The sequence below is a fragment of the Elusimicrobiales bacterium genome (genome assembly GCA_041651175.1).
Lineage (GTDB): Bacteria > Elusimicrobiota > Elusimicrobia > Elusimicrobiales > Elusimicrobiaceae > JAQTYB01.
In genome coordinates this window covers 1-93263 of sequence record JBAZJT010000010.1, presented here as the reverse complement: position 1 = coordinate 93263, position 93263 = coordinate 1, and the positions used below count along the sequence as shown (strand labels likewise).

At 59.8% G+C, this 93263-nt stretch carries 89 protein-coding genes, 1 tRNA gene and 1 riboswitch; of the genes, 21 read left to right on the top strand and 69 right to left on the bottom strand.

What is annotated here, in order from left to right:
- The first annotated feature begins 149 nt into the window (after nt 1-149).
- On the top strand, nt 150-998 hold the full coding sequence (gene rfbD / locus WC421_07255) for a dTDP-4-dehydrorhamnose reductase (protein MFA5162028.1): 849 nt from the start codon (nt 150-152) through the stop codon (nt 996-998).
- 398 nt (nt 999-1396) lie between these two features.
- Here the strand turns inward: rfbD and WC421_07250 are convergent, their stop codons facing one another.
- The 14 genes from WC421_07250 to WC421_07185 form a co-directional block, all read right to left on the bottom strand.
- Nucleotides 1397-2224 (bottom strand): ADP-ribosyltransferase, encoded by an 828-nt coding sequence (locus WC421_07250; GenBank protein ID MFA5162027.1) that lies wholly within the window; start codon nt 2222-2224, stop codon nt 1397-1399.
- Nucleotides 2225-2446: 222 nt separating this feature from the next.
- The gene (locus WC421_07245; GenBank protein MFA5162026.1) at nt 2447-2692 is read right to left on the bottom strand and encodes an exodeoxyribonuclease VII small subunit; all 246 of its coding nucleotides are present in this window, start codon (nt 2690-2692) and stop codon (nt 2447-2449) included.
- Nucleotides 2689-3891: an exodeoxyribonuclease VII large subunit gene (gene xseA, locus WC421_07240; protein MFA5162025.1), complete on the bottom strand. Its 1203-nt coding sequence runs from the start codon at nt 3889-3891 to the stop codon at nt 2689-2691. The genes WC421_07245 and xseA overlap by 4 nt, the downstream gene beginning before the upstream one ends.
- On the bottom strand, nt 3888-5165 hold the full coding sequence (locus WC421_07235) for a replication-associated recombination protein A (protein ID MFA5162024.1): 1278 nt from the start codon (nt 5163-5165) through the stop codon (nt 3888-3890). Before WC421_07235 ends, xseA begins: the two co-directional genes overlap by 4 nt.
- Nucleotides 5165-5452, bottom strand: coding sequence for a cell division protein ZapA (locus tag WC421_07230; protein ID MFA5162023.1), 288 nt, complete (start codon nt 5450-5452; stop codon nt 5165-5167). Before WC421_07230 ends, WC421_07235 begins: the two co-directional genes overlap by 1 nt.
- A 1-nt stretch (nt 5453) precedes the next feature.
- Entirely contained in the window at nt 5454-5693 is a 240-nt protein-coding gene (locus WC421_07225) for a hypothetical protein (protein MFA5162022.1), read from the bottom strand.
- Nucleotides 5693-8107: a phenylalanine--tRNA ligase subunit beta gene (gene pheT / locus WC421_07220; GenBank protein MFA5162021.1), complete on the bottom strand. Its 2415-nt coding sequence runs from the start codon at nt 8105-8107 to the stop codon at nt 5693-5695. Before pheT ends, WC421_07225 begins: the two co-directional genes overlap by 1 nt.
- Entirely contained in the window at nt 8104-9162 is a 1059-nt protein-coding gene (pheS, locus tag WC421_07215; GenBank protein MFA5162020.1) for a phenylalanine--tRNA ligase subunit alpha, read from the bottom strand. The genes pheT and pheS overlap by 4 nt, the downstream gene beginning before the upstream one ends.
- A gap of 75 nt (nt 9163-9237) precedes the next feature.
- Nucleotides 9238-9600 carry a 50S ribosomal protein L20 gene (rplT, locus tag WC421_07210; GenBank protein ID MFA5162019.1) on the bottom strand — a complete coding sequence of 121 codons (363 nt, stop codon included), beginning with the start codon at nt 9598-9600 and terminating at the stop codon, nt 9238-9240.
- Between the two features lie 18 nt (nt 9601-9618).
- Complete coding sequence (rpmI, locus tag WC421_07205) at nt 9619-9822, bottom strand: 50S ribosomal protein L35 (GenBank protein MFA5162018.1); 204 nt, start codon at nt 9820-9822, stop codon at nt 9619-9621.
- Between the two features lie 4 nt (nt 9823-9826).
- Nucleotides 9827-10360: a translation initiation factor IF-3 gene (infC, locus tag WC421_07200; protein MFA5162017.1), complete on the bottom strand. Its 534-nt coding sequence runs from the start codon at nt 10358-10360 to the stop codon at nt 9827-9829.
- Between the two features lie 547 nt (nt 10361-10907).
- Entirely contained in the window at nt 10908-11888 is a 981-nt protein-coding gene (locus WC421_07195) for a class II fructose-bisphosphate aldolase (protein ID MFA5162016.1), read from the bottom strand.
- Nucleotides 11889-11979: 91 nt separating this feature from the next.
- The gene (locus WC421_07190) at nt 11980-12399 is read right to left on the bottom strand and encodes a response regulator (protein ID MFA5162015.1); all 420 of its coding nucleotides are present in this window, start codon (nt 12397-12399) and stop codon (nt 11980-11982) included.
- An 8-nt stretch (nt 12400-12407) separates the two neighbouring features.
- Nucleotides 12408-12479, bottom strand: a tRNA-Phe gene (locus tag WC421_07185).
- A gap of 90 nt (nt 12480-12569) precedes the next feature.
- Nucleotides 12570-12637: riboswitch (Fluoride riboswitch) on the top strand.
- Nucleotides 12638-12727: 90 nt separating this feature from the next.
- Here WC421_07185 and crcB point away from each other — a divergent pair.
- The 3 genes from crcB to WC421_07170 are packed head-to-tail and all read left to right on the top strand — an operon-like array spanning nt 12728 to nt 15041.
- Entirely contained in the window at nt 12728-13102 is a 375-nt protein-coding gene (gene crcB, locus WC421_07180) for a fluoride efflux transporter CrcB (protein MFA5162014.1), read from the top strand.
- Between the two features lie 10 nt (nt 13103-13112).
- Nucleotides 13113-14396 carry a DUF190 domain-containing protein gene (locus WC421_07175; protein ID MFA5162013.1) on the top strand — a complete coding sequence of 428 codons (1284 nt, stop codon included), beginning with the start codon at nt 13113-13115 and terminating at the stop codon, nt 14394-14396.
- Nucleotides 14397-14399: 3 nt separating this feature from the next.
- Nucleotides 14400-15041, top strand: coding sequence for an RNA pseudouridine synthase (locus WC421_07170; GenBank protein MFA5162012.1), 642 nt, complete (start codon nt 14400-14402; stop codon nt 15039-15041).
- Between the two features lie 243 nt (nt 15042-15284).
- On the opposite strand, the gene nadA is transcribed toward WC421_07170, so the two are convergent.
- The 8 genes from nadA to WC421_07130 all read right to left on the bottom strand — a co-directional run bounded on the left by nadA (nt 15285) and on the right by WC421_07130 (nt 21052).
- Nucleotides 15285-16316 (bottom strand): quinolinate synthase NadA, encoded by a 1032-nt coding sequence (gene nadA / locus WC421_07165; protein MFA5162011.1) that lies wholly within the window; start codon nt 16314-16316, stop codon nt 15285-15287.
- A gap of 8 nt (nt 16317-16324) precedes the next feature.
- Nucleotides 16325-17344 carry a PDDEXK nuclease domain-containing protein gene (locus tag WC421_07160; GenBank protein MFA5162010.1) on the bottom strand — a complete coding sequence of 340 codons (1020 nt, stop codon included), beginning with the start codon at nt 17342-17344 and terminating at the stop codon, nt 16325-16327.
- A 155-nt stretch (nt 17345-17499) separates the two neighbouring features.
- On the bottom strand, nt 17500-18411 hold the full coding sequence (locus WC421_07155) for a hypothetical protein (protein MFA5162009.1): 912 nt from the start codon (nt 18409-18411) through the stop codon (nt 17500-17502).
- Between the two features lie 127 nt (nt 18412-18538).
- Complete coding sequence (locus tag WC421_07150) at nt 18539-18835, bottom strand: nucleotidyltransferase domain-containing protein (GenBank protein ID MFA5162008.1); 297 nt, start codon at nt 18833-18835, stop codon at nt 18539-18541.
- Nucleotides 18828-19241: a nucleotidyltransferase substrate binding protein gene (locus tag WC421_07145; GenBank protein MFA5162007.1), complete on the bottom strand. Its 414-nt coding sequence runs from the start codon at nt 19239-19241 to the stop codon at nt 18828-18830. Before WC421_07145 ends, WC421_07150 begins: the two co-directional genes overlap by 8 nt.
- Before the next feature lie 40 nt (nt 19242-19281).
- On the bottom strand, nt 19282-19983 hold the full coding sequence (locus WC421_07140; GenBank protein MFA5162006.1) for a glycerophosphodiester phosphodiesterase family protein: 702 nt from the start codon (nt 19981-19983) through the stop codon (nt 19282-19284).
- Nucleotides 19971-20831 (bottom strand): PHP domain-containing protein, encoded by an 861-nt coding sequence (locus WC421_07135; protein ID MFA5162005.1) that lies wholly within the window; start codon nt 20829-20831, stop codon nt 19971-19973. Before WC421_07135 ends, WC421_07140 begins: the two co-directional genes overlap by 13 nt.
- Nucleotides 20828-21052, bottom strand: a complete 225-nt coding sequence (locus WC421_07130; protein MFA5162004.1) for a NifU family protein — start codon at nt 21050-21052, stop codon at nt 20828-20830. The genes WC421_07135 and WC421_07130 overlap by 4 nt, the downstream gene beginning before the upstream one ends.
- Nucleotides 21053-21134: 82 nt before the next feature.
- Here WC421_07130 and WC421_07125 point away from each other — a divergent pair, with 82 nt between their 5' ends.
- The gene (locus WC421_07125) at nt 21135-21596 is read left to right on the top strand and encodes an ATP:cob(I)alamin adenosyltransferase (protein MFA5162003.1); all 462 of its coding nucleotides are present in this window, start codon (nt 21135-21137) and stop codon (nt 21594-21596) included.
- 145 nt (nt 21597-21741) lie between these two features.
- Here WC421_07125 and WC421_07120 read toward each other — a convergent pair whose 3' ends face one another.
- From WC421_07120 to WC421_07110, 3 genes are read right to left on the bottom strand one after another with little or no spacing between them, the layout of a single operon-like run.
- The gene (locus tag WC421_07120) at nt 21742-22911 is read right to left on the bottom strand and encodes a hypothetical protein (protein ID MFA5162002.1); all 1170 of its coding nucleotides are present in this window, start codon (nt 22909-22911) and stop codon (nt 21742-21744) included.
- The gene (gene serS / locus WC421_07115; GenBank protein MFA5162001.1) at nt 22908-24197 is read right to left on the bottom strand and encodes a serine--tRNA ligase; all 1290 of its coding nucleotides are present in this window, start codon (nt 24195-24197) and stop codon (nt 22908-22910) included. Before serS ends, WC421_07120 begins: the two co-directional genes overlap by 4 nt.
- Nucleotides 24194-24715 (bottom strand): hypothetical protein, encoded by a 522-nt coding sequence (locus WC421_07110; GenBank protein MFA5162000.1) that lies wholly within the window; start codon nt 24713-24715, stop codon nt 24194-24196. The genes serS and WC421_07110 overlap by 4 nt, the downstream gene beginning before the upstream one ends.
- 534 nt (nt 24716-25249) lie before the next feature.
- Between WC421_07110 and WC421_07105 the strand changes: the two genes are divergently transcribed.
- The 5 genes from WC421_07105 to lepA are packed head-to-tail and all read left to right on the top strand — an operon-like array spanning nt 25250 to nt 30535.
- The gene (locus tag WC421_07105; protein ID MFA5161999.1) at nt 25250-25861 is read left to right on the top strand and encodes a PTS sugar transporter subunit IIC; all 612 of its coding nucleotides are present in this window, start codon (nt 25250-25252) and stop codon (nt 25859-25861) included.
- 1 nt (nt 25862) lies between these two features.
- Nucleotides 25863-26696 (top strand): PTS system mannose/fructose/sorbose family transporter subunit IID, encoded by an 834-nt coding sequence (locus tag WC421_07100; protein MFA5161998.1) that lies wholly within the window; start codon nt 25863-25865, stop codon nt 26694-26696.
- Nucleotides 26697-26713: 17 nt separating this feature from the next.
- Complete coding sequence (locus tag WC421_07095; protein ID MFA5161997.1) at nt 26714-26995, top strand: HPr family phosphocarrier protein; 282 nt, start codon at nt 26714-26716, stop codon at nt 26993-26995.
- A complete protein-coding gene (ptsP, locus tag WC421_07090; protein ID MFA5161996.1) occupies nt 26992-28725 on the top strand; it encodes a phosphoenolpyruvate--protein phosphotransferase in 1734 nt (577 codons plus the stop codon). The genes WC421_07095 and ptsP overlap by 4 nt, the downstream gene beginning before the upstream one ends.
- Nucleotides 28712-30535, top strand: a complete 1824-nt coding sequence (gene lepA, locus WC421_07085) for a translation elongation factor 4 (protein ID MFA5161995.1) — start codon at nt 28712-28714, stop codon at nt 30533-30535. The genes ptsP and lepA overlap by 14 nt, the downstream gene beginning before the upstream one ends.
- Before the next feature lie 87 nt (nt 30536-30622).
- Here lepA and WC421_07080 read toward each other — a convergent pair whose 3' ends face one another.
- The 6 genes from WC421_07080 to nifJ form a co-directional block, all read right to left on the bottom strand.
- Nucleotides 30623-31213, bottom strand: a complete 591-nt coding sequence (locus WC421_07080; GenBank protein ID MFA5161994.1) for an outer membrane beta-barrel protein — start codon at nt 31211-31213, stop codon at nt 30623-30625.
- Nucleotides 31214-31369: 156 nt separating this feature from the next.
- On the bottom strand, nt 31370-32446 hold the full coding sequence (locus tag WC421_07075) for a dipeptide epimerase (protein MFA5161993.1): 1077 nt from the start codon (nt 32444-32446) through the stop codon (nt 31370-31372).
- Complete coding sequence (prfB, locus tag WC421_07070; protein ID MFA5161992.1) at nt 32443-33573, bottom strand: peptide chain release factor 2; 1131 nt, start codon at nt 33571-33573, stop codon at nt 32443-32445. The genes WC421_07075 and prfB overlap by 4 nt, the downstream gene beginning before the upstream one ends.
- Nucleotides 33574-33576: 3 nt before the next feature.
- The gene (locus WC421_07065; GenBank protein MFA5161991.1) at nt 33577-34452 is read right to left on the bottom strand and encodes a histone deacetylase; all 876 of its coding nucleotides are present in this window, start codon (nt 34450-34452) and stop codon (nt 33577-33579) included.
- Nucleotides 34449-36341: an apolipoprotein N-acyltransferase gene (lnt, locus tag WC421_07060; GenBank protein ID MFA5161990.1), complete on the bottom strand. Its 1893-nt coding sequence runs from the start codon at nt 36339-36341 to the stop codon at nt 34449-34451. Before lnt ends, WC421_07065 begins: the two co-directional genes overlap by 4 nt.
- A gap of 110 nt (nt 36342-36451) precedes the next feature.
- Complete coding sequence (gene nifJ, locus WC421_07055; protein ID MFA5161989.1) at nt 36452-40033, bottom strand: pyruvate:ferredoxin (flavodoxin) oxidoreductase; 3582 nt, start codon at nt 40031-40033, stop codon at nt 36452-36454.
- Nucleotides 40034-40181: 148 nt separating this feature from the next.
- On the opposite strand from nifJ, the gene WC421_07050 reads away from it, so the two are divergent.
- From WC421_07050 to WC421_07040, 3 genes are all read left to right on the top strand, one after another.
- Nucleotides 40182-40511, top strand: coding sequence for an Hpt domain-containing protein (locus tag WC421_07050; protein MFA5161988.1), 330 nt, complete (start codon nt 40182-40184; stop codon nt 40509-40511).
- Complete coding sequence (locus tag WC421_07045; GenBank protein ID MFA5161987.1) at nt 40508-41164, top strand: response regulator transcription factor; 657 nt, start codon at nt 40508-40510, stop codon at nt 41162-41164. The genes WC421_07050 and WC421_07045 overlap by 4 nt, the downstream gene beginning before the upstream one ends.
- A 67-nt stretch (nt 41165-41231) precedes the next feature.
- Nucleotides 41232-42128 carry a DUF4097 family beta strand repeat-containing protein gene (locus WC421_07040; protein ID MFA5161986.1) on the top strand — a complete coding sequence of 299 codons (897 nt, stop codon included), beginning with the start codon at nt 41232-41234 and terminating at the stop codon, nt 42126-42128.
- Nucleotides 42129-42248: 120 nt separating this feature from the next.
- Here WC421_07040 and WC421_07035 read toward each other — a convergent pair whose 3' ends face one another.
- From WC421_07035 to WC421_06975, 13 genes are all read right to left on the bottom strand, one after another.
- Nucleotides 42249-43115 carry a sulfide/dihydroorotate dehydrogenase-like FAD/NAD-binding protein gene (locus WC421_07035; GenBank protein ID MFA5161985.1) on the bottom strand — a complete coding sequence of 289 codons (867 nt, stop codon included), beginning with the start codon at nt 43113-43115 and terminating at the stop codon, nt 42249-42251.
- 4 nt (nt 43116-43119) lie between these two features.
- Nucleotides 43120-43566 (bottom strand): NUDIX hydrolase, encoded by a 447-nt coding sequence (locus tag WC421_07030; protein MFA5161984.1) that lies wholly within the window; start codon nt 43564-43566, stop codon nt 43120-43122.
- Nucleotides 43556-45073: an Asp-tRNA(Asn)/Glu-tRNA(Gln) amidotransferase subunit GatA gene (gene gatA / locus WC421_07025; protein ID MFA5161983.1), complete on the bottom strand. Its 1518-nt coding sequence runs from the start codon at nt 45071-45073 to the stop codon at nt 43556-43558. Before gatA ends, WC421_07030 begins: the two co-directional genes overlap by 11 nt.
- Nucleotides 45070-45357: an Asp-tRNA(Asn)/Glu-tRNA(Gln) amidotransferase subunit GatC gene (gene gatC / locus WC421_07020; protein MFA5161982.1), complete on the bottom strand. Its 288-nt coding sequence runs from the start codon at nt 45355-45357 to the stop codon at nt 45070-45072. The genes gatA and gatC overlap by 4 nt, the downstream gene beginning before the upstream one ends.
- Before the next feature lie 3 nt (nt 45358-45360).
- A complete protein-coding gene (locus WC421_07015) occupies nt 45361-46164 on the bottom strand; it encodes a 4-hydroxythreonine-4-phosphate dehydrogenase PdxA (protein ID MFA5161981.1) in 804 nt (267 codons plus the stop codon).
- A 92-nt stretch (nt 46165-46256) separates the two neighbouring features.
- Nucleotides 46257-47366, bottom strand: coding sequence for a peptidylprolyl isomerase (locus WC421_07010; protein MFA5161980.1), 1110 nt, complete (start codon nt 47364-47366; stop codon nt 46257-46259).
- On the bottom strand, nt 47350-48180 hold the full coding sequence (locus WC421_07005) for a peptidylprolyl isomerase (GenBank protein MFA5161979.1): 831 nt from the start codon (nt 48178-48180) through the stop codon (nt 47350-47352). Before WC421_07005 ends, WC421_07010 begins: the two co-directional genes overlap by 17 nt.
- A gap of 22 nt (nt 48181-48202) precedes the next feature.
- Entirely contained in the window at nt 48203-48742 is a 540-nt protein-coding gene (locus WC421_07000; protein MFA5161978.1) for an outer membrane beta-barrel protein, read from the bottom strand.
- 263 nt (nt 48743-49005) lie between these two features.
- On the bottom strand, nt 49006-50283 hold the full coding sequence (gene ablA / locus WC421_06995; protein MFA5161977.1) for a lysine 2,3-aminomutase: 1278 nt from the start codon (nt 50281-50283) through the stop codon (nt 49006-49008).
- Nucleotides 50276-51349 carry a zinc-binding dehydrogenase gene (locus tag WC421_06990; protein MFA5161976.1) on the bottom strand — a complete coding sequence of 358 codons (1074 nt, stop codon included), beginning with the start codon at nt 51347-51349 and terminating at the stop codon, nt 50276-50278. The genes ablA and WC421_06990 overlap by 8 nt, the downstream gene beginning before the upstream one ends.
- Nucleotides 51350-51352: 3 nt before the next feature.
- Complete coding sequence (locus WC421_06985; GenBank protein MFA5161975.1) at nt 51353-52171, bottom strand: 3-keto-5-aminohexanoate cleavage protein; 819 nt, start codon at nt 52169-52171, stop codon at nt 51353-51355.
- Nucleotides 52172-52846 carry a 3-oxoacid CoA-transferase subunit B gene (locus WC421_06980; GenBank protein MFA5161974.1) on the bottom strand — a complete coding sequence of 225 codons (675 nt, stop codon included), beginning with the start codon at nt 52844-52846 and terminating at the stop codon, nt 52172-52174.
- Nucleotides 52843-53496: a CoA transferase subunit A gene (locus WC421_06975; GenBank protein ID MFA5161973.1), complete on the bottom strand. Its 654-nt coding sequence runs from the start codon at nt 53494-53496 to the stop codon at nt 52843-52845. The genes WC421_06980 and WC421_06975 overlap by 4 nt, the downstream gene beginning before the upstream one ends.
- Before the next feature lie 287 nt (nt 53497-53783).
- On the opposite strand from WC421_06975, the gene WC421_06970 reads away from it, so the two are divergent.
- The 7 genes from WC421_06970 to WC421_06940 all read left to right on the top strand — a co-directional run bounded on the left by WC421_06970 (nt 53784) and on the right by WC421_06940 (nt 60075).
- Nucleotides 53784-53987, top strand: a complete 204-nt coding sequence (locus WC421_06970) for a 4Fe-4S dicluster domain-containing protein (protein ID MFA5161972.1) — start codon at nt 53784-53786, stop codon at nt 53985-53987.
- Between the two features lie 8 nt (nt 53988-53995).
- On the top strand, nt 53996-55099 hold the full coding sequence (gene vorB / locus WC421_06965) for a 3-methyl-2-oxobutanoate dehydrogenase subunit VorB (GenBank protein MFA5161971.1): 1104 nt from the start codon (nt 53996-53998) through the stop codon (nt 55097-55099).
- A gap of 2 nt (nt 55100-55101) precedes the next feature.
- Nucleotides 55102-55857: a thiamine pyrophosphate-dependent enzyme gene (locus tag WC421_06960; protein MFA5161970.1), complete on the top strand. Its 756-nt coding sequence runs from the start codon at nt 55102-55104 to the stop codon at nt 55855-55857.
- Nucleotides 55854-56387 (top strand): 2-oxoacid:acceptor oxidoreductase family protein, encoded by a 534-nt coding sequence (locus tag WC421_06955; GenBank protein ID MFA5161969.1) that lies wholly within the window; start codon nt 55854-55856, stop codon nt 56385-56387. The genes WC421_06960 and WC421_06955 overlap by 4 nt, the downstream gene beginning before the upstream one ends.
- 126 nt (nt 56388-56513) lie before the next feature.
- Nucleotides 56514-57482 carry a hypothetical protein gene (locus WC421_06950; protein ID MFA5161968.1) on the top strand — a complete coding sequence of 323 codons (969 nt, stop codon included), beginning with the start codon at nt 56514-56516 and terminating at the stop codon, nt 57480-57482.
- 60 nt (nt 57483-57542) lie between these two features.
- Complete coding sequence (locus WC421_06945) at nt 57543-58880, top strand: MFS transporter (GenBank protein MFA5161967.1); 1338 nt, start codon at nt 57543-57545, stop codon at nt 58878-58880.
- Between the two features lie 64 nt (nt 58881-58944).
- Complete coding sequence (locus WC421_06940) at nt 58945-60075, top strand: glycerate kinase (GenBank protein MFA5161966.1); 1131 nt, start codon at nt 58945-58947, stop codon at nt 60073-60075.
- On the opposite strand, the gene WC421_06935 is transcribed toward WC421_06940, so the two are convergent.
- The 25 genes from WC421_06935 to WC421_06815 all read right to left on the bottom strand — a co-directional run bounded on the left by WC421_06935 (nt 60053) and on the right by WC421_06815 (nt 92792).
- Nucleotides 60053-60664 carry a hypothetical protein gene (locus WC421_06935; protein ID MFA5161965.1) on the bottom strand — a complete coding sequence of 204 codons (612 nt, stop codon included), beginning with the start codon at nt 60662-60664 and terminating at the stop codon, nt 60053-60055. The genes WC421_06940 and WC421_06935 overlap by 23 nt on opposite strands.
- 260 nt (nt 60665-60924) lie before the next feature.
- Nucleotides 60925-62019: an N-acetylneuraminate synthase family protein gene (locus tag WC421_06930; protein ID MFA5161964.1), complete on the bottom strand. Its 1095-nt coding sequence runs from the start codon at nt 62017-62019 to the stop codon at nt 60925-60927.
- Between the two features lies 1 nt (nt 62020).
- Complete coding sequence (locus WC421_06925; protein MFA5161963.1) at nt 62021-62905, bottom strand: NAD(P)-dependent oxidoreductase; 885 nt, start codon at nt 62903-62905, stop codon at nt 62021-62023.
- Nucleotides 62902-64260, bottom strand: coding sequence for a lipopolysaccharide biosynthesis protein RfbH (gene rfbH, locus WC421_06920; GenBank protein ID MFA5161962.1), 1359 nt, complete (start codon nt 64258-64260; stop codon nt 62902-62904). The genes WC421_06925 and rfbH overlap by 4 nt, the downstream gene beginning before the upstream one ends.
- Nucleotides 64257-65321 carry a CDP-glucose 4,6-dehydratase gene (rfbG, locus tag WC421_06915; protein ID MFA5161961.1) on the bottom strand — a complete coding sequence of 355 codons (1065 nt, stop codon included), beginning with the start codon at nt 65319-65321 and terminating at the stop codon, nt 64257-64259. The genes rfbH and rfbG overlap by 4 nt, the downstream gene beginning before the upstream one ends.
- Nucleotides 65314-66087 (bottom strand): glucose-1-phosphate cytidylyltransferase, encoded by a 774-nt coding sequence (rfbF, locus tag WC421_06910; protein ID MFA5161960.1) that lies wholly within the window; start codon nt 66085-66087, stop codon nt 65314-65316. Before rfbF ends, rfbG begins: the two co-directional genes overlap by 8 nt.
- On the bottom strand, nt 66084-67409 hold the full coding sequence (locus WC421_06905) for a hypothetical protein (GenBank protein ID MFA5161959.1): 1326 nt from the start codon (nt 67407-67409) through the stop codon (nt 66084-66086). Before WC421_06905 ends, rfbF begins: the two co-directional genes overlap by 4 nt.
- Nucleotides 67406-68533 (bottom strand): 3-dehydroquinate synthase family protein, encoded by a 1128-nt coding sequence (locus tag WC421_06900; protein MFA5161958.1) that lies wholly within the window; start codon nt 68531-68533, stop codon nt 67406-67408. Before WC421_06900 ends, WC421_06905 begins: the two co-directional genes overlap by 4 nt.
- The gene (locus WC421_06895; GenBank protein ID MFA5161957.1) at nt 68530-69204 is read right to left on the bottom strand and encodes an SDR family oxidoreductase; all 675 of its coding nucleotides are present in this window, start codon (nt 69202-69204) and stop codon (nt 68530-68532) included. The genes WC421_06900 and WC421_06895 overlap by 4 nt, the downstream gene beginning before the upstream one ends.
- The gene (locus tag WC421_06890) at nt 69204-71012 is read right to left on the bottom strand and encodes a thiamine pyrophosphate-binding protein (protein MFA5161956.1); all 1809 of its coding nucleotides are present in this window, start codon (nt 71010-71012) and stop codon (nt 69204-69206) included. The genes WC421_06895 and WC421_06890 overlap by 1 nt, the downstream gene beginning before the upstream one ends.
- Nucleotides 70999-71967 carry a UDP-glucuronic acid decarboxylase family protein gene (locus WC421_06885; protein MFA5161955.1) on the bottom strand — a complete coding sequence of 323 codons (969 nt, stop codon included), beginning with the start codon at nt 71965-71967 and terminating at the stop codon, nt 70999-71001. Before WC421_06885 ends, WC421_06890 begins: the two co-directional genes overlap by 14 nt.
- Nucleotides 71968-73281 carry a UDP-glucose/GDP-mannose dehydrogenase family protein gene (locus WC421_06880; GenBank protein MFA5161954.1) on the bottom strand — a complete coding sequence of 438 codons (1314 nt, stop codon included), beginning with the start codon at nt 73279-73281 and terminating at the stop codon, nt 71968-71970.
- 11 nt (nt 73282-73292) lie between these two features.
- Nucleotides 73293-74375 carry a glycosyltransferase family 9 protein gene (locus tag WC421_06875; protein ID MFA5161953.1) on the bottom strand — a complete coding sequence of 361 codons (1083 nt, stop codon included), beginning with the start codon at nt 74373-74375 and terminating at the stop codon, nt 73293-73295.
- Entirely contained in the window at nt 74372-81505 is a 7134-nt protein-coding gene (locus tag WC421_06870; GenBank protein ID MFA5161952.1) for a glycosyltransferase, read from the bottom strand. The genes WC421_06875 and WC421_06870 overlap by 4 nt, the downstream gene beginning before the upstream one ends.
- Nucleotides 81505-82530 (bottom strand): class I SAM-dependent methyltransferase, encoded by a 1026-nt coding sequence (locus WC421_06865; GenBank protein MFA5161951.1) that lies wholly within the window; start codon nt 82528-82530, stop codon nt 81505-81507. The genes WC421_06870 and WC421_06865 overlap by 1 nt, the downstream gene beginning before the upstream one ends.
- Before the next feature lie 160 nt (nt 82531-82690).
- On the bottom strand, nt 82691-83413 hold the full coding sequence (locus tag WC421_06860) for a hypothetical protein (GenBank protein ID MFA5161950.1): 723 nt from the start codon (nt 83411-83413) through the stop codon (nt 82691-82693).
- Nucleotides 83414-83839: 426 nt separating this feature from the next.
- Nucleotides 83840-84238: a PilZ domain-containing protein gene (locus WC421_06855; GenBank protein MFA5161949.1), complete on the bottom strand. Its 399-nt coding sequence runs from the start codon at nt 84236-84238 to the stop codon at nt 83840-83842.
- A 255-nt stretch (nt 84239-84493) separates the two neighbouring features.
- Nucleotides 84494-84622, bottom strand: a complete 129-nt coding sequence (locus tag WC421_06850) for a hypothetical protein (GenBank protein MFA5161948.1) — start codon at nt 84620-84622, stop codon at nt 84494-84496.
- 65 nt (nt 84623-84687) lie between these two features.
- The gene (locus tag WC421_06845) at nt 84688-85395 is read right to left on the bottom strand and encodes a methyltransferase domain-containing protein (protein ID MFA5161947.1); all 708 of its coding nucleotides are present in this window, start codon (nt 85393-85395) and stop codon (nt 84688-84690) included.
- A complete protein-coding gene (locus WC421_06840) occupies nt 85388-87220 on the bottom strand; it encodes a TonB-dependent receptor (GenBank protein MFA5161946.1) in 1833 nt (610 codons plus the stop codon). The genes WC421_06845 and WC421_06840 overlap by 8 nt, the downstream gene beginning before the upstream one ends.
- Nucleotides 87221-87283: 63 nt before the next feature.
- Nucleotides 87284-87706 (bottom strand): hypothetical protein, encoded by a 423-nt coding sequence (locus WC421_06835; GenBank protein MFA5161945.1) that lies wholly within the window; start codon nt 87704-87706, stop codon nt 87284-87286.
- The gene (locus tag WC421_06830) at nt 87703-88233 is read right to left on the bottom strand and encodes a hypothetical protein (GenBank protein MFA5161944.1); all 531 of its coding nucleotides are present in this window, start codon (nt 88231-88233) and stop codon (nt 87703-87705) included. The genes WC421_06835 and WC421_06830 overlap by 4 nt, the downstream gene beginning before the upstream one ends.
- A gap of 70 nt (nt 88234-88303) precedes the next feature.
- Complete coding sequence (locus tag WC421_06825; GenBank protein ID MFA5161943.1) at nt 88304-89701, bottom strand: SAM-dependent chlorinase/fluorinase; 1398 nt, start codon at nt 89699-89701, stop codon at nt 88304-88306.
- A complete protein-coding gene (pseC, locus tag WC421_06820; protein ID MFA5161942.1) occupies nt 89698-90882 on the bottom strand; it encodes a UDP-4-amino-4,6-dideoxy-N-acetyl-beta-L-altrosamine transaminase in 1185 nt (394 codons plus the stop codon). The genes WC421_06825 and pseC overlap by 4 nt, the downstream gene beginning before the upstream one ends.
- 80 nt (nt 90883-90962) lie before the next feature.
- Nucleotides 90963-92792: a glycosyltransferase family 39 protein gene (locus WC421_06815; GenBank protein ID MFA5161941.1), complete on the bottom strand. Its 1830-nt coding sequence runs from the start codon at nt 92790-92792 to the stop codon at nt 90963-90965.
- A 242-nt stretch (nt 92793-93034) separates the two neighbouring features.
- Here WC421_06815 and WC421_06810 point away from each other — a divergent pair.
- A partial coding sequence (locus WC421_06810) for a hypothetical protein (protein MFA5161940.1) occupies nt 93035-93263 on the top strand: 229 nt, incomplete at its 3' end.

Here is a 93263-nt window from a genome sequence, read left to right as displayed (position 1 = left end):
ACAGAATTCTGCGCGAAGCGGAGGAAAAAGACACGGTAAAATCAATCAAAACGGGAGGCATGGCAAAAAATATCCCGACGGAGCCACGACGAGAGATTTCAGGCTCATTATTCAATTAGAAAATGCTCTGTTTTATGATATTGTCTGCCATGAGAGTTTTTCTGACCGGCTCCAAAGGCCAGCTTGGCGCCGCCTTCCTGGCGCGTCTTGAAAGAACCGGCGCGGACTGCGCCGCTTATGACATAGACACGCTTGACATAGCCGATGCCGCCAAAACGGCGGAGGCTGTGTCCGCCTTCAAGCCGTCGCTGATAATCAACTGCGCGGCCTACACCGTTGTGGACAAGGCCGAAACCGCGCCGCAGGACGCCTTCCGCGCCAACGTGCTGGGGCCGCAAAACCTGGCCGCCGCCGCCAAAAGCTGCGGCGCAACGATTGTGCATTTCGGCACGGATTATGTGTTTGACGGCGCAAAAGCCGCGCCGTATATAGAGACGGATCCGGCAAACCCGCTGAATAATTACGGACGCGGCAAGCTGCTGGGCGAGGAAGCCGTGCGCGAAAGCGGCGCGCGCCACCTGATTTTAAGGCTCAGCTGGGTATTCGGGCGGGGCAGCCAGAATTTCATGTTCAAGCTGCGGCAATGGGCCGAAAAGCAAAGCGAATTGAAAATTTCAGACGACGAGATTTCCGTCCCCACATACACCGAAGACATCGCGGAGATAACGTTGAAAGCGGTTGATTCCGGCATTTTCGGCCTGCGGCATCTGGCCAGCGGCGGCTTCTGCTCTCGCTACGAGTGGGCGGAAAAGGCCCTTGCCGCCATGAACATGAAAAGAACCCTCATTCCCGCCAAAACCGCCGATTTCAACCTTCCGGCGAAAAGGCCGCTTTTCTCGGCCATGTCAAACGCCGCCATCAGCAGGGAGCTGGGCATTGAAATACAGCACTGGAGCCTGGCGGTGGAAAAATTCACCCGCACGCTCCGGCAAACCTGAATGTTTCAGTTGGATTGCGGGATTCTGCGAAAAACTGCTTTATGCTGCCTTCACAAAATTATTTTTTCGCGCAGCGAAGCGCGCGCGGATAATTTTGTCCGGCATTAGACTTGCTCCCGAATAAGGTTTATGAGGCAAAAAGACAGGATTTTGGCCTGCAACGCAGCGGACAGAGGCGAGCACACTCCGGCGGGGTGTGTAAGCCGATGGCCGCGAAGTTGCAGGCCAAAAGCCGTGATTTTTGCCCAAAAAATTATTCGGGAGCAAGTCTATTATTTCGCGCTTTTTCGCCTCGGTCCCCACGCCAACTGAAACTTTCAGGCTATTTTTGTTGCTGTTATCTTCTCAATAATTTCTACCGGATTGAATAATTTGCAGATTATAAATGTGATTTCGCACTATTTCCGAGACAGCGTGTAGTTCCGCCAGAAGTCCAGGACGCGTGCTGGTATGTCGGATTCACAGGAATCAGAGCACAATTGCACCAGACATAAATCCATGTCTGGATTGAAATGAAGCGTTCGCGTGTCCATTACTCTAAATGTGGCTCCGTGCGGCAGTATAACCTCGTATTCGCCCGCATTTATGAGAATTCCTTTATTTCCAGGACTGCCGGAATAAATAACAAGTATGGCACGGCGGGCGGTTTTATCATGAATTAAGCCTAACACGAAATGTTTTGCCACGGCATCATCTAGCGAGGTGGAGACATAGGCCTTGTCTATATACTCTTCGCTGGGTTCATAGCTTTTGTTTCCATGAAATTTCATGGTTATGCCCCGAAACATTACCATATTGTACGGCAAAGCCGGCACTTTCACGAAAAGTCCATCCATATTCCTGACAATTCTCGCCGCCCGTTCTGGAGAAATCGTCGTCCAATTATAGGCCGCCGGATAGAGCCGCAAATAATTGTTTATATCCTTGTAGTTTGAAGTAGCAATCGTCTGGTCCGTATATTCATTGAGCGCGCTAATTTCGTCTGCCGTTGCGCCAAAAAGCGAAGCATTGTATCCAAGTTGTGCGTATAACTGTTTGAAATCATATACGCGAAGACAGTTTTGGGGTGCGTTTGAGCGTGTATATTCAAGATATCTTGATGAAGACTCGACCCAGCTTAGTTGTTCGTATTCAGCCTTAACGGAGGAACCCGCGACGGCATTGTTTTGGATAATAAATGAAATAGCGAAGACTGCTATCACAATTTTTCGTATTGTAATCGTCATTTCGCTTTCTCCCTGAAGGCAAATTTTAAATAGCCTAACTTTTATTCTGTGCATCTGCCAGGGCCACATGGCCCGCGTTTTTGGAATCAGCAGTTGACCAAGCACTTGGACCAACGGGGACAGTATACTATTGGGACCAAAGGGGACAGTATCCTAAATTGGGTTTTTGGCTTATGGAGCCGCAAGCTGGTATAGACGTGCCTTTATTTTCATAACGACACGCTATTGCTGTTCATCGGTTTCCGGCTCGAATGGTTCGGTTTTTATTGCGCCTTGGGGGGTGCGGGTTAGTTTTTCTATTTTCAGGCGGACTTCTTCCAGTTTTGCGGAAAGTTCGTTTGAGAGGGTTGTGCCTTCCTCAAACATTTTTAGCGATTCTTCAAGGCCGGTCTCGCCGGATTCCAGCTTTTCCACTATCTGTTCAAGCCGGGTGAGTTTGGCTTCAAAACCGTTGGTTTTTTTGGTCATATCGCAGTCTTAACCTCGCAATCTAATTTGCCTTTGCGCAATTCCACTTCCACGCGGTCGCCCGCAGACGATTGGGCCGCGTCGGTGAGTATTGCGCCGGATTTTCTCACTATCGCGTAGCCGCGCGATAAGACCGACTTCGGCGCAAGCGTTGAGAGCTTGCCTGCCGCCAGTTCCAGCCTGCGGCTTGCGCCGTCGGCTGCAGCGCGCATGGCGGAATGCAGTTTTTCCGCCAGCCGGTCGGTTTCCTGAGAGCGCTCTCGCCAGAACGCGGTTATCAAATCGGGCAGTCTTGCGGCGCGGCCATACCTTGCGCTTATGCCGGAATAAAACAGGCGCAGGCTCTGGCCCAGCCGCCGCTCCAGCTGCGAAACATGGGCCAGAACGTCCTGCCGGTTTTTTACCACCAGCTCGGCGGCGGCGGAGGGCGTGGGCGCGCGCAAATCCGCCGTGAAATCGGCTATGGTGAAATCGGTTTCATGCCCGACGCAGGAAATTACCGGAATTTTGGACGCGGCGATGGCGCGGGCCACTATTTCCTCGTTAAACGCCCATAAATCTTCCATGGAGCCGCCGCCCCTTCCGACCAGCAGCACGTCTGGAAGCGGGACCAGTTGGTTCAGGTCCGCAATGGCGCGGGCGATGTCTTTCCCCGCGCCTGGGCCCTGCACCAACGACGGGGCTATTATGACCGACAGCCCCGCCCCGCGCCGCGCCAGTATTGAAAGCATATCGCGCAGGGCTGCGCCATGCTCGGATGTTACAATGCCGATGCACGAGGGGAATTTCGGAATGGGGCGTTTTCTGAATTCGTCGAAAAGCCCCTCGGCGGCCAGCTTTTTTTTGAGCTTTTCAAATTCAAGGCACAGTTTGCCCTGCGTTTTCGGGCTGGCGCGACGCACTATAAGCTGGTATCTGCTCTGGCGCCCGTACGCGCTTATCTGGCCGAAAGCCTCAACCTGCAACCCCTCGGCAAGTTCGGCCCCGCCGTTTCTGGCCCAGCCTTTGAAAAATACCGCCGACAGGACCGCGCCGCCGTCCTTTAGGTCAAAATAGACATGGCCCGACGCGGCGGTTTTGAGGTTGGAAATCTCGCCCTCCACCGTTACCGTGCCGATGGCGCCCTCCAGCATGTCTTTTATGACGCCGCTGATTTCGGTTACGGTGAAAACTTTTTCTTCCGGGAAAAATCCGCTCATTTTCTTAACTTCTTAAGCCGCTCGGCGATTGCGGCTTCGCGGCCCTCGCCGGAGGGGTTGTAGAAGATTTTATGGTTCGGCATATATTCCTGCTTTACGTGATGTCCGGGAAAATTGTGCGGGTAAAGATAGCCTTTGCCGTGGCCGCGCGCCTCGCCGTCCAGGCTGGCGTCGCGCAGGTGAAGCGGCACCTCGCGCGCGGGGCCGGTTTTTACTTCCGCCAGCGCGGCGTCCACCGCCAGATACGCGGCGTTGGATTTCTGGGCGCAGGCGGTGTAAACAGCCGCCTGGGAAAGCGGGATGCGCGCCTCCGGCATTCCCAATACTTCGGCGGCGTTGAAGGCGGCCTGCGCCAGCAGAAAAGCCAGCGGGTCGGCGTTGCCCACATCCTCGCTGGCGCAGATTAAAATGCGCCGGGCGATAAAGCGCGGGTCCTCTCCGGCGGCGAGCATTTTCGCCAGCCAGTAAACCGCCGCGTCCGGGTCAGAGCCGCGCATGGATTTTATGAAGGCCGAAATATGGTCGTAATGCTCGTCGGACGAGCGGTCGTAGCGCACGGCCCGCTTCTGAATGGATTCCTCGGCGACGGCAAGCGTGATGGCGCGCTTTCCCCCCTTGCCGTAAGGGGTGGTCAGCGCGGCAAGCTCCAGCGCGTTGAGCAGCTTGCGCGCGTCGCCGCCGGACTGGGCGGCCAGAAACTCCGCCGCGTCCGGCTCTATTTTAAGGTGGAACTCCCCCAGCCCGCGCTCCTTGTCCCGCGCGGCGCGCTCCAGTATGGCAAGCAAATCATCCTTCCCCAGCGGCTTGAACTCAAAGATTGAAAAACGCGACACAAGCGCGTTATTGATATAGAAAAACGGGTTTTCGGTGGTAAGGCCGATAAGCGTGATTTCTCCGCGCTCCACAGACGGCAGCAAAATATCCTGCTGCGCGCGGTTGAAATGATGGATTTCGTCCAGTATGACAAGAATTCGCTTTTTCGGCAGCAGCCCTTCGGAGGAGGCGCGCGCCCCGGCTAGGATTTCTTTCAGTTCCGCCGTGCCGGCGGCGGCGGCGTTTATTTCGCGGACTTCGGATTCGGTTCTGGCGGCTATCAGCCGGGCCAGCGCGGTTTTGCCCACGCCCGGCGGGCCGAAAAAAACGGCGGAGCGCACCCTGTCGGCCTCCGTCAGCCGGCGCAGCATTTTGCCGGGGCCCAGTATATGCTCCTGCCCGGAAAACTCGTCCAGCGAGCGCGGCGCAAGCCGCGCCGCCAGCGGGATGCCCTGTTCCATCAGCGCGACAGCGTGGACTGAAGCTGGTCTATGACCTTGTCCAGGTCCTTTTCTCCCAGCCGGGATTTGGATTCGGTTTCCTGGCGGAGCTGGTAGAGTTCCGCGGCAAAACTCATCGCCGCCAGCAGCGCCAGCTTGACGGTGTCCACATGCCCGGTATCGGCTTCGATTCTGGCGATGCGGTCCTCCACCTCTTTGGCGACAATGCCGACCTCCAGCTCCTCCAGCCCGTCAACGGAGACGCTGTCCAGCTGTATCCTGTTTATGGTAACGCCGACTTTGGGCATATCAGCTTCCCCTTCCGGCGGCTTTGTCCAGCCGGGCGCAAACCCGTTTGAGTTTGGACTTCACCTCGTCGCGCCAGAGGCGCAGCTCCCTCAGCTGCGCCGCGCCGGACTGCATTTTCTCAAGCTCGCGCGAGAGGCCCTTGACCTCAAGCCGCAGCGCCTTGTTTTCCGCCTCGCTTTTGCGCAGGCGGACACAGGCGTCCGAAACCAGCGCTTCAAGATTGCGTATTTTGTCCCGCATCAGCTTCTTAATTCAGCGGAGAATTTGCCTTTAAGCGCCTCAAGCGCGGCGGCAAAGGCGGCATCAACCTCTGCGTCCGACGGGGTGCGGTCCATGCGGGTAAATGTCAGGCGCAGGGTCAGGCTTTTTTTGCCCTCCGGCATTCCCTTGCCTTCGTAGACGTCGGTCAGTTTCGCGTCGGCGATAAAGCCCGCGCCGGCGGATTTTGCGGTTTTTGCGATATCCCCCGCCGCCGCACCGGCGGCCACCAGCACCGACATGTCCCGCCACGAGGACGGAAACTGAGACACCGGCTTTAACCCCTCCGCGCCCGGCCTGCATTTCGCGGCGGCCTCCGCGGAAACGGAGAAAACCCAGTTTTCCGCGCTTTTCAAATCCATCTCTTTTGCCGCCTGCGGGTGAAGCTGGCCCAGATAGCCGGCGGGCTTTGCGCCGCAAATGATTTTCATCGCCAGCTTGGGATGCAGGAACGCGGGAGGCGCGGCGTCCGGTTCAAACCGTATGCCGCAGCAGCAGCCGGCCAGCTTTTCGGCCACGCCCCTGATATGGTAAAAATCCAGTTTTTTAACGCCGCCCCAGTAAATCTCGGACGGCCAGGAGCCGCTCATTATCCCGGCGCATGTCAGTTCCTCGCGCAAATCGCCGTCATAGGTTTTGGCGATTTCAAAAAACGCGGCGCAGCGGACGCCCCGGTTCTCGTTATAGGCCAGGTTTTTGGCCAGGCCGCAGAGCAGGTCCGGGCGGAGATATTTCATCTCCTCTGAAATCGGGTTGGCAATCCCGGCGCAGCGCGCGGCGGCGAAACCGAAGGCGGCAAGCTCTTTGCCGGAGATAAAATCGTAGCTGTAGGTTTCAAAAAACCCCAGGTTGCAGAGGATGTCGCGCCATTTGTCGGACAGGACCTGCGCGGCGGGCGGGGCGGAAACGCAGACCATGGCCGCGCGCGGCTGGTCGGGAATGCAGTCAAAGCCGCCCAGCCGGGCGACTTCCTCGGCGATATCCCAGCGGTTTGCAATGTCCCGCCGCCAGGAAAGCGCGGGGAATCTCCAGACCGCACCCGTATAAAGCTCCGGCTGAAGGCGGCGCAGCAGCTTTTCCATGCGCCCTGCCGGCAGGCCGGAACCCAGTATCGCGTTAATCTGCGCGGGGGTAAATTCCACGTCTGGCGCGGCGGTTTTGCCGGGATAGACGTCGCGCATGGCGGATATCGCGCCGCCGCAGCACTGGATGATAAGCGACACCGCCCTGTCGGAGGCGAATGCGGCGGCCTCCGGGTCGGTTCCGCCTTCAAAACGTTTGGAGGAATCGGTGTGCATGTTGAGCCGGCGCGCGGTTCTGTGTATTCCGGCGGGCGCAAACCATGCGGCTTCAAGAAAAATATCAGTCGTGCCGTCAGAAACCATCGTCTCCGCGCCGCCTATAATTCCGGCAAGCGCGACGGCTTTTTCCCCCGCGGCTATCACCAGAGCATCGCCGTCAAGCGAAAGCTCGCTGCCATCCAGCGCGGAAAATTTTTCCGTCAAGGCGGAGGCGGATCCGGTTTTTATCTCGCAGGCGGGGATGGCAGGGTTGGCGGCGCAATTGGCGCGCCGGACATTTACCGGGCCGGGCAGCTTGTTCAAATCAAAGGCGTGAAGCGGATAGCCAAGCTCGTGCAGCACGTAATTTGTGGCGTCTACAAGGATATTGCGCGGCTTGACGCCTATGGCTTCCAGCCGTTTTCTAATCCATTCCGGCGACTGGGCGGCGCGCGCGCCTTTTATGACGCGCCCGGCGTAACGCCCGCACAAATCCGGCGCGGCGACGGAAACCTCCGGCGCGGCAAGCGAAGGCTGCGGCAGCTCCGCCGCAGGCTTTTTCAGCGCAAAGTCCTGGCAGGCGGCAAGCTCGCGGGCTATGCCGTAATGCGACAGCAGGTCCGGGCGGTTGGGAAGGATTTTGACGTCAAAAACACAGTCCGGCTCGCCGAAAAGCCTTGCGGCGTCGCAGCCGGGGGGCAGCGCGGAATCCAGAATTAAAATCCCCTCGTGCCCGCCGTTTTTGGCGCCAAGCTCGTCCGGCGCGCAGAGCATTCCCTCGGACTCTATGCCGCGGATTTTGCTTTTTTTAAGCTCGCCGCCCGGCAGCTTCGCCCCGACCAGCGCAAGCGGCACCTTCTGGCCCTGCGCGATATTTTTGGCGCCGCAAACCACGGTTTTCCTGCCGGAGCCGGTTTCAACCTCCACCAGCGAAAGCCTGTCGGCGTTGGGGTGGCGGTCCACCTTTATAATCTCGGCCACTATGACGCCGGAGAAGCAGGCGCCGGTTTTCTCCATCCCTTCAACTTCAATGCCGGCGGCGGCCAGCAGCTCCGCCGTGCGGTCAATATCCGGCAGGGCGGTGAAATCCTTAAGCCAGCTGTAAAGTATTTTCATGGCGCGAATTGAGACAGGACGCGGACATCGTTTTCATAAAAAACACGTATGTCGTTTATGCCGTAGCGCAGCATGGCAAGCCGCTCCACCCCCATGCCGAAGGCAAACCCGCCCCACTGCTCCGGGTCTATTTTGACGGCTTTTAGGACATTGGGGTGAATAACCCCCGCGCCCAGCATTTCAATCCAGCCGGTGGATTTGCAGACCGGGCATTGCGTTTTGCCGCCGCAGAAGACGCATTTCAAATCCACCTCCACCCCGGGCTCCACGAAAGGGAAATAGCTGGGGCGGAAGCGCACCTCGGCCTTTGCGCCGAACAGCGCGCCCATGAACTGGATAAGCGTCGCCTTCAAATCCGCCATGCCGGCGGTTTTGTCCACATAAAATCCCTCTATCTGGTGGAAAACGGGGGAATGGCCCGCGTCTATCGCGTCCATCCTGAAAACCCTGCCGGGCGCCATCACCCGCAGCGGCGGGGTTTTGCCCGCCATATACCGGATTTGCACGGGGGAGGTATGCGTCCGCAAAAGCCGGGGCTCCCCGCCGCTTTTGACATACACGGTATCGTGCATATCGCGGGCGGGATGATTTTCCGGGAAATTGAGCGCGCCGAAATTGTTGAAATCGCTTTCTATATGCGGCCCGTCGGCCCACGCGAACCCCATGCGGGAGAGGATGCCCGTCATCTCGCGCAGGGCGAGCGTGAGCGGATGCAGCCGGCCCTGCGGAAACGGAAACCCGTCCAAACTCAAATCGGCGGAGACTTTGCCCAGCTCACTCTCCAATGCCGCGCCGGCAAGGTGTTTTTCCCTGCCTTCGAGCTTCGCCGTCAAATTGTTCTTGGCGGCATTGCCAAGCTGGCCCAGGGATTTTCTCTCTTCAATCGGGAAATCTTTGAGGGTTTTAAGAAGATTGGTGAACTCGCCGTTTCTGCCCAGGAAACGGACCTTGGCGGCTTCCAGCCCCTCCGCCGTGCCGGCGGCGTCCGCAGCCTCCGAGAAGCCGTTTACTATGCGGGAACATTCTCTTTCCCATTCGTCGCGTGTCATAGTCATGGAGGGAGAGCCTTTTCCCCTTACAAATTCAAACGCGCGTTCCGCCTTGCGGCGAAACGCGCGCGGAAGATTACGCTATTTCGCCGTTTTCAGCGCCGCACCGGCTATCGCCGCAAGCTGCTTGAAGGAGGCGGGGTCCTTAATCGCCATCTCGGAGAGCATTTTGCGGTTGAGCGTGATACCGGCTTTCTTGAGGCCGTTTATAAAGCGCGAATAGGAGAGGCCCTCCTCGCGCACGGCGGCGTTGAGCCGGGTTATCCAGAGGCTGCGGAAATTGCCTTTCTTGTCCTTGCGGTCGGTAAAGGCATGGGTGAGCGACTTGGATATCTGCTGCGTCGCCATTCTCAGGCGATGGCTTTTATCACTGTAATAGCCCTTGGTGAGCCTGAACAGCTTCTTTTTTCTTTTGTTGCGGGGAACGCTGTATTTAATTCTCATAACTCTCCGTACTCTCCGTCAATCGTAAGGCAGATAGGCCTTGAGCATTTTCGCTTCCGCGGAGCTTTTACCGTGAACCGCGCCGCGCCGCAGGTTTCTGCCGCGCTTGGACGACATCTCCACCAGGCGATGCCGCCGTCCGGTCTTGGCATGGGTCCACTTGCCCGATGCCGACCTTCTGAATCTCTTTTTCGCGCCGCTGTGGCTTTTGAGTTTTGGCATAAAATCAGTTATGTCCTTTGGGCGCCAGGGTGATTGACATCCTGTTGCCCTGAGTCTGTATTCCGCCGTCAACCGTGGCGGTCGGCTCGAACCGGACGCGCAGCTGCTCTATCAGGTTGCGGCCCAGGTCGCGGTGCTGGTTTTCGCGGCCATGGAAAACCACGGTCAGGCGCACCTTGTCGCCCTTGCCCAGGAACTCCTCCATATGGCGGACCTTGGTTTCAAGGTCGTGGGAGGCGATGCGCGGCTTTATCCGCAGTTCCTTAAGCACGCTGGAGCGCTGCTTTTTGCGCGCGTCCCGCTGTTTCTTGTCCTGCTCGTAGAGGTACTTGGAATAGTCCAGCACCTTGCACACGGGCGGCCTTGCCTGCGGGGCTATTTCAACCAGATCCAGCCCGCGCTCCCTGGCCAGTCCCAGCGCTTCCTGTATGGGCTTTACGCCCAGCATCGTCCCGTCAACATCCACAACGCGGACGGGAGAAATGTTTATCTGATGGTTCCTTCTCGGACCGTAGTGCCTGCTGCGCTGCTGTTGGATATGCCGCCTCTCTTGTGCCGGGGGATTGCTCCCCGAAATCTCCCCGCAAGGGGACTGCCATAGTTTAGCAATCTTTCGTCGTCCGCGTCAATGAAGCCGCCGGTCCGGTTCTCGCCACCGGCTGCGAAAAATGGGTAAAATTTCCCGAAACCGCATGAAAGCAGATACGGCGACATACGCCGCCGGCCCGGATTACCGCGCGGACATAGACGGCCGCCAGGCTTGCCGGGTTCGCCGCGCAGAAGGGGATTTGCCTTACGCGGCGGCAGCGCGGCGCTGGCGGCATACAGAAACTACAAACCCTCCTATTCCAGCCCGTGCTTTACCTGAAAATTTCAGTTGGCCGCGGGATTCGGCGAAAAATCGCTTCATACTGCCTTCACAAAATTATCCTTTCGTGTTGTGAAGCACGCGCGGATAATTTTGTTAGGCATTATCTCGCGCTTTTTCGCCCCGGTCCTCGCGCCAACTGAAACTTCCGGGCAAATCCGGCGCGCGGGATGTTGCCACAGGCAACATCCCGCGCGCAAATAAGCGACAGACTTAATTAATACCGCCCGGCGCTGCCAAGGACAGTCTCGTTCTTGGACATGTACATCTTGACCAGTTCCTCGCGCGCGGGACCGAGGTATTTGCGCGGGTCGAACTCCGCCGGTTTTTCGCCGAACACCTTGCGGATAACCGCGGTCATCACCAGCCGCCCGTCGGAGTCTATGTTGATTTTGCAGACCGCGCTCTTGGCCGCGCGGCGCAGCTGCTCCTCCGGGATGCCGACGGCGTTGTCCATTTTGCCGCCGAACTTGTTTATCATGGCGATATAATCCTGCAAAACACTGGACGCGCCGTGCAGCACTATCGGGAATCCGGGAATGCGCTTTTCCACCTCTTCCAGAATGTCAAAGCGCAGCGGCGGCACGGTTTCGCCCGGCTTGAGCTTGAATTTATACGCGCCATGGCTGGTGCCGATTGAGATGGCAAGCGAATCCACGCCGGTCTTTTTGACGAAATCCTCCACATCCTCCGGGTTGGTGTAATGCGAATGCTCGGCGGAGACCTCGTCCTCTATCCCGGCCAGCACGCCCAGTTCGCCTTCCACCGTAACATCGCGCTGGCGGGCGTATTCCACCACGCGCTTTGTGAGCGCGGCGTTCTCCTCGTAAGGCAGGTGGGAGCCGTCTATCATCACCGACGAGAAGCCGCTGTCTATGCAGGATTTGCAAAGTTCAAAACTGTCGCCGTGGTCCAGGTGCAGGGCGGCGGGAACCGGCTTGCCCATCTCCTTCATCATCTCCAGCGCGCCGCGGCCCATCCAGCGCAGCAGGGTGGCGTTGGCGTAGTCGCGCGCGCCCTTGGAGACTTGCAGTATCACCGGCGAGCGGCTTTTCACGCAGGCCGCTATTATAGCCTGAATCTGCTCCATGTTGTTGAAATTGTAGGCGGGAACGGCGTAACCGCCCTCCATGGCCTTTCTGAACATCTCTTTGGTGTTTACAAACCCGAGTTCTTTATAGGAAACGGCGTTGCTCATGGCGGCCTCCGTGAAGTTGCGTATGGGACCAGCCCCTGTTCCGGCGGTAAAGGCGCGGGCGGACCCTATGGGAATTCTACAAAAAACGGGGTTACTTTCGCGGGGATTTGCGCTTGCTGCTCAGCCAGGCGCCCTGCCGCGGCGGGCGGGGAAGCGCGGCGCGGACGGACTCCAGAATGCTGTGCCTGTCCGACGGCTTGGTGATATAGGAGACTGCGCCGCTGAGCATGGCCTCGTTTATCTCCTTAAGCTGGCCGAAGCCGCTTAGCATCACTATCGCGGCGGAGCGGATTCTATCGTCGCCCTTGATTTCGCGGCAGACCTGTATGCCGCTTTTGCGCGGCATCTTGATGTCCAGCAGCACGAGGTCGGGATGCAGCCTGCGGGCCAGGCGCAGCGCCTCGTCGCCATTATAGGCGACGGAAACCTTGTAACCCTCGTCCTTGAGAATTTCGGAAAGGAGAGCAACTATCTGCTCGTCATCGTCGGCTATGAGTATCGTTTGCTGCATAAAAAAATTGCCGCGGGTTGGAATTGAACCAACGACTCCAGGTTTTTCAGACCTGAGCTCTACCACTGAGCTACCGCGGCGACGAAGATATTCTACACATTTCCGCGCGCGTCCTCAACCGGAATTTGGCCCGGAAAAGGGTGTTGACAGGGCGGCGTTCATATTGGTTGAATCTGGATGGCGATGGAGTTCGCCTTTAACTGCCGGGATTTTTGCGGCTGATGACTCCTGTAACTTAGCGGTTGCAGGGGTTTTTTTATGCGCGGACGGGAAAAAGAGACGCCGGCCCGGCAATGCGGCGGAAACGCCAGCGCCGGATGATAACCTTATGGAAAGAATACTGATAGTGTTTATCGGAGGAGGAATCGGCTCGGCAACGCGGTATCTGGCGACGGTTGCCGCCGCGAAACTGGCCGGAACGGACTTCCCGTGGGGAACATTGTTCGTCAATCTCGCCGGATGTTTTATAATAGGCGTTATGCTGGCGATTGCGGAGAGGACGGAGCTTGCGCCTCCATCCTTCCGGCTTTTTTTTGTCGCCGGCTTTCTGGGCGGGATGACGACATTTTCCAGCTACGCCATGGAAACCGTGTTCGCCGCGCGCAGCGGCATGGCGGCGGCGCTAATCAATATCGCCGCCAATAACATAGCCGGAATTGCCATGGTTGTTTGCGGCATGAAACTGGCCAGGCTGTTTATTTAGGGAGGAGCTCATGTCTCTGCCATACACTGTCGTACGTATTTTCACCAGCGAGGAAGCGCGGCATGGCGGCAAGCCGCTGCATCATGCGGTCGTTGAATTCATTCATGGCCTTAAAATTTCGGCCCGCTGCCTCGTAGCGAGGGCGGCGGACGGCTGTTTCGAAAACGGCGACATCGCCGCCTCCGGGATAGAGGCCCTTTCGCACAACATGCCGCTGGAAATCACGGTGATAATGCCGTCGGGCGAAAAGGACAAGGTCATCCCCGCGCTTGAGCGGATGGTGGAGGACGGCATAATGATTGCGGAGGAAAAAGACGTCCTCCGGCACAAATGCCGCAAGCGGCTGATACCGCGCCACATGCGCGTGCGCGACGTGATGACGCCGAATCCGAAAACCGTGCCGGCCACGGCCTCCGCCGCGCAGCTTTTGCGGCTGCTCTGGCAGGCGGGATTCCATTCCGTGCCGGTGGTGGACGCGGACGGCCGTCCCGCCGGCATGGCCACCAACGGCGATTTGGTGCGGCGGGCCGATGTTCCGGTCAGGCTGGGTCTGATGGAGGAGTTTGACGCGCACAACCTCAAACCGCTGGAGGATGCCCTGGAAAAACTCCCTGCAAGCAGGGTGATGACATCCCCCGCCGTTACCGTCCCGGAGGATGAGTATCTGGACAAGGCGGCGGACATCATGCTGCGCCATAAGCTGAAGCGGCTGCCGGTTACCGGCGGGGACGGCAAAATAACCGGCATCCTGTCGCGCCTGGATATTTTCAAGACCATTCTGGACAAGAACCCCGACTGGCGGAGTTTCCGGCAAAACAGGCTGGCGGACGCAAGCGGCAGAACGGCGGGACAGGCCATGCGCGGGGACACTCCGGTTCTTGCTCCCGATGCGCCGCTAAGCCGGGCGATAGAGCTTATAGAAAGCACGGACATAAAACGTGTCGCCGTAACAGACAGCGACGGGAAACTGCTGGGGCTGATATCGGACAGCGCGCTTCTGTCCGCCGTGGCCGGACGGCGCGGATTGTGGGATTACCTGTCAATGCATCTGCCTTTTCTGTCCCATGCCGCCGGGGACAGGGAGGCCGCCGCCCTTAGCGCGAAAACGACGGGCGATATAATGAGCAGGGACGTCATCTCCGCGCGGGAGGCCGACCCGCTGGAAGACGCCGTGAAACTCATGGTGGACAAAAAGCTCAAACGCATTCCGGTAGTGGACGCCGCCGGCGTGTTCCGCGGCATGCTGACACGGGACTCCATTCTGCGCGCCGAGCTGCATTCCCATGAAAAATAGTCCATGGCCATGCGAATAATCTGCGACAACGAGGATTTTCTGGCGGCGGACAAGCCCGCCGGGCTGGCTTCCATACCGGAGCGTTCCGGGCCCGGCGTCCCCTGCGCGCTGACGGAACTGGAGGCGCAGCTGGGGCGTAAATTGTTTGTCATCCACCGGCTGGACAAGGCGGCAAGCGGCGCAATTCTATTCGCCAAAAACGCGCATGCGCACCGGCTGATATGCGCGCTGTTTGCGCGGCGGGAAGTGTCAAAGCGCTACACCGTCCTTGTCTGCGGGCTGCCGGAACCGCCTTCGGGCAAGATAAACCTGCCGCTGCGCAGCTTCGGTTCCGGCAGGACGGCGGTGGACCATGCGCGCGGGAAACCGTCGCTGACCGCGTATTCCACAATCCGGCGGTTTGAGCGCTGCGCGCTGATGGACGCGCGCATAATAACCGGCAGGCGGCACCAGATACGGGCGCATTTTTACGCCATAGGACATCCGGTGGCGGGGGATTTGCGCTACGGAGACAGGGCCGCGCAGTCCGCTTTCCCGCGGCTTATGCTGCATTCGCGCGAAATCGCCTTTAATTTCAAGGGCGCGCCGGTAGCCATAACCGCTCCCGCTCCGGAGGAATTTGAACTGGCCGCAGCGACTTTTTGAAATCCCGCCGGTTGCCGCGGAATTCCGCCGTCCGTCTTAACCTGAAAGTTTCAGTTGGCGCGAGGACCGAGGCGAAAAAGCGCAAAATAATGCCGAACAAAATTATCCGCGCGTGCTTCACAGCACGAAAAGGATAATTTTGTGAAGGCAGTATGAAGCGGTTTTTCGCCGAATCCCGCAATCCAACTGAAACATTCAGGTTAAGACAATTGGCTTGAGAGAAATGGGGAGGCCGGCAGACTGCTATCCGGCCAGTTTGAACATCATTTCCAGCGCGCGGCGGGCTTTGCGGGCGGTTTCCTCCGGCGGCGGGGGGATTTCCAGTTCCGGCCCCGCGGTTTCGAGCGCGGCAAGTATCCGACGCAGGTCCGTCAGCTTCATATACGGGCACAGGCGGCACATGGCTATGAAATTTTTGTCCGGGAATTTCATTTTCGCCAGCTCGCCAAGCCCGCATTCGGTTACCAGCATATAAGAGGGGGCCGGATTGCGCTCTATGTATTCCATCATGCCGGAAGTGCCGCCGCTGAAATCGGCCTCGCGCAGAATCTCCGGCGGGCATTCGCTGTGAACCAGTATTCTGACGCCTTCATTCTGTCCGCGCAACTGGCGCAATGCCGCCGCGCTGAAATGTTCGTGAACCGAACAGCTGCCGCGCCACAAAATGATGTCTTCGCCCGGTTTTTTGCCCAGCGCGGCGGCCAGATTGGCGCCCATGAACGCGTCCGGCAGGAAAATGACGCGCTTATGCTGCCGGAAATAATGGCGCAGTATGGTTTCGGCGTTGGCGCTGGTTACAATGCAGTCGCTTTCCGCCTTGACCTCAACCGCGGTGTTGATATAGGTGATGACCGGCAGCCCCGGATGCCGCGCCCTCAGGCCGCGCACATCGCCCGCCGTGATTGAATCGGCCAGGGTGCAGCCCGCTTCCGGCGCGGGCAGCAGCACGGTTTTGTCCGGGGAAAGGATTTTGGCGGTTTCCGCCATGAATTTGACGCCGCAGAAAACAATGGTTCCGGCCTGCGACGCGGCGCAGAGCTTTGCCAGCCGGTACGAATCTCCGGTGAAATCGGAAACTCCCGCCAGTATTTCCGCCCGCTGATACACATGCCCCGCGATGACGGCGTTTTTTGCGGCTTTCAGCCGGTTGATGCGCAAAGTCAGCTGCGCCACGGCGCGCAAGTCGGCCTCCGGCGAGGCCAGCGCCAGCCCTGTTGCTTCCAGCCGCGCAACCTCCGCCTGAATTTCTGTTTCGGAAAATAGTGTCGTGTTCATGGCTTTGGCTACCGCAACCCGTTAAGCAGTTGCGCCGCCTGCTCCGGCGAAGGGAGCAACCCCTGAAATTTCCTCGGCAGCCTGGAAACCATATCGTAAGTTGAAACGCCTATCGGCTGATTGCTGCGCTTGAGGGCGTATTCCACAACCATTCTGTTTTTGGTTTTGCACAGAATAATGCCTATGGACGGGTTTTCGTCCCTGGTTTTGACTTTTTCATCCAACGTGGCGAGATAAAACTGCATTTTCCCGACGTATTCCGGCAGGAATTTCCCGATTTTAAGCTCAACCGCCACGAGACATTTCAGATGCCTGTGATAGAGGAGCAGGTCAATAAAAAACTCCTCGCCGTCCACCTCAAGCCGGTATTGATTGCCGACAAACGCCAATGTCCCGCCCATCTCGCGCAGAAACGCGATTATCTTGTCCGTGATGGCTTTTTCCAGTTCACGCTCGGAATGTTCGCCGCCCAAATCCAGAAAACCGAAGGTATACTCGTCCTTGACGGCAAGTTTCGCCTGGTTCCGGATTTTAGCGGGCAAAGTCTTGTTGAAGTTGGTTTGATTCAGCAGGTATTTCTCGTAGGTTTTGCCTTCTATGTTTATCGCCAGAACATTTTTTGTCCAGCCGAATTTATTCGCGGCGCGGATGTAAAACTCGCGTTCCGCGCTGTCCTTGCACTTGCTCATTATCACCAAATTATGCGCCCAGCCTATTTCTCCAACCAATGGTTGGAGTTTTGCGTCGCCGGAGTATTCCATGAAGAACTGCCGCATGTACCACAAATTTTGAGTTGAAAACCCGGCTGTTCCGGGAAATTCCTTGCGCAAATCCAGCGCAAGCTTTTCCACGATGGATTTGCCCCACGTCTGGCCGCGCTGCGCTGTTACAATGATTTTCCCGATGTCCCAATATAGCGCCATAAGCTCGCGGTTCACCGCTTTTAACGCCTGATACTGAGCGGAGCGTATCCGGTTTTTAATTTCGTTTAACAGAGCGGGGTAATTCTTCGCGATAAGCGGTTTCATCGGCTATTCCTCCGTCACATCCTATTTCTCCAACCAATGGTTGGAGTTTTCCTCCGCCGGAGTATTACATGAAGAACTGCCAATTCATCCAAACAGTTATTCACCTCCAGTACACTGAAACCCTAAAGCTCCCCATAAAATTTAGTTTTTAGTCATCAATGTTCTAATTCCTCTATTGAGGTATCAGCCTGTAATACGATTGAACACTGTTGCACACATGCATAGATGGCTTCAATAATTGCATATTTACCTTTCTTGACCGTACAATGTCTGGAGAGCAGAAACGTAAATGCCTTTATGAAATACAACATTGTGTAATTGGAGTGATCTATGATGTCTTTAACATCTCTAGTAAGCGTGCCCATTAACAAAGGCACAAGTTCATCATCAGTATCAAAAGGTGATCCATGACTGCCTAATGTACACGCTAATAGGCTATTGTGGACATAATCAGTATTCCTATTTTTTGCGCGTTCAAGGTAGTCATAGACATCTGTGCCAAAGTGCAAGAGGGAATCGTCCATTTCCCTGATGGTTTTCAATAAAATTGCTGGTGTAAAATTTCCGAACCATACTTTAAGGCGTTCTTTTTTAGGCAAATCCTCGCCTAATTTGCGATACAGATTGAACTTATTATTGTCATACAACAACACCATCAGTAGCCAAGACAGTTCATCTGTGGTGCGGAGTAAACAATGCGCTTGTTGAGTTAACCCGTCTTCCGCCAATCGAAGAATGGCTAAATAGTAGTTTATTAGAGAGTCAAGTTGATTGTGGATAATGAATCCTTTCAGCGTGCCTGAAGTGCCATTTACTGTGTCTATAACTATGCTGGGCCCAGACGGCTTTTTCCTTTCTTTCTTTACCTCGGTTCCATGTCTTATGGCATTTGATAGAATTCGCAAATAGTACATGCACAAATAAGAGAAATCTATTTGCTTGCCAAATTTGCTTCTGATTGTTTTGTTGCTAGATATTCTATTTTGAAAAAACTCCTCATCGGGAATGGTGAGGAAGTTATCGCATGAAAGATTTTTATCAAGAAACGGGCGTAATGTTTTTATCACTTGCGCACGAAATTCTGTATTAATAGGGAATGTCATATATACTTTCTTAACTCATCTTGATGGGGCGCAATCGCCAGAAGCATGTTCATGTTGAATTGGCTTTAAATCACGGGACTTGAACTGAATTCTATAAGAATATTTCTGCATGCTTGGCCTCTATGATTTTTTTGAATTCCGGGGAAATTGAATGCCAGTCTAGCGCGTCCACCCGGAACGGGAGGTCGGATTCGGCGAAGTCCTCGCGCAACGCGGACAGGGTGGCGATGTCCAGCTTCTCTTTTGCGATTATTGCAATGTCCAAATCGGAATATTCTTTGGGCGTTCCCGATACGCGCGAGCCGAATGCCAATGCCCGCTCTCCCGGCGCGCGGCGGGCCAGAATTTTTTTTATGGTCTGCAACTGCGCCGGAGTAACTTTAATCATTCCGTTCCTTCAGAACTTGCAGGAATTTGGCCGCGTCGGCTTGGAAAACGGAGGCTATGGCGAAAATTTCATCGGCTTTGCCGGAATCGTAAGTGTGCGCGGTTTCGTTGCGCGCGGCGTGATACTTCATCCATTGGCTTACATCCGTAATCAGGCGGCTTTCTGCGGCGAGGCGGAACAGTTCATGTCTGGAAACGCCGTCAACATACGAACCGCCCACATTGTTTTCCAGCCAGCGTTTCATAAATTTCCAGCAAAGCTCATAGGTGAACTCAAAATTCTGGATAACGCCGGCCCGCATGGCTTCAAGCATATCCTTGTCGGCGGTTTTGCCGGAGGACGCCGCTTTCAGCGTCCTGTCCAGCAACGCGACCGCTTTTTCAAAACTGGTTAAATCCATTTTCATAAACCCTCCATCCTGATTGTGTGTTTTTTGCCGGATACAATCAATCCGTGCCGCCGATTTTGTCCCAGCCGTTTTGGCAGATGTCGGGGTTGTTGGTGAATACGGCGTCTGCGCCCATGCACTCCAGCTCCAGCGCCTGGTCGCGCTCGTTGACCGTGTAGACGAAAACTTTCAGCCCCGCCTTGTGCGCGGCGCGCATCATTTCCGGGGTTGCGCGGCGGCGGCTTATGTTGACGCTTTCCGCCTTCAGCCGCTTTGCCAGCGCCAACGCGTCTTCAAACGAAGCGGCGCCCTGAAGCACGCCCAGCCTTGTTTCTGAATCCAGTTCGCGGACTTTTACGAGGCTGGGATGGTGGAAACTGGATATCGCGGCGCGCCGCGCCCAGCCCATGCCCGCGGCGGCAAGGCAGTCCAACGCCTTCTCCTCAATTCCGGCGTAGACGCCGCCGTCGTTTTTGATTTCAATATTGAGAAACCCGCGCCGGCCCAGCAGCCGCAGCACATCCTCAAGCAGCGGAACGCCCAGCTCCTTCAGCGCGTTATAGGGCATTTCCGCCACTTTATCGGGGCGGTTGTGCAGCCTTTGCAGGTCCATGTCGTGGAAAACGGCCAGTTTGCCGTCCGCCGAAAGCTGGATGTCCAGCTCAAAGTTTGCCATACCCATGCTTGCGGCCAGGGAGAAGGCGTCCAGCGTGTTTTCCGGCGCGTAGGCGCTTGCGCCGCGATGGGCTATGAATTCCATACGAATTTTTCCACGGACGCGGCCACCTCGTCCCTGAGCTTTTCCGGCAGCGGCGCCCCCAGCGAGGCGGTGCGCCCGCTGTCCGGGCCGTGATAGTCGGAACCGGCGGTGGCGAAAAATCCGTATTTAACGGCCATTTCCAGCAATTTACGGGTCATATCCGCGGAGTGTGAGGGGTAGAAAACCTCAAGTCCGGCAAGGCCGGCGGTTTTCCACGCGGGCAGTTCCAGAACGGGCAGCACAAGCCCCGGATGCGCCACCACCGCCGCGCCGCCTGCGTTTGTTATGGCGGCTATGGCCTCGCATGCGTCCAGCCCGCCGGAGGGCGCATAGCCGGGCTTGCCCGGGTCCAGATATTTCCGAAACGCATCGCTGCGGCTGGAGGCATAGCCCTTGGATTTGAGCAGGTCCGCTATATGCGCGCGGGAAAGGCTGCCCCGCGCCAGGCCGCGAATCTCGGCGTAGGAAATATCCACCCCGGCGGCGGCAAGCTGTTCGGTTACGCGCCGTATGCGCGCGTCGCGCCGGGAGGCGGCCTCTTCCAGCGTTTGCAGGAACCGTTTGTCGCGGTGGTTTACGCCGAGACCCAGTATGTGCAGGTAATCGTGCTGCCGGGTGCTGATTTCCACGCCGCCGATGAAGGCTATGCCCAGAGATGAGGCTTCGGCAGCCGCCTCGTTGAGGCCGGAGACCGTGTCATGGTCCGTAAGCGCCCACAACCGCACGCCGCGCCGGGCCGCCTCCCGCGCGACCTGAGCGGGAGGCAGCGTTCCGTCCGAGCGGTCCGAATGGGTGTGAAGGTCCAGCTTCTCGCCCGCCTTCATGCGCGCGGGCGCGCGTCCGCTCACGCCGGCAGGACCTGCTTTACTTCGGGGACTTCCTCTTTGAGTTTGCGCTCCACAACCATTTTAAGCGTCATGGCCGCGCCGGGGCAGCAGCCGCATGCGCCGGCCAGCCGCACGCGCACCACTCCGGCGGCCTCGTCAACGGAGACAAGCTGCACGTCGCCGCCGTCGGCCTGAAGCATGGGACGGATTTTGGCAAGGGATTTTTCCACTTTGTCTTTCATATCACGTTTCCTCCGCTTGTTACAATAATATATCATTTGAAGCCCGCCGGAAGCCTCTCTTTGGGCGGGACAGGGAATTTTAATGAGCAAAACGGGAGACGCGGGCCTCACCTCCCTCTGCGGGGGCGTACGAGTCCGCAAAAATCATCCGCGCATATGCGCGCTGGCCGCGCTGGACGAACTGTCCTGCGCGCTGGGCATGGCGCGCGCGCTGCTTTCCCGCGCCGGCAGGCGCGGCGTTGCCTCTAAAATACTGCGCGCGCAGGAAGATATAATAATCCTCTGCGGACACATAGCCGGAAAATCCGCCCCGGCGGAGCTGGAAAGGCGGCTTGCCCGGCTGGAAGCCGAACTGGCGGCTTCGGGGCCGGCAAAACCCGGTTTTGTCATTGCCGGAAGAACGCCGGAAGAGGCCGCATTGCACTGCGCCCGCGCCAAATGCCGGACGGCGGAAACGCTGCTGTGCGCGCTGCGCGCGGGCGGGCCGGCGGGGAAATATATCAACCGGCTGTCGCTGTACCTGTTCCGGCTGGCGGGTGATTAACCTGAATGCGGCGGGAACCGGCGCGGCGGTTGGCGCAGGCAGTCCGGCGCAGAATTTGACGGGCATACCCGCGCGGCATGAATATTACGTTCTCCGCCGGCGAATTCCGCCGTCCAAACTGAGGAAAACAGGCAAACGGCGGATGTCAGGGCGGGGGAAGCTGGCCGGGGTTCTGCTCCGCCGCATAAGGCTTGCGGAGATAGGCGGTTATATAGTCCCTGAACCCCCAATGGTCCTGGTAGCCGAGGGCGCGCTTGTAATCGGCCACGGCCTTTTTGCGCTCGCCCTGCAAATCGTGTATGTTGCCGGCCCGCACCACCGACCATACCGCCCAGCGGTTGGGTTTTTCCTTTGACGGAGGCTCCGCCCGGACGAAGGCCTCCAACGCCTTGTCCAGCTTGTTTTCGGCCAGATAGGAGGTGCCAAGCGCTATAAGCGCGCGCGGGGTGTACATCGCGCTGTAATTGGCCTCGCCTTTTTCTATGCGGCGCAGGTATTCCTCGGCCTCGGCGCGCACTTCCTCCCATTTGCCGTTTTCGTAAAGGCAGACTATTTCCACGAAATGCAGCATCGGGTGGTTGGGGGACTGCTTGCGCAATTCTTTTGCCCATTCAAGCGCAAGCGCGGGGTTGGCGTATTTGCTGCCGGTCTGGGTGTAAATCTCTATCAGCAGCAGCTTTGCCGCCGTGGCGGTGTAATGCCCTTTTTCCCGGACGAGGTTCAGATACTCAAGCCCCTTTTTGGGGTCGCCGCTGACCAGAAACTTGGCCAGTATCCGTATGACCGCTGGCAGTGTTCCGGCATAATACTCGTACATCCCGGGGCCCAGATACGCGTCGTAATACTCAGAGTCCAGCTTGATGGCGGTCTTCATGTGCTTAAGACCTTTGCGCCCGGTGAAATACGCGCGTATCCAACTGTGCTTCATAAGCGCCAGCCGGCTGCGCAACCCGTACATCCCGCCCACGCAGACATGCGCGCTGGCATCTTCGGGATGCTTTTTAAGCCAGGCCTCGCCCTTGTCTATGGCCTCGTCGGTTTTTTTCTCGTAAAGTTCGTCCAGCGCGGGGTTGCTTTCCTCCTGCTGGTATTCCAGCCGGCCCCATTGCGACATCGCCAGCCCGAAATACCCGTAGGGCTGGCCTGGGTATTTTTCCAGAATTTCGCTGAAATCCTTTTCCGCGCCGTCAAAATCAAGCTGGTGGATAGAGGTTATGCCGCGCATAACCAGCGCATCCAGTTCGGGCGGCATTTTCTCATAGGCCAGCGCGTCGCCCGAAAACAGCAGCGCGGCGGCGGCGATTATTCTTTTCACGCCGGCTCCTTTGTTATCTTATCCGCGCCGAAATAGGGCCGCAGCGCGTCTGGCACGGTTACCGAACCGTCGGCATTCTGGTAATTTTCCAGTATGGCGGCGAATGTGCGCCCCACCGCCACCCCGCTTCCGTTGAGGGTATGCACAAATTCCAGCCCGTTGTCCGCCCGGCGGACGCGGGTGTTCATCCTGCGCGCCTGGAAATCCGTGCAGTTGGAGCAGGAGGATATTTCGCGGTAGCGGTTTTCCGAAGGCATCCACACTTCCACGTCATAGGTCTTGGCCGAGGAAAACCCCGTATCCGCCGTGCAGAGCATGACCACCCGGTGCGGCAGTTCCAGCGCGGCCAGCACGGACTCGGCGTCGCGGACAAGCTGCTCCAGCGCGTCCATTGATTTTTCCTTCGCAGCCAGCCACACCAGCTCCACTTTATTGAACTGGTGGTTGCGTATCAGCCCGCGCGTGTCCTTGCCGTAAGAACCCGCCTCCTGCCGGAAACAGGCGCTGTAGGCGGCATATCTGAGCGGCAGCTGCTCCTCTTTGAGCGTCGCGCCGCGGTGCATGTTTGTCAGCGGCACCTCGGCTGTGGGAATAAGGTAGAGCCCGCCGTCTCCGGCGATTTTGTAAAGGTCCTCTTCAAATTTGGGAAGCTGGCCCGTGCCGGTGAGAGTTTCCGCGCTGACGATAAACGGCGTGAACATCTCCCGGTAGCCGTTTTTGCCGTGCGTATCCAGAAAAAACGAGATGATGGCCCGCTCCAGCCGCGCCCCCGCGCCTTTTAGCAGCGCAAAGCGCGAGCCCGACAGCAGCGCCGCCGTCTGAAAATCCAGTATGCCCAGCTTTTCGCCCAGTTCGTGATGGTCCAGCGGCTTGAAGGAAAATTCTTTTTTGCCGGCGGTATTTTCGCGGACCACTTTGTTGTCCGCCTCGGATTTGCCGACGACGGTTGTTTCATCCGGCGTGTTGGGAATGCCCAGGGCGAGGGCTTTGGCCTCCGCCTCCATGGGCGCCAGCGTTTTTTCAGCCGAGGCGGCTTCATCCTTAAGTTTGGCCGCCTTTTCCGCAAGCTCCGCCGGGGGAGGCTGTTTCTGCGCGCGGAATTTGCCGATTTCGGCGGAGATTTTTTTGCTTTCGGCGCGCAGGCTTTCCGCCCGGGTCAGCGCGGCGCGGTGCAGGGCATCCTTGGCAATCAAATCCTCCAACGCGGGGAGGCCTTTGCCGCCGCGATTTTCCGCGGCCTTGCGGAAATAATCCGGGTTGGAGCGCAACAGCTTCATGTCTATCATAAAGGTTTCACCTCCACTTCCGCCTCGCCCATGCCGGCTGCGAGGTTGCCGCCGCGCCGCGGCTCCAGCATTACGGAGGCGCGCAGCCTGTCGGGCCGGAAGCCGGTTTTGACCAGCCGCTTGAGGTACACCTGCAATTCGGTGTGGGGCACGGTTATTTCCACCGTTTTCCCCGGCGGGATTTTGGACACCCGCCGCTCGTCTATTGAAAAAGGGACCGTCCATACGCCCGGCTCCGCGGAATCTTCCCGGACCAGCCGCATGGCAAAAGCGCAGCGCAACACCACCGCCTCCGCCGGTTTGGCGCCGGAGTTTTCCACCCGCACCACAAGCCGCAGCATAACCGGCAGCCTGCCGGTTTTCAATACGGGGACGGACGCGGAGTCCGAATAAGCCGTTTTGCCGGCGGTTTTAGGCGCAAAGGCCACCTGCCATTTGGTTTCTTTCACAAGCAACTGGGCGGACGCGCCGCCGGGGGCAATAAAAAATAAAGCGGAGCAAAGCGCGATTTTTAGCATAACGGTTTATTTTACCAAATTGCAGCCGTCCGGCGGGAAAAGGCGGTGCCCCAGGTTGCAGGTAAATAGAAATGCCCTGTACGGCATCACCCGTTTTTTGAAAAGCTGTGGCGTGTTGGCAAACGACAGTCAAAACGGAATCAAACCACCAAACACACGAAAGGGGAGTAAAAAATTCCGGTAGTTGTTCCCGCCTCGTTCCAGAGCCTTTTCGTGTGTTTCAGGAACGCTTCGCGCGGTTGTTTTCGGCAATACGGGACAGCAAAATACGGCATTGTGAAAAAATGGATGATGTCGTGAAATGCCATGTTGCTGACCTTGTCGCTGCTGTGTCGTTTTGAACACAGTTCAAGTGCGTAAAACGCCGGCGACAGGCTGATGGATAAAACACGGGAAGAGAGTCTGCACGATTTTGATGTAAAATGAAAGGTGCAAGGGTACTTCGCGCATCAGAAGGGACGCAAGCCGTAAATCGTAAAACCGTATGCAAAAAGTCGTGATTTTTGCCCAAAAGCTTATTCGGGAGAAAGTCTTATGATAGGCGGGATAGCGGCTGTTTCCGCCGCGGCGGCGGCGCTGGAATTGGACTCGGTTCAGGCGGGACAGTTTCTGTTTTCCCGCCCGTCCGTTGCGGGCGCCATATTCGGAATCATGGGCGGGGATTTCCTGTCCGGCGTGCAATTGGGCCTGTGCATGGAACTGCTGACCATAGACCAGGTGCCGGTGGGCGGCTATGTCCCGCCAAGCGGGGTGGTGGGCGCGGCATGCGCTTTCGCGCTGCACAGGTGGGCGGGGTTTGACAGCGGGTATTCGTTCCTGCTCGGTTTTATTCTGGCGAAGCTGTATCCGTTTGTAGAGATTAAAATGCGGCAGGAACGCTCCTCCTGGAACGCGCGGCTGGAAAGCGCCACGGAAACGGACGCCTCGGCTGCGGGGGGCTGGGTCGCCAAAGCGCTGGCCCAGCAGGCGGCGCTGGTGTTCGTGTTCGTGTTTTCCGGAATTTGCCTGGCCGTCTGCGCAGGCGGCGCTGCCTGGCTTGCCATGCCGGCAAAAATAAAGCCGGCGTTTATGACGGCTTACCGCGTGGCCCCCTGGCTGGGGCTGGCCGCGCTTACCGCCGCGCTGCTGCCGCGCAGGGGAAACTGAAATGGATGCCGGCATAAAACGGAAAATTTTCCTGCGCTCTTTCCTGATACAGGCGGGCTGGAACGACCAGAGAATGCAGAACATGGGCTTTGCATTCGCAATATATCCGGCGCTGGCCGCGTTATACAAGGGGCGCGAGCTTTGCGCCGGGATGAAACGCCATCTGGGATTTTTCAACACGCATCCGTTCATGGCGGGTTTCGCGCTGGGGCTTGCGGCCCGGCTGGAGGAGCAGGGCGCGCTGTCCGGCCAGCCGCATGACACTGCCCGGGTGGAGGCGATAAAATCCGCCGTCGCCCCGCCGCTGGGCGCGATAGGGGACAGGTTTTTCTGGGCCGCGCTGCGGCCCGCCAGCCTCTCCATCAGCCTGCTGGCGCTGTGGGCGCTGGGGCTGCGCCATCTGACACATCCCCCGGAGGAGATGTGGCGGTTCCAGACCTCTTTCGGCGCGGGAGAGCTGCTGGTTGGGCTCGCCGCCGGGCTTGCCGTTTACAACGGCATAGCAATATGGGTGCGCTGGAAGGGAATTTCCTACGGTTATCAGTGCGGGGCGGGCGGCTCCTGCGGGCTGGATTTCGTCAACTGGCAGGGCATGATACGCAAGGCCAGGCTGGCCGGGTTTTGCGCCACCGTTCTGCTTATCGCCATGAAGCTGATTGTTTTCTGGCGGCTTAAAATGCCGGCGGCGCTGCACGGACATGACGCGCTGGCGTATCTGCTTGCGCCGCCGGCGATGTGCGCGGCGTTTTTCACCACCCGCTCCGGGAAACATGTGGCGCAGGTATACGGCGCGGTGATATGTATTTGCATAATTGCTTTTGCTCTGGCATACTAGTATATAAGGGAGAATGAATGGTAAGCGAAACGGTGAAGGTCGTCAACCCGCTTGGAATGCACGCGCGGCCCGCGGCGGCGCTGGTGGCCACGGCGTCCCAATTTGCCAGCGAGATTAAGATTTCCAGGAACGGCGACGTTATAAACGGCAAAAGCGTGATGGGAGTTATGATGCTTGCCGCCGAGTGCGGAAGCGCGCTGACCGTTTCGGTCAGCGGGCCGGACGAGAATGCGGCGCTTTCCGCCATAAGGGAGCTTTTCGCCCGCGGCTTTGACGAAATGGAAGCGGACAAACCATGATAATAATGAAGGGCATCCCCGCCAGCCCGGGAATTGCCATAGGCAAGGCGTATGTCTTTGACGACAACGACCTTGTCATAGACAAGCGCGTCCTTTCCCCCGACGCGGTCAAAAACGAGGTCAAACGTTTCAAGGACGCCGTGCGGGCCACGCTGTCCGACCTGGACGCCGCCGAGGCGAAGGTGCTGCTGATGCTGGGCAAAAAGCACGCCAAGCTGATAGAAACGCACCGGCTGATTCTGAAGGACCCGCTGATTACGCAGGAAGTGCCGCGCCGCATCGCCGCCGAGCTGGTCAACGCGGAATACGCGCTGTCCCAGACCATAGACCGCCTCAACCGCAATTTTGAAAAAATAGACGACGAGTTTTTCCGCGAACGCCGCCACGACCTTTTTGACGTGGGCAAGCGCCTGGTAAGCCATCTGGTGCGCCAGGAAAAGCGGTCCCTGGCCGACATAAAGGTTCCCTCCGTCCTGATAGCGCATAACCTGTACCCGTCCGACACCCTGCATATGCGCGAAAGCCGGGTGCTGGGTTTCTGCACCGACATCGGCGGCAAGACCAGCCACACCGCGCTGCTGGCCCAGAGCATGGAGCTGCCCGCCGTTGTCGGCCTCTCCGACATAACGCGGCAGGTCAGGACCGGCGACGTCGCCATAGTGGACGGCGACCGCGGCCTTGTCATAATCTCCCCCGGCCCCGAAGCGCTGGAGAAATACCAGAAAACCCAGCGCCAGCAGCGCCAGGCCGAGCGTTTTCTGGAAACCGTGCGCCAGCTGCCCAGCGTTACGCGCGACGGGCACAAGATAAACCTGCTTGTCAACATGGACATGCGCGAGGACCCGCAGTCGGTTACCGGCCTTAATGTGGACGGCGTGGGGCTTCTGCGGACCGAGTGGCTTTACATGAACCGTCCCGCCCCGCCCCCGGAGGAGGAGCAGTTTTCCGCATACGATGCCGTGGCAAAAGCGCTGGCTCCCGCGCCCGTAACCATCCGCCTTGCCGACATAGGCGGCGACAAGCTGACCGCGCTTGGCATCCCCGGCCACGAGAACGAGACCAACCCCTTTATGGGGCTGCGCGGGGTGCGGCTTTTCCTCCAGCATTCGGATATGATGCGGACGCAGCTGCGCGCGTCGCTGCGCGCGGCAAAGCGCGGCAACGTGAAAATCATGATTCCGATGGTAACCTCGGCCAGCGAGGTGCGCGCCGTGCGCATGGCGATGGAGGAGATGCATTCCGAGTTGGTCAAGGAAGGCCGCGCGCCGCAGTCGCTGCCGGAGCTGGGCATAATGGTGGAAATCCCCTCCGCCGCGCTTACGCTGGACACAATGCTTTCGGTGGCGGATTTCATCTCCATCGGCACCAACGATTTGATTCAGTATCTCCTTGCGGTGGACCGCGTGAATCAGCGCGTCGCGCATATCTACGACACCTATCACCCGGCGGTGCTGCGCGTGCTGCACCTGATAGTGCAGACCGCGCACAAGAAAGGCAAGCAGGTCAGCGTCTGCGGCGAGATGGCCTCGGACCCCAAGGCCGCCTGCCTGCTGGCCGGGCTTGGCATGGACGCGCTGTCGGTTACGCCCCGCATGTTTCTGAAGGTCAAGCATACCATCCGCTCGCTGGACTTTACGGCCTGCGCGCAGGCCGCGCAACAGGCGCTGACCCTCTCAAGCTGCGAGGAAATACGGCAGCTTGTCCTTAAAACTGCCGATGAAAATCCGTAACTTCTCAATAATAGCCCACATAGACCATGGCAAATCCACGCTGGCCGACCGCCTGCTGGAAGAGACCGGCACCGTCCCCCGCCGCCAGCTGCGCGAGCAGACGCTTGACAGCATGGACCTGGAGCGCGAGCGCGGCATCACCATCAAAGCCAAGGCCGTGCGCATGAATTATTCGCGCGGCGGCGAGGACTATATTTTCAACCTCATAGACACCCCCGGACACGTGGATTTTTCATACGAGGTGGCCCGCTCGCTTGGCGCGTGCGAGGGCGTTCTGCTGCTGGTGGACGCCTCCCAGGGCGTGGAGGCGCAGACGGTGGCGCACGCGCATCTGGCCCAGTCGCTGGGGCTGAAGGTGATACCGGTGATAAACAAGGTGGACCTGTCCCAGTCCGACGCCGACGCCTCCGAGGAGCAGCTCTGGGAAATACTCAAAAGCCCCATTTCAGCCGAGCGCGTGTCTGCCAAAACCGGGCTGGGGGTGGAGCATTTGCTTTCCCGCATAGCCGACGATATTCCCGCCCCCGGCGGCCTGCCCGAGGCTCCGCCTGCCGCGCTTATTTTTGATTCGTATTACGATTCGTTCCGCGGCGTGGTGATGTATGTGCGCGTTTTTGAGGGCTCGCTGCGGGCGGGGATGAAAATGCGGCTTTTCTCGTCCGGCTTTGTATCGGATATAGAGGAAGTCGGCTGCATGACGCCCAAACCCGTCAAAGCCGATTCGCTTGGCCCCGGAGAGGTGGGGTATGTGATTGCGGGCGTAAAGGACATACACCAGGTCCATGTGGGCGACACTGTCACCGACCATGCCCGCCCCGTCCTAAAGTCGCTGCCCGGCTACCGCGAGGCCAGACCCGTGGTTTTCGCCAGCATTTTCCCGATAGTGCCGGCGGACTACCCGCTGCTGCGCGCCGCCATAGAGAAGCTGAATCTTTCGGACTCCGCGTTCCACTACCAGGCGGAAACTTCAAAGGCGCTGGGTTTCGGCTTCCGGCTGGGCTTTATGGGGCTGCTGCACATGGAGATTGTCAAGGAACGCCTGGAGCGGGAATTCAACCTCTCGCTTATAGTTACCAGCCCCAATGTGGTCTACAAGGTCAAAAGCAGGGGCCGCGCCGTCCCCGGCGGGCCCGCCCAGACGCCAGATGAGGAAGGCTATGTGCTGGTGGACAATCCCGCCAATTTCCCGCCCTACGGCGACATAGCCGATACGCGCGAGCCGTCGGTGAAAGTAACAATAGTAACTCCGGTGGCGAATATGGAAGCGGTGATGAACCTGCTCAAAGACCGCCGCGGCGAGTTCGGGCGGCTGGAGCATATCGCCAACCAGCGCGTCATAGTGGAATACGAGATGCCGCTCGGCGAAATGGTGGTGGATTTTTACGACAAGCTCAAGTCCGTTTCCAAGGGCTATGCCTCTTTTGATTACGAGATGGCCGGCTACCGCTCCGCCGACGTGGTGGTGATGGAGATTCTGATACACGGCACTCCGGTGGACGCGCTGTCGGTTGTCACCCACAAGAGCAAGGCGCAGACGCAGGGCCGGCTTTTGTGCGAAAAGCTAAAGGAAATAATCCCCCGCCAGCAGTTTGAAATCGCCATACAGGCCCGGGCCGAGGGCAAAATCATCGCGCGCGAGACAAAGCCCGCCATGCGCAAGGACGTCATCGCCAAATGCTACGGCGGCGACATAACGCGCAAGCGCAAGCTGCTTGAGCGGCAGAAGGAAGGCAAGCGCCGCCTCAAAAACATAGGCAGCGTGGACATTCCGCAGGAAGCCTTCGTGGCAATGCTCAAAATCCAGCAATAAGCCCGAAAATTGCAGTTGCCGCCGAATTCCGCCAAAACAAAACCCCCCCGCCGAAGCGGGGGGGTTTTTCAATGCCTTTGTCCGAATTTAGAAGGAGTAGGCAACCTTCAGGCTCGGGACAATGTTGTTGGCAGCGGAGCTCGTGCCATCGCCGTTGTCCAGCATTCCGAACACATGATGCCAGCGCAGGTCCAGGCCGACTTTCCACTGGGGGGCGACTTCCATCATCGCGCCGCCGCCGAGGTTGAAGCCGAACTTGGAGCCGGAATCACCAGCAACGGTCGTGCCGGCGCCGTTATCGTAATCCGGCGTGCTCCAGCGGTAGAGGCCGAGGCCGAATATGCCGTAGGTGTTGACTTTTTTGCCGCCCAGCTCCACGTCCTTATCGGCTTTGATGAAGGGGGTCAGCTGAAGGACTTTGACTTTGTAATCGCTAACATCCTTGTTTTTGTGGCCGAAGTCATAGCCCAGTTCCAGACCAGCCGAAAGCATGTCCTGGAATTTGTAGGCGCCGGCGAGACTCATGTTGAGCGAGCCTTTGTGGTTGCTGCTCCAGTCGCCGGATACGGGCATGGCATAGCCAACGCCGTAATCCGCATCCCATTTGCCCACATCTGCAGCCGTTGCCACGGCGCCGACGCCGGCGATCATCACTATTGCCGCTAACAGTCTTTTCATTTGTTTCGGTCTCCTTTTATTTAGTGCGCCAGTCTCTAGCCGCGACCGGCCTTCCGCGCCGCGCCGCCGGAAAATCTGTCTTCCGCCGGAAGCGAACCCGCAAGATTAGCGCGTACTTATATCCTATGAAAAAGCCCCGGCAAATGCAACCGCAAATCAGTCCGCCGGAGCAACGCCAAGGCCCGATTTCACCCCGGCCAGGCTATACACGCCGGAGGGCGACAGCGCCCCGCCGCGCATCACCTTGTCCTTGATGAAAAACGGCGTGTCCAGATCTATGAAATCAAACCCGCCGCAGCCCGCCGCCAGATGGGCGGAGGCGGTCATCGCCAGCAGCGATTCCATCATGCCGCCTATCATAAGCCTTATTCCATGCGCCCGGCACAGCCGCGCCATCTCCGCGCCCAATACAAAGCCGAATTTGGCGGTTTTGATGTTGACCGCGTGGGCGTAACCGCCCCGGATTATTCTGGCCACGCTTTCCAGCCCGGTTACCGCCTCGTCCGCGCAGACGCAGACGCCGCTTTTGCGCGTAACCTCGCGCAGGCCTTCCCAATCCTCTTTTTTGACCGGCTGCTCTATCATCTCAAGCCGGACTTTTATGTCTTTAAGCTCGCGCACCAGCCGGAGCATTCCTTTGGGAGAATACGCCTGATTGGCGTCCAGATACACCGGCATTTCCGGCGCGGCGTTGGCGGCGGCCAGAATACGCATGAAATCCAGCTCCGCGTCGCCGCCCAGCTTGATTTTATAGGCGCTCATGCCGCGGCGTTTTATATCTTTGGCGGCAAGCTGCGCTTCCTCAACCGAACCAAGCACTATGGTCATGTCGCTGTGCAGCGGGGCGCAGCCGGGGCCGAAGAGCTTCCAGACCGGCATTTTCAGCTTTTGGGCCAGCGCGTCCAGCATGGCGGCTTCAACGGCGGTCCGGGCGCAGCGGTTCTGGGGCAGCGACTCGCTGATTTCCATTGAAACAGCCTGATAGTCGCAGACGCTGCGCCCCTCAAGCCCGCGCGCCAGGTTTTGCAGGTTGGAAAGCGTTTTTTCCTGCGTTTCGCCGGTGATATGGGCGGCGGGGGCAGCCTCGCCCCAGCCGGTTATGCCGCCGTCAAGCTGCACGTAAAACAGCACGTTTTCAAGCGCGGTGTGCGCGCCGGTGGCGATTTTGAAGGGTTGGTTCAGCCGCGCGTCCAGCTTGCGCGCGCCGGCTTTTTTTATTGTGAAGTCTTTCATTTTATCGGTTTCTTGCCTCCGGCAAGCCATTCAAGATAGGACTGCATGAAGCCGTCCAGCGCGCCGTCCATCACACCCTGCACGTCCGAGGTTTCGTGTCCGGTGCGCATGTCTTTGACCATCTGGTAGGGCATGAAAACGTATGAGCGTATCTGATGCCCCCAGGCGATATCGCCTTTTTCGCTGTAATGCCGCTCCAGCTCGGAGCGTTTCTTGTCCATCTCCACCTCGTGCAGTTTGGCCTTGAGCATTTTCATCGCGTTGAGGCGGTTCTGATGCTGGGAACGCTCGTTCTGGCACTGCACCACTATGCCGGTGGGGGTATGGGTGATTCTGATGGCGGTTTCCACCTTGTTTACGTTCTGGCCGCCCGCGCCGCCGGCGCGGTAGGTGTCTATCTGAATATCCTTGTCCTCTATTTTGATGTCAACTTCCTCTTCAATATCCGGCAGCACGTCGCAGGAGGCGAAGGAGGTGTGCCGCCTCTTGTTGGCGTCAAAAGGCGAAATGCGCACCAGCCGGTGCACGCCGTTTTCGCTTTTGAGATGGCCGTAGGCAAAACGCCCCTGCACGAAAACCGTGGCGTTGCGAATGCCCGCGCCGTCGCCGGCCAGCATATCGGTTACGGCGAACCCGAACCCGCGCGCCTGCGCCCAGCGCGAATACATACGCAGCAGCATTTCCGCCCAGTCGCAGGCCTCGGTGCCGCCGGCTCCGGCATGAATGCTTAAAATCGCGCCCAGTTTGTCGGTCGGGGCCGAGAGCTTGGCCTGAAAATCCATCGCTTGGACGGCCTGGACAACCGGTTTAAGCGAGGCCATTATTTCCGGCAGTTCGCCGGAGGCGTTTTCCTCGCGGGCCAGCTCGTAATGCGCGCGGGCGTCCGCCAGTTGTTTGTCCGCGCCGTAATAAAGTGTTATTTCCTTTTCAAGGTCCGCCTTTTCCTTGGCCACCAGTTGCGCCGCCTGGGCATTGTCCCAGAAACCGGGGGCGGCGGACTGCTTTTCCAGTTCGGCCTGCTTTTTCTGTTTGTCGTCAATGGCGCAAAGCGTCTTCAGCCTGCCCAGCGCAAGGGCAAGCTCTGTTATCTTATTGTCCGCGTCCTTGAACTCTATATGCTCGGCCATGGGCTATATCTTATAAACTTCGGAGACGGTTTGCAGTGTGTTCGCGTGAATTATGGCGGCGTCCGCGCCGTAGCCGCCGCCCAGAACCACCGCCAGCGGGATATGCCGGGCCCTGCACTGGCGCGCCGCAAATTCGTCCCGCGCGATGATTTCCTGCATTGAAAGCGCGAAACAGCCCAGCGCGTCTTTTTCGTAAACATCCGCCCCGGCCAGGTATACCGCCAGTTCCGGCCTGTGCAGGTCCAGTATGCGCGGAAGGTTTTCCTCAAGCGCGGAGAAATACGGCACAAAGCCGGTTCCCGCGGGGAACGCGATATCAAGCGAGCTTTGGGCCTTCTCCTCCGGGAAAATATCCCGCCCGTGCATGGAGAAGGTGAACACATCCTTGCTGTCGCGGAAAATCTCCGCCGTGCCGTTGCCCTGATGCGCGTCAAGGTCTATGACGACCGCGCGCTTGTTCAATGCGTTTACGGCGACCGCTATATCGTTGAACAGGCAGAAGCCGCCGCCGCAATCGCGGAATGCGTGATGCCCGCCGCCTCCGGCATGAAGCCCCAGCCCGTCATTTAGCGCCAGCTTGCAGGCCGCTATCGTGCCGCCGCAGGCCAGTTTATGCGCGGCGACAGTCTCTTTTGTAACCGGCATTTCGGCAAGCGCCTTTTCCCGCTCCGAAAGCGTCAGGGCGTCCAGCTTGTCCAGCCATTGCCCGTCGTGCGCGGACAAAAGCTCCCGCCGGGACGGCATTTCCGGCGCGATAATGCCGCGCGGCAACACAACTTCCCGCTCCAGCAGAATTTGCGCCGCCCGCCAGAACTTGTCCGGCGAAAAAACATGCCCGCCCAGATTTACCGAGTATTTTTCGGTTGCGACCAGCTTCATAAAAACAGAACGGCGGCCAAAAGCGCGCAGCCCGCCGCGACGCAGCACAGTCCGGCGAAAATATCGCCGAAATCCGCATAAAAGCTCTGCGACGGCGAAACGGCTATGCGGTAAACCGGCGCAGCCGGCGTGTTAAGCTCCGTGCGGCCGCGGACTATTCCCGAACCGTCTATCCAGCCGGAAATTCCGGTATTGGCGGCGCGGACCAGCGGGATGCCGCTTTCAACCGCGCGCAACACCGCCGCCGCGAAATGCTGGCGCGGCGCGGCGGTATCCAGATACCAGCCGTCATTGGTGAGGCTGACCAGCAGCCGTGGCGCAGCCGGTTTCGCCTGCGGCGAAACCGGCTGCGGCGCCAGGCTTAGCGCGCCGCTGCCATCAAAAGCGGATTTGTTTTTGCGGGTAACATAAGATTCCGGCGGCAGGAAGCCGAATGGCAGCAGTATATTCTCCAAAGCCCTGTCCAGCAGCTTTTGCAGCGGCGCAAACCGCGCCGACAGCGCGCCGGGAATTACCGCGATGTCCTGTTCCGCCCGCCAGCCGCGCCAGAGCTGCGGGAAAATAGTCTCGTAGCAGATTCCGATATTGAGCGAGAGCCCCGCAACCTCAAGCGGGCGCTGGTCCGCGGAACCGGCTGAAAATTCGCCCAGCTTGTTGACCGGCGCGGCAAACCGCCCCAGAATATCGCGGAAAGGCACGAATTCGCCGAAAGGCACCAGCCGCCTTTTGTCGTATATTCCCGCAACCGCGCCCTCCGGCGAAACCGCATATGCCGAGACGAAATCCCTGCCCCCCGCCCCGCGCACCGTGCCGATTAGCTGCCAGCCGCCGGTTGCCAGCGCGATTGCGCGGACGAAGGCGGAGTATTTCTCCTCGTCCATTGGCCCCGGCAGTGCGGATTCTGGCCAGATTACCAGTTTCGGCGCGGCTTTGGCCGCAAGCGCGGCCAAAGCCGCCTCCCGCGACAGGATTTCATCCTCAAAAGCCGGCTCCCATTTTTTGTACTGCGCGATATCGGGCTGAATGACGGCGACAACGATCTCCGGCCAGCCGCGCCGTTCCTGCCTTGCCATGTCCAGCCGGAAATAGCCGAAGACAACGACAGCCGCCGCAACCGCAGCCGGAGCCGCCATACCGCGCAAAAACGACACTGCCGCCGCGCGGGCGGACACATGCCCGCCGGTGATTATTCCAATCCAGCGCGCCAGCGAAAACCCGAAAAACGCGACAATAAAGCCGACGCCGTACACCCCGGCAAACGCCGCAATTTGAATAAGCTGCGCGTTCTGCCATTGCGTGTACCCAAGCAGGAACCAGGGGAACCAGCCGCCCTGTCCGCCGGCGCAGACCGCCAGATATTCAACCGCGGTGAAAGCCGCCGCCGCCAGCAGCGGAAACAGCCGCCCGTAGCGCGCCAGCTTGCGCGTCAGCGCGGCGGCAGCCGCCCACTGGAGAGCCAGTATCTCCGCCAGCACGACCCATGCCAGCAGCGACTGCCCTATGCCCAGCGCCCCCGCCCGGCAGGTCGGGAAAATCCAGTAAAGCCCCAAGAGATAAAATAAGAACCCCGCCAGCCAGCCGAAGGCCGCCGCGCGCAGCGCGCCGCCCGCGCGCAGAGAAGCAAGGCCGAAAGGCGCAAGCGCAAGCCAGGCCAGAAAGCCCCACTCCGGCTTCAGCCAGGCCGCCGCCAGCGTCAGCGCGAATATCGCGGCGCAAACCGCAAACCACAACGGCGAATGCCGGGGCGCGCCGGTTTTCGCCGCGTCCGGCAGCGATATTTTCGCGCCGACGCCGCGCACCTCCGGTTCCGCCCCGCGCCAGCGGACATGCTTCGCCCATTTCCCGCCGCCGGGTTTAATAATCGCCCTGCCCGGATTTGTTTCTTCCATAAATAATTCCGGCTGCAACCGCAGGTTGCAGCCGGAGCAAGAGCCGGTCCCGGAATTCGGGACTGCCGTCTTCCGGCGCGGCGGCTGGCCGCGCCGGGTTCAGCCTGCGGCTAGGCTGCCTGGGGGACCTTTTCCTCTTTCTTTTCCGTGTCGCAGGACATGGCGGCTATCTGGCGGTAGACGCTGAGCCGCCATTTGTACTCCTCGTCCGCCAGCTTCATCAGCCGTTTTGCGGCATCCGGGTTGGAGGCGGCGAGGGCGCGGAACCTGTTCTCGCCGGACATGTACTGCTCCAGCGGGATGGTGGGCGCGCCGCTGTCTATGGCAAGCGGGTTTTTCTTCTGCGCGCGCAGCGCCGGGTTGAAGCGGTAGAGTATCCACCGCCCGCTGGCGACCGCCTTTTTGCCTTCGCCCATGCCGGAGCGCATGTCTATGCCGTGCGCTATGCAATGCGAATAGGCGATGATGATGGCGGGGCCGTCATAAGCCTCGGCCTCCTCAAACGCCTTGATGGTCTGCTGGTAGTTCGCGCCGATGTTTACGCTGGCGACATAGATGTTGCCGTAGGTCATGGAGATCATGCCCAGGTCTTTCTTGGGCAGCATCTTGCCGCCGGCGGCGAACTGCGCCACCGCGCCCGTGGGCGTGGCCTTGGACATCTGGCCGCCGGTGTTGGAGTAAACCTCGGTGTCCAGCACGAGGATTTTTACGTTCCTGCCGGAGGCAAGCACATGGTCCAGCCCGCCGTAACCGATGTCATAAGCCCAGCCGTCGCCGCCCAGTATCCAGACGGATTTTTTGACAAGGTAATCGGCTATCGCGGCCAGCCGGATTTCGTCCTGGCCGGTTTTGCCGCCAAGCGCGCGCTTGAGGTCCGCCACCCGTCCGCGCTGCTGTTCTATCTCAACCCAGTCCTTCTGGGCGCAGGCGATGATGTCGTCTGCCAGTTTTTTGCTGGCCGGCAGGGTTGAGGCGGACAGCTTTTTGAGCAGCGCGCGCGCCTCCGCGCCAAGCTGGTCGTAGGCGAGGCGCATTCCCAGCCCGAACTCTGCATTATCCTCAAACAGCGAGTTGCTCCATGCCGGGCCTTTGCCGTCGGAGCGCTTGGCATAGGGCGTAGTCGGCAGGTTGCCGCCGTAGATTGAGGAGCAGCCGGTGGCGTTTGCTATGGCGGCGTGGTCGCCGACCAGCTGGGTAAGCAGCTTGACATACGGCGTCTCGCCGCAGCCGCCGCACGCGCCGGAGAACTCAAACAGGGGCCGCTGGAGCTGGCTGCCTTTTATGGTAAACCGGTTGACCTTCGCGGCGGCCTTGTCTTCCAGCGCCATGAAGTATTTGAAGTTTTCTATCTCGGTCTCGCGCAGCGGTGTCTGGGGGGCCAGGTTGATGGCCTTGCGCTGCGGATTGTTCTTGTCCTTGGCCGGGCAGTTGTAGACGCAGGCGCCGCAGCCGGTGCAGTCTTCCACCGCGACCTGCGCGGTGAACTTGAGGCCCTTGAGGTCGCCCTTGCCCTCGGCTGTCTTGAAGGATTTGGGGGCGTTGGCGCCGTCGTGCGCTTTTATCCGTATGGCGGCGTGCGGGCAGACAAGCGAGCAGATGCCGCACTGTATGCAGAGGTCCGGCTCCCAGACCGGGGATTCCAGCGCGATATTGCGCTTTTCGTACTGGGAGGTGGCCGTCGGGAAAACGCCGCCCGCGGGGAATTTGGAGACGGGTATATCGTCGCCGCGGAAGGCTATCATCTCGCCCAGCACCTCGCGCACGAACTGCGGGCTGTCCGCCGGAACCGCCGGCTGGCGGCGTATGCACGAGTCGGCATTGGAGGGGACTTTGACCTGCTCTATCGCGGCAACCGTGGCGTCCACGGCGGCGTAGTTCTTTTTGACCACGTCCTCGCCCTTGCGCGAGTAGGTCTTTTTAATCGCGTTCTTGATGGCGGAGATGGCCTCGTCCTTGGGCAGCACGCCGGAGATGGCGAAAAACGCCGTCTGCATGATGACGTTTATGCGCGCGCCCATCCCGGTCTGATTTGCGATTTCGGAGGCGTTGACGACATAAAACTTCAGTTTTTTGTCTATCACCGCCTGCTGCACCTCGCAGGGGATTTTGGCCCACACCTCGGCGGCGCTGTAGGGGCTGCTGAGCAGGAACACCGCGCCTTCCTCCGCGCGGGAGAGCATGTCGTATTTTTCCAGGAAGCTGAACTGGTGGCAGCCGATGAACCTGGCCTTGTTTATAAGGTACGGCGCGCGTATGTAGTTTTTGCCGAAGCGCACATGCGACACCGTCATGGAGCCCGCCTTCTTGGAGTCGTAGACGAAGTAGCCCTGCGCGTAGTTGTCGGTTTCCTCGCTGATGATTTTGATGGTATTTTTGTTGGCGCCCACCGTCCCGTCGGAGCCCAGTCCGTAGAACAGCGCGCGGAAAACGTCTTTGCCTTCAATGTCAAAGGCCGCGTCGTGGGAGAGGCTCAGCCCCGTCAGGTCGTCGTTGATGCCGACGGTAAAGCCCTGCTCCGGGTGTTTGAGCCCGCTCTTCGTGTATACCGCTTTCACCATGGCCGGGGTGAATTCCTTGGAGCCCAGCCCGTAGCGCCCGCCTATCACCGGCGGGGTCTTGGCGAATTTGGCGCGCCCGGCTTTGGAAAGCAGCGCGGCGCAAACGTCCTGATACAGCGGCTCGCCGACGGCACCCGGCTCTTTGGTGCGGTCCAGCACCGCTATGCCTTCCACGGAGGCAGGAATCGCGTCCACGAATTCCTTTACCGGGAACGGGCGGTACAGGTTCACCTTGATGACGCCGTATTTTCCGCCCTGGGCGTTGAGGTAGTCCACCGTTTCGCGCACGGTGTCTGCGCCGGAGGCCATGATGACGGTTATCTGTTTTGCGTCCTTGTCGCCGTAGTATTCAATAAGCGAGTATTTGCGCCCGGCGGTTTTGGCGAATTTCTCCATCGCTTTGGCGGTGATGGCGGCGCATTTGTCGTAATAGGGGTTGGCGGTTTCGCGCGCCTGGAAGAAAACGTCCGGGTTCTGGGCGGTGCCGCGCAGCACGGGCCGCTCCGGGTCCAGCGCCATCTCGCGGTATTTTGCAATCAGCTCTTCCGGCAGCATGGCCCTCATCTGGTCAAAAGAGAGCGGCTCCACCATGTTCAGTTCGTGCGAGCTGCGGAACCCGTCAAAGAAATGCAGGAAAGGAACGCGGGATTCCAGCGCCGCCGCCTGGGAGATGAGGGCGAAATCCATCGCCTCCTGCGGATTGGCGGAGGCCAGCATCGCAAAACCGGTCTGGCGGCAGGCCATCACGTCCGAATGGTCGCCGAAAATGGACAGGGCGTGCGTCGCCACCGCCCGGGCCGAGACATGGAACACCAGCGGCGACAGCTCGCCCGCGATTTTGTACATGTTCGGTATCATCAGCAGCAGGCCCTGCGAGGCGGTGAAGGTGGTGGTCAGCGAGCCGGCGGTAAGCGCGCCGTGCACCGCGCCGGAGGCGCCGCCCTCGGACTGCATTTCTATGACTTCGGGGATATCGCCCCAGATATTTTTTTCGCCCTTGGCGGATTTCAAATCGCTCAGTTCGCCCATCACGGAGGAGGGCGTTATCGGATAAATCGCAATCACCTCGTTGGTCGCGTGCGCGGTATGCGCGGCGGCGGTGTTTGCGTCCATGGCGACAAGCTTGCGTTCCATAAAAGCTCCTTATATTAGGGAAGTAACGTCCCCTCCAGTGTATAATTTTGGCGGCCTGTCCAGAAAGGGGCAAAAAGGCTCCGCGACAATTCCGCTTGGCATCTCGTGTTTAATTGCGTACAATGTAACAATAAAGGGCTATACAATCATGCCGGACAAGGCTAAAGAACGAATTCTTGAGGAACTGGGCGGCATAGACGAAGCCGTTTATGACGGGCTGGTTGCAGATTTTGCGGCCCAGACCGCGGCACAGCTGGCGCAGGCCAGGGCCGCGGCGCTGTCCGGGGATATGAACTCCGGCGCGGAAATAATGCATTCGGTAAAGGGCTGCGCGGCGAATCTGCGGCTTTTGCGCTCCATGGAAGCGGCCCTGGCAGCGGAAACGGCATTCAAAGCCGGGCATACCGCGCGCGGCATAGTCCGGAAACTGGCCGGGCTGGAAACCGCGGTAAAATCGGAAAGTGGGAGGAAGGCATGACTATAAAGCTGGCAATAGCGGACGATCATTCCGTTGTGCGGGACGGCATACGCGCAGCGCTGGAGCGCAAAGCGCCCGACATCACCATAACCGGCGAAGCCTCCAACGGCAAGGAATTGCTGGACATGGTGCAGGCAAATCCCGACCTAGCCGATGTTTTTTTGATAGACATCTCCATGCCGCTGCTAAACGGCGTGGAAACCACGCGCCGCCTCCTGAGAACGCGCTCCAAGAGCAAAGTGGTCATGCTGAGCATGCACGACGACAGCCCTTCCGTTGAAAAGGCGCTAAAGGCCGGCGCGCGGGGGTTCATAGTCAAACTTTCCAACTCGGATGAAATCATTCAGGCCGTGCGCGAGGTGAACGCGGGGCGCTTCTATCTGTGCCCGAAAGTGTCCAAGTACGTGGTGCAGGGTTTCCTGGGGCAGGGGCCGATGCCTGCGCCATCGTCGCTGCCCACGCTGACGCCCAAGGAGCGCGAGGTGCTGCAGCTTATCGCCGAGGGCTATTCCAGCAAGGAAATCGCGGCGGAATTCGGGCTTTCGCTCAACACCGTGCATGTGCACCGCAACAACATAATGCGCAAGCTGGACATCCACAAACAGGCCGAGCTTATACGCTACGCCCTTAAAGAGGGCATAACGCATTTATAAGCCGCGCCGCCGCCCGCGCCGCGAGTGTCGCGGCGCGGATTTGTCCGTCCGCGCGCGCATTACCCCCATGAATAAATCCGTCTTCATTCTGCTGGCCTTTGCCTGCTGTGCCGTCTCCGTCCGCGCCGAAGTAACAAACGTCAGCAGGGAATTCCCGGCAAAAGACGTGGAGAGCATGGTTATAAGCGCCGTTTCCGGCGATGTTGATTTCAAGCCGGCGGACGGCCCTGTCCGTATTTATGTTGCGCGGTTTGACAGCGAAAAATGCTCGCTGGAAACCGTTGTTTCCTCCGGCCAGCTTACGGCGACGCTGCGTCCGGCGGAAAGGGCGCGGAAAAACGGAGAGGATGACTGCTCCGCCGGCATGGCCGTTTCCGCCCCTGCGGCGGTAAAACTGGACATAAGCGCCGTCTCCGGCAATGTGTCGGCCAACTCCGCGCGGCAGGAAATGAAAATAGGAACCGTGTCCGGCAGCATAACGGTTATATCCGCAGGGGGGCCGGTGGGAATAGCCACGGTATCCGGCCCGGTTTCGGTTCGCGGCGCGGCGCAGGGCCTGGCGGTCAATACCGCATCCGGCGGCATAGAGGCGGAAAACGTCGCCGGCGGCGCAAAACTCAGCACAGTTTCCGGGAACATGCGGGTGTCCGGGCTGGCGGGGCAGCTGAAAGCGGAGACCGTGTCGGGCAATGTGTCCGGCTCGCTTTACGGCACGGCGGATGTGAACACCGACAGCGGCGCCATAAACCTGCACTGGCCGAAAGCACCTCCGTCCGGCGAAATTTCCCTTAGCACGATAAACGGCGATGTCGGGCTGTTTTTCCCCGCCGGGACTAAAATGGACCTGTCGTTTCTTTCGCGGAAAGGCATGAGGACCGGCGCGAGATTTCCCTCCGCCGGCGGCAAGGGGCTGAGGGTGAACATAACCTCCATGTCCGGCGATTTGGAGATGTCCGCGCAATAGCCTTGTTTTAGCCTGAATGTTTCAGTTGGATTGCGGGATTCGGCGAAAGATCGCTTTATACCGCCTTCACAAAATTATCCTTTCGCGCAGTGAGGCGCGCGCGGATAATTTTGTCCGGCATTATTTCTCGCTTTTCCGCGCAGCCTCGTCCAGCCTGCATCCGGCGCAGCTTTCAAGCGCGGCTTTTTCCTTATCGCGGTAGAGCGAGATGCGCGCCGCCAGATTCTGGAAATTTACCTTGTGCGCGTCAAAATGCGGGCCGTCCACGCAGGCGAATTTCACCTCTCCGCCCACTTCCACCCGGCAGCAGCCGCACATCCCCGTTCCGTCAACCATGATGGGGTTGAGGCTGGCCACGGTCTCCACCCCCCAATCGCGCGTCAAATCGGCCACGGCTTTCATCATGACGACGGGGCCGATGACGAATATGAAATCCATTTTCGCGCCGTCCGCGCGCAGCCTGCCCAGAACGCCGGTAACCAGCCCTTTTGTCCCGTAAGAGCCGTCGTCTGTGGCAACCAGAACCTCGCCGGAGACGGAGCGCATCTCGCTTTCCAGTATAAGCAGCTGCCGGCTGCGCGCGCCCAGCACCGACACGACCCTGTTGCCCGCGGCTTTAAGCGCGCGCGCTATGGGATAGACTTCCGCTATCCCCACGCCGCCGCCCACGCAGACCGCCGTCCCGTAATTTTTTATTTCGGCGGGGATGCCGAGCGGCCCGGCCACGGTGAGAAATTTATCCCCAGTTCCCAGCGAGTTGCACAGGGTGGTGGATTTGCCCGCGCTTTGTATGATGACGGTTACGGTCCCCGCCGCCGCGTCCCAGTCGCAGAGCGTGATGGGCACGCGCTCGCCGTTTTCGGCGGCGCGCAGTATTATGAACTGCCCCGCTTTCGCCTTTGCCGCAACCAGCGGCGCGTAAATGACATGCCGCCTGACCGAGGGGGAAAGCTCCGTCCGGCTTATGATTTCGTATTTTTCAGGCATGGTTTCACCCGCAGGAATTTGTCTGCTCCGGCTGGCGGATGGTCCAGCCGCACAGGGCGGAAACCATCTGCACCAGCTTCTTGTCGCTCGGGTAATGCACCAGCAGCGACGCCTTTTCAGGAGACACCCACATGACGTCCTCAATCTCCGCGAAATCCGGCTTACCCGCGCGCGACACCGCCGACATCAGATACCACTGCACCGCCTTGCGTATGAGTACCCTGTTCATCATAAAGCAGTAGCGCACCCGCAGCAGCGGCCTTAGTATTTTGCAGCGGTAGCCGGTTTCCTCCAGCACCTCGCGCAGCGCGGCGGCGCGGGGCGTTTCGCCGCACTCCACATGGCCCTTGGGAAAAGTCCACACTTTCCTGTTTTTGAGGTTGTCCACGCGGACCAGCAAAACCTTCCTGCCGTCCACCGCAACCCCGCCGCAGGAGAATTCAGCCGGCATTTTCCTCCAGCGTCCTTGCGGCGCGGAACATGCGAGCCTCGTCAAAATGGCGGCACAGCAGCTGCGCGCCCGCCGGCCAGCCCGAGGACACCCTGCCGCAAGGCACCGACATGCCGCCCAGCCCCGCAAGGTTGCAGGGGATGGTGTATATGTCGGAGAGATACATTTGCAGCGGGTCCGCCGTCTTTTCGCCGAAGCGGAAGGCGGGGGTGGGCGAGGTGGGCGTGAGTATCAAATCGGCTTTTTTGAAAGCCTCGGCATAATCGCGGGCGATGAGGGTGCGCACCTTCTGCGCCTTGCCGTAATAGGCGTCGTAATAACCCGCGCTAAGCGCGTAGGTGCCAAGCATTATGCGCCGCTTTACCTCCGGGCCGAACCCCTCGCCGCGGGTTTTGCAGAATACCTCGCCCAGCGAGGCGCCCTCCGCCGACAATCCGTAGCGCATCCCGTCAAACCGCGCCAGATTGGAGCTTGCCTCGGACGAGGCCAGTATGTAATAAACCGCCACCGCGTATTTGGTGTGCGGCAGCGAAATCTCCACCAGCTCCGCGCCGGCGGTTTTGAGCTTTTCCGCCGCGACCTTGACCAGCGCGCCGGTCTGCCCGTCCAGCCCCGCGCCGAAAAACTCCGGCGCGATGCCGATTTTCATGCCTTTGACGCCGCCGTCCAGCCCGGCGAGATAATCCGGCGCCTCCTCCCGCGCGCTGGTGGAATCCGACGGGGCATGCCCCGCGATGACGGAAAGAATCAGCGCCGCGTCCCGCGTGTCGCGCGCGAAAGGGCTTATCTGGTCCAGGCTGGAGGCGAACGCCACCAGCCCGTAGCGCGACACCCGCCCGTATGTGGGCTTTACGCCGGTTATGCCGCAAAGCGAGGCCGGCTGGCGCACCGAGCCGCCCGTTTCCGAGCCCAGCGCAAGCGGTACCATCCCCGCCGCCACCGCCGCGGCGGAACCGCCGCTTGAGCCGCCGGGAACGCGGTCCAGCTTCTCTAGATTTTTTTGCAGCCAGGCGGACTTTTCGCCGGTGGTCCCGCGCGCCGGAAATTCCGGATGGGAGGGGTTGCGCGTAAGCTGGCGCGAAGAATTTTCGCAGGAGGAGCCCATCGCGAACTCGTCCATATTGGTGCGCCCGATAATCACCGCGTCCTGGGCCAGCAGTTTTTCCACCACGGTGGCGTTATAAACCGCCTTGTGGCCCGCCAGAATGCGCGACCCGCAGGAGCATTCCTGCCCCGCGTATAAAATATTGTCCTTGAGCGCGACGGGAACGCCCGCCAGCCGGCCAAGCGGCGCGCCGGAGGCGCGTTTTTTGTCTATCTCCCGCGCGCGGGCAAGGGCATTCTCCTCAAAGACTTCAAGAAAAGCGCCTATCCCGCCGGGCAGCCGGGAACCGGGGGAGGGTTTGCCGTCAAGTTTTGCGATTGCGTCCAGCGCGGCGCGGACCGTTTCCGCAGCCGAAGTTTTGCCGGCTTTCACCAGCCCGGCGGTTTCAAAAGCGGAATTCATTCTATCACCTTCCTGACTTTAAGCAGGTCAAACTCACGGTGCGGGAAATTGGCCAGTATCGCCCCGCGCGCGGGGCTTTGGCGCGGCAGGTCCTCGCGCATGACGTTTTCAATGCCCAAAGCGTGCGCCGTCGGCGGGACGGGGGCGGTGTCAGGCTCGTCCAATTGCCCGGCGTACTGCAAAATGGCGTCCAGTTGCCCGCCGTAGAGTTTTATTTCCTGCTCCGTCAGCTCCAGCCTTGCCAGCTTTGCGATGTGTTTCGCGTCGTTTTCGGTTACAGCCATTTTTCAAGCCTCCGCAGCCGCAAGTATAGCTTCTATCATGCCGGACGGGGCCGCCCGGTTTTTGCCCGCTATGTCAAAGGCCGCGCCGTGCGCCGGAGAGGTGCGGGCAAACGGCAGCCCGAAAGTCCGGTGCACGGGCGGGCATTTTGCCGCCAGCTTGAGCGGAACAAGCGCCTGGTCGTGGTACATGCACAGAATACCGTCAAATTCGCCGTCTATATGCCGCGCCCAGGCCGCGTCCGAAGGCAGCGGGCCGGAGATGTCAATTCCGGCGCGGCGCAGCGCCGCCGCCGCCGGCGAGATGACGGTTTTTTCCTCCGTCCCCAGCACGCCGCCGTCGCCGGCATGGGGGTTAAGCGCGCACAGCGCGACGCGCGGTTTTTTTATGCCCAGATATTTCAGCGCGGCGCAAAATTTTTTCGCGCGGGATAGTATTTTCGCCCGCGTTATCTCTCCCGGCAGCGCGGCCACCGCGCAATGCTCGCTGACCAGCGCGCAGCGGATATTGCCGGCGGTAAACAGCATCAGCGCGTCCGGGCATATCTCCCGGAAAAAAGAGGTGTGGTCCTTGTATCCGGTTTTCGCCAGCGACCACGATTGTTTGCATACCGGAGCGGTTACTATCGCCCGTGCCCTGCCGCTTAGCGCCAGCCGCGCCGCCAGCCGCACCGCCTTGAATGAAGACGTTCCGCCCGCCGCGCACGGTTTGCCGTATGCCGGCGGCGGGCCGCCGCCGGTATCAATTACAGGGGCCAGCTTTTCGGTCCAGCCGGCGCGCTCAAGCGCGCGCCTGTCGCCGGCCAGCACAAAATCCCCCGCCGCGCGCACCCGCCTGTCTTTCAGCGCGCGGACGCAGATTTCCGGCCCTATGCCCGCCGGGTCGCCGGCGGTGATTGCAATCAGCTTCCCGATTTGTCCTCCTGCTCCGCAATGGAGGACTTCACGCGCAGCTCCTTTACCAGCTTTGTAACCTCGCCGCGGAACTGGCGGTTCATCAGATAGCCGGAGAGCCTGTCTTTGACATCCTCAAATTTAACCGGCTGCGAGGCGGTATGGGACATGACCCGGATTATATGCCAGCCGAGAGGCGTTTCAAACGGCTCGCTGACCGCGCCCACCTGCGCCGCGAAGGCTTGCCGCTCGAATTCCGCCGGGAGGCCCATCCCTTTTATGACGGGGCCGATGTCGCCGCCGCGCGCCGCGCTTTCGGCGTCCTGGGAGTTTTTGCGGGCCGTGTCGCCGAAGTCGGCGCCGGCGTCCAGTTCTTTTTTGACGGCCTTGGCCTGCTCCAGCGCCTTGCTTTTGTCGGCAAGCGGGGCGTTTTCCGGGGCTTTGAAGAATATATGCTGGACGCTGGCGCGCTCGGCCCCCATGTCTTTGAGATTCTGGGCCAGGCCGGCGGTCTCCTGCGCGTCCTCCGGGCTCATGGCGGCAAGCGGCGACGTGTCGCCCTTCACCACGAACTGAAGCTGCTCGAAAAATTTCCTGACCTCCTCGTCGGAGGGCTGTTTGATTTTCGGCTGGAGACTCTGGCTGACATATTTTTCCGCCGCCATCTGGCGCGAAAGCCGCTGGCGGAACTGCTCCTCGTCTATGCCTTCCTTTTTAAGCTCCCTGCGGAAATTGGCCTCCGCGTCTGAGGGGGAAAGCGGCTTGCCGGTCTCATCCACCGAGAACTGCTTTTTGAGCTTTTCCATCCGCTCGTCCAGCTCGCGGGCGTGGACGCGGACCTTGTTTTTTTCGGCCTCCTGCTCTATAAGCAGGTTGTCTATCATCTTGTCCAGCACGATGCGGGTGAGTTTTTTGTCCGCGTCCTTCTGCTCAAAAAATTTGGGCATTACGGCGCGGTACTGTTCCGCCATCGCGGCGAGATTGCGCGAATACTCGGAGCGCAGAATCGGCTCTCCGTTGACGGTGGCTATACTGTCTTCCATCACCTTGCACGCGGCGGCGCCGCAAAACAGCGGGGCGGCCAGCGCGGCAAGCAGCAGTTTATTTGTAGCTTTCATTAAGCACCTCTACCGGGTATTTGGACTGAAGCGAAGCCAGATACGAGTCCAGCTTCTTTTTGCGGAGCAGCATGGCTATGCGGTCATGCGCGGCGGCATAGGCCAGCCGGGTCTGCGAATTTTTCCTTAAAATATGCCAGCCCAGCGGGCTTTTGAAGACGCCCTGCGTTTCGCCGGTTTTCATGCCGGCGGCGGCGCTTTCCAGCTCCGGCAGGAATTCGCCGGCGATGAACGGGCGGATTTTGCCGCCCTGCGGGGCGGTTTCCGCGTCCAGCGAACGCTCCTTTGCCGCGGCGGAAAAAGACGCTCCCGCCCGCAGAGATTTGAGCAGCCTGGCCGCCTCGCCCGGGTCGGAAAGCAGTATATGGCTTGCCGAAATCTCCTCCGGGTACTGGCGGTAATGCTGCTCTATCTCGGATTCCGAAACGGCCAGGACTCCCTTCCGCTCCAGCGCGTCCAGCCACATTTTGGTCAGCAGATACTCGCGGGATTCGCGCAGGCGGGCCTCCATATCCTCTTTCATGCGGGCGGCCTCGCCGCGGTAGGCGTCGCTTCCGGCGACGTCGCTGTCGGAGGCGGCGGCGACTATAAGTTTTTCCCGTATGAGTATCTGCAAAAACTGCCTGCGCCCGGCGGGAGAATCCACAAAGGAGCGGTATTCAGCCGGAACGTCGGCGGATTTGCGCTGCAATTCCTCGAAGGTGATGCCGGTTTTGCCCACGCGGGCCAGCGGCGCGCCGGGGCCGCCGCCGGATTTGGGCGAGCAGCCGCACAGCGCGGCGCCGGCGCAGACAATGGCGAGTTTGCGAATCATAATGGCTGCCGGAACCTCCTCGTCAGAAAGCCAGGCTTATCTTGGGCATTATATCCAGGTCGTTTGCCGAAACGTCGGCAAACACATGCCGCCAGCGCAGTTCCACGCCCGCGCGCATATCCTTTCCTATCTCCGCGTCCGCGCCGGCGCCCAGGTTGATGCCGAAATCCGCGCTGCTGTCGTCAAGCACGGAGGCGCGGTAAAGCCCCATCCCGAAAACGCCGTAATAGCGGCCCGGCCTGTTGAAAAGCACGGTCCTGCCGAAATATTTGACCTGCGGCGTGAAATGGAACATGGTGGTATGCTCGCCGTCGAGAAACGCTATGGGATAGCCGAAGTCAAAACCCGTTTCGGCGCCAACCGTTACTGCCTCCGCCACATGGTAATCCCCGAAAACCGTCATACCCAGCGACGGAGAGGACAGCGCAGCCCAGTCGCCGAACACCGGCGCGGACAGCGACGGGAAATAGACGCCTCCCTCAAACGAGCCCTTGGCGGACTTGGCGCAGGCCGGGGCACAAACAAAAGCCGCGGCAATGACGGCGCACAACAACTTTCGCATAATCTCTCCTTGAAAAATACGTTTTCCACAGTATAGCAAAAGCCCCCGACGCGCGGCGGAGGCTTTTGCGCTTAACCTGAATGTTTCAGTTGGATTGCGGGATTCGGCGAAAAATCGCTTCATACTGCCTTCACAAAATTATCCTTTCGCGCAGTGAGGCGCGCGCGGATAATTTTGTTCGGCATTATTTCGCGCTTTTTCGCCTCGGTCCTCGCAACCAACTGAAACATTCAGGTTAAAACCGCAGCCGGATTGAGGAATTTTCAGCCGTGCCGCTTGCGGCGGTTGATGTCTTTTGGCTCCAGCGTCATGCGGCAGCCGTTGAGCAGGCCGGCTATACCCTCGCGGGAGACGTATTTCTCCTCTTTGCAATACCGGCAGCCGCAACCGCCGGAGGCCGCGTTCCGCGGCTGGCTGTAGGCGGTGATGACGCCCTCGTAATTGCGCAGCACGGCCTTGTCGTCGGAGATGGCCATCAGGTACTGCGGCATCACCGGGATTTTGCCGCCGCCGCCGGGCGCGTCCACCACATAGGTCGGCACGGCCATGCCGGTGGTGTGACCGCGCAGGTTCTCTATTATTTCAATGCCCTTGGCCACCGTGGTGCGGAAATGCGAAATCCCGCGCGACAGGTCGCACTGGTATATGTAATACGGCTTCACGCGCGCCATAAGCAGCTGGTGGACCAGCTTTTTCATTGTGGCCGCGCAGTCGTTGACGCCGCGCAGCAGCACGCTCTGGTTGCCAAGCTGTATGCCCGCGTCCGCCAATGTGGCGCAGGCGGACAGCGCCTCCGCCGTCATCTCTTTGGGATGATTGAAATGCGTGTTGATATACAGCGGATGGTACTTTTTCAGCATCGCCGCCAGCGCGGGGGTAACGCGCATGGGCATCACCACGGGAACGCGGGTGCCTATCCTTATAATCTCCACATGCGCAATGGCGCGTATGCGGGAGATGACGTCTTCCAGCACGCCGTCCGGCAGGGTAAGCGGATCGCCGCCGGAGATGAGCACGTCGCGCACCGAGGGCGTTTTCTTGATGTACGCTATCGCTTTGTTAAGGCTGGCGGGCGAAAGCGGGCTGTCTTCAAACCCCACCAGCCGCCGCCGCGTGCAGTGGCGGCAGTTCATGGAGCAGACATTGGTCACCAGCAGCAGCACCCGGTCCGGGTAGCGATGAGTAAGCCCCGGCACGGGCGAATCCACGTCCTCGTGAAGCGGGTCGTCCAGGTCGCACTCGTCGTCCCTAAGCTCGGATACCGACGGGACCGCCTGTTTGCGGACGGGGCAGTTTTTGTCGCGCGGGTCCATCAGCGAGGCGTAGTACGGCGTTATCGCCATGCGGAATTTTTTGAGGCAGCCGCGCAGCTCGGCGCGCTCTTTATCATCCAGCCGGATAACCTGCGCCAGAGTGTCTACGTCGCGGATATTGTTGGCAAGCTGCCAGCGCCAGTCGTTCCAGTCCGCCCCGCTTATGTTTTTGAACAGCGGAATCCGGCGGTAATCCGCGCCGGGCCGCGCCGCATGCGCGCTAAGCATAAGTCTCCTCATAGATTTTGCGGATTTTGGGGGATTCGCGCAGCAGGTTCAGCGTGATTTCGGCATGGTCTTTGGTATAGCCGTTGCCGATAATCATATTGACGTCTTTGCCTATGCCCTCCGCGCCCAGCGCGGCCTTGGTAAACGAGGTCGCCATGGTGAAGAAATAAACCGTCCCGCCGTCGCGGCACATCATTATGGAGCTCATCTCGGTGTTGGGCACGTTTACGCAGTTGATGATGAGGTCGGCCAGTTTGCCACCGGTTTCCTTCATTATGGCGTCGTAACAGGCAAGAGCGTCGGTAGCGCTGAGCTTGAGGTTTACGTCGCAGAAGCCGTATTCCTTCATTTTTTTAAGCCCGCTGTCGGAACTGGTGATGCCGATTATTTTGCCCGTGCAGCCGGCGCGTTTTTTGGCCTCGTAGGAGCACATCACGCCGGATTTGCCCGCCGCGCCGATTATGACCACGGTGTCGCCGGGTCGCACCAGCTTGGCGGTCTGGGCGGGCGCGCCGGCAACGTCCAGCACGGCAAGCGCAAGCGCCTGCGGCAGGTCTTCCGGCAGTTTGGCGTATATCGCGCTGGCAAACAATATCGCGCGCGCTTTGACATAAACCTGGTCGGTTTCCTTGTTGACCTTCGTTATCTCCTCTATCTTAAGCGGCGTAAGCGAGAGCGAGACGAGGCTGGCTATCTTGTCGCCCGCCTTGAGCGGGATTTTCCCCTCCAGCGCGGGGCCGACCTTGTGCACCCGGCCTATAAACATCCCGCCGGAGCCGGTTACCGGGTTCTGCTGCTTGCCGCGCTCGCCCACGATGCCGAGAATCATCTTTTTTATTTTCTCTTCGTCGCCGCCGCAGGCTTCCTCTATCTGGGTGAAGCTGGCCGAATCCACGTTGAGAATATCCACGTCCACCATTATTTCGTTGTCCCACATCACGCTCATGTCGTTGTTGACTTTAAGCGCGGGCTGGGGGAGCGCGCCCTGCGGCTCCACCACGCGGTGCGTCCCGAAGGGGTTGCCGCCTTTGAGAATTTTTATTCCGGTTTCGACAGTTACGGCCATATTTTATTCCTCCCTGAGATTGAAAAGTTTGCGGACGTCGCCCGGTTCCGCCGGGGGCAGGCCCGCCAGCCGGCTGATGGCGGCTGCGCGCTCCACCAGCTGGGCATTGCTTTTTGCCAGCACGCCCTTTGAGAAATACACGTTATCCTCAAATCCCACGCGGATAAAGCCGCCCATGGCCAGCGCGCCGTGCACCGCCGGCAGCGAGGCCCGGCCAATGCCCATCGCCGTCCAGAAGGCGCCCTGCGGCAGCTTGCGGACAAACAGCTCCAGCACATCCGTCTCGTATTTCACGCCGCCGGGGACATTCATCACCAGCCCATAATGGAAAGGCGGCTTTATCAACCCTTCCTTTATAAGGACATGCGAGGCGTAAACATGCGACAGGTCAAAGCATTCCAGCGTCGGCTGAACTTTGTGTTTTGCGAAAGCCGCCGCGAATTCGCGCATTACCGGCAGGGTGTTGATGATGTATTCGTCGCCGAAATTGACGGTGCCGCAGTCCAGCGAGGCCATGTCCGGCTCCAGCGTTACGGGGGCAAGCCGCTCCTGCGGCGTCATGCCCACCGCGCCGCCGGTGGTAACCTCAATGACAATGTCGGTCTTTTTCCGTATCAGCGAAATAGTTTCCTTGAACACCGCCGGGTCCTGTGTGGGGTTGCCTTTGGCGTCCCGCACATGCAGATGCAGCACCGCCGCGCCGGCCTTGCGCGCCTCGGCGGCGGCGTCGGCGATTTCGGCTGGGGTAACGGGCAGGTTCGGGTTATGCGCCCTTGTGGTTTCCGCGCCGGTTATGGCGCAGGTGATTATCATCTTTTCCATTTAGAATCTCCCGACATTGGAGGGGATGGCAAGCCGCGCGCCGGTGGCCTGTATGACCTCCTCCACCGACGAATCCTCGGCCACTTCCTCCAGCGCCAGGCCGGAGGGGGTTACGCGGATTACGGCAAGCTCGGTTACAATCAAATCCGCCTCGCGCCGGGCGGTAAGCGGCAGGGTGCAGCGCTTGAGTATTTTAGGCTCGCCGTTTTTGCTGGTATGCTCCATTGCTATGATGACTTTTTTGGCGCCCACCACCAGGTCCATCGCGCCGCCCATGCCGGGGACGAATTTGCCCGGTATGGCGTAGTTGGCGATGTTGCCCTCTTCGTCAACCTCAAGGGCGCCCAGCACGGTAACATCCAGATGCCCGCCCCGGATGATGGCAAAAGACATGGCCGAGTCGAAAAAACAGCCGCCGGGCATTATGGTAACGGGCCTGCCGCCGGCGTTGACTATGCCGCAGTCCTCCGCGCCCGGCTGCGCCGCGCCGCCCAGGCCGGTGAACCCGTTTTCGGAATGCAGCAGTATGTTTTTGCCGCTGGGCAGGTAGTCGGCCACCAGGGTGGGCAGACCTATGCCGAGGTTGGCCAGCCCGTTCTCCGGCAGTTCGCGGGCGATACGTTGTGCCACTCTTTGGCGTCTTGCGGCTTTGGGGTCAGCGAGGGGCGGTGTCATTTTCCGGCCTCCACTATGGTATGCACAAATACGCCCGGCAGATTTATCCTGTCGGGGTCCAGCTCGCCGGTTTCAACCAGCTTGTCCGCCTCAAGAATGGTTTCCTGCGCGGCCATCGCCATCACTATATTGAAATTCTTGCGCGACTTGGCGACAAAGCCGTTGCCGTATTTGTCGGCTATGTCGGCGGTTACAAAGGCGAATTCCGCGCGCAGCGGCAGTTCCACCAGATATTCGCGCCCGTCTATGAGGATTTTCTGCTTCCCCTTTTCCACCTCGGTGCCAAGTCCCGTCGGGGTGACAACGGCGCCAAGCCCGGCCCCGGCGGAGCGTATGCGTTCGGCCAGGGTGCCCTGGGGGACCAGTTCCACCTTCATGGTTCCGGCGTTCATTTGTTTGCCGGCCTCGGGATTAAGGCCGATATGGGATGTGATTACATGCGCCACCCGCCGCTGCTCCACCAGTTTGGCCACCCCCAGCCCCGGCGAGCCGGTGTCGTTTACTATAAGCGTCAGGTTTTTGACGCCCTTTCTTAAAATCGCGTCCACCAGCCCGAAGGGCTGGCCGCAGCACATGAAGCCGCCCAGCATTATGCTGGCGCCGTCGCGGATTCCGCTTACGGCCTCGTCGGCAGAAACGATTTTTTTCATGCGAATCTCCCGCGCGGAACGCCGCGCATGGTCCACAATACAAAATTCCTGCGGGGCCGCGAAATGAGCGCGGTCGCGTCCACCCTGCCCATAGCCGCCAGGACAGCGATATCCGCAAAACAGGCAACCGGCACGGACAACTTCTCACAAAGGGAAAGTCCGGGAAACCCGTGGTCATCTGTGAGCCATCTGTGGAAAAAACTCCCCGCAGCAGGCGGCGCGGGAATCATTGACAACCGCGGCGTCAAGAATTAAAGTATATCCAAACTTTGCATCAGGAGGCGTCAATGCCAGAAATCGTAGTAGCGGAAGCGCGCTGCAAGGGCTGCGCCTTATGCGTCAGCGTCTGCCCGAAAAAGTGCATCGCGATGTCGGACACTTTCAGCGCCACCGGTTATTATCCGGCGAAGATGGACAAAAAGGACTGTTGCGTCGCCTGCGGAATGTGCGCCGTAATCTGCCCTGATGCCGCCATAACGGTATATAAATAGGAGAATCTATGGGCGATAAAATTCTTATGAAAGGCAACGAGGCGCTGGCCGAGGGCGCGGTGCGCGCCGGCTGCCGCTTCTTTGCCGGCTACCCGATAACGCCGCAGAACGAAGTTCCCGAATACATGTCCTGGCGGCTGCCGGAGGCGGGCGGCGCTTTCGTGCAGGCCGAGTCCGAAACCTCGGCAATCAACATGCTCTACGGCGCGGCGGCGACCGGGGTGAGGACGATGACCTCCTCCTCCAGCCCCGGCATCAGCCTCAAGCAGGAGGGAATCTCCTACTGCGCCGGCGCGGATTTGCCGATATTTTTCGCCAATATCACCAGAGGCGGCCCCGGGCTGGGCAATATCGCCGGCTCGCAGGGCGATTATTTCCAGTCAACGCGCGGCGGCGGGCACGGCGATTACCGCGTAATCGTGCTGGCCCCCAACTCGGTTAAGGAAATGGGCAATTTCCCCGCCAAATGCTACGAACTGGCCGAGAAATACCGCGTCCCCGCCATGATTCTGGCCGACGGCATTCTGGGCCAGATGATGGAGCCGCTTGAGTTTGAAACCCCGCCCGTAGACGTTTCCAAACGCAAAATGCCGGACTGGGCCATAGGCGTCAACGAAGGCCGCCCCCGGCGCATGGTAAGCTCCTACGATTTGCGCGAGGGGGAGCTGGAAGTCCTCAACTTCGCCCGCGCCAAACGCTACCGCGAAATAGAGGACAGGGAAACGCTTTATGAAACCGTGATGGCCGACGACGCCGAAATACTGCTGGCGGCCTACGGCACGGCGGCGCGCTCCTGCCTGGCCGCGCTGAGAATGGCGCGGGAGAAAGGGCTCAAAGTCGGCCTGTTCAGGCCGCTGACGCTGTGGCCTTTCCCGTACAAACAGTTGCGCGGGCTGGCCTCAAACGGCAAAGTCAAAGCCGTGCTGTCGGTGGAGATGAGCCTGGGCCAGTTTGTAACCGATGTCCGGCTGGCGGTGAACGGCAGGGTTCCCGTCCGGCTGCACGCCAAGCCGGGCGGCGTCCCCACCACCGGCGAGGGCATTCTCACCGCCATAGAATCCGTCGTCAACGGCAAAAATGAAGCCCTCTACAACGACGGGCTGGAGTTTTAATCATGGAAAAAACGCTTACCGCAACAAACAAGCGGCCCGAAAGCCTGCTTGACGTTCCCATGCACTACTGCCCCGGCTGCGGCCACGGAATCATACACCGCATCCTGGCCGAGGCGGTGGACGAGCTTTCGCTGCGCAGCCGGGCGGTTCTGATTGCGCCGGTGGGCTGCGCGGTGTTCGCGGACCATTACTTCGGCTTTGACGCTATCCAGGGCCCGCACGGGCGCGGCCCGGCCATAGCCACCGGCATAAAGCGCGCCAAGCCGGAGACCATTGTCATTTCCTATCAGGGCGACGGCGACCTGGCCTCCATAGGCATGGCGGAAACCGTGCATGCGGCGGCACGCTCCGAGAATATAACGGTCATCTTTGTAAACAACGCGATTTACGGCATGACCGGCGGCCAGATGGCGCCCACCACGCTTATCGGCCAGACTGCCACCACCGCCCCCAAGGGCCGCGACCCGAAAGTAAACGGCTATCCCATAAAGGTCTGCGAGATGCTGGCCCAGCTTGAAGGCGCGCGGTATCTGGAACGTGTGGCAATCAACACCGCGCCCAATGTGCTAAAGGCGAAAAAGGCCGTGCTGAAGGCGCTTAAAAACCAGGCGGAGGGGAAGGGTTTTTCAATGGTGGAGGTGCTGTCCACCTGCCCGACAAACTGGGGCGCGTCTCCGGTGGAATCCATGAAATTCGTGGCCGAGAAAATGATGCCGTACTATCCCCTGGGCGTGTTCCGGGACGGAGGATTGCAATGACACAGGGAATCAGAATTTCCGGTTTCGGCGGGCAGGGGGTCATCTCGGCGGGGATACTGCTGGCCTACGCGGGGATGGTGGACGGCAAAAAGGTGAGCTGGTTCCCGGCCTACGGCGCGGAAATGCGCGGCGGGACGGCGAACTGCTCGGTGGTCATCTCGGACGATGAGGTGGCCTCGCCCGTGGTCTCCCGCCCGGACACGGTGATTGTGATGAACGAGCCGTCGCTGGCCAAATTTGAACCGCTGATTGCAAGCGGCGGGCTGCTGCTGATAAACAGCTCGCTGGTAACTTCGCGCCCGTCGCGCAAGGATATAAACGTTGCGCTGGTGCCGGTAAACGAGCTGGCGGAACAATTGGGCACGGTCAAAATCGCCAATATAGTGATGCTGGGCGTTTTCGCCGCCAGAACAAAGGCCGTGTCGCTTGACGCGCTGGGCAAGGCGCTGCCGAAAGTTTTCAAGCGCGCCAAGCCGGAGCTTATAGAGCTTAACATCAAGGCCCTTCAGAAAGGCGCGGCATACAACTGACGGCAGCCGGCGCAGAAACGCGCCGTCCGGCTGCGGAAAATGGACACTGCTGCCGGGTTATGATATAGGTCTTCCGGTCCTTGCGGAGGTTTGTTGTGTTTGGCTATAGTTTTGTTTGGAACCCTAATGAACGCGCTTTTATACATACTGCTTGCGATTCAACCGCATTGCGCCGCATATCCCGACCCGGAGGAGGCCGTCCCGGTCCGCTCGGTTTGCGCCGGCGCTGAAATACAGGATTTCGTGGAAACCCGCTTCGGCTACCGCAGGCCGAATCAGCCGGCGGAGCGGCTTACCGTTTCCCCCGTATCGGATCTGCGGGACGCCGCCACAAACACCCCCCCGCCGCAGCGGCGCGGGCTGACCGCCACGACCACAACCCAGCACGAAGCAGCCGAACAGATTTTGCTGAACCAGCTTAACGCGCCGCATTTTTCACAGGACAGATATGCTTTCGGCGACCACGGCCCCAAATACAACCTTTCGGAAATGGACTATAAGGTGCGCAAGGTGCAGGCAAGCGGGCCGCTGGCGCTGCCAGTTCCCGCCCCCGGAACCGAGCAGAGCCTCTCACGCGCGCCGGAATTCGTGGTGATTGCCGTGCGCGCTGCGGGAACGACGATGGCGAAAACGGTGGAGGCGGCCTCGGCGGCGTCCGGTTTCCGGCCTTTCAGAATGGATATTGACGGAGCCTCCGGCGCGGACACTGCCTCCGTGCGCGGCTGGATAGAGCCGGACAGGCTGGACGCGCTCAGGGCCGCGCCGGGCGTTATTTCCATAAAAAAAGGGCTGGATGCCGCCGCCTACGAAACCGGCATAATCGCGCCGGAAACGGACACGCTGTTGTCCATCCGCGTGCCGGCATCCGGCGAGCCGAAGGATTTTATGAAGCTGGCGCTTACCCGGCTGGGCGAGGGCGCCGGATTTGTGTGGGAAAAAACCATATCCGTCCGCGCCGTGCCGCTGGCCGACGGTACGCGCCGCTCGCGCCCGGAATACATAATAACCGTCGCCGGCAGAATGCCGGTGAACACGGCGGCCAAGGCCTCCGCCTATCCCTTCGTGCTGAGGGTGGATACCAGCCCCAAATCCTGACATGGGGCCGTCATCCGGGTTTTATCCCGCGCGCAACTCCAATTTGTTAAACTGATTGCAATGGCTGCCATCCCCGTCAATCACACCGCGCAGTACCGGCGGCGGCGTTTCCTTAACTGGTTCCCGCTGGGGCTTACCTACGCCACCTTCTACATGGGCCGCTACAATCTTAACGTCGCCGGCAAGCCGATGATGGACATGTTCCATCTCACCAAGGCGGAATTCGGCGTCATAGCCACAGCGGGGTTCTGGACATACGCCTGCTCCGTAATCATCAACGGCCCGCTGGCCGACCGCATCGGCGGCAGGAAGGCGATACTGCTGGGCGCGCTGGGCGCCTGCGCGCTGAACCTGGCCATAGGGCTGCTTTTTCTCAACGGCTGGCAGACTAAAATAATAGTCGGGATGTCGCTTCTCTACGCCGTGAACCAGTATTTCCAGAGCTTTGGCGCGCTGTCGGTTGTCAAGATAAACGCGCCGTGGTTCCACGTGCGCGAGCGCGGCGTCTTCGGCGGCATATTCGGGATAATGATTTCCTGCGGTTATTTTCTGGCCATGACAGTGGGCGGCTGGATACTGAGCTGGTTCCCCTGGTACTGTGTTTTCCTGATACCGGCGGGCTGCATTCTGCTGATGTTTCTGGTGGACCTTGCCATGGTGCGCGATACGCCCAAAGACGCCGGGTTCGAGAATTTCAACACCGGCGACGCCACCGCCAACGACCAGGACAGCGGCAAGCCGCCGGATTTCCGCCATCTGGCGGCCCGCGTGTTCACAAACCCGGTCATCATAACGCTGGCGCTGTCGGAATTCTGCACGGGGTTTGTGCGGCAGGGGCTGATGCTGTGGTTCGCGCCGTTTCTGAAAGAAATGCACGGGATAGATCACGGCACGACGCTGTTTTCGATCGCGACGGCGGGGATAACCGCAGGCGGCATACTCGGCGGGCTTATATGCGGCTGGCTCTCCGACAGGGTGTTCGGCTCGCGCCGCGCGCCGGTGGCGTTTTTATTCTATCTGGGCCAGATTGTTTCGCTGCTGCTGCTGGGATACGCCGGCTCGCCAATAGCGGCGGCTTTCCTTGTAGGGTTTTGCTGCATGTGGATATTCGGCGTGCACGGAATGCTTTCCGGCACGGCGTCCATGGATTTCGGCGGGGCCAAAGCCGCGGCCACCGTGGCTGGAACGTTGGACGGGGTGCAGTATCTGGCCTCCGGGCTGACCGGGTTTTTCCTGGGCGGGCTGCTGGACAAATACGGGTGGGGAATATGGGTGTGGACGCTTGTTCCGTTCTCGCTGGCCGGGGCGCTGCTGATGACCCGCCTGTGGCACGAGACACCGCTTAAAAAGCCGCCCCTTCCCGTCGCGCCCGAGCCGGAAGGCGCCCCGCTGGATTGAGCCGGCCCCGAAATTCCGCGGAATCCGCCGGCGCGCGCCGGTTCCGTTGCGCGCGACTTGCATAATGAAAATTCTCATAGCTCCCAATCCGTTCAAAGGCTCGCTTTCTGGACCGCAGGCGGCGCGCGCCATGGCGCGCGGCGTCAGGCGCGCCCGCCCGAACACGGAGATTGACATAATGCCCGTCTCCGACGGCGGCGACGGGCTGATAGACGCGCTGTCCGCGGGCTTTTCCCCGGAGGCGGGCGGCAGGCTGTTTTCAAAAACCGTCCGCGGGCCGCTTGGCGCGCCGGTCCGGGCGCGGTATCTGATGCGGAACGGAAACTGCGCCGTTATAGAAACCGCGCGCTGCTGCGGGCTGGCATTGCTTAAAGGGCAAAAGCTCCGCCCGCTGGAGGCCTCCTCCTTCGGCGCGGGCGAGTTTATCGCCGCCGCGCTGGAAAAGGGGGCGCGGCGCATTCTTATCGGGCTTGGGGGCGCCGCCTCATGCGACGGCGGCGCCGGCATCGCGCAGGCGCTGGGCGCGCGGCTGCTGGACGAAAATTCCGTTCCCGTAGCTCCGGGCGCGCGTGGGTTGCTGCGGCTGGCGGAGATAGATACCCGGCGCATGCACCCGCTGGTGCGCCGCGCCGGAATAATCGCGCTGGCAGACGTAACCAACCCGCTGCTGGGGGAAAACGGCTCGGCCCGCGTCTACGGCCCGCAAAAAGGCGCGACCCCAAAGGAAGTGGAAATCATAGAGACCGCGCTGCGGCGCTACGCGCGCATTGTAAAGCGGGATTTGGGGCTGGATATATCCCGCCGCCCATCCATGGCGGCGGCGGGGGCGATGGCGGCGGGGCTGTATGCGTTCTGCGGCGCGCGCATGGCCTGCGGCGCGCAAACCGTGCTGCAAATGCTAAATGCGCGGCGGCGCGCCCGCGCGGCGGATATAATTTTAACCGGCGAAGGCCGCCTGGACGCGCAAACTCTTTGCGGCAAGACGCCTTTCGCGCTGGCGCAACTGGGAGCGGAATGCGGCAAACCGGTTTTTGCCGTAGCCGGAAGCTGTGCGCTGTCCCCCGGCGCGCTGCGCCGCGCCGGTTTTGCCAAAATCGTCGCCATTTGCGGCGGCGCAACCGGCGAAAAGCAGTCCATGCGGCGCGCCGCGGCATACGCCGAAGCCGCCGCATTCAGTCTATTTTCGGGACTTTGAAACCGGGCGGCATGTTTTTTTCCACAAACATTTTGAATTCCGGGTCCCCTGAAATATCCCGGACCAGCTGCTTGAACTCCGGTTCCTGCATGTGCCTGATTAAAACGGCAGCCGCGCCGCTGGCCTGAAACTGCATCATCATGGCCACCGGGCTGCGCATGTCCGGCGCGGATTTGAGAAGTTTCATAAATGCCGGGTTTGCGGTTATTTCGCCCACAAACCGCTGCGCCGCAGGCCTGTTTTTGTATTTGCCAAGGACATGAAACAATTCGCCCACAAAGCCGGATGGCGCTGGCACGGGCGAAGCGGGCGCGGAGCCGGACAACGTCTGCGGCGTGTCCGTGCCGGAAGACTGCGGCGCAGGCGGGCCGCCGGACTGCGGCGCATCCGCGGAATAAAACGGAAGCGGCATTTCCCGCCGGCGCAAGGCGTCTGGAGCAGCCGGCGCGGACGGAACCGCCGCCAGAACCGCCGGCTTTAGCGATTCGGTTTCATCATACGAAACCACATTCCGCGCGCGCCGCCCGTGAATCATGAACCCAGCTGCGGCGGCTGCCGCCATCACAAGCAGCACCGCCGCCTTGAACATAATGCCGGATTGCTTTCTGCGAGGCTGCGACAGAGGAACCGCCTGCCGCGGAACCGGTTCCGGCTCCTGATAAACACTCTGGCGCGGAGGAGGAGGGGGTGGCGGAGGAGGCGGGGGCGGAGGAGGAGAAGGAGGGGGCGGCGGAGGAATAAAATTTCTTCTGTATTTGGCCATAAGAGTTTTTTACAGCCCCTCCATCCGCCGCAAGCGCCGTTACGCTACGGACGGCGGAGTTCGCCGTCCGCCCTTCCGCCGAAGAGTTAAATTCCCCTGTTGTAAATACGCTGCCTGAGGCTTTCGTTATGGGCGTAGGGGCTGTCTATCGCGTCTATCATAACCGGCTCGTCTTTTTTGACGGGACGCAGCAGCACCTCGCCGCTCATCAGCTCGCGGCAGGAAATCTGGCCTTTCTGCAGCGGTATGGCCATATAGACATCGTTTAAGAGTTCGTTATGCTGTATGACATGCCCCGCCGGCAGGTCCCGCCTGGCATAGACGCCGCGCAGCAGCCCTTCCAGATATTTCTCCTCGGCTTCGGGCGGAATGCGCTTTGTGTCGCCGCAGGGGCCGCACATCTCGCGCGCCTTGTTGTGGGCCTTGAACCAGGCGTCAACCTGATGCGGCAGCGAGCAGTAGGACGAAACCGGATGCTGCCCGTCTTCAATGTCTATGTGCCGCTCAAAAGTGCGCGCGCCTTTGCCGTAGGCTATCATCACGGAAGAAGCCCAGTCATGGCACTCGTGCGTTGAGAGACCTATGACATTGCGCGGATACCGCTCCCGCAAATAGTCTATCTGGTTAAGGTTGAGGTCGCGGTCCTCCGTCGGATACATCGCCACGCAGTGGTTGAGCGCGAACGGGATATTGCGGTTGGCGAAAAAATTCACCAGGTCGTCGAGGTCCTTCACTGAAAACCCGCCGGAGGAGGCTATGACAGGTTTTTTCGTGGTCGCTATTTTTTCTATCAGGAACCAGTCGTTGACGTCGGAGCTGGCCAGCTTTATTATCGGCAGGCCAAGCTCAACGCACAGGTCCACGGATGCCTCGTCAAAAGGAGTGGCCATGGGAATGCAGTTGTTTTTGCGGATATGGTCAACCATTTTGGCCAGATCTTCCTTGGAAATGCGGGTGTCCATGGTTTTCTTGACATAGCGCAGATCCTGCCGCTCGCGGAAATCCTTATGTATGAAATTGTCCACGTCGCGGAGCTGAAGCTTTATGGCGGCTTTTACGCCGTTGAATCGAACTATCTGCGCGTGTTCCGAAATAATTTTAAGCCCGCGCTCCAGCTTGCCCCAGTGGTTGTTGGCAAGCTCCAGAACGAAAAGCTCGTCAAAAATGGTGTCGCTTCTCATGTTATTTATCCTCCAGCAGCAGCGATTTGTCCAACGTGTCCCTGCGGGCCGCATACCAATTATACAGCCCGCGTATTCCCTCGTCCAGCCCGGTTTTAAGAAAACCGGAAAATTCGGTTTTCAGCAGCGAGTTATCGCCGCTGTATTCAACGCCCATGCCCGGCGTTTTAACGATTACCGGCAAATCCCCGCCGGAAAGCGCGCTCGCTTTATGAGCGATTGAAAGCAGCTCGACGCTCTCGTCCGGTGTAACGTTATAGGCCGCGTGTTTTGCCGGATTCTCAATGAAATGCCGTATGACGCCAATCAAATCCGCGACGTAAATGTAGTCAAATCTCCGGTTCTGTTTGATGGTGATTGGCAGCTCAAACAACGTTTTGCATATCGCGTTGGAGATGAAGCGGATGGCGTAATCCTCGTACTTGCCGTAGACGCCGAAAGGGCGCAGTTCCACAATCCGCCCGGCGGATTTTTCCGTGAAAAGCGAGCAGATATATTTCGCATACCCCGCCTCGTCCTCCGGCGGATACTGGCCGAAAAAATCCTCTTTCATTTTAGGCCGGTAATGCGCGGGGTTGTAGGCCAGGCCGGAACCGAGATAAATCATTTTTCCCCACGCGCCATCGTGCTGCGCCAGGTTTATGAAATGGCGCGTGTTCGCGTATAACAGCCCTGTCAAATCTTTCGCGTTGCGGTGGCCCGGTTTTATGGCCGAGTGGATGACGGCGTCAAAATGCCTGTTCCTGAAATACTCGCGCACGACGCGCGAATCCGTCAGTTCCAGCTCGGCATGGGACGGGGCGGAGATTTCGTATTCCCCACCCAGCGTCTCAATTATATTCCTGCCGATAAAGCCGGAACCGCCGGTAAGAAGCAGTTTTTTCATCTGGCGAATTTTTTGGCGCAGTCCGCCATATATTCCAGTTTCTGTGCGCTCATCCCCGGATACACGCCCAGCCAGAAGGTGTTCTGCGCGATGAAATCGCTGCCGTCCAGTTTCCCTGCGGCGCGCCATTTGCCTCTTTTGCCCGCGCAGCAGGGATGGCGCAATATATTGCCCGCAAACAGCATTCTGGTCTGCACGCCGTTGTTCTCAAGATGACGCACAATTTCGTTTCTGCCAAACCTCGCGCCGGGCCGCACGCTCAGCACAAAGCCGAACCACGACGGGTCCGAATTTTCCGCCGGCTCCGGCAGGATGAGCTGCTTTTCCAGCGGGGCAAAGAGTTCCCGCAGCGTTTTCCAGTTGTTTTTTCTGGCGAGGGTGAAAGCGTCCAGCTTTTCAATCTGCGCGCAGCCGATGGCGGCCTGCAAATCCGTCATTTTCAGGTTATACCCGAAGCGCGAATAAACATACTTGTGGTCATAGCCTTCGGGCAGCTTGCCGAACTGTCCGGTGAAGCGGCGTTTGCAGGTGTTGTCCCGCCCGGAGGGACACCAGCAGTCCCTGCCCCAGTCGCGCAGCGATTCCACAATCCGCTTCAGCGCGGAATCATTTGTGCATACCGCGCCGCCCTCGCCGGTGGTGATATGATGCGCCGGATAAAAACTTAATGTGGACATATGTCCGAAAGAGGCGGTATTGCGCCATTTCCCGCCCAGCCTGTAGCGCGAGCCGAGCGCGTCGCAATTATCCTCTATAAGCCAGAGGCCGTTCTCATTGCAGAAATCCAGCACGGCCTCCGCATTGAATGGATTGCCCAGGGTATGCGCCAAAAAAACCGCCTTTGTCTTTTTTGTCAGCGCGGCCTTAAGCGCGGCGACATCAACATTGTACTGCGGCACCGCAACGTCCACAAAAACCGGAACCGCGCCGTGCTGCACGATGGGCGCAACGGTGGTGGGAAAGCAGGCGGCGGGGGTGATAACCTCGTCGCCCGGGTTTATGGCGCGCGCGCCAAGCGAATCATCGGCCAGCGCGGCAAAAGCCAGCAGATTGGCCGACGAGCCGGAATTGACCAGAGAGCAGTGCTTTACGCCCAGCTTCTTTGCCAGCGCGGCCTCCAGCCTTGCGGCATACGGCCCGGCGGTAAGCCAGAAATCCAGCGAGGCCGAAACCAGCGAGCGTATTTCCGCCTCGTCGTAGATTCTGCCGCCGTAGCTGATTTTGTCGCCCGGGGAAAATGGTTTTTGTTCAGCCGCGGCGCGCAGGCGGTGATATTCCGCCGCGGCCTCCAGCGCGCGGTTTTTTGCGGCTTCAAGTTCTTTCGCGGACGGCGCGGTTTTGCAGGAAGTTGTCATCTCAGATACTCCTCAAGTTGGCGGTTGGTTATTTCCAGCATGTCTTTGCCCTCGCCGGAGGCTTTGTACCATTCCACTATCTTGTCCAGCGTTTTCTCCAGCGTCCATTTGGGCCGCCAGTCCAGCTTCAGGCGGGACTTGGTGGAATCCAGCATCAGTATCGCGGCCTCGTGGCCGGATTTGGACGGGGTGATTTCAAAGTCTGCCCCGCCCCAGCGGGCGCATATTTCCTTAACAAGCCAGCCCGCCGGGCGCACATCTCCGGATTCGGGGCCGAAATTCCAGGCCTGGGCGTATTCCGGACCGTTCTCCCACAGCCGTTTGGCGAGGACCAGGTATCCCGCCAGCGGCTCCAGCACATGCTGCCACGGGCGCAGCGACTGCGGGTTGCGGACCTTCACATTCTCTCCGGCCAGCAGCGCGCGCGCGCAGTCCGGCACCAGGCGGTTGGCGGCCCAGTCGCCGCCGCCGATTACGTTTCCGGCCCGCGCGGAGGCTATGCCGGTTTTGTGAATGCCGTAATGCTCCGCCGGGAAAAACGAGTTTCTCCAGGCGGCCGTGGCAATCTCGGCGCAGGCCTTGCTTGAGGAATACGGGTCAAAACCGCCCAGCGGCTCGTTTTCGCGGTAGCCCCACAGCCATTCCTTGTTTTCATAGCATTTGTCGGTTGTGATGACGACCACGGCTCGCGCGGTTTTGGTTTTGCGCGCGGCTTCCAGCACATTGACAGTCCCCATCACATTGGAGGCGTAAGTTTCCGCCGGGATGCGGTAGGATTCCAGCACCAGCGGCTGCGCCGCCATGTGGAAAACTATTTCCGGCTTGACGCGGGCAAAAGCGGCGGCCAGTTTTTCGCCGTCGCGCACGTCGGCGGTTTCGGTGTCTGCCAGGCGGGCGAGGCGGCAGGTTTCATACATGCTGGGCTCGGTGGGCGCCGGCAGCGAATATCCCGCCACATGCGCGCCCATCCGGTGCAGCCACACCGTCAGCCACGAGCCTTTGAAACCGGTGTTGCCGGTTACAAGAACTTTTTTGCCTTTCCAGAATTTCTCGTCAATCATCCCATTTCACCCAGGGCGCTTTGCGCTCGCTGCAAAGGCCGTCAAGATAGTTTTTCTCGCGCAACGTGTCCATCGGCTGCCAGAACCCCTCGTGCCGGTAGGCCGCAAGCCGGCCTTCGGACACCAGGGCGTTCATCGGCTCTTTTTCCCAGAGGACATTGCCCTTCACGCGGGAAAGCGCGTCCGGCTCCAGCACGAAAAACCCGCCGTTTATCCACGAATCCTCGCCGTGCGGCTTTTCACGGAAGGATTTGACCTTGCCCGCCGCGTCCAGATCCATCGCGCCAAAACGCCCCGGCGGCTGCACCGCCGTTACGGTGGCCAGCGCGCCGGATTTTTTATGGAAATCCAGCAGCCGGTTTATGTCTATGTCCGCAACGCCGTCGCCGTAGGTGAGCATGAAGGTTTTGCCATCCAGATATTTCTCGGACAGCTTGACCCGCAATCCGGTAAGCGAATCCGCTCCGGTGTCGGCCAGCGTGATATGCCACGGCTCCACATCGCGGTGAAGCATGGTTACCGAGCCTGCCTTCAAATCCACCGCCGCATCGCAGTTGTGCAGCATGTAGTTGGCAAAGTACTCCTTTATCATGTAACCCTTGTAACCCAGGCAGATGATGAAATCGTTGAAGCCGAAATGCGAGTAGATTTTCATTATATGCCAGAGTATCGGCCTGCCGCCTATCTCCACCATCGGCTTGGGGCGCAGGCCGGTTTCCTCACCCAGCCGGGTGCCCAGCCCGCCCGCCAGAATTACCACTTTCATGTTTTCCTCCAGAATATATTCCGCGCCTCAAGCGCGGACGGCAATCCCCGCGCGCGCATCACCGCCAGCGCGCGCAGCCCCAGAAAGGTTTCGTCCGCCGGAGCGGCGGGAACTATTTTGCGGCCCGTCAGTTTTGCCAGAAATGCCGCCGCCGGTTTCAGCTTTCTGGCGGCGCCGCCGCTTAAAATCCACTCTTTCAGCCGGCCCTGCGGGTCAACGGCGCGCGCCGCCTCAACATACTGGACAAGCAGGCAGCGGGCAAGCGACGCCGCGTAATTTTCCGGCGTGAGATTATCGCCGATTCCGGTTATTTTCGCGCCGCCGGAATAGTTCCACGCGCTTTTGAAAAATGCCAGGTCTATTTCCAGCGACGAGGCGGCTATTTTTTCAGCCGTCAGCGCGGAAAAATAAGCGCGCATAAAATCCCCGCCGCCGCGCAGCCCGTCCGCAAATCCGGCAAATTTTTCCAGCGCGCGCCCGCAGGGGATATGGGTTATTGTATCCAGCAGCAGCCCGTCAAAAAAAGGGCGCTGCTCAACGGCGGAGCGGCGCGCCTGGCATATATGCGAAACCTGGGAGCCTGTCCCCATATTGACGGACAGGGTTTTTTCCGTGTTGCCCGCGCCCAGCACGGCGCACTGATGGTCGCCGACGGCGCAGAATATGGGGATTTTGCCCCAGTGCCCGGCGGGGACAGCCGGCCCCGCCGCGCGGTTGAGCGAGAATTTCCCGCCGCACAAATCCAGCAGCGCGGCGGAAGGCGCCTTTTTGTAAATGTTATAGAGCCCCAGCCCGGCCAGCATGGTCCCGTGCGAAGCGCGCTCGCTTTTGCCGGAAATATCGGCCAGCCAGTCCGGCAGGGTTATGACCCGGCCCGCCCTGACCGCCCCTGTCCGCGCCAGATACGCCAGATTGGCAAACGGAAGCCCGGGCCGCAGCCTCATCCCCGTCTCCCGGCGGAACAGGACGCCGGACTGGCGCTCCAGCGCGGGGAAAAAGGGCCGGCCTTTCACCGGCAGAAGCGAACGCTCGTCCTTCCAGCTTATGTAATCGGTCAGGGGGCGGAAATTACCGTCAACAACGGCAAAACCGTGCATCTGGCTGGAGATGAACACCCCTTCAAAGCCGCCGCGCCCGCTGTAATAATCCAGTATATCGCCGAACTGGCGCGAGAGTTTTTTAAGCGGCGCTTCGCAGAAAGGGCCTTTGCCGCGCGAAGGCGCGGCGTCAAAACGGCGGGCCAGCCGGAACCGCCCGCTGTCCAAATCCACTATGGCGGTTTTTACGTTTGTCGCGCCGAAATCGCAGAGCAGGTATCTCACCGGAACTCCGTCTTGATAATGCCGGAAATTTCGGACCGGAGCTTCTCGTCCAGCGCGGTTCGGACAAAAACCGTCTCCCCCGGGTTTTTTATGAGCGCGAAAAACAGCCCGCCGGAAACAGCTTTTTTGTCCTTTTGCAGCAGGGCCAGGAGATTTTCCGTGGGCAGCGCGCGCATGGCGAGCATGGATTGCGCGTCTATGATGTCCAGCGCCAGCGTTTTTATCTCCGCGCATTCCCCGGCGGGCAGCAGCCCGCGCCGGACGGCCAGTTCGTTTGCGATTATAATGCCTATCGCCACGGCCTGCCCGTGCGGGATGGCATAGCCGGAAAGCGATTCCGCCGCATGTCCGGCAGTGTGGCCGTAATTGAGCGCGCGGCGGTGGTTAAGCTCAAACTCGTCCTCCTCCACCACGGCGCGTTTTATCGCCAGCGAGTTCAGCAGAAGCGTCCTGAAACCCGAAAACTCCGCCGGGACGCCGTTTCTGACGGTCGCCTTGTACAGCGCGATATACTCCGGCCCGCCGGTTATGAAAAGTTTCAGTATCTCGCCCATGCCGCTCAAAATATCGCGCCGCTCCAGAGTTTTTAAAAAATTGGGATTGATTACGACACGGCGCGGCGCGGAAAACAGCGCCAGCTGGTTTTTGGCGCCGCCGTGGTTGATGCCGGTCTTGCCGCCGATACAACTGTCGCACATCGCAAGCAGCGTGGTGGGAAAAAACGTCCAGTTTATGCCGCGCTTGTAAACCGCGCCGGCGAAGGCGCCCGCATCCTCCATGATGCCGCCGCCGGCGACGGCCAATGTCTCGCCTTTGGTAAAGCCGCTTTTCATCAGCAGCTCTATAAGCGCGGTTACGCCGGAGAGGGTTTTGAACTCCTCGGTCGCCTCGGCCTTCATCATGCGCGGGCCGCCGTCAAAGCCGCCGCCGTGCAGCCGCAGCACTTTTTCGTCCGCAAGCAGAATGTTTCCGGGACAAGACATCAGTTCGCGTATTCCGGCGAAAGCGTCGGGATTTTCGTCCCAGACGACATTGTAGGGGCGCGGGACGGATTTCACCTCAAATTCCGCCGCGCCGCCGAAGGAGGCGGAGAATTTTTTGCCGTCTATCAGAAAATCCGTCATCGCTGGAACCCTCCGGCGGAAAACGCGCCATCGACCGTTATATCCTGCCCGGTCAGATACGTGTTCTGCGGCGAGCAGAGGAAATAAGCCGCCTCGGCTATTTCCTCCGGCGCGGCCATGCGGCCAAGCGGTATCATGGATTCAAGCCTTTTGATTACATCGGGCGCGTTGTTCTTACGGGTCAGCGCGGTGTCCACAAACCCCGGCGAGATTGTGTTGGCCATTATGTTATAAGGCGCAAATTCTATGGCCATGGTTTTTATCATCCCGTTCAGCGCATGCTTGCTGGTGGCATAAGGCAGCCGGCCGGCGCGCGAGATGGAGCCGTATATGGAGGACACCGCCAGTATATGCCCGCGCCCGCGCGATTTCATCCCGGGAATAAAATGCTGCACGACGCGGAGAAAGCCGCCGTAGTTGACCGCATGGGTACGCTCCATATCCTCCGGCGTTATCTGCTCAACCGGTTTGGGAGTATTTATCCCCGCGCTGTGGATTATAACGTCCGGCTCCAGCTTCAGCGCGCCGAGATAGGCTACAACGGAACCCGGGGCGGCCAGGTCCATATCGGCAAGGCGGGGGGCGGTTATTTTGTTGCCGCGCTTTTCAAAAACGCCGGCGATGGCGGCGCCTATGCCGCCTTCAATGCCAAGCAGAAAGACATCTCTCATCATTCCTCCGGCCAGAGCGGGACAAGCATGTTTTTCTGAAATTCGCCGCGGTCAAGAAACGGATACATATCCTCTATCGGTTTTGAGACCATGCGCCCGTCCGGCTTGCGCTCCGATGAAAGCTTGGGCGAGAAAATATAATCCTCCGCCAGTTTCACCTCGCACAGGACCGGGCCCGGCGCCGCAAGCGCGGCTTTGATGCCCTCCGCCAGCCGGGCGGGCTGCGCTATTTCCAGCGCGGGGATGCCGAACCCCGCCGCCAGCTTCTGAAAATCAGGAAATCCGACGCCGGATTCCGGCCCGCAGCCGACATACGGCATTCCGAAAAATCCGGCCTGCGTCTGTTTTATGGAGACATAACCGTTGTTGTTGAGAATGAATATCTTCACCGGCAGCCTGTAATAGGCGATTGTCTGCATTTCCTGCACGTTCATCATCACGCTGCCGTCGCCGGCGAGGCAAACCGTGTCTTTTCCGCCGGAGGCGATGCAGGCGCCTATGGCGGCGGGCAAATCATACCCCATTGTGGCGCAGCCGGAATTCCAGAAAACGCGCTGGCCTTCTTTTATGTCCGCCGCCTGAAACGGCGCCACGCAGGCGGTGCCGTCGCCCGTAACGATGGCATGTCCGGCGGAAGTCTGCCTTGTTAGTTCCTCTATGAAAACGTAAGGGTTGATTTTTTCGGAACGGCGGTATTCCGGCAGGACGACGGGATATTTTCGCTTGCGCTCCGCGCACCAATCCACCCATTCCTTCCAGTCCGGCAGGACGGTGTCCCCAAACGTTCCGGCAAGCGCGTCAATGAAGAATCCCGCGTCGCAATGGACGGCGGTGTCGGGCGTCAGGGTGTGCTTTTGCAGCTCCGCCGCGTCCGCGTCCACGACTATTTTATGCGCGTGGCGGGCGAAGGTTTTCCAGCCGTAGCTTACCTGCCTTATGTTGTTGCGCGTGCCGATGAACAAGGCGACATCCGCGTTTTGCAGCGCGAAATTTCCGGCCCGGTCGCCCACCGTGCCTATCCGCCCGGCGAAAAGCGGGTGCGCGTTGGGCACCATATCCGCCGCGTTGAAAGTGCAGCACACCGGCGCGCCCAGCCGTTTGACCAGCGCAAGGTATTTGTCCCGCGCATGGGCCGCGCGCACGCCGTTGCCGCCGACAACCACGGGGCGTTTCGCGTTCTTAAGCAATTCAGCCGTTTTCGCTATGGCGGAGCGGGCGGCGGCTTCGTCAAAAATGAATTTATCCTCGGCTGGGTCATAGCGGCGGAGAGAATTTTCGTCTATCTGCGCGCCCTGCACATTCATGGGAATATCAACCCATACCGGGCCGGGGCGGCCGGTAACGGCGATGTTTATCGCCTTGTCCAGATAATAGCCTATGTCCTGCGGGTTGGTGACGCTGACCGCGAATTTGGTGACGGGCCCGACTACCTTTATAATGTCGACTTCCTGGTCGCCTATCTGGCGGACGGGGACTTCCGGGCGGTAATGAATGGTGGTCTCAAACTTCACCTGGCCGGAGATATAGAGGACCGGCACGGAATCCGTCCACTGGCCCATGACGCCGGTAAGCGTGTTCAGCCCGCCTGGGCCGGTGGTGACATTGACCACGCCCAGCCTGCCTGTCATGCGGCTGTAGCCTTCGGCGGCGATGGCGCAGCCCTGCTCGTTATGGAAAAACACCGGCGCAATCCCCTTGCATTTGCCGAGGGCGTCGTTTAAGTGCATCGCGCCGCCGCCGACTATCATAAAAACGCGCTCAACGCCGCGCTCTACCAGTTTTCCGGCGACGAAATCAGCGACTCTCATTTTTTTTCCGGGCGGGACGGGGAAGTTTCAGTTTTTCGCGGAAATGGGCTATGGTGCTTTCAAGCCCGGCCTCAAGCGGCACTTTGGTCTTCCAGCCGAGAGCCTTTTGCGCCAGGGTTACATCCGGGCAGCGCACTTTCGGGTCGTCGTCCGGCAGGGGCCGGAAAACTATTTTAGAGCTGCTGCCGGACAGCCGTTTGACGGTGCGGGCCAACTCCAGCATTGTCGTCTCCCGCGGGTTGCCCAGGTTGACCGGCGTGTTCAGCGGCAACAGCAGCAGTTTATAAAGCCCTTCCACCAGATCGCTGACATAGCAGAGGCTGCGGGTCTGGCCGCCGTCGCCGTAAACGGTAAGCGGCTTGTTTTTAAGCGCCTGGGTGATGAAGTTGGGGACGGCGCGCCCGTCGTCCAGCCGCATTCTGGGGCCGAAGGTGTTGAATATGCGCGCTATGCGCACCTGCACGCCGTGATAGCGGTGATAGGCGACCGACATGGCCTCCGCGAAACGTTTGGCCTCGTCGTAGACGCCGCGCGGGCCGATGGGGTTCACATTGCCCCAGTAGCTTTCCGGCTGCGGGTTCACCAACGGGTCGCCGTAAATCTCGGAAGTGGAGGCCAGCATGAACACCGCGCCTTTTTCTTTGGCAAGCCCCAGCGCCTTGTGCGTTCCCAGCGCGCCCACTTTCAGGGTGGGGATGGGATAGCGCATGTAATCCTCCGGGCTGGCGGGACTGGCGAAATGCAAAATCGCGTCCAGTTTGCCCGGAACATGTATGTAGTTTGTGACGTCATGCTTGATGAAAAGGAAATCCGGCCCGCCCATGAACTGTTCAATGTTCCCGACCGAGCCGGTGATGAAATTATCCATCCCGATTACTGAATGGCCTTTTTTGAGCAGATGCCCGCACAGATGGCTGCCCAGAAAGCCCGCCGCGCCGGTAACCAGAATCCGCATCTATTTCCTTCCCACTGAGCGGCACACGAAACCCAGCGCGCGCATTTTGTCCGGGTCAAATATATTCCTGCCGTCTATGACCACCGGATGACGCAGCGCGGCGCGGAGCTTTTTAAGGTCAAGCTCCCGGAATTGCGCCCATTCGGTTATCACCATCAGGCAGTCCGCGCCGCGGGCGCAGTCATAGGCGTCCTTGCAGAATTTGACGCCTTTGATAACTTTGGCGGCATTGGCCTGCGCCACCGGGTCGCAGGCCCGGACTTTGGCGCCCCGCTCGTGCAATGCGCGGATAATGTCAATGCTGGGGGCAAAACGCATGTCGTCGGTGTCCGGCTTGAAGGCCAGCCCCAGCAGCGCGACGGTTTTGCCGCCCAGGTTCCAAAGCTCCTCCTCCGCGCGGCGCACGGGCCAGAGCTTCTGATCTTCGTTTACGTCTTTTACGGCGCGCAGCAGCTCGAAATCATAGCCCTTTTGTTTGCTTATCCAGTAAAAGGCCTCCAGATCCTTCGGGAAGCAGAAGCCGCCGAACCCAATGCCCGCGCGCAGAAAATGCGGGCCGATGCGCCTGTCCATGCCCATGCCGCGGGCCACATCCTCCACATTGGCGCCGGTGCGCTCGCAGACATTGGCGACGGAGTTTATGAACGAAATTTTCGCCGCCAGCAGCGAATTGGAAGCATGCTTGATAAGCTCCGCGCTTTTGACATCGGTTATAAGCACCGGGCATTTGAAGGGGGCGTAGACCGCCTTCATAACCTCCGCCGCGCGGGGCGAGGACACGCCCACCACCACCCGGTCCGGCTTCATGAAATCCTCAACCGCGCGACCCTCGCTTAAAAATTCCGGGTTGGAGACTATGTCAAACTCCACGCCTTTGGGCGCAAAACGGGAGACGGTTTTTATCACCCATTCGCCGGTTTCCACCGGCACGGTGGACTTTTCGGCTATGACGGTATAGCCGCGCATGTGCGCCGCTGTTTCCTGGGCCACCCGCTCCACAAAAGACAAATCAGCCGAGCCGTCGGAGCGCGGCGGCGTCCCCACCGCGATAAACACCACCTGCGCCGCATGGCCTTTGTAATTCATGGCCTCGGATATGGAGCCCAGGAAAAACAGCCGCCCGGCTTTGGCGTTGCGCAGGACTATCTCGCCCAGCCCCGGCTCGTAAAATGGGATTTTTCCTTTTTTGAGCGCGGAAATCTTGGACTTGTCCGAGTCCACGCAAACCACTCTGTGCCCCGCCTCGGCAAGGCATGCCCCCGTAACCAGCCCCACATAACCCGTTCCCACAACGCAGATATTTATCTGTTTCATAATGATTTCGGCTATGCCGTTTTCACTGGCATCAGCTTGCGCGCGGCAGCAACTATTTTTTCCGCCGGCAGATGGTCAAGACAGAAATACTCGCTGTTTTTGCACTTCGGGCTGAAATAGCAGCGGCACTCTTTGTCCGGCTCCACGATGGCGCCGCTGCCGTAAAGCTCAAATTCGCGCGGGTTGAAAATGTTGTTGAGCAGCACGATTTTTTTGCCCAGCCCGGCGGCGATATGCAGCGCCATTGTAACGCCGGTTACCACCATATCGGTCTGCGCCACCAGGTTTATGAACTGGCGCAGCGGAAAGTATCCCGGATACAGCGCGCCGCTTTCCTTCGCAATCAGAAGGTTGCGCTTATGCTCGGCCTCGCCGCCCAGCAGCAGCACGCCAAACCCCGCGCGCCTTAAGCCCCGGGCCGCGTCTATCCACGTCTGCTCCGGCAGCAGGCGGCTGGTCCAGCGCCCGCCGCAGCCGGTGTTGAGGCCGGCCAGCGGGCGCAGCAGCTTCAAATCCCATTCATAGCCGTCCTGCGAAAAATCCGGCAGCAGGTATTTTTCGCCGGAGAATTTCCAGCCGCAGATTTCAAAAATCTCCTGCGGATAGCTTTTGACATTGGCTTTGTTGGCGTCGTCAAAGAGCCCGGTGAAATACTTATGGAACGCCGCCTTGTCCGCCGGCGCGGCCTTGCCACCCTTGAGAATAAACCCGCGCTTTACTTTGGCGCGGACGCGGTTTGCCAGGGCGCAGGCTTCAAAATCCTTGTCCAGGCTGAACACGAAATCAAAGCGGGTTTCCTCTATCTGCAGGACAGAGGCGAGGCTGAAATTAAGCTTGCGATCCACCTCGTCCGGCAGCAGTTCCGGCGTGTTGGTGAGCCACCATATTTCCGCGTCCGGATGGACCGATTTTATTTTCCGCAAAAGCGGGGTGGTGCGGATAACATCGCCTATCGCGCCCAGCTTGATAATCAGGTAGCGGCGGCCCGTTTTTTCATACTGCGGGCAGCGGCAGCGGACGCCGCTCTGCTTGTGCGGCGCGCAGGGCGCAAGCGCGCGGAAATGCCGGCAATCGGCGGAGATTTTCTGCGTCATTGCTCGCGCCTTATGTTGAGGATTTCGCGGAAGGTCTGGCGGGCGGCTTCCATGGAATAGCGTTTTCTCATAAGCTCCAGTCCGTTGCGTGATATTCTCTCCCAAAGGTCGCGGTTGGCGTAAAGCTGCTCTATCGCGGCGGCAAATTCCTCCGGCGCGTCGGCAATCAGCACATCCGCGCCGTTTTGCAGACACATCCCCTCGCAGGCCGCGCTTGTGCCCACCGCCGGCAGCCCGTAGCAGAGGCTGGAAAGGATTTTGCATTTTACGCCCGCGCCGAAACGGATGGGCGCGATCGACAACCGGTGCCGCGCGAAGGCCGGCGCCAGGTCCTTCATGAACCCTTCTATGATAATATCGTCGGCGGCAAGCTGTTTGATGACATCCGGCATTTTGCTGCCTATAATATGGAATTTCACGCCCGGCAGCTTTTTGCGGACCAGCGGGAAAATTTCGGATACGAAATAGCGCACCGCGTCCACATTGGGAGTATGCTGGTAGCCGCCCACGAACATTATGCCGGAGCGCATGTCGAAATCGTTGTCGCTGCCGTGCACGTCGCGCGGCGGCGGAATTACCGCCACCCGCAGCGCGGGATTTTCCTTCATAAGAATATCCCTTTCCAGCGGGCTGACGACTACAGTGCAGTCCGCCATGGCGGCCACGCCCAGCTCCTGCTTGCGGGTATGCTCGGCTGCGATGGCGATGGCGGGGTTGTTTTCCAGCGCAGCCTGCCGGCTTTCCCGGATAAAATGCAGATCTTCGGTGTCAAAAATCACCACGGCCTTGTGGCAATATTTGCGGACATTGGCTATATGCGGCTCCGCTATGTAGGGCCGGCAGAGCATGACCGCGTCATACTCCGCGCCGCGCTCCTGAAGATGCTTTTCAACGGAGCCGATGTGGGGCTGGTACTGGCATTCAACGCCTATGCGCTGCAAATCGGCGGTGTAGCGGTCTATGTAGACCAGATTGTCCGGGATGAAGGTGACTTTATAGCCCAGCGCGCGGAAATTAAGCAGATGGTTGTACACCGTCAGCGAGCCGGCGTCCTGGTCCGGCGTGAGGGTACAGGCGTCTATCACCAGAATTCTTTTGGAAACGCTGCGCTCTTTCTCGTATTCCGGGTTTTCCGCGTTGGGCCGGTGGAAAGCCAGTGTGGCAAGCCATTTGTCGCGGAACTTTTCCGCGTTAACCATCTGATGCTTCTTGACGCCGGAGTTTATATCGGTCCCGCAGGAGACGCCCTCAAAATGCGTTATCACCGACAGGGGCTGGTAATACACCTTCCTGCCCGCCTGGCGCACCTTGAACGCGAAATCGGAATCCTCGCAGTAGGCCGGGGCGTAATCCGTGTCAAAACCGCCCAGCCGGTTCCACAGCTTAAGCGGGACGGCGATGCACGCGCCGGAGCAGTAGTCAACCTCGCGCAGATAGTTGTACTGCGGTTTGGAGGCGTCGTCCAGCCGGCCGTAATTCCAGCCGGAGCCGTCGCGCCAGATTATGCCGCCCGCCTCCTGAAGCCGCCCGTCGGGGTAAACCAGCTTGGCGCCGGCAAGGCCGGCGTCCGGCGCGATGTCAAAGGTGCCCAGCAGTTCCTTCATCCAGCCGGGGTGGACCAACGTGTCGTTGTTGAGGAAAACGGCATACTCGCCCCGCGCGCGGCTGGCGCCCAGATTGCAGGAGCGCAAAAATCCCAGGTTCCGGCTATTGCCTATCACGCGGATGCCTTCAATATACGAAAGCATTTTCGCCGTCAGGTCCGGGGAGCGGTCGTCAACCACTATCACCTCATATGGCACCACGGTGTTTTGCTGTATGGATTGCAGGCAGTTGAAGGTGAAATTGTACTGGCCGTGCACCGGAATTATTATGGAAACCTTCGGCTCCGGCCATTTGGTGAAACACAACGGGCGGCTGCGCAGCTTGTCCCAGAATTTAGTTTCCTCAATAAACGAGGGATATGTGGGCGTATGGCTCAGCAGCCTGCCCGAAACGCGGAACACCAGCCGCTTGAGGAACCATCTCGTCTGCGGCGAAACCGGCAGCCGGCGGTAAACTTTTTTTCCGATTTCCACCAGCTTGAGGCCCAGCCGCAGCCTCATCTTCTCGCATTTGCCGGCGGGCGCGGTTTCCTCCGCGGGCGCCGCGGCCCCGGCGGGCAGCATGCCGCAGACGCGCAGCATTTTGCGCGCGGCCCTGCCCGCCAGCCTGCCCGGATGCGTCAGCCGCCAGGAGCGCGAATACATCACTTCCGCCACCAGTTTCTCACCGGACAGCAGGCGTTTTGCCAAATCGTGAATCTGGGCATCCTTCTGAACCGTCTCCGCCTGCCGTTTTTCCAGCTCGGAACACACCTGGGACAGCTCGGAGCGGATTTTGCCCGCCTCCTCCCGCGACTGCGCCAGTTCCGCGCGCGCGGAGGCCGCGTCCCGGCAGGAGGCGTCAATCTCCTTTTCAAGCAAAGCGGCCCTGTCGGCTGCGGACCGGACGTCGGCGGCGGCGTCGGATTGCAGCCGCGCGTTGGCGGCGCGCAGCCGGCCCGCCTCGGTCTGGAATTTTTCGGAGTCGGCGCGCGCGGCTTCAAGCTCGGCGCGCGACCTGCCCGCTCCGGCCAGCGAATTATTGAGCTCCCCGCGCAGCTTTGCGAAATCCGCATGCAGTTTTGAAGTCTCGGCGCGGGATTTGTCCAGTTCCGAACGGACACCCTCAAGCTCCCCGCGCGCGGACGCAGCTTCACGGCGCGAGGCTTCCAGCCCGCTTTCCAGAGCTGTTGTTTTTTCGGAGGCGGCTTTGGCATGCGCGGCGGCCTCCGCGCGGGTCTGGGCCAGTTCGTTGTTGAGCAGCGATATTTCGGTTTGCGCGCGGGAGGTTATGGCATGCGCCTGGTCCAGCCCGGAGCTCAGCCGCGCGGACTGGGCGCGCTCCCTCAGCGCTTCAGCGCGGAATTTATCCGCATCCGCCCGCGCGCCGGACAGCTCGCCGCGCGTTTTTTCAAGTTCCGTCTCCAGCGATTTGGCCCGGTTGCTTCTCTCGTCAAATTCGGCAGTCAAACGTTTATGGTCGGCGCGCGCTCTTTCAAGCTCGGATTCCAGCAATTTGCTTCGGCGCAGACGCTCTTCGGAAAGCGCGGCGGCTTCGGCGCGGAATTTATCGGAATCCGCTTTAAGCCTGCCGTGCGCGGCGCGCAGCAAATTTAGTTCCGTCTCCAGCGATTTGGCGTATTTCGCTTTTTCCTCAATCTCGCCCTTGAGACGGCGGTATTCGCCGCGGACCTTTTCAAGTTCGGTTTCCAGCGACTTGGCCAATTTCGTCCGCTCGTCCAGCGCGCTGCCAAGGCTTGAAGAATCCGCGCGGGCTTTTTCAGCCTCCGCCTTCACCCCGGCGAAGGCAGATTTAAGCGAATTTAGTTCCGTCTCCAGCGATTTGGCGTATTTCGCTTTTTCCTCAATCTCGCCCTTGAGACGGCGGTATTCGCCGCAAGCTTTCTCAAGTTCGGTTTCCAGCGACTTGGCCCATTTCGTCCGCTCATCCAGCACGCTGTTAATGTTGGCGCAGTCCGCCCGGGCTTTGTCCGCCTCTGCTTTCACCCCGGCGAAGGCGGCTTTAAGTGAATTAAGCTCCGTATCCAGCGACTTGGCCCACTTCGCTTTTTCCTCAAGCTCGCCGTTGAGACGGCGGTATTCGCCGCGGGCTTTTTCAAGCTCCGCTTCCAGCGACTTGGCCCATTTCGTCCGCTCGTCCAGCGCGCTGTTAAGGCTTGAAGAATCCGCGCGGGCCTTTTCGGCCTCCGCTTTCAGCCCGGCGAAGGCGGCTTTAAGCGAATTAAGCTCCGTATCCAGCGACTTGGCCCAGTTGCTTCGCTCGTCAAATTCGGCGGACAGGCGCTTATGGTCGGCGCGCGCTTTTTCAAGTTCCGCCTCCAGCGATTTGCCCCAGCGCAGCCGCTCTTCCGACATGGCGGAGATTTCCGCATGGGCTTTGGCAAAATCCCTGCGCGTCTTTTCAAGCTCCGCGTCCAGCGATTTCGCCCATTTCGCTTTTTCCTCAAGCTCGCCGTTAAGGCGCGCACAATCCGCGCGGGCCCTGTCAGCCTCGGCTTTGAGCCCGCCGAAAGCGGGCTTGAGGGAATTAAGCTCCGTATCCAGAGACTTGGCCCACTTCGCTTTCTCCTCAAACTCGCCGCTAAGGCGGCGGTGTTCGCCGCGGGCTTTCTCAAGCTCGGTTTCCAGCGACTTGGCCCATTTCGTCCGCTCGTCCAGCGCGCTGTTAAGGCTCGAAGAATCCGCGCGGGCCTTTTCAGCTTCCGCTTTCACCCCGGCGAAGGCGGTTTTGAGCGAATTAAGCTCCGTATCCAGCGACTTGGCCCAGTTGCTTCGCTCGTCAAATTCGGCGGACAGGCGCTTATGGTCGGCGCGCGCTTTTTCAAGTTCCGCCTCCAGCGATTTGCCCCAGCGCAGCCGCTCTTCCGACATGGCGGAGATTTCCGCATGGGCTTTGGCAAAATCCCTGCGCGTCTTTTCAAGCTCCGCGTCCAGCGATTTCGCCCATTTCGCTTTTTCCTCAAGCTCGCCGTTAAGGCGCGCACAATCCGCGCGGGCCCTGTCAGCCTCGGCTTTGAGCCCACCGAAAGCGGGCTTGAGGGAATTAAGCTCCGTATCCAGAGACTTGGCCCACTTCGTTCTTTCATCCAGTTCTTCATTAATACGGCGGTATTCGCCGCGGGCCTTTTCAAGTTCGGTTTCCAGCGATTTGGCCCATTTCGTCCGCTCATCCAGCACGCTGTTAAGGTTCGAGGAATCCGCGCGGGCCTTTTCGGCCTCCGCTTTCAACCCGGTGAAGGCGGCTTTAAGCGAATTAAGCTCCGTATCCAGCGACTTGGCCCAGCCGCTTCTCTCGTCAAATTCGGCGGACAGACGCTTATGGTCTACGCGCGCTTTTTCAAGCTCCGCCTCCAGCGATTTGCCCCAGCGCAGCCGCTCTTCCGACATGGCGGAGATTTCCGCATGGGCTTTGGCAAAATCCCTGCGCGTCTTTTCAAGCTCCGCGTCCAGCGATTTCGCCCATTTCGCTTTTTCCTCAAGCTCGCCGTTAAGGCGCGCACAATCCGCGCGGGCCCTGTCAGTCTCGGCTTTGAGCCCGCCGAAAGCGGGCTTGAGGGAATTAAGCTCCGCGTCCAGCGATTTCGCCCATTTCGCTTTTTCCTCAAGCTCGCCGTTAAGGCGCGCACAATCCGCGCGGGCCCTGTCAGCCTCGGCTTTGAGCCCGCCGAAAGCGGGCTTGAGGGAATTAAGCTCCGTATCCAGAGACTTGGCCCACTTCGCTTTTTCCTCAAGCTCGCCGTTGAGACGGCGGTATTCGCCGCGGGCTTTCTCAAGCTCCGCTTCCAGCGACTTGGCCCATTTCGTCCGCTCGTCCAGCGCGCTGTCAAGACTTGAAGAATCCGCGCGGGCCTTTTCAGCCTCCGCTTTCAACCCGGCGAAGGCGGCTTTAAGCGAATTAAGCTCCGTATCCAGCGACTTGGCCCAGCCGCTTCTCTCGTCAAATTCGGCGGACAGGCGCTTATGGTCTACGCGCGCTTTTTCAAGCTCCGCCTCCAGCGATTTTCCCCAGCGCAGCCGTTCTTCCGACATGGCGGAGATTTCCGCATTGGCTTTGGCGGAATCCCTGCGCGTTTTTTCAAGTTCCGCGTCCAGCGATTTGGCCCATTTGGTTCTTTCCTCAAATTCGCCGTTGAGACGGCGGTATTCGCCGCGCAGCTTTTCCAAATCCGCTTCCAGCGACTTGCCCCAGCGCAAACGATCCTCTGAAAGGGCCGCTTCCTGCCGGGCGCGCTCGCCTGCCGACAATCCGGCGCGCAGGCTGTCCGCTTCCACGGCAAGGGCGTCATGCGCGGCGCGCAGGGATTTCAGCTCCGCGTCCAGCGAGCCGGCGCGGTTGTTTCTCTCGTCAAATTCGCGTATGAGCTGGCGGTATTCGCCGCGGGTCTTGTCCAGCTCCGCCTCAAGCGATTTGCCCCAGAGCAGCCGCTCCTCCGACATGGCGGAGAGTTCGGATAGTTTCTTCTCGGTCTCGGCGCGGAATGTGTCAAACTCGCGGCGGGCCAGGGCCGCCTCTTCGCGGGCTTTGCCGGCCTCGGCGCGCAGTTTTTCGGCCTCGGCCCTGTTCTGTCCGGCGGATTTGGCGGCCTCGTAGGCGGTTTTGAGCAGGCTGTTTTCCGGCACATGCGCCGCGCCGGAAGAGGCCAGCCCGTCCAGATGCGAAATGATTTTGCCCCTGTATTCGGCCAGCACCGCCGGATGGTTGGCCGGGTCCACCGCCATGGTTTGCAGCCCCCATTCCCAGACAAGGGCGGCCATGTAAAGCGCGCCGTCGGGCATTCCGTTGAGATGGGAGAACAAATCCCCCGCGCGCAGCGCCTTCATGGCGGGGGAATAGAAAAGGCTCCGGTAGGCTTCCTTGGCAAAAAACAGCGTGGGATGGCTGAATTCAAAATCTATAAGCCGCCATTTGCCGCCGGAGAAGAGGAAATTGCGATCCAGTATGTCGCCGGTGGACCAGACCAGCCTCATCCCGTTTTTGTGGGAGCGGACGCATTCGCCAAGATAATCAAAAGCCGCCTTGCGGACGGATTCCTCATGCGGGAAAATGCCGCGCAGCAGGGCGGAGTATTTTTCCAGCTCGGCGTTGACAAACTCGTCGGACGCCGGCTCGCCCCATGACCAGATTTCATCCAGCGCGGCGCGCACTATCGCAGCCGAGTCCGCCGCGGGGACTTTGCCCGCCGCGCACAACTGCTCCAGCGAGGCGGAATGCTCTATGTAATCCTCAACGAAATACACGCCTTTGTCCGCCGTTATGGCGGCGTGCAGCGCGGGAATGCCGAAAGTCTGCGCCCTTGAATAGAGCGAGTAGATTTTTTCTATATGCGCGGGCGCGGTCCCCAGCGCGTCCGGCACGAAGCGCACATGCAGTTCCGGCCTGCCGGATATGTAAACCGAAAACCGCTTCTGCGTTTTCTCCTGCGGGCGGTTGACCTGATTGAGCGCCAGCCGCAGCGACGCGCCCTTGGCCTGCTCTTTGGAGAGCAGCCCCTTCTCTCGCAGAAGCGTTATGACGCGCGGCGCCATCAGCTTTGCCCCCCGGCTGGTTTTACGGCGGCAATCCCGTAGGACGGGCAGAACAATTCCGCCGCGCCGTTGGCGGCCAGCGCCTTGTAAAGCGGTTTCAGCAGCGGCGCGCAGGCCAGCGGCAGGCCGTTGTCATGCTCCTCCCAGTTCAGCCGGCCCGCCAGCAGCCATTTGTTGACCTGGGAAAGCGGCACCATATCGCGTATTATTTTGTAATCCGGGAAACAGCCGTAAACCTCGGAAACCGCGAACCCCGCGCCTTCAAGCATGCGGCGGTAATCCGCCAGCGTCCAGGTTCTGGCGCGCAGGGGACGGTCCTGCCGCTGCTGGCGGTGGCGGGCGTTGGCCTCGTCAAAATCCAGTATGTTCACATACGGCAGGCAGGTATGGTCGTCCGGCGAGCCCAGGACGTATTTAAGGCCCAGCGCGTTTTCTATCCCGATGTAAAGCAGCCCGCCCGGTTTCAGCAGCGAGAACGCCTTCGCAAGCGCCTGTTCCTGAAGCGCGCGGACGGGGCCGTCATGTCCCAGCGCTATCCACTCAAGCGAGCCGTTGAAAATGATTCCGTCAAACCGCTCCGCCGCCAGCGGATAGGTGAGGAAATTGCCGCACAGGCAGGCGGGGGCGACGCCTTCCTGCCGCGCGATTTCGCGCAGCACGGAAAGCCGTCCCTCGGAAATATCAAGGCAGAATACCGACAATCCCCTTTTTGCCAGCGGAATTGCCGCCTGCCCCCAGCCGGAGCCGACGTCCAGGAAATTGCCTTCCTGCGGCAGCGGCAGCATTTCAAGGAAAAGGCCGCGCCCCCTGTCGGTTATAATGCTGTAGAGCCAGGGATTGCTTTTATGGTATTTTTCGCGGACGACGTCCAGCCAGGGCCGCTTTTTAAGTTCGTCCAAAATCTCGTTTTCCCTGCCTTCAACGTCGGAATAGGAGCCGAGCGCTCCGGTTTCCACCCAGATGCCATCCTTCCGGGAAACCGGACCGCCAGCCAGAACAGATTCCGCCGCCGTCTCCTCAGCCATCAGAACTCCTGGAGATGACATTTATTTTACGCCTTTTGTATTGCGAAATATGCCGGAGTTCACCGGCAGCCGCATTGGCGAAAAACACACTTAAGACGCCTTATGCAATTATAGCCAAACGGAGGGCTCCTCTGCAACGGAAAAGAGAAGGCCGGCCGCGCTACTGATTGCAGGCGCAGGCGCGCTGGCTGTTATAAGCGGTTGCGTCGGCGGTTGTGTCGACGGTGCATCTGCCTGTTGTTATGATAAAAAATGAGCACCCTATCGCTTGATTACAGCCCGGCGAAGACCACGTGTCCGTAATTCCCAATGTGTTTAGCACCGACTGGCAGTGCGCGTCGGTTCCGGCGGAGCCGGCATAGGTTTTGGTGGCTGCATTGTAGCCGCCATGCGAGGAGCATGTTGTAGTGCAGGAAGACCCGTCTCCCCCTTGACCTCTAGTTCCCGCATACCAGTGAAAGCATGAGGGCGAGCTTTGACTCAACGTTCCGCTGTTGCAGGTTACGGTAACGGCGGAGCCCACCCACACAGCCCTGGAGTCTGAAACAGACGTGCTTCCCCCGTGGGCCAGCGCGCCGACACTGCCGCTGCAATTTGACCATGTAACGGTCTGCGCCAGGCAGCCGCACTCGCTGAGCGTTATATTGGAGCCGTGCTTTGCTATAAACCCGTTTGTTCCGGTCCATTCGCCCGCGCTGTAGACCGGAACGTAAAGCGCATGCCCCGTGTTGTTGGTTACGACTTTACAGGTCCCGAAGGCGTCTATGCGCAAATTGCCGCCGTTGGCGATGCTGATGTTTTCCTGCGCCGAAACGGCTGCCGCAACCGTCATTGCCAGCGTTATGACGGAAATTACCATTTTCCCCGCGCCGAATGAATTCATATCCCCTGCCTCCAAACTCCGCAAAATGCGCGAATTGCTATCGCGCAGAATTTTGAGCTGGTCAGATGGCTAGGGAAAATCAAGCGGGGAAATAAAACGGCGGCCATCATTTCCAGCTAGGAAGATAACCAGAAATGACAAGCCGCCTTCACTTGGCCGCAAAGCCAAGCTATCAAGCGGCCTCAATCCAGTTCTTCCTATGCCCCTTCCCGCAAGGAAAGTGAGCGCACCATGCTCTTACGCATGGTCCCGGTGAAGCCTAAACTTCTCAAATTGTGTTTTGTTTGCCGGTTAAACCTCCCGCGCAAAACCTTTCACAGTGAGATTGTATATTCCGGCGGCAGCCGTGTCAATCCATTTCCCCGACACCGACAGCGTCCGTTTTTTTTGGACAACGGAATTGGGATTGCAGGACAAAAGGGTTGCTCAGGAGGGGAGCGGGCCCGGCCCGGTTTTGCTTATTATGAACTTGTCCAGCAATTGCGCGGTTTCCTGCGGCATGTTGACAAATTCCAGGCCGGTATTCCACCCGAAAGCCGACAAATTTTTAACATGGACCGTCCGCACCACGCGGGCCTGGCCGGTTATAATGTCGTTTTTTGCCGCGCCGGGCGCGCAGCCGGACTGCTCCGCGAACGCCTGCAGGCCGGCAAATCCCATTTCAAAATACACCACCCGGCCCGCTTCCAGCGGTTCCGAAATCTCTATAAGCAGCCCGCCCGCGCTTACATTTTTGCACACAGCCGGACTGCGGGGATTGGTGAGCCGGAACATGGTCATCTTCAGCGCCCCCCGCCAGCCGCGCGTATATCTGCGCCGTTCCATGATACCGAATTCTAAATAAAACCCGGCGGCAATATCAAGGGCTGCGCAACCCACAACATCACCCATTTTTTCCACGATGCCATATTTTGCTGTCCCGTATTGCCGGAAACAACCGCGCGAATAAAAAAACAAATGTCAAAAATAACGACGTCCGTCATCGAACGAAACACACGAAAAGGCTCTGGAACAAGGCGGGAACAACTACCGGAAACTTTTTTGTTCCCTTTTCGTGTGTTTCGTGGTTTGATTCCGTTTTCACTGCCATTTGCCAATACACCACAGCTTTTCAAAAAATGGGATATCCATGACCGGCATGGACTGCCAGCCGGGGTAGTCAAAATGCCGCCATTCAGAGGGCAGGCCGGAAAACCCCGCGCAGCGCATTGCATCCTCCGGGGCCTTGCGGTTTTTAGCGGCGGGGGGCGAGCTTTCCCGCCCGGCCCCAGCAGCTACCTCACGGGCTTGAAACCGCAGGAGTAGAAATAGCTTCCGTTGTCCACCACAATATTTTCAAACCCGGCGGCGGCATAGAGAGCGCGCACAGCCTCGTCCGATTCCAGCATATGGCTTTCCACTTCCGGGCTTTTGCGGTGATGGTTGTTAAGCTCTTCCCGGCTCATGGAATGCGCGATATAAAGCCCGCCGCCAGCTTTGAGATAGCGGAAGGAGTTGGAGAACAGCGCCCGCCTGTCCCCGAAATGCGGATAGGCGTTGTAGACGATTATCCTGGAGAATGTTTCCTCCGGGAAAAGGCCCTTTTCCAGATAATCAGCCACGAGGATTTTAAGCCGGGGAAACTTGCGGGAGAACTCCAGCGCCATTTTCCCGGAAAAATCCAGGCTCAGCGGATTTTTAACGCCGCGTTTCAGCAGAAAAGGCGTCAGCGCTCCTGTCCCGCAGGCTACATCCAGAACGCAATCCCCCGGCCCCGGATTTATCCTGTCCAGGATTTTGTTTATGACTTTCCCGATTGTTTTCCTTTCCATGCTGTCCCAGACGGGGGCCAGCCTGTCAAAAAATTCCCGCGTTCCGGCGGCGGATTTTCCCGCGCGGGCGCGCCGCGCGGGAGGAGCCCCGCCGTGGCCGCAGCGCGCCCGGAGGCCGCCGGCGCGGCCCGCCGTTTTGACGGTCCGCGCCGGTTTCTTGCGGCTAACCATTGCGCCCCCCGAACAGGACTTTCACGCCGGCGTTTATCGTCAGCCCGGGCTGCAGGAACTGGCCCGTGAACGCCGTGTTGGTGGCGTAAATGACATAGCGCCTGTCAAAGAGGTTGTTTATCCCGGCAAACAGCCTGAACCCTTCCGACAGGTTGCGCCAGCCGCTCAGATTCACGGTGAATATGTCGTTAAGCGGCACGGCGCGGTTGTCGCCGCCGTAGTAGCCGCCGGCATACTGGCAGTTGGCCATGAGGCCGGTTCCGCCGTCCTCAAAAACCAGTCCGGCAACGGCGGTATTGGCGGGACGCCCGGTCGTCCGGATGCCCGGGTCCAGGAAGGTGTAATTGGCCGACAGCGCGAGTCCGCCGGTTAGATCGTATTTAGCCTCGCCCTGGAATCCCCGGAACAGATAATCGCCCACGTTCCGGTACAGGCCGGACTGCACCTGTATAAGGTCATGCCCCTCGGTCATATAGGCGCTTGCGCGCAGGTGGAGACGCTCCGCCGGGCGGTATTTGACGCCGGCTTCATACCCCCAGGCCGTTTCGGGCTTGAGGTTCGGGTTGCTGACCGGGAAGGCGTAAAGCTCGCTCATCTGCGGGAAGCGGATACCCTTTGAAACGACGGCATACGTTTCCACCTCGTTCCAGGGCTTTACCGCCAGCCCCGCGGAGGGAACGCCTATGGCGGCATTATTGTTGTCGCCGGTCAGCCGTAACGCGCCGTTGGCCAGAAGCATTGTCCCCAGCGGCGATTGCGCCGCGGCGTAGGCGGCGTATTCATACCTGTTATACGCCTGATTGGGGGTGGTGGAGAAGGCGTAACGTTCCGCCCCCATCCAGGAGTATTCCGCGCCGGCGTCGGCCCGCGCGCCGGAATCGCCCGCCCAGCCGCCTTTGACCAACGCGCCGTAGGTATTGTCGTCGGAAAGCCAGCCGTTGGAAAACGAATGGCGCCCGTAGGTGTTGTAGAGCTTGGCCGCGCCCGTCCAGCCGTCGTTTTTGTATCCGGCGGAAAGGTCCGCCGCGCCGCGGCGATAGTCAAACCACGACGTCGCCGACGGGGCGAGGTCCACGGGAGCGGGGTCGTATTCCGTGCCGGAATAGAGGGTGTTCCGCAGCCGCAGCCGCCAGTTGTCGTTTACCTTGCGGCCATACTCGATGGTATAATCCCCGGCGTCGTAGGACGAGTTGTTGGTGAACCCGTCGCTGGCGCGCCGCTCACCGGCGGCGAAGAAATCGTTGTTTCCGCTGGAGGCGCCGCCCCGCACCCGCAGCAGCCGGGTGTTGTGGGAGCCGTAGGACGCCGTTACATCGCCCTCGAAGGGGGATTGCGCCCCGCGCGTTACGATATTTACCGCGCCGCCTATCGCGCCGGAGCCAAACAGCGCGGAGGCGGGGCCTTCAACAACCTCCACCCGCTCCACGTTGTTGAGCGTGAGCGAATGGGTAACAACGCAGCCGAAAAACGGCATTTTCTCCGGCCTGCCGTCCACCATGACCGAGATGCGCGTTCCGTTGTCGCCGAAGCCGCGTATGTCCGGGTCGGCCCTGCCGAATTCGTTTGTCCGGCGCACGAATATGCCGGGCAGCAGCCCCAGCCCGTCGGCGGCGGAGGCGTAGCCGGCGGCTTCCATGCGGCCGCCGTCAAGCGTCAGCGTCGGGGCGATATCCGAAGGCGGGCTTGTGGAAACCGACAGGGCCGCCGTCCCCTCCGGCGCGGCGATCATGGAATTGAGCCTCGGCCCCGCCAGCTGGGCCAAAGCCCCCGAAGGCATTAGAGCGGCTCCCAGCACAACCGTTGTTACAACTGCGCGGACAGACATTGTGAAACCTCCTTTTGTGTTATTACTTATTTTGATTTGGTATTACCGAATACCAAAAAAAATTCACTCCGGCGCGATATCGCCCGGCACCGCCGCCCGCGCCAGCGAGGCGCGCCTTACGCCGCGCACCGCGCCAAGCTCGGCTGCCAGCTTTTCCAGCCCGGCGGGCAGCCCGCAGGCGGTTACAACCTCCAGGCACATGTGATGCGTCAGGTGGACATGCTGCGAAACGATTATCCTCACGCCGGAATCGTGCTGTATCCTGGTAAGCTCGCGCAGGGTTTCCCGCCCGTGATGGTCGTAGAGCATGGTTATCACGCCGTAGGCGGCTTTTGCGCCCTTCCACCCCTGGTCCAGCACATGCCCGCGCACCAGCGCGCGCAGCGCGTCGGAACGCGTCGGCAGCCCGCGGTGGAGGCGGAACCGCTCCAGCTTTTCCAGAATGTCCGGCTCCAGCGAGGCGCTGAAGCGGCGTATTTTTCTCATTCGTTCCCTGTCATTTTGCGCGCAAACGCCGGCAGCGCGGCAATCTGCGCAAGCGCCGCCGGAATCCCCGGCAGCAGCGCGGCGGCAAGCCCCGGCATCCCGGCGTTCTGCGTGAACGCGGCGCCGGCGGCCAGAAAAGCGGCGCGCCCCGCTATCACGGCCCCCAGCAGCGCAAGCCGGGAGGAAAGGCGCATGTTCTGGCGCAGGAACCCTGCGGCAAAGCCGTAAACCGCTATTTCCGGCCCCATGACCGGCAGCAAAGCCGCCGCCGGCATCCCGGAGAGCGCAAAACTGGCCGCGGGCGCGGCCAGCCCGGCCATAAGCCCGCCCCGCCAGCCGTAAACAAGCCCCGCCGCCAGCACCGGCCAGTGCATGGGCAGAATTACGCGCACGGGCGCGCCCGCAAGATGGCACAAAGCGGGAAGCGCAACCGCCGCCGCCACCAATCCGGCCTGAAAAATAAGCGCTCTGGACGTTTTGTAATCCAGCACCAGGGATTTTTCCACTGAAAGCGCGGCTGTCTGCATATCAAAACCTCCGTACGGTATTACTATTTTGCCATTTTTATTACGGGGACGGCAATTCTCCGGCGGCGGCTTATTCCGAAAAGGGGATGTCCATGACCGGCATGGACTGCCAGCCGGGATAGTCAAAATGCCACCATTCCGACGGCAGGCCGGAAAATCCCGCGCCGCGCATTGCGTCTTCCAGGGCTTTGCGGTTTGTGGCCGCAGCCGGAGAAGCCCCGCTCCAGTCCCGGGCGGCGCGCTCGGAGAAATCGTCAAATTTGGTGGGCAGCTCCAGCCATTTGCCGGAGCCGTCGCATAAAGCCGCGTCCACCGCCATCCCCCTGTTGTGGCGCGAGCCTTTGGCCGGGTCTGCCACGAAACGCTCGTCCGGCACCAGCGCCCAGAATTTGCGCTGCACCGACAGCGGCCTGTAGCAGTCCAGCACGCACAGCCTGTTAGGCGCGGCAAGCGCGGCGGCTTTTGCCAGCGCGTCGGCGGCGGGTTTTCTTAAATAACATTTGGCGGCGGGGTAAACGGTTTTGCCGGTGAAATTATCCGGCCCGGCATAGCGTATGTCAAAAACAATGCCCCCGTGCGGGGCTTTTTCCATGTCAATCAGCGCCGGATCCGGCAGGCGGATAGTGATTTCGTCCCCGGTTTTCATGCCGGAAAGCCGGGCGAAATCGCCGCGGTTCACCGCCAGCGCCAGCAGCCCGCGCGAATTGATATAGGCCAGCGGCGCGCCCTCGCCCGCGTCGCCGAAGGCGCGGACAAACACCGCCTCCAGTGAACGCCCCCTGCTTGTTACCGCTACGGTGGAGCCGGCCACAAGCCCGGAGCGGGCGACGGACTCCTCACCTATATCCGTCCAGATATTGCCGTAGGGGGCCTCCGCGTGAACAGCCGAGCCGGAAAATTCCCGCCCGTCAAAAGACGCCTGCTTCCAGCTTGACATCGCCGGTTTCACGGGCGGGCCCAGCCGGGCGAAAACCGAGTCGTCCATGGCCAGCCGCGCCGCCACGGGAGAAAACACGTCCCGGCCATGGAACGTGGCCGACACCGGCTGCCTGAAAAACTCCCCGTTTTCCAGCGCGACCGCGCGTCTGAGGCCGAAACGGAGAACCGGCAGCGTAAAAATGCCGTTGTCCGGCCCGACGAAGAACTGGCCGGTTTCGGTTTCCAGGGCTATGGCTTTGCGCGCCGTGCCCACGCCGGGGTCCACCACCGCGGCAAAGACGGTTCCGCGCGGCCACATCGCGGCCTGGCCCGCCAGCAGGAAAGAGGCCAGCCGGATGTTGAACGGCTCCACGTTATGCGTCATGTCCGTTATCCGGGCTTGCGGGAAAACATTGAGCATGGCAGCCTTGCACAGCGCGACGGAATCGTCTGTCAGGCCAAAATCGCTCAGGAAAACTATGTCCGCGCCGGCGGCGGACGGAGCCGCCGCAAACGCCGCCAGCAGCGCGGACAGGAACGCTTTTTTCACCGCGTCCCCAGCGAGCGGACCGCGTCTGTCACGCGGCGCGCCTCGGCATTGGTCATGCCGTAAAACAGCGGCAGGCTGACGGCGCGGCTGTAGTAATACTCCGCGTTGGGATAATCGCCGGGCTTGTAGCCGTATTGCTGCCGGTAATACGGATGCAGATGCGGCGGGATGTAATGCACGTTAAGCCCTATCCTCCAGCGCGAGGCGAATTCCGAAAAAACCTCCGCGCGGGTTTTGCCTATGCGCGCGAAATCAAACAGCGGGGCGTAAATGTGAATGGCGCTCTTTCCGCCGGGCCTTTCGCGCGGTATCCGCACAAAATCCAGCGGCGCGAAAGCCTCATCGTACATCGCGGCGATTTCGCGCCGCCGCAGGATGAACCTGGAGAGCTTGGCAAGCTGGGAAGTCCCGACGGCGGCATGTATCTCGGACAGGCGGTAGTTAAAGCCCAGAATCTGCATCTCGTTATGCCACGGCCCGTCGGGGACAAGGGAAAACTGCGCGGGATCCTTTGTTATCCCGTGGGTGCGCAGCAGCAGCAGCGTCTGATAGAGTTTTTTGTCATTGGTGGTTACCGCGCCGCCCTCGCCTGTGGTGATGTTTTTGACCGGATGGAAGGAGAAAGTCGTCATGTCCGCATATTTGCAGGAGCCCACCGCCGCGCCGCAGCGGTAGCGGCTGCCTATGGCCTGCGCGGCGTCCTCTATGACGGTCATGCCGCGCGGCCTGGCCAGGGCGCAAATCTCCTCCATATCCGCCGGCCTGCCGGCGAAATCAACGGGGATTACGGCTTTTACGCGCGGGTTCAGCCGGCGCTCTATTTCGGCGGGGCTTATATTATAGGTGTCCGGCTCTATGTCCGCAAAGACCGGTTTGGCTCCCGCGTAGGCTATGCAGTTGCAGGAGGCGGCGAATGTCATGGCGGAGGTTATAGCCTCGTCGCCGGGCTTGAGCCCGGCTGCCAGCGCGGCTATATGCAGCGCCGCAGTGCCGTTGGCCACGGCGACGGCGTATTCCGCGCCGGTGATGCGGCGCAGGCCGGCTTCAAATTCCTCTATCCCGGGCCCCTGTGTCAGCCAGTCGCTCCTTAATGCCCGGACGGCGGCCCTTGCATCCTCATGGTCAATGTACTGCCGTCCGTAGCCCAGAAATCTCAGGTTTTTCGTTTTGTCCCGATTCATATATCCCCTTGCCAAAAGCCCGCATACACCGAATGCGGGTGAATATCCAAATATTATCAAACTGCGGCTGGCGGCGGAAATTATTTATCCGGCAAGCCGGTTTTCCTCAGCCTTTCCACCGCGGCTTTAAGCTCCGTATTGCCCGGGGACAACCGCACCGCCTCCAGGCCGTTGCGCAGGGCGCGTTTTTTGTCTCCCATTGCGGCATAGGCAAGGAACAGGTTTTTGCGCGCCGTTTCAGACTGCGGGTCAAGCCTGGCGGCGGTTTCCATGAGGGAGACGGCCTCCTCCCGCTCGCCAATCTCAAACAGAAGCGCGCCCTTGTCCAGATACAGGTCCGCGTTGTCTGGATAAAATTTTATTCCGGCGTCATAGATGCTGCGCGCCTGGGTTTTATACCCCAGCCGGTCGCTTATAAGCGCGCCGTTGATAACGGCCTCCGCCGTAACTCTTGCCGGGTCCGCGTCAAAGGCGCGGCGCAGCGCGTCAAGCGACAAATCGTCCTTGTGCTGCACCGCATAAATAACCGAGAGCTGCGACCAGCTTTGCGCCTCCACAGGCCGCGGATTGAGGAAAGGCGGCAGCCATAGCAGTATCAATAGCGGCAATGCCGCCGCCAGCCGCCGGCCCGGAATATTTCTCCAGAAACCGGCCTCTGTAAGCCGCGCAAGCGCGCCGCCGGCGAATATCAGCAGGAAAACAAGCGCCGGAAGGCGGTATCGCTCCATCACCGATGTCGCGATGACAGACGCGGAATACAAAACCGCCAGCGCCGCCAGCATGGCGGAGCGCCGGTTCCAGTCCCAGAGCAGGCAGATGCCCAGCAGCCCCGCGCTGCAGGCGAACAGGAAGCCCGGCAGAGGCCAGCCCAGCAAGGTGCGGAAATTCTCCGCCACAAAGGCGAGATTATACATGTCCGGCGGCTCAAAATGATTGAAGTAGATATAGGTTTTGCGCGCGGTCAGCTTCAGCCAGTCAAGCGGATGTTCTTTTATAAACCGCAAACCCTTGCGGAACCAGAACGAGGATATTTCGGAAGGCTTCAGCAGCCGTCCGGACTCCTGGCAGGCGGCGGCGGAGCTTTGCGCCTCCTCCAGCAGCGGCGCGCTGGAAATTCCGTCCGGGTAATCCATCGCGCCGATGGCCGTGCCGTTGTTGCCGATATAGAACACGAAACCGCCGGTGTAATTTATAAGCACGAAATCCCTGCTGGCGATATAGTTGTGCAATGTGGCCGGCAGCACCGGCAGCGCGATGCCCAGAAAAAACAGCGCGATGGTCTTTGCAGGTTTTAACACCGGCCCGCGCAGCAGCCAGAAAGCGGGTATCACCGCCAGCGCGGGCAGGATATTTCCTCTGGACAGCGCCGCCCAGCCGCCGCACAGGCCGCACAGGAATACGCCGCGCCCGGTGTCCAGAACGCGCAGCGCCAGCAGCGACAGGAGCGAGAAGCTGAAAATGACCCAGGTCTCTTTCAGCAGGACCGCGCTGTACATTATGAAAGGGACATAGACCGCGCACATAATGCCCGCGGTAACCCCGGCCTTTTTTCCGAAACACCGCAGCGCCGCCAGCGCGATTATGACAGCCGACGCGGCGGAAATGAAAGCCTGTATCAGCAGCATGTATATTTGATTTGCGCCGAAAATTTTGAATACGCCGGCCAGCAGATAAGGGTAAAACGGGGACTGATAAAACGCCTTGTCGCGGATGAAATGTCCGGACAGAATGTCCCTGGCCCATTGCTGATGCACCCAGGCGTCCACGACGGGAAACGGATAATATGGCGTTTGCCGCCATTGCAGCAGGAACAGAAGGCGCAGCGCCAGCGCAAGCAGGAATATCGCGGCAAGCCAGTGCCGCCCCAGAAAAGCCAGCCACGCGCCCATGCGGGACTGATTGTCGTTCATCGGGAATCATGGTAGCTATTGCGCGGAACCCAAGTAAAGCCCGCGCTGAAAAATCAGGCCTTGACTTGTGCGCGGGAAGGGGTATACTATACCAGGAGCACGGTGAAGTTGCAGTGCGGCGGTTCTTGAAAGGCAGTCTTCTCGGCAATGCGCGTGTGCGCATGTGCGCTGGAGAGGAGTAAGTTTTTTTATTGGAACCGCGGTCGCAAACTGTGCAGCGGGAACACACTTAAGGAGGAGTTATGAACAAACACGGAGCGACGCTGGTTGAACTGCTGGCGGCTGTGGGAGCCCTGGCAGCGATGGCGCTGACTATAGCGGCCATGTCCGGGATGGTGGCGACTTCCAACGCATCCATGGACAAGAACGCGCTTGCCCTCAGCCAGGCAAACGTGGCGCTTGAAACCGTCATAGACGGGGTTAAGAATTCCCCCGTAATGCCGGGTTCCATACCCCAGACGGTGGCAACAC

Bases quoted from the DNA above. Each gene is read 5' to 3' on its own strand.
- WC421_06885 (MFA5161955.1), bottom strand. From the start codon at position 71,967: ATGCGGATTCTGGTTACCGGCGCGGCGGGCTTTCTGGGCAGCCATCTG.
- WC421_06930 (MFA5161964.1), bottom strand. From the start codon at position 62,019: ATGAGAAGCGACACCATTTTTGACGAGCTTTTCGTTCTGGAGCTTGCC.
- WC421_06935 (MFA5161965.1), bottom strand. From the start codon at position 60,664: ATGTTCAAGGCGGCGGTGCTGCTTGTGATGGCGGCAGCCGCCGCAGCT.
- WC421_07005 (MFA5161979.1), bottom strand. From the start codon at position 48,180: ATGATTCGCAAACTCGCCATTGTCTGCGCCGGCGCCGCGCTGTGCGGC.
- ptsP (MFA5161996.1), top strand. From the start codon at position 26,992: ATGATAATAATGAAGGGCATCCCCGCCAGCCCGGGAATTGCCATAGGC.
- WC421_06900 (MFA5161958.1), bottom strand. From the start codon at position 68,533: ATGACGGATTTTCTGATAGACGGCAAAAAATTCTCCGCCTCCTTCGGC.
- WC421_06870 (MFA5161952.1), bottom strand. From the start codon at position 81,505: ATGGCGCCGCGCGTCATAACGCTTCTGCGAGAGAAGGGGCTGCTCTCC.
- xseA (MFA5162025.1), bottom strand. From the start codon at position 3,891: ATGAGCGGATTTTTCCCGGAAGAAAAAGTTTTCACCGTAACCGAAATC.
- nifJ (MFA5161989.1), bottom strand. From the start codon at position 40,033: ATGGAACGCAAGCTTGTCGCCATGGACGCAAACACCGCCGCCGCGCAT.
- WC421_07110 (MFA5162000.1), bottom strand. From the start codon at position 24,715: ATGCTAAAAATCGCGCTTTGCTCCGCTTTATTTTTTATTGCCCCCGGC.
- WC421_06850 (MFA5161948.1), bottom strand. From the start codon at position 84,622: ATGCGCTGCGCGGGGTTTTCCGGCCTGCCCTCTGAATGGCGGCATTTT.
- WC421_06940 (MFA5161966.1), top strand. From the start codon at position 58,945: ATGAAAATTCTCATAGCTCCCAATCCGTTCAAAGGCTCGCTTTCTGGA.
- WC421_06985 (MFA5161975.1), bottom strand. From the start codon at position 52,171: ATGGAAAAGATGATAATCACCTGCGCCATAACCGGCGCGGAAACCACA.
- WC421_06960 (MFA5161970.1), top strand. From the start codon at position 55,102: ATGGAAAAAACGCTTACCGCAACAAACAAGCGGCCCGAAAGCCTGCTT.
- WC421_06950 (MFA5161968.1), top strand. From the start codon at position 56,514: ATGAACGCGCTTTTATACATACTGCTTGCGATTCAACCGCATTGCGCC.
- WC421_07050 (MFA5161988.1), top strand. From the start codon at position 40,182: ATGCCGGACAAGGCTAAAGAACGAATTCTTGAGGAACTGGGCGGCATA.
- WC421_07105 (MFA5161999.1), top strand. From the start codon at position 25,250: ATGATAGGCGGGATAGCGGCTGTTTCCGCCGCGGCGGCGGCGCTGGAA.
- WC421_06880 (MFA5161954.1), bottom strand. From the start codon at position 73,281: ATGAAACAGATAAATATCTGCGTTGTGGGAACGGGTTATGTGGGGCTG.
- WC421_06855 (MFA5161949.1), bottom strand. From the start codon at position 84,238: ATGGAACGGCGCAGATATACGCGCGGCTGGCGGGGGGCGCTGAAGATG.
- rfbG (MFA5161961.1), bottom strand. From the start codon at position 65,321: ATGATTGACGAGAAATTCTGGAAAGGCAAAAAAGTTCTTGTAACCGGC.
- WC421_06945 (MFA5161967.1), top strand. From the start codon at position 57,543: ATGGCTGCCATCCCCGTCAATCACACCGCGCAGTACCGGCGGCGGCGT.
- WC421_07010 (MFA5161980.1), bottom strand. From the start codon at position 47,366: ATGAAAGCTACAAATAAACTGCTGCTTGCCGCGCTGGCCGCCCCGCTG.
- lnt (MFA5161990.1), bottom strand. From the start codon at position 36,341: ATGGAAGAAACAAATCCGGGCAGGGCGATTATTAAACCCGGCGGCGGG.
- rpmI (MFA5162018.1), bottom strand. From the start codon at position 9,822: ATGCCAAAACTCAAAAGCCACAGCGGCGCGAAAAAGAGATTCAGAAGG.
- WC421_07160 (MFA5162010.1), bottom strand. From the start codon at position 17,344: ATGAAACCGCTTATCGCGAAGAATTACCCCGCTCTGTTAAACGAAATT.
- nadA (MFA5162011.1), bottom strand. From the start codon at position 16,316: ATGAACACGACACTATTTTCCGAAACAGAAATTCAGGCGGAGGTTGCG.
- WC421_06895 (MFA5161957.1), bottom strand. From the start codon at position 69,204: ATGAGAGATGTCTTTCTGCTTGGCATTGAAGGCGGCATAGGCGCCGCC.
- prfB (MFA5161992.1), bottom strand. From the start codon at position 33,573: ATGGCCGAGCATATAGAGTTCAAGGACGCGGACAATAAGATAACAGAG.
- WC421_07030 (MFA5161984.1), bottom strand. From the start codon at position 43,566: ATGCCGGCTGAATTCTCCTGCGGCGGGGTTGCGGTGGACGGCAGGAAG.
- WC421_07065 (MFA5161991.1), bottom strand. From the start codon at position 34,452: ATGAAGCTGGTCGCAACCGAAAAATACTCGGTAAATCTGGGCGGGCAT.
- rplT (MFA5162019.1), bottom strand. From the start codon at position 9,600: ATGAGAATTAAATACAGCGTTCCCCGCAACAAAAGAAAAAAGAAGCTG.
- pheT (MFA5162021.1), bottom strand. From the start codon at position 8,107: ATGAAAATACTTTACAGCTGGCTTAAGGATTTCACCGCCCTGCCGGAT.
- gatC (MFA5161982.1), bottom strand. From the start codon at position 45,357: ATGGCTGTAACCGAAAACGACGCGAAACACATCGCAAAGCTGGCAAGG.
- gatA (MFA5161983.1), bottom strand. From the start codon at position 45,073: ATGAATTCCGCTTTTGAAACCGCCGGGCTGGTGAAAGCCGGCAAAACT.
- WC421_07045 (MFA5161987.1), top strand. From the start codon at position 40,508: ATGACTATAAAGCTGGCAATAGCGGACGATCATTCCGTTGTGCGGGAC.
- WC421_07130 (MFA5162004.1), bottom strand. From the start codon at position 21,052: ATGAAAGACAAAGTGGAAAAATCCCTTGCCAAAATCCGTCCCATGCTT.
- rfbF (MFA5161960.1), bottom strand. From the start codon at position 66,087: ATGAAAGTGGTAATTCTGGCGGGCGGGCTGGGCACCCGGCTGGGTGAG.
- WC421_07140 (MFA5162006.1), bottom strand. From the start codon at position 19,983: ATGGAATTCATAGCCCATCGCGGCGCAAGCGCCTACGCGCCGGAAAAC.
- WC421_07075 (MFA5161993.1), bottom strand. From the start codon at position 32,446: ATGAAAGACTTCACAATAAAAAAAGCCGGCGCGCGCAAGCTGGACGCG.
- WC421_06990 (MFA5161976.1), bottom strand. From the start codon at position 51,349: ATGGCCGTAACTGTCGAAACCGGAATAAAAATTCTCAAAGGCGGCAAC.
- WC421_07250 (MFA5162027.1), bottom strand. From the start codon at position 2,224: ATGACGATTACAATACGAAAAATTGTGATAGCAGTCTTCGCTATTTCA.
- WC421_07080 (MFA5161994.1), bottom strand. From the start codon at position 31,213: ATGAAAAGACTGTTAGCGGCAATAGTGATGATCGCCGGCGTCGGCGCC.
- rfbD (MFA5162028.1), top strand. From the start codon at position 150: ATGAGAGTTTTTCTGACCGGCTCCAAAGGCCAGCTTGGCGCCGCCTTC.
- WC421_06815 (MFA5161941.1), bottom strand. From the start codon at position 92,792: ATGAACGACAATCAGTCCCGCATGGGCGCGTGGCTGGCTTTTCTGGGG.
- WC421_06865 (MFA5161951.1), bottom strand. From the start codon at position 82,530: ATGGCTGAGGAGACGGCGGCGGAATCTGTTCTGGCTGGCGGTCCGGTT.
- WC421_07195 (MFA5162016.1), bottom strand. From the start codon at position 11,888: ATGAGCAACGCCGTTTCCTATAAAGAACTCGGGTTTGTAAACACCAAA.
- WC421_07190 (MFA5162015.1), bottom strand. From the start codon at position 12,399: ATGCAGCAAACGATACTCATAGCCGACGATGACGAGCAGATAGTTGCT.
- WC421_07235 (MFA5162024.1), bottom strand. From the start codon at position 5,165: ATGGAACAGGGCATCCCGCTGGCGGCGCGGCTTGCGCCGCGCTCGCTG.
- WC421_07145 (MFA5162007.1), bottom strand. From the start codon at position 19,241: ATGAAAATGGATTTAACCAGTTTTGAAAAAGCGGTCGCGTTGCTGGAC.
- WC421_06860 (MFA5161950.1), bottom strand. From the start codon at position 83,413: ATGAATTCATTCGGCGCGGGGAAAATGGTAATTTCCGTCATAACGCTG.
- WC421_06830 (MFA5161944.1), bottom strand. From the start codon at position 88,233: ATGCAGACAGCCGCGCTTTCAGTGGAAAAATCCCTGGTGCTGGATTAC.
- WC421_07230 (MFA5162023.1), bottom strand. From the start codon at position 5,452: ATGCCCAAAGTCGGCGTTACCATAAACAGGATACAGCTGGACAGCGTC.
- WC421_07245 (MFA5162026.1), bottom strand. From the start codon at position 2,692: ATGACCAAAAAAACCAACGGTTTTGAAGCCAAACTCACCCGGCTTGAA.
- WC421_06980 (MFA5161974.1), bottom strand. From the start codon at position 52,846: ATGACACCGCCCCTCGCTGACCCCAAAGCCGCAAGACGCCAAAGAGTG.
- WC421_06970 (MFA5161972.1), top strand. From the start codon at position 53,784: ATGCCAGAAATCGTAGTAGCGGAAGCGCGCTGCAAGGGCTGCGCCTTA.
- WC421_06845 (MFA5161947.1), bottom strand. From the start codon at position 85,395: ATGGTTAGCCGCAAGAAACCGGCGCGGACCGTCAAAACGGCGGGCCGC.
- WC421_06840 (MFA5161946.1), bottom strand. From the start codon at position 87,220: ATGTCTGTCCGCGCAGTTGTAACAACGGTTGTGCTGGGAGCCGCTCTA.
- ablA (MFA5161977.1), bottom strand. From the start codon at position 50,283: ATGCTTAGCGCGCATGCGGCGCGGCCCGGCGCGGATTACCGCCGGATT.
- WC421_06975 (MFA5161973.1), bottom strand. From the start codon at position 53,496: ATGAAAAAAATCGTTTCTGCCGACGAGGCCGTAAGCGGAATCCGCGAC.
- WC421_07225 (MFA5162022.1), bottom strand. From the start codon at position 5,693: ATGCGGGACAAAATACGCAATCTTGAAGCGCTGGTTTCGGACGCCTGT.
- pseC (MFA5161942.1), bottom strand. From the start codon at position 90,882: ATGAATCGGGACAAAACGAAAAACCTGAGATTTCTGGGCTACGGACGG.
- serS (MFA5162001.1), bottom strand. From the start codon at position 24,197: ATGATAGACATGAAGCTGTTGCGCTCCAACCCGGATTATTTCCGCAAG.
- WC421_06835 (MFA5161945.1), bottom strand. From the start codon at position 87,706: ATGAGAAAAATACGCCGCTTCAGCGCCTCGCTGGAGCCGGACATTCTG.
- WC421_06925 (MFA5161963.1), bottom strand. From the start codon at position 62,905: ATGAAAAAACTGCTTCTTACCGGCGGTTCCGGCTTTATCGGCAGGAAT.
- crcB (MFA5162014.1), top strand. From the start codon at position 12,728: ATGGAAAGAATACTGATAGTGTTTATCGGAGGAGGAATCGGCTCGGCA.
- WC421_07125 (MFA5162003.1), top strand. From the start codon at position 21,135: ATGAGCAAAACGGGAGACGCGGGCCTCACCTCCCTCTGCGGGGGCGTA.
- WC421_07000 (MFA5161978.1), bottom strand. From the start codon at position 48,742: ATGCGAAAGTTGTTGTGCGCCGTCATTGCCGCGGCTTTTGTTTGTGCC.
- WC421_06890 (MFA5161956.1), bottom strand. From the start codon at position 71,012: ATGAGAGTCGCTGATTTCGTCGCCGGAAAACTGGTAGAGCGCGGCGTT.
- vorB (MFA5161971.1), top strand. From the start codon at position 53,996: ATGGGCGATAAAATTCTTATGAAAGGCAACGAGGCGCTGGCCGAGGGC.
- WC421_06875 (MFA5161953.1), bottom strand. From the start codon at position 74,375: ATGACGCAGAAAATCTCCGCCGATTGCCGGCATTTCCGCGCGCTTGCG.
- lepA (MFA5161995.1), top strand. From the start codon at position 28,712: ATGAAAATCCGTAACTTCTCAATAATAGCCCACATAGACCATGGCAAA.
- WC421_06955 (MFA5161969.1), top strand. From the start codon at position 55,854: ATGACACAGGGAATCAGAATTTCCGGTTTCGGCGGGCAGGGGGTCATC.
- WC421_07040 (MFA5161986.1), top strand. From the start codon at position 41,232: ATGAATAAATCCGTCTTCATTCTGCTGGCCTTTGCCTGCTGTGCCGTC.
- pheS (MFA5162020.1), bottom strand. From the start codon at position 9,162: ATGACTATGACACGCGACGAATGGGAAAGAGAATGTTCCCGCATAGTA.
- WC421_07150 (MFA5162008.1), bottom strand. From the start codon at position 18,835: ATGATTAAAGTTACTCCGGCGCAGTTGCAGACCATAAAAAAAATTCTG.
- WC421_07035 (MFA5161985.1), bottom strand. From the start codon at position 43,115: ATGCCTGAAAAATACGAAATCATAAGCCGGACGGAGCTTTCCCCCTCG.
- WC421_07100 (MFA5161998.1), top strand. From the start codon at position 25,863: ATGGATGCCGGCATAAAACGGAAAATTTTCCTGCGCTCTTTCCTGATA.
- WC421_07095 (MFA5161997.1), top strand. From the start codon at position 26,714: ATGGTAAGCGAAACGGTGAAGGTCGTCAACCCGCTTGGAATGCACGCG.
- rfbH (MFA5161962.1), bottom strand. From the start codon at position 64,260: ATGACAACTTCCTGCAAAACCGCGCCGTCCGCGAAAGAACTTGAAGCC.
- WC421_07175 (MFA5162013.1), top strand. From the start codon at position 13,113: ATGTCTCTGCCATACACTGTCGTACGTATTTTCACCAGCGAGGAAGCG.
- WC421_07170 (MFA5162012.1), top strand. From the start codon at position 14,400: ATGGCCATGCGAATAATCTGCGACAACGAGGATTTTCTGGCGGCGGAC.